Source organism: Paraburkholderia sp. BL17N1 (assembly GCF_003634175.1).
In the GTDB taxonomy this organism is placed as follows: Bacteria; Pseudomonadota; Gammaproteobacteria; order Burkholderiales; family Burkholderiaceae; genus Paraburkholderia.
On sequence record NZ_RBIW01000002.1, the window covers coordinates 1,265,938 to 1,379,832 of the forward strand.

At 62.3% G+C, this 113,895-nt stretch carries 108 protein-coding genes and 3 pseudogenes (2 of these 111 cut by a window edge); 52 read left to right on the forward strand and 59 right to left on the reverse strand.

Features of this window, described 5'->3' with window-relative positions:
• The 4 genes and pseudogenes from B0G82_RS25620 to B0G82_RS25635 form a co-directional block, all read left to right on the forward strand.
• Positions 1-243, forward strand: the end of a protein-coding gene (locus tag B0G82_RS25620; RefSeq protein ID WP_121309469.1) for a glutathione S-transferase. It extends 435 nt beyond the left edge of the window; 243 of the gene's 678 nt are visible here — the last part of the coding sequence; its start codon lies beyond the left edge, outside the window; it ends in the stop codon at positions 241-243.
• A gap of 187 nt (positions 244-430) precedes the next feature.
• Positions 431-1,939, forward strand: a complete 1,509-nt coding sequence (locus tag B0G82_RS25625; RefSeq protein ID WP_121309470.1) for a DHA2 family efflux MFS transporter permease subunit — start codon at positions 431-433, stop codon at positions 1,937-1,939.
• Between the two features lie 85 nt (positions 1,940-2,024).
• Positions 2,025-2,858: an AraC family transcriptional regulator gene (locus B0G82_RS25630; RefSeq protein ID WP_121309471.1), complete on the forward strand. Its 834-nt coding sequence runs from the start codon at positions 2,025-2,027 to the stop codon at positions 2,856-2,858.
• A gap of 110 nt (positions 2,859-2,968) precedes the next feature.
• Positions 2,969-3,395: pseudogene (locus B0G82_RS25635) on the forward strand (M24 family metallopeptidase); the annotation flags it as partial.
• 38 nt (positions 3,396-3,433) lie between these two features.
• Here the strand turns inward: B0G82_RS25635 and chrA are convergent.
• Both chrA and B0G82_RS25645 read right to left on the reverse strand, forming a co-directional pair.
• Positions 3,434-4,777, reverse strand: coding sequence for a chromate efflux transporter (gene chrA, locus B0G82_RS25640; RefSeq protein ID WP_121310841.1), 1,344 nt, complete (start codon positions 4,775-4,777; stop codon positions 3,434-3,436).
• Positions 4,778-4,891: 114 nt separating this feature from the next.
• Positions 4,892-5,854: a chromate resistance protein ChrB domain-containing protein gene (locus B0G82_RS25645; protein ID WP_121309472.1), complete on the reverse strand. Its 963-nt coding sequence runs from the start codon at positions 5,852-5,854 to the stop codon at positions 4,892-4,894.
• Positions 5,855-6,315: 461 nt separating this feature from the next.
• On the opposite strand from B0G82_RS25645, the gene B0G82_RS25650 reads away from it, so the two are divergent.
• Positions 6,316-7,758 carry a diguanylate cyclase gene (locus tag B0G82_RS25650; protein WP_121310843.1) on the forward strand — a complete coding sequence of 481 codons (1,443 nt, stop codon included), beginning with the start codon at positions 6,316-6,318 and terminating at the stop codon, positions 7,756-7,758.
• Positions 7,759-7,953: 195 nt separating this feature from the next.
• Entirely contained in the window at positions 7,954-9,222 is a 1,269-nt protein-coding gene (locus B0G82_RS25655) for an IS256 family transposase (RefSeq protein ID WP_206751610.1), read from the forward strand.
• A gap of 102 nt (positions 9,223-9,324) precedes the next feature.
• Here the strand turns inward: B0G82_RS25655 and B0G82_RS25660 are convergent, their stop codons facing one another.
• Both B0G82_RS25660 and B0G82_RS25665 read right to left on the reverse strand, forming a co-directional pair.
• On the reverse strand, positions 9,325-11,583 hold the full coding sequence (locus B0G82_RS25660; protein ID WP_121309473.1) for a molybdopterin cofactor-binding domain-containing protein: 2,259 nt from the start codon (positions 11,581-11,583) through the stop codon (positions 9,325-9,327).
• Positions 11,584-12,111 (reverse strand): (2Fe-2S)-binding protein, encoded by a 528-nt coding sequence (locus B0G82_RS25665; RefSeq protein ID WP_121309474.1) that lies wholly within the window; start codon positions 12,109-12,111, stop codon positions 11,584-11,586.
• A gap of 155 nt (positions 12,112-12,266) precedes the next feature.
• On the opposite strand from B0G82_RS25665, the gene B0G82_RS25670 reads away from it, so the two are divergent.
• Complete coding sequence (locus B0G82_RS25670) at positions 12,267-13,163, forward strand: LysR substrate-binding domain-containing protein (RefSeq protein WP_121309475.1); 897 nt, start codon at positions 12,267-12,269, stop codon at positions 13,161-13,163.
• On the opposite strand, the gene B0G82_RS25675 is transcribed toward B0G82_RS25670, so the two are convergent.
• The gene (locus B0G82_RS25675) at positions 13,160-14,047 is read right to left on the reverse strand and encodes a LysR substrate-binding domain-containing protein (protein WP_116146468.1); all 888 of its coding nucleotides are present in this window, start codon (positions 14,045-14,047) and stop codon (positions 13,160-13,162) included. The two genes, B0G82_RS25670 and B0G82_RS25675, sit on opposite strands and share 4 nt — an antisense overlap.
• A gap of 241 nt (positions 14,048-14,288) precedes the next feature.
• Here B0G82_RS25675 and B0G82_RS25680 point away from each other — a divergent pair, with 241 nt between their 5' ends.
• The 8 genes and pseudogenes from B0G82_RS25680 to B0G82_RS40630 all read left to right on the forward strand — a co-directional run.
• Positions 14,289-15,245 (forward strand): amidohydrolase family protein, encoded by a 957-nt coding sequence (locus tag B0G82_RS25680; RefSeq protein WP_116146470.1) that lies wholly within the window; start codon positions 14,289-14,291, stop codon positions 15,243-15,245.
• Positions 15,245-16,171: an amidohydrolase family protein gene (locus B0G82_RS25685; protein WP_012428924.1), complete on the forward strand. Its 927-nt coding sequence runs from the start codon at positions 15,245-15,247 to the stop codon at positions 16,169-16,171. The genes B0G82_RS25680 and B0G82_RS25685 overlap by 1 nt, the downstream gene beginning before the upstream one ends.
• A 79-nt stretch (positions 16,172-16,250) precedes the next feature.
• On the forward strand, positions 16,251-17,645 hold the full coding sequence (locus B0G82_RS25690) for a UbiD family decarboxylase (protein ID WP_121309476.1): 1,395 nt from the start codon (positions 16,251-16,253) through the stop codon (positions 17,643-17,645).
• Entirely contained in the window at positions 17,642-18,214 is a 573-nt protein-coding gene (locus tag B0G82_RS25695) for a UbiX family flavin prenyltransferase (protein ID WP_121309477.1), read from the forward strand. Before B0G82_RS25690 ends, B0G82_RS25695 begins: the two co-directional genes overlap by 4 nt.
• Before the next feature lie 58 nt (positions 18,215-18,272).
• Positions 18,273-19,367, forward strand: a complete 1,095-nt coding sequence (locus tag B0G82_RS25700; RefSeq protein ID WP_121309478.1) for a GTP-binding protein — start codon at positions 18,273-18,275, stop codon at positions 19,365-19,367.
• Between the two features lie 89 nt (positions 19,368-19,456).
• Positions 19,457-20,797: a nucleobase:cation symporter-2 family protein gene (locus B0G82_RS25705; protein ID WP_116146476.1), complete on the forward strand. Its 1,341-nt coding sequence runs from the start codon at positions 19,457-19,459 to the stop codon at positions 20,795-20,797.
• A 74-nt stretch (positions 20,798-20,871) separates the two neighbouring features.
• Positions 20,872-22,257 carry an amidohydrolase family protein gene (locus B0G82_RS25710; protein WP_121309479.1) on the forward strand — a complete coding sequence of 462 codons (1,386 nt, stop codon included), beginning with the start codon at positions 20,872-20,874 and terminating at the stop codon, positions 22,255-22,257.
• A gap of 24 nt (positions 22,258-22,281) precedes the next feature.
• Positions 22,282-22,503, forward strand: a pseudogene (locus tag B0G82_RS40630) (Asp/Glu/hydantoin racemase); the annotation flags it as partial.
• Positions 22,504-22,639: 136 nt separating this feature from the next.
• Here the strand turns inward: B0G82_RS40630 and thrS are convergent.
• Positions 22,640-23,854 carry a threonine--tRNA ligase gene (gene thrS / locus B0G82_RS25720; RefSeq protein ID WP_121310845.1) on the reverse strand — a complete coding sequence of 405 codons (1,215 nt, stop codon included), beginning with the start codon at positions 23,852-23,854 and terminating at the stop codon, positions 22,640-22,642.
• 366 nt (positions 23,855-24,220) lie between these two features.
• On the opposite strand from thrS, the gene B0G82_RS25725 reads away from it, so the two are divergent.
• A complete protein-coding gene (locus B0G82_RS25725; RefSeq protein WP_116146479.1) occupies positions 24,221-24,706 on the forward strand; it encodes a GNAT family N-acetyltransferase in 486 nt (161 codons plus the stop codon).
• A gap of 31 nt (positions 24,707-24,737) precedes the next feature.
• Here the strand turns inward: B0G82_RS25725 and B0G82_RS25730 are convergent, their stop codons facing one another.
• Positions 24,738-25,322 carry a flavin reductase family protein gene (locus B0G82_RS25730; RefSeq protein WP_116146481.1) on the reverse strand — a complete coding sequence of 195 codons (585 nt, stop codon included), beginning with the start codon at positions 25,320-25,322 and terminating at the stop codon, positions 24,738-24,740.
• 185 nt (positions 25,323-25,507) lie between these two features.
• Between B0G82_RS25730 and B0G82_RS25735 the strand changes: the two genes are divergently transcribed.
• Positions 25,508-26,311, forward strand: a complete 804-nt coding sequence (locus tag B0G82_RS25735; protein WP_121309480.1) for an aminoglycoside phosphotransferase family protein — start codon at positions 25,508-25,510, stop codon at positions 26,309-26,311.
• Between the two features lie 59 nt (positions 26,312-26,370).
• Here B0G82_RS25735 and B0G82_RS25740 read toward each other — a convergent pair whose 3' ends face one another.
• Both B0G82_RS25740 and B0G82_RS25745 read right to left on the reverse strand, forming a co-directional pair.
• Positions 26,371-26,703, reverse strand: coding sequence for a hypothetical protein (locus tag B0G82_RS25740; protein WP_012428912.1), 333 nt, complete (start codon positions 26,701-26,703; stop codon positions 26,371-26,373).
• A gap of 231 nt (positions 26,704-26,934) precedes the next feature.
• A complete protein-coding gene (locus B0G82_RS25745; RefSeq protein ID WP_121309481.1) occupies positions 26,935-28,458 on the reverse strand; it encodes a PLP-dependent aminotransferase family protein in 1,524 nt (507 codons plus the stop codon).
• Between the two features lie 132 nt (positions 28,459-28,590).
• Here B0G82_RS25745 and B0G82_RS25750 point away from each other — a divergent pair, with 132 nt between their 5' ends.
• Entirely contained in the window at positions 28,591-29,331 is a 741-nt protein-coding gene (locus tag B0G82_RS25750; RefSeq protein ID WP_121309482.1) for a GNAT family protein, read from the forward strand.
• Between the two features lie 64 nt (positions 29,332-29,395).
• Here B0G82_RS25750 and B0G82_RS25755 read toward each other — a convergent pair whose 3' ends face one another.
• Entirely contained in the window at positions 29,396-29,929 is a 534-nt protein-coding gene (locus B0G82_RS25755) for a GNAT family N-acetyltransferase (RefSeq protein ID WP_121309483.1), read from the reverse strand.
• A 193-nt stretch (positions 29,930-30,122) separates the two neighbouring features.
• Here B0G82_RS25755 and B0G82_RS25760 point away from each other — a divergent pair, with 193 nt between their 5' ends.
• A complete protein-coding gene (locus B0G82_RS25760) occupies positions 30,123-30,797 on the forward strand; it encodes a VC0807 family protein (protein WP_121309484.1) in 675 nt (224 codons plus the stop codon).
• 9 nt (positions 30,798-30,806) lie between these two features.
• Here B0G82_RS25760 and B0G82_RS25765 read toward each other — a convergent pair.
• A pseudogene (locus B0G82_RS25765) lies at positions 30,807-31,109 on the reverse strand (LysR substrate-binding domain-containing protein); the annotation flags it as partial.
• 75 nt (positions 31,110-31,184) lie between these two features.
• Here B0G82_RS25765 and B0G82_RS25770 point away from each other — a divergent pair.
• From B0G82_RS25770 to B0G82_RS25790, 5 genes are all read left to right on the forward strand, one after another.
• On the forward strand, positions 31,185-32,129 hold the full coding sequence (locus B0G82_RS25770; protein WP_121309485.1) for an AEC family transporter: 945 nt from the start codon (positions 31,185-31,187) through the stop codon (positions 32,127-32,129).
• A gap of 289 nt (positions 32,130-32,418) precedes the next feature.
• Positions 32,419-33,384, forward strand: a complete 966-nt coding sequence (locus B0G82_RS25775; RefSeq protein ID WP_121309486.1) for a zinc-binding alcohol dehydrogenase family protein — start codon at positions 32,419-32,421, stop codon at positions 33,382-33,384.
• 67 nt (positions 33,385-33,451) lie between these two features.
• A complete protein-coding gene (locus tag B0G82_RS25780; protein ID WP_241974836.1) occupies positions 33,452-33,616 on the forward strand; it encodes a DUF1427 family protein in 165 nt (54 codons plus the stop codon).
• Between the two features lie 184 nt (positions 33,617-33,800).
• Positions 33,801-34,379, forward strand: coding sequence for a DUF4337 domain-containing protein (locus B0G82_RS25785; protein ID WP_121309487.1), 579 nt, complete (start codon positions 33,801-33,803; stop codon positions 34,377-34,379).
• 261 nt (positions 34,380-34,640) lie between these two features.
• Positions 34,641-35,330, forward strand: a complete 690-nt coding sequence (locus tag B0G82_RS25790) for a class I SAM-dependent methyltransferase (protein WP_121309488.1) — start codon at positions 34,641-34,643, stop codon at positions 35,328-35,330.
• A 36-nt stretch (positions 35,331-35,366) separates the two neighbouring features.
• Here B0G82_RS25790 and B0G82_RS25795 read toward each other — a convergent pair whose 3' ends face one another.
• From B0G82_RS25795 to B0G82_RS25825, 7 genes are all read right to left on the reverse strand, one after another.
• Complete coding sequence (locus B0G82_RS25795; protein WP_121309489.1) at positions 35,367-36,641, reverse strand: RNA polymerase sigma factor; 1,275 nt, start codon at positions 36,639-36,641, stop codon at positions 35,367-35,369.
• Positions 36,642-36,645: 4 nt separating this feature from the next.
• A complete protein-coding gene (locus tag B0G82_RS25800; RefSeq protein ID WP_121310849.1) occupies positions 36,646-37,053 on the reverse strand; it encodes a VOC family protein in 408 nt (135 codons plus the stop codon).
• 150 nt (positions 37,054-37,203) lie between these two features.
• On the reverse strand, positions 37,204-37,617 hold the full coding sequence (locus tag B0G82_RS25805) for a YciI family protein (protein WP_121309490.1): 414 nt from the start codon (positions 37,615-37,617) through the stop codon (positions 37,204-37,206).
• Between the two features lie 148 nt (positions 37,618-37,765).
• Positions 37,766-38,119, reverse strand: a complete 354-nt coding sequence (locus B0G82_RS25810) for a YciI family protein (RefSeq protein ID WP_116146501.1) — start codon at positions 38,117-38,119, stop codon at positions 37,766-37,768.
• Positions 38,120-38,470: 351 nt separating this feature from the next.
• On the reverse strand, positions 38,471-38,944 hold the full coding sequence (locus tag B0G82_RS25815) for a hypothetical protein (RefSeq protein ID WP_116122845.1): 474 nt from the start codon (positions 38,942-38,944) through the stop codon (positions 38,471-38,473).
• A gap of 1,030 nt (positions 38,945-39,974) precedes the next feature.
• Positions 39,975-40,247 (reverse strand): DUF1488 domain-containing protein, encoded by a 273-nt coding sequence (locus B0G82_RS25820; protein WP_106279033.1) that lies wholly within the window; start codon positions 40,245-40,247, stop codon positions 39,975-39,977.
• Between the two features lie 113 nt (positions 40,248-40,360).
• Complete coding sequence (locus B0G82_RS25825; protein WP_206751625.1) at positions 40,361-40,675, reverse strand: hypothetical protein; 315 nt, start codon at positions 40,673-40,675, stop codon at positions 40,361-40,363.
• Positions 40,676-41,051: 376 nt separating this feature from the next.
• On the opposite strand from B0G82_RS25825, the gene B0G82_RS25830 reads away from it, so the two are divergent.
• Together B0G82_RS25830 and B0G82_RS25835 are read left to right on the forward strand one after the other, a co-directional pair.
• Positions 41,052-41,525, forward strand: a complete 474-nt coding sequence (locus B0G82_RS25830) for a GNAT family N-acetyltransferase (protein ID WP_121309492.1) — start codon at positions 41,052-41,054, stop codon at positions 41,523-41,525.
• 35 nt (positions 41,526-41,560) lie between these two features.
• Positions 41,561-41,911: a DOPA 4,5-dioxygenase family protein gene (locus tag B0G82_RS25835; RefSeq protein ID WP_116146505.1), complete on the forward strand. Its 351-nt coding sequence runs from the start codon at positions 41,561-41,563 to the stop codon at positions 41,909-41,911.
• A 52-nt stretch (positions 41,912-41,963) separates the two neighbouring features.
• Here B0G82_RS25835 and B0G82_RS25840 read toward each other — a convergent pair whose 3' ends face one another.
• The 6 genes from B0G82_RS25840 to B0G82_RS25865 all read right to left on the reverse strand — a co-directional run bounded on the left by B0G82_RS25840 (position 41,964) and on the right by B0G82_RS25865 (position 52,068).
• A complete protein-coding gene (locus tag B0G82_RS25840; RefSeq protein WP_116122841.1) occupies positions 41,964-42,275 on the reverse strand; it encodes a high-potential iron-sulfur protein in 312 nt (103 codons plus the stop codon).
• 49 nt (positions 42,276-42,324) lie between these two features.
• Entirely contained in the window at positions 42,325-43,014 is a 690-nt protein-coding gene (locus tag B0G82_RS25845) for a nitroreductase (RefSeq protein WP_121309493.1), read from the reverse strand.
• A 107-nt stretch (positions 43,015-43,121) separates the two neighbouring features.
• Positions 43,122-48,014 carry a response regulator gene (locus B0G82_RS25850; protein ID WP_121310850.1) on the reverse strand — a complete coding sequence of 1,631 codons (4,893 nt, stop codon included), beginning with the start codon at positions 48,012-48,014 and terminating at the stop codon, positions 43,122-43,124.
• Positions 48,015-48,391: 377 nt separating this feature from the next.
• Positions 48,392-49,114, reverse strand: coding sequence for a PepSY-associated TM helix domain-containing protein (locus B0G82_RS25855; protein WP_121309494.1), 723 nt, complete (start codon positions 49,112-49,114; stop codon positions 48,392-48,394).
• Entirely contained in the window at positions 49,111-49,794 is a 684-nt protein-coding gene (locus B0G82_RS25860) for a Fe2+-dependent dioxygenase (RefSeq protein ID WP_121309495.1), read from the reverse strand. Before B0G82_RS25860 ends, B0G82_RS25855 begins: the two co-directional genes overlap by 4 nt.
• A gap of 69 nt (positions 49,795-49,863) precedes the next feature.
• A complete protein-coding gene (locus tag B0G82_RS25865; RefSeq protein WP_121309496.1) occupies positions 49,864-52,068 on the reverse strand; it encodes a TonB-dependent siderophore receptor in 2,205 nt (734 codons plus the stop codon).
• Positions 52,069-52,523: 455 nt separating this feature from the next.
• Between B0G82_RS25865 and B0G82_RS25870 the strand changes: the two genes are divergently transcribed.
• Complete coding sequence (locus B0G82_RS25870; protein ID WP_121309497.1) at positions 52,524-53,519, forward strand: aldo/keto reductase; 996 nt, start codon at positions 52,524-52,526, stop codon at positions 53,517-53,519.
• A gap of 31 nt (positions 53,520-53,550) precedes the next feature.
• Here B0G82_RS25870 and B0G82_RS25875 read toward each other — a convergent pair whose 3' ends face one another.
• Positions 53,551-54,120 (reverse strand): YbhB/YbcL family Raf kinase inhibitor-like protein, encoded by a 570-nt coding sequence (locus B0G82_RS25875; protein ID WP_121310852.1) that lies wholly within the window; start codon positions 54,118-54,120, stop codon positions 53,551-53,553.
• Positions 54,121-54,159: 39 nt separating this feature from the next.
• Entirely contained in the window at positions 54,160-54,933 is a 774-nt protein-coding gene (locus B0G82_RS25880; protein ID WP_121310853.1) for an ROK family protein, read from the reverse strand.
• Between B0G82_RS25880 and B0G82_RS40165 the strand changes: the two genes are divergently transcribed.
• Entirely contained in the window at positions 54,854-55,117 is a 264-nt protein-coding gene (locus B0G82_RS40165) for a hypothetical protein (protein WP_199730225.1), read from the forward strand. The two genes, B0G82_RS25880 and B0G82_RS40165, sit on opposite strands and share 80 nt — an antisense overlap.
• A gap of 1 nt (position 55,118) precedes the next feature.
• Here the strand turns inward: B0G82_RS40165 and zwf are convergent, their stop codons facing one another.
• The 4 genes from zwf to B0G82_RS40635 form a co-directional block, all read right to left on the reverse strand.
• Positions 55,119-56,726 carry a glucose-6-phosphate dehydrogenase gene (zwf, locus tag B0G82_RS25885; protein WP_121309498.1) on the reverse strand — a complete coding sequence of 536 codons (1,608 nt, stop codon included), beginning with the start codon at positions 56,724-56,726 and terminating at the stop codon, positions 55,119-55,121.
• A gap of 152 nt (positions 56,727-56,878) precedes the next feature.
• Positions 56,879-59,686: a glucosidase gene (locus B0G82_RS25890; protein ID WP_121309499.1), complete on the reverse strand. Its 2,808-nt coding sequence runs from the start codon at positions 59,684-59,686 to the stop codon at positions 56,879-56,881.
• 51 nt (positions 59,687-59,737) lie between these two features.
• Positions 59,738-61,726 carry an amylo-alpha-1,6-glucosidase gene (locus B0G82_RS25895; protein ID WP_121309500.1) on the reverse strand — a complete coding sequence of 663 codons (1,989 nt, stop codon included), beginning with the start codon at positions 61,724-61,726 and terminating at the stop codon, positions 59,738-59,740.
• 155 nt (positions 61,727-61,881) lie between these two features.
• Positions 61,882-62,109 carry a hypothetical protein gene (locus B0G82_RS40635; RefSeq protein ID WP_241974837.1) on the reverse strand — a complete coding sequence of 76 codons (228 nt, stop codon included), beginning with the start codon at positions 62,107-62,109 and terminating at the stop codon, positions 61,882-61,884.
• On the opposite strand from B0G82_RS40635, the gene B0G82_RS40640 reads away from it, so the two are divergent.
• Complete coding sequence (locus B0G82_RS40640; RefSeq protein ID WP_241974838.1) at positions 62,102-62,251, forward strand: hypothetical protein; 150 nt, start codon at positions 62,102-62,104, stop codon at positions 62,249-62,251. The genes B0G82_RS40635 and B0G82_RS40640 overlap by 8 nt on opposite strands.
• Before the next feature lie 59 nt (positions 62,252-62,310).
• A complete protein-coding gene (locus B0G82_RS25905) occupies positions 62,311-64,464 on the forward strand; it encodes a phospholipase C, phosphocholine-specific (protein WP_121309502.1) in 2,154 nt (717 codons plus the stop codon).
• Between the two features lie 133 nt (positions 64,465-64,597).
• On the opposite strand, the gene B0G82_RS25910 is transcribed toward B0G82_RS25905, so the two are convergent.
• Positions 64,598-65,713, reverse strand: coding sequence for a succinylglutamate desuccinylase/aspartoacylase family protein (locus tag B0G82_RS25910; protein WP_121309503.1), 1,116 nt, complete (start codon positions 65,711-65,713; stop codon positions 64,598-64,600).
• A gap of 30 nt (positions 65,714-65,743) precedes the next feature.
• Entirely contained in the window at positions 65,744-66,511 is a 768-nt protein-coding gene (locus B0G82_RS25915) for a transporter substrate-binding domain-containing protein (protein WP_121309504.1), read from the reverse strand.
• A 124-nt stretch (positions 66,512-66,635) separates the two neighbouring features.
• Here B0G82_RS25915 and B0G82_RS25920 point away from each other — a divergent pair, with 124 nt between their 5' ends.
• The gene (locus B0G82_RS25920) at positions 66,636-67,556 is read left to right on the forward strand and encodes a LysR substrate-binding domain-containing protein (protein ID WP_121309505.1); all 921 of its coding nucleotides are present in this window, start codon (positions 66,636-66,638) and stop codon (positions 67,554-67,556) included.
• Between the two features lie 13 nt (positions 67,557-67,569).
• On the opposite strand, the gene lysA is transcribed toward B0G82_RS25920, so the two are convergent.
• Positions 67,570-68,814, reverse strand: coding sequence for a diaminopimelate decarboxylase (gene lysA, locus B0G82_RS25925; RefSeq protein WP_121309506.1), 1,245 nt, complete (start codon positions 68,812-68,814; stop codon positions 67,570-67,572).
• A 115-nt stretch (positions 68,815-68,929) separates the two neighbouring features.
• Here lysA and B0G82_RS25930 point away from each other — a divergent pair, with 115 nt between their 5' ends.
• Positions 68,930-69,859 carry a LysR family transcriptional regulator gene (locus B0G82_RS25930; RefSeq protein WP_121309507.1) on the forward strand — a complete coding sequence of 310 codons (930 nt, stop codon included), beginning with the start codon at positions 68,930-68,932 and terminating at the stop codon, positions 69,857-69,859.
• 176 nt (positions 69,860-70,035) lie between these two features.
• Complete coding sequence (locus B0G82_RS25935) at positions 70,036-70,890, forward strand: oxidoreductase (protein ID WP_121309508.1); 855 nt, start codon at positions 70,036-70,038, stop codon at positions 70,888-70,890.
• 48 nt (positions 70,891-70,938) lie between these two features.
• On the opposite strand, the gene B0G82_RS40645 is transcribed toward B0G82_RS25935, so the two are convergent.
• The 7 genes from B0G82_RS40645 to B0G82_RS25975 form a co-directional block, all read right to left on the reverse strand.
• Positions 70,939-71,355 carry a rubredoxin gene (locus B0G82_RS40645; RefSeq protein WP_116146529.1) on the reverse strand — a complete coding sequence of 139 codons (417 nt, stop codon included), beginning with the start codon at positions 71,353-71,355 and terminating at the stop codon, positions 70,939-70,941.
• 385 nt (positions 71,356-71,740) lie between these two features.
• On the reverse strand, positions 71,741-72,961 hold the full coding sequence (locus B0G82_RS25950) for an aromatic ring-hydroxylating dioxygenase subunit alpha (protein WP_116146531.1): 1,221 nt from the start codon (positions 72,959-72,961) through the stop codon (positions 71,741-71,743).
• 185 nt (positions 72,962-73,146) lie between these two features.
• Complete coding sequence (locus B0G82_RS25955; RefSeq protein ID WP_121309509.1) at positions 73,147-74,598, reverse strand: glycosyltransferase family 2 protein; 1,452 nt, start codon at positions 74,596-74,598, stop codon at positions 73,147-73,149.
• 49 nt (positions 74,599-74,647) lie between these two features.
• Complete coding sequence (locus B0G82_RS25960) at positions 74,648-75,247, reverse strand: cytochrome b (protein WP_116122825.1); 600 nt, start codon at positions 75,245-75,247, stop codon at positions 74,648-74,650.
• A gap of 322 nt (positions 75,248-75,569) precedes the next feature.
• The gene (locus B0G82_RS25965; RefSeq protein WP_121309510.1) at positions 75,570-76,670 is read right to left on the reverse strand and encodes a cyclopropane-fatty-acyl-phospholipid synthase family protein; all 1,101 of its coding nucleotides are present in this window, start codon (positions 76,668-76,670) and stop codon (positions 75,570-75,572) included.
• 63 nt (positions 76,671-76,733) lie between these two features.
• The gene (locus tag B0G82_RS25970; RefSeq protein WP_116149021.1) at positions 76,734-77,510 is read right to left on the reverse strand and encodes a DUF1295 domain-containing protein; all 777 of its coding nucleotides are present in this window, start codon (positions 77,508-77,510) and stop codon (positions 76,734-76,736) included.
• A gap of 70 nt (positions 77,511-77,580) precedes the next feature.
• On the reverse strand, positions 77,581-78,153 hold the full coding sequence (locus B0G82_RS25975) for a lipocalin family protein (protein WP_241975007.1): 573 nt from the start codon (positions 78,151-78,153) through the stop codon (positions 77,581-77,583).
• 364 nt (positions 78,154-78,517) lie between these two features.
• On the opposite strand from B0G82_RS25975, the gene B0G82_RS25980 reads away from it, so the two are divergent.
• The 7 genes from B0G82_RS25980 (at position 78,518) to B0G82_RS26010 (ending at position 86,010) form a co-directional block, all read left to right on the forward strand.
• Complete coding sequence (locus tag B0G82_RS25980; RefSeq protein WP_121309512.1) at positions 78,518-79,579, forward strand: DMT family transporter; 1,062 nt, start codon at positions 78,518-78,520, stop codon at positions 79,577-79,579.
• Positions 79,580-79,754: 175 nt separating this feature from the next.
• On the forward strand, positions 79,755-79,958 hold the full coding sequence (locus tag B0G82_RS25985; protein ID WP_012428862.1) for a DUF3562 domain-containing protein: 204 nt from the start codon (positions 79,755-79,757) through the stop codon (positions 79,956-79,958).
• 139 nt (positions 79,959-80,097) lie between these two features.
• On the forward strand, positions 80,098-81,201 hold the full coding sequence (locus B0G82_RS25990; RefSeq protein WP_121309513.1) for an FAD-dependent oxidoreductase: 1,104 nt from the start codon (positions 80,098-80,100) through the stop codon (positions 81,199-81,201).
• Between the two features lie 26 nt (positions 81,202-81,227).
• A complete protein-coding gene (locus tag B0G82_RS25995; protein WP_121309514.1) occupies positions 81,228-81,647 on the forward strand; it encodes a hypothetical protein in 420 nt (139 codons plus the stop codon).
• Positions 81,648-81,825: 178 nt separating this feature from the next.
• Positions 81,826-82,287 (forward strand): GNAT family N-acetyltransferase, encoded by a 462-nt coding sequence (locus tag B0G82_RS26000; RefSeq protein WP_121309515.1) that lies wholly within the window; start codon positions 81,826-81,828, stop codon positions 82,285-82,287.
• A 282-nt stretch (positions 82,288-82,569) separates the two neighbouring features.
• Entirely contained in the window at positions 82,570-84,279 is a 1,710-nt protein-coding gene (locus tag B0G82_RS26005; RefSeq protein WP_121309516.1) for a molecular chaperone HscC, read from the forward strand.
• A 6-nt stretch (positions 84,280-84,285) separates the two neighbouring features.
• A complete protein-coding gene (locus tag B0G82_RS26010) occupies positions 84,286-86,010 on the forward strand; it encodes a J domain-containing protein (RefSeq protein WP_121309517.1) in 1,725 nt (574 codons plus the stop codon).
• A gap of 108 nt (positions 86,011-86,118) precedes the next feature.
• Here B0G82_RS26010 and B0G82_RS26015 read toward each other — a convergent pair whose 3' ends face one another.
• The 14 genes from B0G82_RS26015 to B0G82_RS26080 are packed head-to-tail and all read right to left on the reverse strand — an operon-like array spanning position 86,119 to position 99,528.
• Complete coding sequence (locus B0G82_RS26015; protein ID WP_116146548.1) at positions 86,119-87,522, reverse strand: MFS transporter; 1,404 nt, start codon at positions 87,520-87,522, stop codon at positions 86,119-86,121.
• A gap of 25 nt (positions 87,523-87,547) precedes the next feature.
• Positions 87,548-88,813 (reverse strand): FAD-dependent oxidoreductase, encoded by a 1,266-nt coding sequence (locus B0G82_RS26020; protein ID WP_121309518.1) that lies wholly within the window; start codon positions 88,811-88,813, stop codon positions 87,548-87,550.
• A complete protein-coding gene (locus B0G82_RS26025) occupies positions 88,806-89,771 on the reverse strand; it encodes a VOC family protein (protein ID WP_121309519.1) in 966 nt (321 codons plus the stop codon). The genes B0G82_RS26020 and B0G82_RS26025 overlap by 8 nt, the downstream gene beginning before the upstream one ends.
• Positions 89,772-89,797: 26 nt before the next feature.
• Positions 89,798-91,303, reverse strand: a complete 1,506-nt coding sequence (locus B0G82_RS26030; protein WP_121310855.1) for an aldehyde dehydrogenase — start codon at positions 91,301-91,303, stop codon at positions 89,798-89,800.
• Between the two features lie 40 nt (positions 91,304-91,343).
• Positions 91,344-92,174, reverse strand: a complete 831-nt coding sequence (locus tag B0G82_RS26035; protein WP_116146552.1) for an aspartate dehydrogenase — start codon at positions 92,172-92,174, stop codon at positions 91,344-91,346.
• Positions 92,167-93,825, reverse strand: coding sequence for a thiamine pyrophosphate-binding protein (locus B0G82_RS26040; protein WP_121309520.1), 1,659 nt, complete (start codon positions 93,823-93,825; stop codon positions 92,167-92,169). The genes B0G82_RS26035 and B0G82_RS26040 overlap by 8 nt, the downstream gene beginning before the upstream one ends.
• Positions 93,818-94,615, reverse strand: a complete 798-nt coding sequence (locus B0G82_RS26045) for an SDR family oxidoreductase (protein ID WP_121309521.1) — start codon at positions 94,613-94,615, stop codon at positions 93,818-93,820. Before B0G82_RS26045 ends, B0G82_RS26040 begins: the two co-directional genes overlap by 8 nt.
• On the reverse strand, positions 94,615-95,508 hold the full coding sequence (locus B0G82_RS26050) for an IclR family transcriptional regulator (RefSeq protein ID WP_121309522.1): 894 nt from the start codon (positions 95,506-95,508) through the stop codon (positions 94,615-94,617). The genes B0G82_RS26045 and B0G82_RS26050 overlap by 1 nt, the downstream gene beginning before the upstream one ends.
• Positions 95,509-96,399 carry an alpha/beta hydrolase gene (locus tag B0G82_RS26055; RefSeq protein ID WP_121309523.1) on the reverse strand — a complete coding sequence of 297 codons (891 nt, stop codon included), beginning with the start codon at positions 96,397-96,399 and terminating at the stop codon, positions 95,509-95,511.
• A gap of 45 nt (positions 96,400-96,444) precedes the next feature.
• Complete coding sequence (locus B0G82_RS26060; RefSeq protein ID WP_116122809.1) at positions 96,445-96,972, reverse strand: cupin domain-containing protein; 528 nt, start codon at positions 96,970-96,972, stop codon at positions 96,445-96,447.
• A gap of 26 nt (positions 96,973-96,998) precedes the next feature.
• Positions 96,999-97,766: an SDR family oxidoreductase gene (locus tag B0G82_RS26065; protein ID WP_121309524.1), complete on the reverse strand. Its 768-nt coding sequence runs from the start codon at positions 97,764-97,766 to the stop codon at positions 96,999-97,001.
• Positions 97,759-98,853 (reverse strand): aromatic ring-hydroxylating dioxygenase subunit alpha, encoded by a 1,095-nt coding sequence (locus tag B0G82_RS26070; RefSeq protein ID WP_121309525.1) that lies wholly within the window; start codon positions 98,851-98,853, stop codon positions 97,759-97,761. Before B0G82_RS26070 ends, B0G82_RS26065 begins: the two co-directional genes overlap by 8 nt.
• Positions 98,854-98,900: 47 nt before the next feature.
• Complete coding sequence (locus tag B0G82_RS26075; RefSeq protein ID WP_106286454.1) at positions 98,901-99,212, reverse strand: recombinase-like helix-turn-helix domain-containing protein; 312 nt, start codon at positions 99,210-99,212, stop codon at positions 98,901-98,903.
• Between the two features lies 1 nt (position 99,213).
• Positions 99,214-99,528: a non-heme iron oxygenase ferredoxin subunit gene (locus tag B0G82_RS26080; protein ID WP_116122805.1), complete on the reverse strand. Its 315-nt coding sequence runs from the start codon at positions 99,526-99,528 to the stop codon at positions 99,214-99,216.
• A 442-nt stretch (positions 99,529-99,970) separates the two neighbouring features.
• Between B0G82_RS26080 and B0G82_RS26085 the strand changes: the two genes are divergently transcribed.
• A complete protein-coding gene (locus B0G82_RS26085; protein WP_121309526.1) occupies positions 99,971-101,044 on the forward strand; it encodes a porin in 1,074 nt (357 codons plus the stop codon).
• 98 nt (positions 101,045-101,142) lie between these two features.
• Here the strand turns inward: B0G82_RS26085 and B0G82_RS26090 are convergent, their stop codons facing one another.
• A complete protein-coding gene (locus B0G82_RS26090) occupies positions 101,143-102,117 on the reverse strand; it encodes an IclR family transcriptional regulator (protein WP_121309527.1) in 975 nt (324 codons plus the stop codon).
• Between the two features lie 185 nt (positions 102,118-102,302).
• On the opposite strand from B0G82_RS26090, the gene B0G82_RS26095 reads away from it, so the two are divergent.
• Together B0G82_RS26095 and B0G82_RS26100 are read left to right on the forward strand one after the other, a co-directional pair.
• Positions 102,303-102,590, forward strand: coding sequence for a hypothetical protein (locus tag B0G82_RS26095; RefSeq protein ID WP_116123884.1), 288 nt, complete (start codon positions 102,303-102,305; stop codon positions 102,588-102,590).
• A 99-nt stretch (positions 102,591-102,689) separates the two neighbouring features.
• Positions 102,690-104,375 (forward strand): acid phosphatase, encoded by a 1,686-nt coding sequence (locus B0G82_RS26100; protein ID WP_121309528.1) that lies wholly within the window; start codon positions 102,690-102,692, stop codon positions 104,373-104,375.
• Between the two features lie 59 nt (positions 104,376-104,434).
• On the opposite strand, the gene B0G82_RS26105 is transcribed toward B0G82_RS26100, so the two are convergent.
• Complete coding sequence (locus tag B0G82_RS26105; protein ID WP_121309529.1) at positions 104,435-105,124, reverse strand: DUF4410 domain-containing protein; 690 nt, start codon at positions 105,122-105,124, stop codon at positions 104,435-104,437.
• Between the two features lie 161 nt (positions 105,125-105,285).
• Between B0G82_RS26105 and B0G82_RS26110 the strand changes: the two genes are divergently transcribed.
• The 3 genes from B0G82_RS26110 (at position 105,286) to B0G82_RS26120 (ending at position 107,030) form a co-directional block, all read left to right on the forward strand.
• Positions 105,286-105,645, forward strand: a complete 360-nt coding sequence (locus B0G82_RS26110) for a DUF3564 domain-containing protein (RefSeq protein WP_116146569.1) — start codon at positions 105,286-105,288, stop codon at positions 105,643-105,645.
• A gap of 382 nt (positions 105,646-106,027) precedes the next feature.
• Positions 106,028-106,777 carry a DNA/RNA non-specific endonuclease gene (locus B0G82_RS26115; RefSeq protein WP_121309530.1) on the forward strand — a complete coding sequence of 250 codons (750 nt, stop codon included), beginning with the start codon at positions 106,028-106,030 and terminating at the stop codon, positions 106,775-106,777.
• Positions 106,770-107,030, forward strand: a complete 261-nt coding sequence (locus B0G82_RS26120) for a hypothetical protein (protein WP_116146572.1) — start codon at positions 106,770-106,772, stop codon at positions 107,028-107,030. The genes B0G82_RS26115 and B0G82_RS26120 overlap by 8 nt, the downstream gene beginning before the upstream one ends.
• 57 nt (positions 107,031-107,087) lie before the next feature.
• Here the strand turns inward: B0G82_RS26120 and B0G82_RS26125 are convergent, their stop codons facing one another.
• Positions 107,088-108,266: a methyltransferase type 11 gene (locus B0G82_RS26125; protein ID WP_241974839.1), complete on the reverse strand. Its 1,179-nt coding sequence runs from the start codon at positions 108,264-108,266 to the stop codon at positions 107,088-107,090.
• 189 nt (positions 108,267-108,455) lie between these two features.
• Here B0G82_RS26125 and B0G82_RS40650 point away from each other — a divergent pair, with 189 nt between their 5' ends.
• The 4 genes from B0G82_RS40650 to B0G82_RS26135 all read left to right on the forward strand — a co-directional run bounded on the left by B0G82_RS40650 (position 108,456) and on the right by B0G82_RS26135 (position 110,106).
• Entirely contained in the window at positions 108,456-108,605 is a 150-nt protein-coding gene (locus tag B0G82_RS40650) for a hypothetical protein (protein WP_241974840.1), read from the forward strand.
• Positions 108,606-108,818, forward strand: coding sequence for a hypothetical protein (locus B0G82_RS40655; RefSeq protein ID WP_241974841.1), 213 nt, complete (start codon positions 108,606-108,608; stop codon positions 108,816-108,818).
• Between the two features lie 322 nt (positions 108,819-109,140).
• The gene (locus tag B0G82_RS26130) at positions 109,141-109,512 is read left to right on the forward strand and encodes a hypothetical protein (RefSeq protein ID WP_121309532.1); all 372 of its coding nucleotides are present in this window, start codon (positions 109,141-109,143) and stop codon (positions 109,510-109,512) included.
• A gap of 252 nt (positions 109,513-109,764) precedes the next feature.
• The gene (locus B0G82_RS26135; RefSeq protein ID WP_121309533.1) at positions 109,765-110,106 is read left to right on the forward strand and encodes a hypothetical protein; all 342 of its coding nucleotides are present in this window, start codon (positions 109,765-109,767) and stop codon (positions 110,104-110,106) included.
• A 58-nt stretch (positions 110,107-110,164) separates the two neighbouring features.
• On the opposite strand, the gene B0G82_RS26140 is transcribed toward B0G82_RS26135, so the two are convergent.
• On the reverse strand, positions 110,165-110,878 hold the full coding sequence (locus B0G82_RS26140) for a Crp/Fnr family transcriptional regulator (protein ID WP_121309534.1): 714 nt from the start codon (positions 110,876-110,878) through the stop codon (positions 110,165-110,167).
• Positions 110,879-110,969: 91 nt separating this feature from the next.
• Here B0G82_RS26140 and B0G82_RS26145 point away from each other — a divergent pair, with 91 nt between their 5' ends.
• Positions 110,970-111,509, forward strand: a complete 540-nt coding sequence (locus B0G82_RS26145) for an Mpo1-like protein (protein WP_116146579.1) — start codon at positions 110,970-110,972, stop codon at positions 111,507-111,509.
• A 48-nt stretch (positions 111,510-111,557) separates the two neighbouring features.
• Here the strand turns inward: B0G82_RS26145 and rarD are convergent, their stop codons facing one another.
• Complete coding sequence (gene rarD, locus B0G82_RS26150) at positions 111,558-112,454, reverse strand: EamA family transporter RarD (protein WP_116122794.1); 897 nt, start codon at positions 112,452-112,454, stop codon at positions 111,558-111,560.
• Between the two features lie 584 nt (positions 112,455-113,038).
• On the opposite strand from rarD, the gene egtD reads away from it, so the two are divergent.
• On the forward strand, positions 113,039-113,895 hold the 5' portion of the coding sequence (gene egtD, locus B0G82_RS26155) for an L-histidine N(alpha)-methyltransferase (RefSeq protein WP_121309535.1). 124 nt of this gene lie beyond the right edge of the window; 857 of the gene's 981 nt are visible here — the first part of the coding sequence; the start codon lies at positions 113,039-113,041; the stop codon falls past the right edge of the window.

Sequence of the window (113,895 nt, forward strand, 5' to 3'; positions counted from 1 at the left end):
CAGTTGAAGCTGCACCTCGGTTATATCAACCAGGAGTTGAGCAAGACCGGTTGGTTCGTCGGCAACGACTTCACGGCGGCGGACGTGCAGATGAGTTTCCCGCTCGAAGCCGGCACGGCGCGCGGCGGCATGGAAGGCCAGATTCCGGCAGTGGTCGATTTCCTCAAGCGCATTCATGCAAGGCCGGCATATCAGCGCGCGCTCGAGCGTGGCGGCAAGTACGAATTGCTTGGCGGCGATTGAGGGTTGCGCCGACCTGGAACTCGTAGTTGTGAGCCGAAATTGACGGGTGCTAGACTGGCAAATCGCATTGTCGTCAACGACTTGCCAAAAAAGGCTGGTCTGGACTGCCCCGGGTTTTCTGGCGTGGCAACTGTGTCAGCCGCGGCATGTTCGGCATCCAATCGACCATGCCCAAGGAGTCGCCCGCATGACCCATTCCATCCACGGTAACAAGCGCTGGCTCGCACTGGTCGTGCTGTGCCTCGGCGTGCTCATGATCGTGCTCGATACGACGATCGTGAACGTCGCGCTCCCGTCCATAGCTGCGGATCTTGGGTTTACCGAGACGTCGCTCGTGTGGGTGGTGAATGCGTACATGCTGACCTTCGGTGGTTGTCTGCTGCTAGGCGGGCGGCTCGGCGACCTGTATGGGCATCGCAAGCTGTTTCTTATCGGTATCACGTTGTTTACGCTGGCATCGCTTGCTTGCGGGATTTCCAATTCGCAAGGACTGCTGGTGTGTGCGCGTGCGGTTCAAGGCGTAGCAGGCGCCATTGTTTCGGCGGTCTCGCTGTCGCTCATCATGAATCTGTTCACCGAACCCGGCGAACGCGCGAAAGCCATGGGTGTGTATGGGTTCGTGTGTGCTGGTGGCGGCAGTATCGGCGTGTTGCTCGGTGGGTTGCTTACCAATTTGCTGAGCTGGCACTGGATCTTTCTCGTCAATCTGCCCATTGGTATCGCCGTGTACGCGCTCTGTGTCGCACTGTTGCCGTCCGCGCGCGGTCATGCGCACGGCGAGCGGCTCGATGTGGCCGGCGCGGTGTCCGTCACCGTTTCGCTGATGCTCGCTGTCTACGCTGTTGTGAACGGCAATGAAGCTGGCTGGACTTCGGCACAGACGCTCAGCTTGCTGTTTGCCGCGGTGGCTCTGCTCATTGTGTTTCTCGTGATCGAATCGCGTGTGCAACATCCGTTGATGCCGCTCGGTTTGTTTCGCTTGCGCAATGTGGCGACGGCGAATGTAGTCGGCGTGTTGTGGGCTGCTGCAATGTTTGCGTGGTTCTTTATCTCCGCGCTGTATTTGCAGCGTGTGCTCGGGTATCGGCCGTTGCAGGTCGGGCTTGCGTTCCTGCCGGCTAATTTGATCATGGGGTTCTTTTCGCTCGGGCTATCGGCGCGGGTGGTAATGCGCTTTGGGCTGCGTGTTCCGCTGGCCGTGGGTCTGCTGGTCGCGGCTTGCGGTCTTGCGTTGTTTGCTCGCGCGCCAGCTGGCGGCAGTTTTGTGCTCGATGTCATGCCGGGGATGATTCTGCTCGGCTTCGGCGCGGGAATTGCCTTTAATCCGATGCTGCTCGCGGCTATGAGCGATGTTGATCCTGGCGATTCGGGGCTCGCGTCGGGTATCGTCAATACATCGTTCATGATGGGTGGCGCGCTCGGGCTCGCGGTGCTGGCGAGTCTGGCCGCGGCGCGGAGTGAGGCGATGCAGGCGTCATCTGGCAATGCCGTGGCGGCGCTGAATAGCGGGTATCACGTTGCGTTTTTGTTTGGGGCGATTTTTGCGGCGGTGGCGGGGATTCTGGGTGGCTTGTTGTTGCGGACCGGGCACGCGGGTAGTGCGGGTGCTCACGAAGACGCTCACGGTCGCCACGCGACGGCCGCGGACGAACGTTCCACCGCCACCGGCAACAAAGCCGCGACCGAAAACTGTTAAAACGCGTTTCCGCAAAACCGCAATCCCGATCAAACACCCCGCATTGGCGCTCGCTATGCTGGTTCCATGCTGACATGAGAGCCATATGAACCCGGTTGGAAAAGCGCTGTGGTTTATCGAAAGCCACTTTGCCCACGAGTTGACGCTGGACGACATCGCTAACTGCGGATGCGTATCGCGTTTTCACCTGGCGCGCGCCTTCGAAGCGGCCACGGGGTTTTCGGTGATGCGCTACGTGCGCGGGCGTCGCTTGAGCGAAGCGGCGCGTCGGCTGGCGAGCGGCGCACCGGATATCCTCGCGGTCGCCATCGACGCTGGCTACGGCTCTCACGAGGCATTCACGCGTGCGTTTCGCGATCAATTCGGGCTCACGCCCGACGCGCTGCGCGCGCGTGGCCATCTCGACAATCTCGCCCTCGTGGAGCCGATCAAAATGGACGAAACCCTGCTTACCCATCTCGAACCACCGCGCTTTGAAGACGGCAAAGCATTTCTCGTCGCGGGCCTGAGCGAGCGTTACACCAGCGAAACCTGTGCCGCGATTCCGTCGCAGTGGCAGCGTTTCGGCGACTACTTCGGCAAGGTGCCGGGGCAAGTCGGCAATGTGGCGTATGGCGTTTGCTATAACGCGGACGACAGCGGCAACATCGACTATCTGTGCGGCGTCGAAGTCAGCGACTTCTCCGCATTGCCCGCCGGTCTGAGCCGCTTGCGTATTTCGCCGCAGCGGTATGCGGTGTTCAGCCATCGCGAGCATGTTTCGACTATCCGGCGCACCTGGAATACGATCTGGAATCAATGGCTGCCGGCATCGGGACATATTCCTGCCGATGCGCCGAATTTTGAGCGCTATGACGAGAAGTTCGATCCCGTCAGCGGGATGGGCGGGCTTGAGATCTGGCTGCCGTTGAAGAGCTGAGGAACCCGCCCGCTCGTCCCGGCGATGCAGATGCATGTGGCGGGTGGGTCGTCGGTAAGCGCGCTATCGGCTGAAGGATGAGCGCGATGCGACCGATGCGTCCGCTCATATACATCGCGGACTCCAGTAATACCTATCTTGTAGGAGAGGTGTCTCCCCTGGCAAAACGGCTCGTGCAAGTGACCTACGAAGCGATGTGCAAAGGGATCAAGGCCGTTCGCCCCGGCGCCAGACTTGGCGATGTGGGTCATGCTATCGAGCGGCACGCTCGCAGAAATGGCTATTCGGTCGTTCGGGAATATTGCGGACATGGCATTGGGGAAAGCCGCAGACGGGTCTGTTGTTGCAGGAAGGCTTGGTGTTTACCATCGAACCCATGATCAACCAGGGGCAACGTTCTGTTCGAACCGAAGAAGACGGCTGGACCGTGGTCACGCGCGATGGGCAACTGTCGGCGCAGTTTGAACACACCGTGCCGTGACCAAAAAGGGCGTACAGGTCTTAACGCCAGGATCTGGAGAAAGGGTGCCCAACTGATGGCTTGAGGGCCGTGAGCCGCATTGGGTTCGCATTCCCTAAAACAGAAACAAGCGCAACGCGAGACCCACAAGGCCGCAAGTCAAAATGACTGATATCACGCCGACCTTGAATCGGAACAACGCTACGCCCGCGCTCAAGCCGATCACCAGCGATGGCCAGTCGAAGCCGCCGTGCAGCCCATGCGGCCATAGCACGTGAAGGGCAAAGAACACGGCGAGGTTCACGATCACACCGACTACAGCTGCGGTTATGCCAGTTAGCGGCGCTGTGAATTTCAGATTGCCGTGAGTCGTCTCGATGAATGGGCCGCCGAGCAGAATGAACAAGAAGGACGGAAGGAAAGTAAAGAACGTCACGACGACAGAGGCGACGATTGCTGATGCGAGTGCGGCGTCCGGGCCGAACACGACCTTGGTCCAGCCGCCGACGAATCCCACAAAGGAGACGACCATGATGAGCGGTCCCGGCGTCGTCTCCCCCAGGGCGAGGCCATCTATCATCTGAAGACTGGTCAGCCAGTGATAGTTGTCGACCGCCCCCTGATAGACGTAAGGAAGAACGGCATATGCGCCACCAAACGTCAGCAACGCAGCTTTAGTGAAAAACCACGCCATTTGCGTGAACGTTCCGGTCCAGCCATACAAGGCGGTTAGCGTGCCGATGACGACGAGCCAGATAAGAACGAAGACGGAAAACACGACAACAAACCGCTTCCACGTGAAGAGCGCGTGTTTCGGCGTCGGTGTGTCGTCGTCGAGGATTGCGCGGCCAAAGGCGGTGTCACCGGCTTTGTGGCCTCCGCCAACAGCGAACCTGGTCGGGGCATACTTACCGCCAAAGTAACCGATGATGCCCGCGACCAGGACGATGACGGGAAATGGCAAATTCAATACGAAAATAGCGAGGAACGCGGCCGCTGCAATTGCCCATAGCCAGGCGTTCTTCAAGGCGCGAGAGCCAATGCGGTAAGCCGCGAACACGACAATGGCGGTAACAGCCGGCTTGATGCCGTATAACACACCAGCCACTGCAGGCACGCTGCCGAATGCCGTGTAGATCCATGAAAGCGCTATCAGGATGAAGAGGGACGGCAGTACGAAGAGGCCCCCGGCAATGATGCCGCCCCATGTCCGGTGCATCAACCAACCGATGTACGTGGCGAGTTGCTGTGCCTCGGGGCCAGGTAAAATCATGCAGTAGTTCAAAGCATGCAAAAACCGCTTTTCGGAAATCCAGCGTTTCCGCTCGACCAGGTCCTGATGCATGATGGCAATCTGCCCTGCAGGTCCGCCAAAACTGATGAAACCAAGGCGAAGCCAATACCAGAACGCCTGCCGGAAGCTGACTGACTCGGGCGGCGCCTCTCGAGTAGTAGCCATGTCATCCTCATGCTCTAACTGACTGTGTTTCATTTTTGGCTTCGCCTCGACTTGTTGACTGCGGCGTGCGACTGGATTGAATAGAGCAATGGCGCGGTCGGGACGACCGCTACGTTATCTAGCCGTACTCTTTTCAGTTGCGGCGAAATGTGCGAGCAAAGAGTCCAGCACACGACCCATTTCGCTAACGAGGTCGTCATCACCCAGACCGCGTTCTCGTGCACCTGTCATGACTGCCTCGAAGCCGGCGGCCTCCGGTACGACGAGGCCACCGATATCGAGCGCATGAACCATGTTCGCGAGTCCCATCATCCCAGGCTCGCTATCGACGCCAAAACTGGCAGCGAGCACTTCAAAGGTCACGCGGCCGTCGATGTGCGAGAAGCTCGCGCCATCGAAGTCGAACCCCACAGCGTCCTCAGGACAGTCACCCGGGAAAGCAAGCCACAGGAACCGGGCGTTGCTATCAACAAAACGTTTGATGAGCCACGCGCTGGCCACCCGATCAACCCAAAGATGTTGACGGGTCGCCCAAACGCGCCCCTGAAACTTGTCATGATTCAGGGGGCGAATGGCTCCTTCGCTCTCGTGTGGCTCACCTGGAGACAACACGGCTTCCGCAGCTTCGAGAAAGTCGTGGCAGGCGGACTGCGCTCGAACCAATGAGTCGTTCGGGAAGAAGTCAACTGCGGCAATCGCTTCAAATTCCTTACGTATCTTGCGCACGAGCCTGGAAGCCTCGGCGAGGCTGATGCTGGCAAGCGTTTTCCGGGCATCCTCCACAGACCGCTGAAAATTCGCGTAGTCGTCTGCGCGGTCGAATAGGGTCCGAAATTGCTGTTCCTGGGACGCATCGCGGCTTGTAAACCACATCAAATAGGCGGCCCCGCCCGCCTGTCGGATGCCGTCACACATTTCAGCCATCCCAGCCTCTCCCGAGGCAGGGAGCAGATACGCGCCATCGCGCAAGACCGCACAGCCTTTTGCCTTCAGCGCGCGCCAGTACCGCATGCGCGCCGTCGCGCTGTCTGTCGGCAGCGACAGCACGAGAAGTAGCCAGTCGGTGAATTCATTCATGTAACGCAATCTACATGCTTGTTGATATCGATACAAATATATTTTAATTCTGTCGTAATAGCGTTTGGCGCTCGGTGGTAGCGCCTTTGGAACCGGCCGATAGCTCGTCTTTCGAGCCAAATCCAGTGACGGCCAAGCCTGCGCGGGCGCAGTGCTCCAGTTGCGCTCCTGGCCATTTTTGCCGTCAGCGGGTGCGGTAAAATTGTCCTGCAGAAGTGCAGTAGCCTCTACTTTTTACTGCCTCTGCCGTAAACCCGGTCATCGGCTAGCCACGACACTCGGGCAATCCTTTGCCGCTGGACCCGCTGCACCAAGTCGATATCTCGCCACGACTGCGCGACGACGACGTATGGACCGAGTGTTCTCACGACAACATTAGCGTGTCTTTTTCTATCACCACCGGAAAACTGGCTGTTCTCGCGGGCCGACACCCCTTGATCGTCGGTGCTCTAGCCAGCCTGATGGCAGTGGCCGTAATGGCAATCAGCGTGCTCACGCTTCTGGCCGCTCGTGACACGACTGTCGAACATGCTCATGAAATGTCCAGAAACGTCACCGCCGTTCTGGTCAGCAACATCGCCCGGACCATTGATACGTCTGACACGTCCCTTCGCACTCTGGTAGCGTCGCTGAACAATCCCGCCATCCAGGCAATGGATCCGGACCTGCGTCACGAATTGCTGTTTGATCGAACCGCTGCCGAGTACGTTACCGGCATGGGGATCACAGATGATCGGGGCCGTCTGACCGACGGCTGCTGCTCGCGCGCCCACAATTGGGATTTCAGCGACCGTGACTATTTCATTGCACATCGCAATTCGGCGAATGTAGGTCTCTATGTGTCATCCGTCTACCGGGCAAGGTCGCGGCCGGGTGCGCAGTCAATTGCGATGACGCGAAGAATGAACCGGCCAGACGGGTCGTTCGCCGGAGTGGCGATCGTTGCCATTGACGTCGAATACTTCAATCAACTGCTCGCAAAACTGGACGTTGGGCCAAACGGTGTCACTGCGATCGTCCGCACGGACGGTACGCTGGTGGCCAGAAATCCCGCAATGAGCAATGCCAGGCTGGTCAACGTGGGTAAGTCACCGACGTTTCCGCGTATGGTGAACCATGATTCCGGGTTCTATGCTGCCCCCTCGATCTCGGACGGAGTCGTACGCCTGTATACATTCCAGCGGGTTCCCGGAACGCCGCTTATCGCCGTTGTCGCGCCGGCGGAAACTGACGTACTGGCATCCTGGAAACGACTGACATGGATAGTCGGAATCTCCGCGTTGTCTGTCAGCCTTGCGTTCTGCGCGGTGGTCTGGCTCCTTGCTTTTGCATTGCGGGACCACGCAAAGGCTCAGGTACTGCTCAAGGAGCTATCGCGAACCGACTCGCTTACGGGGCTCAAGAACCGCCGTGCTCTCGACCATGCCCTCGAAAACGAGTGGGCAACACTGCAGCGCAGCGATGGTTCTTTGTCGCTGCTGTTCGTCGACGCGGATAACTTCAAACAATACAACGACAGGCACGGTCACGCTCAAGGTGATATTGCATTGAAACACCTCGCGGAATGTATCAATCGACACGTGCGTCGTCGTGGCGATCTTGCTGCGCGATATGGCGGGGAAGAGTTTGTTGTCGTGCTGCCTCATACGGACAAAGCGGGAGCACTTAAGATCGCTGAAGCTATCCGTCAGGAAGTTGACTGTGGCCCTCCGGCAATACCGTTCGAAGCAATTCCACATTTCACGGTGAGTATTGGATGCGCGACTGGTCGACGCTCACTTCCATCGTCACTAGATGAATTGACGAATTCAGCTGATCTGGCGCTGTACGCGGCCAAAAGGAGTGGAAGGAATGCCGTCGTCGCCGCGGGCGATATTGTTCCACAGGACCAACCGCAGAGTTGACGGCACTCCTCGACTGCGGCTGTCCGCGCCACGCCGCGTCGCGAATGACAGCGAAGCGCCGATCCGCAGCCGCACGGCGGATGAACGGCGAGCGTCGGTTCAGACCGACACGCGGACAGCAAGGTATCGATCCCATTGAGCCTGTCAGATTTTCTGTGTGCCGAGGTCATGAGACGATAACGGAAATAACGTCCTATGACCGAAGCAACCGTGACAAAGAAGAACAGGAACCCGAAGGCACCGAAGCTGTTTCCCGATGAGTTGATCGACCAATTGCTTGCCCAGGTGCAGGGCAAGGATGCTGAGTCGGTCCTGGGCGAATCAGGTCTGGCCGGCCAGCTCAAGAAACGGCTGGCCGAGCGCATGCTCGCGGCCGAGTTGAGCCACCATCTGGAAGCCGAGACCGGGCAAGGCAAGTCCGGCAACCACCGCAACGGCACCAGCCCCAAGACGGTCATCACGCCCAATGGCGAACTGAATCTGGACATTCCGCGTGACCGGCAGGCGACATTCGAGCCGCAGTTGGTGGGCAAGTATCAGCGCCGGCTGCCGGGCTTTGACGATCACGTCATCAGCATGTACGCGCGCGGCATGAGCGTGCGCGAGATTCAGGGCCATTTGCTGGAGCTATATGGCCTACAGGTGTCGCCCGATCTGATTTCGACCGTCACCGACGAGGTGCTGGCCGAAGTCGAACAGTGGCAGCAACGCCCGCTCGAGGCGATGTATCCGATCGTGTATTTCGACGCACTTCGACTGAAGATCCGCGACGAAGGCACGGTCAGGAACAAGGCGGTGTACCTCGCGCTGGGCATTCGGGCCGACGGGCGCAAGGAAGTGCTGGGTTTGTGGATCGAGCAAACCGAAGGCGCCAAGTTCTGGCTGAAGGTTTTCAACGAGTTGAAGAATCGCGGTTTGCACGACATCCTGATTGCGGTGGTCGACGGCCTGCGTGGGTTCCCGGAGGCCATCGAGGCGGTGTTTCCGGCCGCGCAGATCCAGACCTGCATCGTGCATCTGATCCGTAATTCGCTGAATCTGGCGAGCTGGAAGGACCGTAAGCCGTTGGCTGCGGCGCTCAAGCCGATCTATCAGGCCGCCACCGCCGAAGCCGCTGAGGCGGCGCTGCAAGCCTTCTCGCAAAGCGAATGGGGCAAGAAATTCCCAACGGTCGCCGCGATGTGGCAGCGCCAATGGGAACAGGTCATTCCGTTCTTCGCCTATCCGCCGGAAGTACGCAGAATCATATACACGACAAATGCGATCGAAAGCATGCACATGCAGCTTCGCAAGATCGTCAAGAACCGCGGTCACTTCCCAAGCGACGAAGCCGCCAGCAAATTGCTATACCTGGCCTTGCGCAACATCGAAAAGGACTGGAAGATGCCACCTATCACCTGGCGGCAAGCAGTCAATCAGTTCGCCATTCTGTTCGGCGAGCGGTTCACCAGCGCCATCAACTGAGATTTCTAACCGGCCTCAGCACACAAGATTTCTGACACGTCCATCCCATTACGCAAGCTATCATCCCTTGGGATATCGCAATGTGACCGACCGGCCTCGTTTTCAAGCCTTCGCTTTCCCGGCCATCTTCACCAGATCAAATGGCGTCTCCCTAACCCTCATCCCGGTCAGCCTGAAAACCGCATTCCCCACCGCCGGCGCCACCGAGGGACTCGACAACTCCCCCACGCCACCGGGTTTAGAGGTGTCTCCCTGCACGATGAAAACGTCGACCTCCGGCATATCACTCATCCGCATCACCCGGTACGTATCGAAGTTCCTCTGCTCCACCTGCCCATGCCGAATATCGACCCGATCCGCAGTCGCATGACCTAGTCCCCACATCAAGCCACCATAAAGCTGCTCTTCGACCCCACCAGGCGAAACCGCCAACCCGCAATCCGCCACGCAAGTCAGCTTCTCAACCACAACGCCATCACCCTTCCGCGCCACCCGCGCCACCACCGCCACATAACTGCTATACGCCTGATTGGTCGCCACGCCCAAAGCAGTCCCAGCAGGGAGCGCCTGCCCCCACCCGGCCCGCTTCGCCGCCTCCCGCAAAACAGCCTGATGCCTCGGATCCTTCATATGCGCGAGCCGAAACTCAACGGGATCCCGATGCCCCGCATGCGCCGCTTCGTCCATAAACGACTCAACCGCGAACACATTCGGGATATAACTCACCGCCCGATACCACCCGGTCGGCACCCCCGTCTCATGGCGCACCCACCCAATATCCACATGCGGCGCCCCATAAGCAAACTCATACTTGCTGATCGCTTCCGTGGTGCTGTAATCCATTCGATCCGGCCGATCGAAGTACCCAGGCTCCCATTGTTCCGGCGAAGCAGGCATCACCGCCCGCAATTGCAACGTCGCCAGATTCCCGCGCGAATCGAGCACAGCCTTCGCCAGATGAAAACTCGCCGAGTGGTAGTAAAGCGCCCGCATTTCATCTTCACGGCTATTCATCAACTTGACCGGCTTCCCGACTTTCAACGCGAGCCACGTCACTTCAAAAAGCCAGTACTTCGACTCACGCGACCCAAAGCTGCCGCCTGAAACAAGCTCATGCAGCACGACACGATTCGCAGGAATACCGCCGATCACCTCAGCCGCTTCCTGCACCGTCGACGGCACTTGCAGCCCACCCCAATACTCAATCGAGCCGTCCTTCTTAGCCCACGCGGTAACGTTAATCGGCTCAAGCGGACACTGCGCCTTATAAGGCATCGAATAAGCAGCCTCGATCACCCGCGCCCCGTGCGGAAACGCGGTCTTCGAATCTCCACTCTGAATAGTCGGCACCACCCGCGCCGCAGGATCATCGAGCCACGCCGCCTGACGCGCAGCAAGCGTGCTGCTATCGAAAGTCTCCAGCGGACTGTCTTCCCACTCCACATGCAGCGCCGCCTGCCCCTTATGCGCGGACCAGTAGTCATCGGCCAACACAGCAACACCCGCCTGATTGCCGCCGAGAATGTCGGGCCGGCCAGGAATCTGCAACACCTGCCGCACACCTGGCACGGCCAGCGCGGCTTTAGCATCCACGCTACGCACGCGTGCATCGATCACCGGCGCACGCGTGACGACCGCGACCAGCATGCCCGGCAACGACACGTCGATGCTGTATGGAAACGCGCCCCTCGCCTTCTCCGCAGCGCCGCGCTTATTCCGCAATTTGCCGATGTATCTGAACTGCGACGGATCTTTCAAAACAACGTCTTTCGGCGCAGGCATTTGCGCCGCGACCTGCGCAAGCGACCCATAGTTGGCACGCTTGCCGTTGGCCTTATCGACCACGAAGCCGTTTTCCGTCGAACACGTCGACGGCGCCACATTCCATTGTTTCGCTGCAGCAGCAACCAACATGGCGCGGGCCGTCGCGCCCGCACGTCGCAAGCGCTCATATTCCAACGACACGCTCGTACTCCCGCCCGTCGAAAACACCTTCCACAACGGATGAACGTAGTCGCCGTAAAACGGATTCTCCGGCGTGATCACATCGACGCGAAACAGATCGACGTCCAGTTCTTCCGCGACCATCGCAGCGAGCGCGGTACGCGTCCCCGTGCCGGAATCGTGTTTATGGACCACGAGTTTGATCGTATCGTCGGGTAGCACGCGCACCCACGCATTCGGTTCGAATTCACCGGCCTGCGGTTTGGGATCGCCGCTTTTGTCGTCGCCCTTAGCGAACGCTTCGGGCAACTGAAAGCCGATTGCGAGCCCGGAAGCCACCAACGCCGAGCTCTGTTTAATAAACCGCCGACGCGCAGCGCCATGACCGCTGGTCAACACCTCTTTGTCGTTGCGCATTCAAGCCTCCTCGTTCGTGACATTAGACGAGCAGGCCGCTGCACACTCAGGCATATCCACCGCCGCCAACGCCGGTTCGCCCGACGCCGCTCGCTTGATCGCCTTGCGAATGCGCGAGTAGGTGCCGCATCGACAGATGTTGCCCGACATCGCCGCCGTGATGGTTTCGTCGTTGACGATCGGCTTGTCCTTGAGAAACGCGGCCGCCTGCATCAATTGGCCGGACTGGCAGTAGCCGCATTGCGGCACATCTTCCGCGATCCACGCGAGTTGCAGCGGATGCCGGCCGTCCTTCGACAACCCTTCTATCGTCGTAATGCGTTTGCCCGCCAAGGCAACAGCGGGCAGCAAACAGGAGCGCACTGCCTCGCCTTCGAGATGCACCGTACACGCGCCGCAAAAGCCGCCGCCGCAGCCGAATTTCGTGCCGGTCAATTTGAGCCGGTCGCGCAACACCCACAACAGGGGCATGTCTTCCGGTACATTGTCGAGCGAGTGCCGCGTGCCGTTGACCACGATCTCGATCATGCGCTGTCTCCTGAATGTGATTGTGCAGCGCGGCGCATGCATGAGTGGATGCGTCGATGCGTGACAAGGGCCGCGTGCTTGCGGCCATTATTGAAAGCCGTTAAGCGCAACGCCAGCGACCATTTCTTCCACCGTCTGTAAGTCCGGCTAACACCATGTTGAAGCGCTATCCGTCCATTCAATCGATGCAAGCCTTTCTGCAGGCCGCGCGCGTCGGCAGCTTTTCGAGCGCGGCGCGGCAGTTGTCGCTCACGCATAGCGCGATCAGCCAGCAGATCCGCACGCTCGAAGAGTTCGTCGGCCAACCGCTTTTCGTACGCGAAAGCGGCCGCGTGGTGCTGACGGATGCGGGCGTGTTGTTCGCGAATCAGTTGGCGGATGGCTTCGAGCAGATCGATCGCGCGTTGTCGTCGGTAAAAGAGCGGACGGTCAAGCAGTCCATTACGCTCGACGTCGATCCCGAACTCGCGCAGAGCTGGCTGGTGGCGCGTTTGCCCACCTTGCTCGGCGCGCTGACGGGCACGTCGCTCACGGTGTTGTCCACGCCGCGCCACGATCGCAGCGCGTTCGAGCGCGTGGATATTGCGTTGCGGTACGGGTATGGAGAATGGGACGGCTTCGAAAACGCGCTGATTTGCGGCGACCGTCTGACGGCGGTGGGTTCGCCTTCGCTTTTGCAGACACGCGGGCTTAGCGTGCCGCTCACGCCTGAGCAGCTATTGGATTTGCCGTTGCTAGGCTATACGAAGCGCTCGTGGATTCCCTGGCTCGCCGCTGCGGGCTTGCCCGAGGTCGAGCCCGACGCAGTGGCGGTTTTCGACAACGCGGCCGGGTTGATCGCAGCCGCGAGCGCAGGCGTGGGCGCAGGTTTGGCGCGCGGCCTGCTCGCCGCCGACGCGCAACGCAACGGCGATCTGGTCGAACTCACGCATGTGGAGATTCCAACGCACTACAACCTTTACGCCGTGTGGCCGCGCGAGAAAGCCGAGCGTGTGGCGCCGTTAATCGACGTGATCCGCAACCTGGTCACGCAAACCAACAGCACGCGTTAGGTCGTACTGGCCGCCACTTCCCGCACGGTATCGAGAAACAGTGACAGCACCGGTGAAGGCGTTTCGGCACGATAGCGCGCGTGCAGCGATACTTCGGGACGCGGCGCGGCCACCGGCACGAACGCAACGCCGCCCGTCGACAACTGCCGCGCGGAAGAAGGCAGCAGCGCCACGCCCAAGCCTTCGCGCACGAGGCACAACAGCGTATGCACCTCGACCACTTCCTGTTCGATGCGAGGTGTAAACCCTGCTTCGACGCAACAGTCCTGTAGAAAACGCGCCAGTTGCGACTGCCGCAAACCGAACGACACGAAACGCTCGGCCTCCAACTCCCGCAATGCAATCTCCCCACGCGACGCCAGCGCATGCCCCAACGGCAACGCCACGACCGCCGACTCGCGCATCACCACCTCGCTGCGAATCTCGGGGTCTTCATGCGAAACGCGAAAGAAACACACATCGAGCCGCCGCTCTTTTAGCGCGAGAATCTGCGCGGCCGGTGTCATCTCATGCAGCGTCCACCGCACTTGCGGATGCTTCTCAGCGAATACCCGTAGCGCGCGCGGAATCGGCTCGACCATCGCCGAACTGATGATGCCGATCTCGAGACTTCCTACTTCGCCACGTCCCGCGCAACGCGTCAGATCGATCGCGCGTTCGAACTGAGCGAAGATCAACGGCACCTGTTCTTTAAGTGTTTTCCCTGCCTCGGTGAGTTCGACACGGTGTTGCGAGCGTGTGAACAACGCGGTGCCCATCTCTTCTTCAAGGATGCGAATCTGCTGACTCAGCGGCGGCTGGGAAATGTGCAGCCGCGCGGCTGCCCGGCCGAAATGCAGTTCGTCGGCAAGCACCGCGAAGTAACGCAACAGCCGGATGTCCATATCGCAAACGTATCAAGATCGTGGTTAAAAAATATTGTACAGAGCGTTTTTATCTTGTGAGACTGCATCGCAAGCAGCAGTGCACATCAGTGTGACACTCGATGCCGGCGAGGGGAAGGCGCTCAAAAACAGCGTCTTGCAAAGGGCCGCATGGGCAAGCCCAACGGGCTGGGTTCCATCGATGCGCCTGCCCGCGATCCGGCAACTGGATACACCAGTTCCTCTCAAGGAGATCGAGTACATGATCATCGACACTAGCTGTTATCCGACCAACCTGGTCGACCTCGCGTGGCGCCATGACGGCGAGCCATTTTCCGGCGAGCGTCTGATCGAGGTGATGGACGGCCCCTACATCATCAACGGCAAGCCTCGCCGCATCGACAAGGCCTTCATCCAGCCGCCGCAAGGCAACACCATCTATACGTGGACCGACGGCGATCGCTCGGGCCGCGAGTCGATCGACGACTACATGGCGTACACGGTCGAATGCATTCAGAAGTATCCGGACCGTTTGCTCGGCTGTTTCGTCTACAACCCGCGTTGCGGTCCGGAGAACGGCGCCGAAGCGATCGAGTTCTATGCGAAGGAACACGGCTTCAAGATGGTGCAGTTGCAGGCCAACATGCACGCCTACCGTCCCGACCGCGCGCTCGACTGGTTGCGCCCCGCGTTGCGCAAATGCGCGGATCTCGGCCTGCTCGTGAAGCTCCACACCGGCGACGGCCCGTACAGCATTCCGAGCGAGTGGTATCCGCTGATTCGCGAATTCCCGTCGGTGAATTTCATCATGGCGCACTTCGGCGTGCAGACGGGCGGTGTGTATTGCTTCGAGCCGTACCAGATGGCGCTCGATACGCCGAACGTGTATTGCGAATCGAGCTGGTGCCTGCAATCGCGAATCGTCGAATTCGCGAAGGTACTGCCCACGCACAAGATTCTCTACGGTTCCGACACGCCGCCGAACGAGCCGGGCATGTGGTTGCGTTTGCTCGAAGTGTTGTGCCACGAACCGCCGCAAGGCCTGAATCTCGACGAAGACACGCTCGAGGACTATCTCGGCAACAACCTCGCCCGCATGATCGGCATCGAGCCGAGCGCGCCGCCGAAGAGCGTGGAAGAAGCGCAAGCCTATCTGAAACACCACGCCGGCGCCGCGAAGAAACACGCGGGCCAAGCCGACTACGCAGGAGCCCGCTGATGATCATCGATACCCATCTGCATCCCACGAATCTCGTCGACGAAGCGTGGCGTCATACCGGCGAGCCGTTCACCGGCGAACGCCTGCTGAAGATGATGGACGGCCCGTACATCATCAACGGCAAGCCGCGCCGGATCGACATGGGCTTCATTCAGCCGCCGCCGGGCAACACCGGCTATCGCGACGGCAATCGCCGCGGTCGTGAAGGCATTCGTGACTACATGTCGTATATCGCCGAATTGACGCAGAAGTACCCGGATCGCTTTATCGGCAACTTCACGTACAACCCGCGCTGGGGTCCGGAAAACGGCGCGGCCGAGCTCGAATTCCACGTGAAGGAATACGGCTTCAAGATGCTCAAACTGCACGCGAACATGCACGGCTACCGGCCGGACCGCGCGCTCGACTGGTTGCGTCCGGCCATGAAGAAGTGCGCGGAGCTCGGCGTGGTCGTGCTGATTCACACCGGCGACGGACCGTACACGATCCCGACGCAGTTCTATCCGATCATCCGCGAATTCCCGATGGTGAATTTCATCATCGGTCACTTCGGGATTCAGACGGGCGGCAACTACTCGTTCGAAGCCTTCTGGATGGCGATGGATACGCCGAACGTGTATTGCGAATCGGGCTGGTGCTATCAGTCGCGCATCGTCGAATTCGCTCGTGAACTGCCTCGCAACAAGATCGTGTTCGGCACGGATTCGCCGCCGAACGAACCGGGAATGTGGCTGCGCGAACTGGAAATGCTGTGCGGTCCCGCGCCGCAAGGCATGAATCTGGACGAGGACGGTCTCGAAGACTATATGGGCAACAACATCGCCCGTCTCGTCGGAATCGAGCCGACCAAGCCGCCGAAGGATCTCGCCGAAGCGGAAAAACGTTTGAAGGCGACTTACGTGAATGACGTCACGCAGCCGGCCTAACGCTAACTGATTGATCGTTCGAAAGAAAGCAGGCGCGGTTCGTGCCGCGCCTGCCTCTGCTGCTCACACGGAGTTCACTATGGCGGATAACCTCTTCCGCGCCACGCAGGATTTTCATCGCTTTGCGCATGCGTATCGCGAGCACTATCCCGATGATGTCTTGACGCTCTCGCAACCACTGTCCGCCGATCAGGATGTTACGGCGGTCGTAGCCGAACTCGCGGCGCGCGGGCAGCATCCCATGCTGGTTTGCGAAAAGGTCGACGGGATCGCAACGCCTCTCGTCACGAATTTCTTTGCTTCGCGTACACGCATTGGGCGTCTGTTCGACGTCGACGCGGCCGGCCTGTTCGACGCATATCAACAACGCGCGAATACGCCTATAGCGCCCGTGTTCGTGTCGAACGGCCCCGTACTGGATCAGGTGATCGAAGGCGACGCCGTCGATCTCGCACAATTGCCGATGATCCGCCACTTCGATACCGACCGTGGTCCATACATCACGAATGCGGTGATCGTCGCGGAAGATCCGGTCACCGGCGTGGCGAACCTCAGCTATCACCGTTCGATGCGTCATGCCAAAAACGCTTTGGCCACCAGCCTGCATTCGCGCGGCCACCTCTGGCGCATGCTGCAAACCGCCCAGGCACGCGGCGACACGTTGAAAGTCGCGATGGTGATCGGCGCGCATCCGCTGTTCATGCTGGCCGCCGCCGCACGCGTGCCGTTCGGCACCGACGAACGCGCAATCGCAGGCGGTCTGTTCGGTGCGCCACTGGAACTGGTGCGCACGCCGCGCTACGGCATCGGCGTGCCTGCCTCCGCCGAGTTCGTGCTCGAAGGCACGATCGATCCTTCAGCTCACGCCGAAGAAGGCCCGTTCGGTGAATTCACCGGCTATTCATCGGACCGCTCGACGAACAACGTGCTGCGCGTCGACACGATGATGCGCCGTAACGATGCGTGGCTCGTCGATGTAGTCGGCGGTCCTTACGCGGAACATTTGACTTTAGCCCGCTTACCGCGCGAAGCGGAGATGAGCGAGAAGCTAAAGGCGCGCTTTCCGTCCGTCACAGCGTTGCACTACCCCAACTCCGGCACGCATTTCCACTGCTATGTCGCGCTAAATCAGACGCGCGACGGCGAAGCACGCCAGATCATGCTCGCGCTGCTCGGCTGGGATCCCTATCTGAAGAACGTCGTTGCCGTGGATAGCGACATCGACATCACTAACGACTCGCAGGTGCTGTGGGCGATCGCCACGCATTTTCAGCCGCACCAGGACGTGTTTATCGTCGATGGTTTGCCGGGCAGTCCGCTCGATCCTTCGTCGTCCGCGGCGGGCACCACGTCGCGTATGGGCATCGACGCGACGCGCGGCTCGCATTTCGACGGCACACGCGCACGGATCAGCGAACGCGCTTCGCACCAGGCCGTCGACATTTTGGCCCGCGCCGCCGGAGTACAGCGATGAGCGCGCGGCGACTCGTAGTCGGCATCAGCGGCGCATCCGGCTTTAGGTATGGCGTGCGTCTGCTGCAATTGCTGCGTCAGCTCGATATCGAAACGCATCTGGCCGTCTCACGCAGCGCGCTGCTCACGATGACGCACGAAACCGACTACAAGTTCGCCGACGTCAGCGCGCTTGCGAGCGCCACCTATCGCTGCGACGACATGGCCGCGGCCATCTCCAGCGGCTCGTTCCGCTCGCTGGGCATGATCGTCGCGCCCTGTTCGATGAAGACACTTGCCGAAATTGCCAGCGGCATGTCGTCGAGCCTGATCTCACGCGCCGCCGACGTCACGTTGAAGGAGCGCCGCCCGCTGGTGCTGCTCGCGCGTGAAACGCCGTACACGCTGGCGCATCTGCGCAACATGATTGCCGTAACCGAAATGGGCGCGATCGTCGCGCCGCCCGTGCCGGCGTTTTATGCGCGCCCCGCTTCACTCGACCAGATGATCGATCACACGCTTGGCCGTGTGCTCGATCTGTTTGGTCTCGAAGCGGGCACCGTCAAACGCTGGCGAGAAGTTCAAGCATAAGCACCGCATATCGCCTGATAGCCGAACCGCAGTACGAACGATGAAACGGAGACGAGCCATGAATCACATTCACACCACTCACAACGAAATCGAGAAAATCCCCGTCACGGTGCTGACCGGCTTTCTCGGCGCGGGCAAAACGACGCTGCTCAACTACATCCTGCGCGAGAAGCATGGCCGCAAGATCGCGGTGATTGAAAACGAATTCGGCGAAATCGGCATCGACGGTGGCCTAGTGCTCGAATCGACCGAAGAGATCTATGAAATGACGAATGGCTGCGTGTGCTGCGTCGGCGCGGTGCGCGAGGATCTGGTGAGGATCGTGCGCATGCTCGTGGAGCGGCCGGACCGGCTCGATCACATCATCGTCGAAACCAGCGGGCTCGCCGATCCGTATCCCGTCGCGCAGACGTTCTTTCTCGACGATCCCATTGCTAAACAGGTCACCCTCGATGCCGTCGTCACGATGGTGGATGCGAAGCATATCGCCGCGCATCTGGACGATCTGGTGCTCGACGGCAGCGACAACCAAGCTGTCGATCAGATCGTGTGCGCGGATCGTATCGTCATCAACAAGGTCGATCTGGTGGGACCGGACGATATCGCTTCGCTTACGCACCGTATTCGCGGACTCAATGCCACGGCGGAAATCGTCGAGTCGAGCTATGCGCAGATCGACCTCGGCAAGATTCTCGGCGTAGGTGCAAACGAGTTCTCGCAGATTCTCGTCGAGACCGATGGCCTGCATGAAGAAGAATACGCGCACGGTCACGAAGAACACGAACACGAACACGAACACGAGCATGCCCATCATGACGACGATCACGCCGATCACCAGCACGACGAAAGCGTTTCCTCGGTCGGGATCGAAGTCGATGCGGATATCGACCTCGACGCGCTGCAAACGTGGCTCGCCGAACTGCGCAACTCGGATGCCACGAACCTGTTCCGTATGAAGGGCATTCTCGCCGTGCAAGGCCAGTCGCATCGCTATGTGCTGCAAGGCGTCCACAACGTCATCGAACTGCGCGCGGCGCAAGTGTGGGGGAGTGAGCCGCGCTCGTGCCGCATCGTTTTCATCGGACGCGATCTCGATCGCGCCGCACTGACCGACCGCTTCCATGCCTGTCTGGCCGTGCCGGTTGCGGCCTGACGGGAGATCCGGTCGGCGCGCGTCGTAGTGCCGCGCGGCCAGGTCCGTGCGGCGCGCTCCGATCGATAACCACAATTTGGAGACACGTCATGAACACCGCCATACACCCCGTCGATCGCATTCTGCCGAAGCGCCAGATGATCACGCTCGGCTTGCAACACATGCTAGTGGCTTACATCGGCGCCATCGCGGTGCCGCTGATCGTCGCGTCGGCGCTGAAGATGTCGCCGGCCGACACCACCGTGCTCATCAGCACGGCGCTGTTTTGCTCGGGCATCTCGACGATTCTGCAAACCGTCGGCATCTGGAAGTTTGGTGTGCGTCTGCCGATTCTGCAGGGCGTCGCATTCAGCAGCGTCGGACCGGTCATTGCGATCGGCACGAGTCCGGGTGTCGGTTTCGCCGGCGTGTGCGGCGCGGTGATTGGCGCGGGTCTGTTCACAATGTTCGCCGCACCGCTGGTCGGGCGCTTACGAAGGTTCTTTCCGCCTGTGGTGACCGGCTGCATCGTGACCGTGATCGGCTTGCAATTGTTTCCCGTCGCGTATCAATGGGCCGGTGGTGGCGAGGCCGCGCAGCAGCAGTTCGGCGCGCTGCCCTTCCTGAGCGTCACGCTGTTCGTCGCGCTGGTGATTCTCGCGATCAACCGTTTTGCCAATGCGTTCCTGCGCAATCTGTCCGTGCTGATCGGTTTGATTGCCGGCGGCATTCTGGCGTGCTCGCTCGGCATGGGCAACTTCGCGAGCGTGGCGCAAGCACCGTGGTTCACCATGCCGGTGCCGTTTCACTTCGGCACGCCCGTGTTTTCGCTGGTGCCGGTGTTGACGATGATCGTCGTGATGGTGGTGCAGATGGTCGAATCCATGGGCCTGTTCGTCGCGATCGGCGACATCGTCGACAAGGACGTGAGCGAGGAGGACGTGGTGCGCGGCATGCGTGCCAACGGTCTGGCGAGCGCGATTGCCGGCATGTTCGCGGCTTTTCCGTTCATCGCGTTCATGGAGAACGTTGGCCTCGTCATTCTGACCGGCGTGCGCAGCCGCTGGGTGGTGGCGATCAGCGGCGTGCTGATGTGCGTGGTGGCGCTGGTGCCGAAGATCGGCGCGGTGGTTGCGTCGACGCCTTCCGCCGCGCTCGGCGGCGCAGGTATCGCCATGTTCGGCGTTGTGGTCGCGGCCGGTGTGCAGACGCTGGCGAAAGTTGACTTCGAGCGCAATCGCTACAACGTGTTGATCGTCGGCTTTACGATCGCCACCGCGTTGATTCCGGTGATGGCGCCGCAAGTCTTCAAGCACATGCCCGACTGGACGCAACCGTTCCTGCACAGCGGCGTGGTGCTGGCGTGCCTCGTTTCCGTCGTGCTGAACGCGGTGCTCAACGGCGCGCATGAAGAGGACGTCGTGCCGGCGCACAACATGGTCCGCGAATAAGCGGACGTTGCATGACGAGCGCGGCTGTCTTTGCAAAGACAGCCGCTTCGCAGTAACTGAAAGGATATCGAATCGTGAGCATGCAAACTGAAGCGTTGCTGATCAAAAACCCTGTCGCGGTGATGAGCGGAATGAGCGGCGAGCGCGCAAGGCTCGGCCAGGTCGATCTGCGGATTCGCAATGGCCGTATCGAAACCATCGCGCCGAATCTCGACCCGCGTGCCGATGAACGCGTGATCGACGCGCGTTCGTGCGTGGTGTATCCGGGCTGGGTGAACACGCATCATCATCTGTTCCAGAATCTGCTGAAGGCCGTGCCGTCCGGTATCAATGCGGATTTGCAGGAATGGCTGGCTGCCGTGCCGTATCCGCGTCTCGCGCGCTTTACGCCGGAGCTGGCGCGCGTTGCCGCTCGCCTGGGTCTTGCCGAGTTGCTGCTCTCCGGCGTGACGACCTGTGCCGATCATCACTATCTCTACCACGCAGACGGCACCACCGAAACCGGCGATCTGCTATTCGACGAAGCGGCGTCGTTCGGCATGCGCTTCGTGTTGTGCCGGGGCGGCGCATTGCAGGCGGCGGGGGATCATCCGGGGTTTTCCAAAGTCGCGCTCAAGCCTGAGACGCTCGATCAGATGCTCGCCGATATCGAACGTTTGAAGTCGCGCTATCACGACGGTGGCGATGCCTCGATGCGTCGTGTCGTAGTCGCGCCGACCACGCCGACGTTTTCCCTGCCGCCCGAACTACTGCCTGAAGTCGCGCGCGCGGCCCGCCGAATGGGTTTGAGGTTGCATACGCATCTGTCCGAGACGACCCGCTACGTCGACTTCTGCAAGGAGCGCTTCAACAAACTGCCGGTCGAGTTCGTCGCTGATCACGAGTGGCTTGGTCCGGATGTGTGGTTCGCGCATCTCGTGCATCTGCAAGCGAGCGAGATTGCGATGCTCGCTGAAACCGGCAGTGGATGCTCGCATTGCCCGGTCAGCAATGCGCGCTTGGGTAGCGGCATCGCGCCCGCGCCGCAGATGGCCGCCGCTGGCGTGCCAATGTCGCTCGCCGTGGACGGCGTGGCGTCGAACGAATCCGGCAGCATGACCAACGAAGCGCATTTCGCATGGCTCGTGCATCGCGCGGCGCAGGGCGCGTCGGCGACCACGGTGGAAGAGACGATTCATTGGGGCAGCGCGGGCGGCGCGGGCGTGCTCGGACTCGATGCGGTCGGCACGCTTGAAGTAGGCATGGCGGCGGACTTCGTGCTGTATGACGTCAGCGATCTGCGCTTCAACGGTTTTCATGATGTCGCCGTTGCGCCGGTGACGGCCGGCGAGCCGGCGCGCGTTCGTTATAACGTGGTGAACGGTCGCGTGGTGGTGGATAACGGCGTGATTCCCGGTCTCGATCTCGACGCGCTGCGTTATGAAGCCGCCGAGGGCGTGAAGTTATTGCTCGCCGATTAAGGCAAGAGCAAAGGACGCGTTACGATGCAAAGCAAACGAATTCGGCTCGGCATTCTGACACCGTCGTCGAACACCGCGCTCGAGCCGATGACGGCGGCAATGCTGAGCGAACTGCCGCACGTCAGCGCGCATTTTGCCCGCTTCACGTTGACGGAGATCGCGCTGTCCGAGCAGGCGCTCGGACAGTTCGACGTGAGCCGGATTCTGGCGGCCGCGCGCCAGTTGGCCGATGCTCGGGTGGACGTGGAGCCGTTGGTGCGTGGAGGCGGTTGCTTATGGAAGTGCGGTAAGTTCTTGCCTTTAAGGCATGACGCCGCGCCGCCCGCCGCCGAATCGACCGGCCGGAGGGCGCGACTCGAAACGCCCCCCGGCACCCGTCGCGCTAAACTTTTGGAGCCATCCCCGGTGGCTGCCCCGCCACCCTCAAATATTCGACTCCCTCGGCAAACGACAAATTCATTTGCCGCCCATCCCGCAGGCGAATACTGATCGTCCGATCCCGCTCATCGCGCGAGCCCACCACGACCAGAAACGGCACCTGCTTCTCGCGCGCATCGAAGATCTTCTTCTCCAGCCGTTCGGGCCGGCTATCAAGCACCGCCCTGAAACCCGCATCATCGAGCGCCTGCATGACCTCTTGCGCGTAAGCGCTATTCGCATCGCTAATCGTCGCGACCACGACCTGTTCAGGAGCCAGCCACACCGGCAACCATCCCTCGTGATGTTCGAGCAGCATCGCGATGAACCGCTCCATACTGCCGAGTACCGCGTGATGAATCATCACAGGCCGCTCACGCTCATTGCGCTCGTTGACGAACTCCGCGTCGAGCCGCTCGGGCAGCACGAAATCGAGCTGGATCGTGCCGCACTGCCAACTCCGCGCACGGCTGTCCTTCAGATGAAATTCGAGTTTCGGCCCATAAAAAGCGCCCTCTCCTTCAAGCACGTCGAATTCAAGCGCAGCCGCACGCGCCGCGTTCGCCAACGCATCTTCCGCGCGATCCCACGTTTGATCGGCGCCCGCGCGCATAGCCGGCCGCGTCGCGAGCGCGACCTTGAACCCGGGAAAACCGAGATCCGCATAGACCGCACGCAGCAATGCACAGAAGCGGCCGACTTCCGCCTCGATATGAGCCTCCGTGCAGAACACGTGCGCATCGTCTTGCACGAAAGCACGCGTGCGCTTCAGTCCTTCAAGCGAACCCGACGGCTCATCGCGATGACACGCGCCGAACTCGCTGTACCGCACCGGCAACTCGCGATAAGACCGCACGCGCTGATTGAACACCTGCACATGACAGGGACAACTCATCGGCTTCAGACACAGCGCGCGGCCTTCTTCCGCATCGGCCAACGAATACATCGCCGCGCCGAACTTCTCCCAATGCCCGCTCTTTTCCCACAGCGAGCGCGCCAGCAGTTGCGGCGTGCGTATCTCGCGAAACCCCGCGCGACGCATGCGCGCACGCACATAATCTTCGAGCACGCGATACAGCTCCCAGCCGCGCGGGTGCCAGAAAACCATGCCGGCGCCTTCTTCCTGTTGATGGAAGAGGTCGAGTTTGTTGCCGAGTACACGATGGTCGATATCGTTCACTGTCTTGCTCCATTGATCGGTTACCGCGAATGGATGCCGCAAACGGAGGTCCAGAAACGCCAAAGGCCCCGTCCGTTTCCGGCGAGGCCTTTGGTGGTTCCCACAGCGTCCTGCTTCTAGTGCGCGCAACCTCCAGACGACCCGCCTGTGAAGGTGGTCGTCGTGGTGGTGACGGCTGCGAAGGGAATCGAGTGGAAGTCCATGGATCGACGGTAAGCGATTTTGTAACGCGACGTCAATCGCATTCTTGTCGCGCTCTGGTCAGAACGGCATGTTAAACGCTACGATGCATGTCTGATCCGAAGTCCGTGCGTCTGCGCGAAACTTCGGTCTGCACCACTCAACCGATCAATCGAGCCTCTGACCTTGACTATCCATATCCGTCCCGCTCGCTCCGCCGACGCAGCGTTGATTCTTCGCTTCATCACCGAACTCGCTGTGTACGAAAAAGCGGAGCACGAAGTCGTCGCAACCGTCGACGACATCGAAGCGAGCCTGTTTTCCGCCGCTTCCAGCGCGAAGGCGCTGATCTGCGAGATGAACGGCGAGCCCATCGGCTTTTGCGTCTACTTTTTTTCGTATTCCACCTGGCTCGGCAAGCAGGGGCTTTATCTGGAAGACCTGTACGTGTCGCCGGCATCGCGCGGCAGCGGCGCGGGCAAACAGATGCTGCGCCACCTCGCGCGCATTGCCTGCGACACCGGTTGCGGCCGCTTCGAATGGAGCGTGCTCGACTGGAACGAGCCGGCCATCGGCTTTTACGAATCGATCGGCGCGAGCGCGCAAAGCGAATGGGTACGGTATCGGTTAGCTGGAGACGCGCTGAAGAAGTTTGCCGAGGGCGACGCGTGAGTGGTGCGCGTATTCGCGCGCCCGCCGGCACTCAGTCCGCCGTGCCATTCGCTACGGCGTCTACCTCGAACGCATCGCCCGTGGCAAAGAACGTTCCGCCGGCCACGTAGTGACAGGTGCGCAGATCGGGATCGTCGCCGAAATGCCAGCGGTTGTTCGAATAGACGCGGCTATCCGCATACGCCGCGACCACTTCGCCGATGATCAGATCGTGGCGCTGGCTATCGTCCGGAATGACCTTGCACTCCATCCAGGTGATGCAACCCGCGAGCATGGGCACGTCGATCTGTTGCGCGGGGAACGTCTCCAGGTCGAAGGCGGAGAACTTGTCGAGTTCCGTGCCCGCGTTCGTACCCACTGCCAGCGTTTGCGCGGCGAATCCACGGCTCGGCAGCTGCAGTCCGAATACGCCGCTTGCCTCGATCAGTTGTCGCGTGAGCGTGCGGCTATCCACTACCACCACGACCTTCGGCGGGTTGAAGTCGAGCGGCATCGCCCACGATGCCGCCATTACGTTCGAGCGGCCGCCGTGCGCGCTGGTGATGATCGTGACCGGCCCATGATTCAGCAGTTGCGTGGCCCGCGGCAAGGCCACGGGTTCTCGGGTTATTTTCATACGTGATCCCGCATCAAATGAATGGGAGCGATTGTAGCGTCGGGACTCGGGACGCGCCGCGCACGCCATGTCGGGCCGATCCAGGCGAGAATGCAAGACCGTGTCATCCGCTGGAGGAGCCGTGCACATCGCCTGCCTACATGCCGCTGACAGCAACGTCGCCGCGCTCGCGAACTGAAGCTCGAATGTTCACTGAATACATCGTCAAATGGGATTTGCAGCAGGACGGCGCGCCGATTCGCACACACAGCAGCCGGCTGCTGCCGGTGCGCCATCACGGCATTCCCGCGATGCTGAAAGTCGCGCAGGAACCCGAAGAGAAATTCGGCGCGCGGTTGATGGTGTGGTGGGACGGCGAAGGCGCGGCCCGCGTGCTCGCGCACGATGCCGACGCCCTGCTGCTCGAGCGCGCGCAAAGCAATCACGCGCTGGCGGACCTGGCACGCTCTGGCGATAGCGACTCCGACGACCAAGCCACCGGCATTCTCTGCGCCACCGCCGCGCGGCTCCACGCGCCGCGAAACAAACCACTGCCCGAATTGATCGATTTACCGCGCTGGTTCGCAAGCCTGTGGCCGGCCGCGCAAAAATACGGCGGCTGGTTGCAGGACAGCGCCACCGTCGCGCAAGCTCTGCTCGCCGCGCCGCAAGATCCGGTGGTGTTGCACGGCGACATCCATCACGGCAACGTGCTCGATTTCGGCCTGCGCGGCTGGCTGGCGATCGACCCGAAAGGTCTCTACGGCGAACGCGGGTTCGACTACGCAAACATTTTCTGCAATCCCGACGAGGCGTCGGCGTTGCGACCGGGATGGTTCGAGCGTCGCGTCGAACGGGTCACGCGAATAGCTGGACTCGATCGGCGCCGTCTGCTGCAGTGGATACTGGCGTGGTCCGGTTTGTCCGCGGCGTGGATTCTTGAGACGGGCCAGGCGCCCGACATCGATATGGAGATCGGCAGGCTGGCTGCCGAGGCGCTCAAGCGCTAAAGCGCAAGTAACGTCGGGCAAATCAGGGCGGCAACTCGTAAGCCGCCGCCCGGCGTGCATCAGTGCGGCGCTTTACCGTTGGGCACGGCGTCCAGTGGCTTGTGCTGTTCCTCGCCAAGCCCCGGGAAGAACGCGTTCCAGGCGGCGCGCACGCCTTGGGCCGCAGTGGCCTCGGCGGCGATCGATTCGGCTTCGCCTTCGCCGGCTGTCGATGGATCGGCGGACAAGCCGCGCCAGTGGGTGAACACGAGCAACGGTTTCTCGGTCCATACGCCATCGCCAAACTTCGCAAAGGCCGTGTCCCCGCTCGTCAACTGCACCTCATACCAGCCTTCACGGACGGGCGTGTGGGCCTCAAGCTCAAACCACGGGGTCGGTTCGATTTCCTTCATGTCGTCTCCGGTCGGATAGATCATCATAGATAACCACAACAAAGGCTTTTTTCATGCCGGCGCCAGGCGACGGCCCGGCAAGCGCGCTTGCAGCACCGCATGTCACGCGATGTTGCGGTGCGGCGTGGGCGGCATGAGCTGCGGGCGATTCGTCGATGTCGCACATTCCGAAATCGCCGCGCATAACCGACACGATAGCGCGACATGGGCCACGCGGACAAACCCAAAAAGTTACGCGCGCGTCTTCGCGGCGGACGCGGCTGCCGGACGACGCTTCGGCTTGCCGTCCAACTCGGCCGCGAGCCCGGCTAGCACACGGATTGCGGGCGCCAGTCGTTCGGCCGGCGTACTGCCGTAACCGATCACGAGCCCATTCGTTTCGGCGCGCGGCTGTAACGCGAAACCGGACAGCGCGCGCGGATTGAGCCCTTGGGCGAGCGCACGTTCGGCGAGCGTCCGATCGTCGATGCGCGGCGGCAAGCGCAGCGTCAGATGCATGCCGCAATTGCCGCCGAGAATCTGCGACGGCGCGAAATGTGTGGTCAGCGCGTCGCGCAACGCCTGCTGCCGCTCGCGGTACAGACGCCGCATGCGCCCGAGATGCCGCCCGAACTCGCCGCTTTCGATGAAATGCGCGAGCGCTAGTTGTTCGAGCCGATGCCCGCCGCGCAGCATCTCCTGCACGGCGATGGCGGTGTGCACGGCGATCGGGCGCGGCAGCACCACGAAGCCGATGCGCAGCGCGGGGAACATCGTTTTGCTGAACGAGCCGACGTACAGCACGGGCGCGTCCTCGACCAGCCCTTGCATGCTGGCGATCGGCTCGCCGGTGTGGCGGAACTCGCCGTCGTAATCGTCTTCGATCAGCCACGCGCCGCTGCGGCGCGCCTGGGCGATCAGCTCCAGACGACGCGCCACGGACAGCACCGAGCCGGTCGGATATTGATGCGCAGGCGACGTGTAGATCAGCTTCGGCGGCTGCGTGCGCCATGCGTCGGATGGCACCGCCATGCCTTCCGCGTCGACGGGTATCGGCCGAGTGGTCAGGTCGCCCAGATTGAACGCGGCCTTCGCGCCGCGATAGCCGGGGTCCTCGACCCACGCGACATCGCCCGGATTGGTGAAAAGACGCACGCACAGGTTCAGCGCCTCCTGCGCGCCCTCCGTGATCACCACCTGCGAGCCTTCGCAGCGCACGCCGCGCGCCATGCGCAAATGTGCGGCGATGGCGTCGCGCAACGCCGGCTCGCCAGCAGGCGTCCCGTAGCCGAGCGCGAGGGGCAACGCGCGCTCCATGGAGCGTTCGAGCGCGCGCCGCCACGCGGCCAACGGGAAACGGTCCAGGGCGGGCGTGCCGGGTGTCAGAGGCAAGGTGTTGTCGGCGTGGGTGCGTGTGGCCGCGAACTGCCCGACGCGGGCCGCGTAGGCCACATCCCGCGCGGCCGGCTGCGAGGGCGGCTCACCGCGTGCGGACGGGCTGGAGAGCGGGCTCACGCGCGTGCCCTTCTTGTCGGCGACCACATAACCCACTGCGGCCAGATGCTCGTACGCGATCACCACCGTGTTGCGCGACACGCCCATTTCCGCTGCGAGCAGGCGCGATGACGGCAGCAGCGATCCCGCCGGCAGACGGCCCGCGAGAATCGCTTGCTGCAGGCGCTCGAGCAATTGTTTTTGCAGCGGCTCGGGCCTTGCGCGGCCACCGGCGGCCACCGACGCAGCCGGACTGGTAAGCGGGCCAATGATCTCGATCATCGCGGCTGGACCTATCAAATGACGTTGACCTGGATCTTTTTAACATACCACGTTTGCCGTATCGTTCTCTCATCATCGACGATCATTCGTAACCGACAGCAACCTTCAACCTTCCTGCATGGGATCAACGATATGGAATCCAGACGCAACGCATTCGACCAGCCGATCGGCGCCCCCGTGCCGGGTTGGAACGGCGCCCAGGCTCCTGGCCGCGAGCCGCTGGCCGGCCGATATTGCCGGATCGAACCGGTGGACGTGGAACGTCACGCCGCGGACCTCTACGATGCGTACAGCTCGGCCACAGACGGCCGCGACTGGACCTATCTGAGCGTCGGTCCGTTCGAGAGCCTCGCCGCTTATCGCGAGCATCTGACGCGCGCCGCCGCGTCCGCCGATCCGCTGCACCACACGGTGATCGACCTGGCGACCGGCAAGGCGGTTGGCACGCTGGCGCTGATGCGGATCGACCGCGCCAACGGCGTGATCGAAGTCGGCCACGTCACGTATTCGCCGCGCCTGAAGCGCACGCGCGTCGCCACCGAAGCGATGTTTCTGCTGATGACGCAGGTGTTCGACAAACTCGGCTATCGGCGCTTCGAATGGAAGTGCGATTCGTTGAACGAGCCGTCGCGCACGGCGGCGTTGCGCTACGGCTTCACGTTCGAGGGGATCTTCCGCCAGGCGATCGTGTATCGCGAACGCAATCGCGATACTGCGTGGTTTTCGATCATCAACAGTGAATGGCCCGCGCTGCGTCCGAGTTATACGCGATGGCTCGATGCCGGCAATTTCGATGCGCAAGGGCAGCAGGTCGAACGGCTGGTGGATCTGATCGCACGGCAGAGGGCGGCGGCGAGCCCCGACGCGCAGTGAGCCGATTGTCGAGCCGGCCGGCATACAACGCTCTTGAGGTGGTCGGCAACCGCAGCGCGCCGGCTCAAACTGTTTGGGCCGGCCGACGCAGCACGATGGTCGGCTTGCCTTTGTACGTGGTGCGAAGTTGCTCACGATACCCGCACTTATGGGCAACGCGCAGCGACGGCAGATTCTCCGGCGCGACGATGCAGGCTGTTTCGCCATCCGGCCACTGCTGGTCGGCCCACTCGAGCGCGGCGCGCACGGCTTCGGTCGCGTAGCCGCGGCCATGCACGGCCGGGTCCAGCGCCCAGCCGACTTCGGGCACCATCAATGACGGCTCGATCTCGCGATGGTAGTCGGCAAAGCCGACTTCGCCGAGAAACCGGCCGCTCTCCTTCTCCCGCACGACCCAATAGCCATAGTTCAGCATCGCCCAATGTCCGGCGTAGCGCAGCAGACGCGCCCAGACTTCTTCGCGTGTAAAGGGCTTGCCGCCGATATAGCGGATCACTTCGGGATCGGACCACATCGCGTAACTTTCGAGGAAATCGTCGCGCGTGTGGGGTCGCAGGATGAGGCGGGGGGTGGTGAGGAGCGTGGGAGCAAGCGACATTGCGTAGGAGCGGATAGTGGATGGGGTGGCTCGGCAATCAGCGGCTCGATGATCGCAGATTTTTTGCACGCCAGGGACGTGTAAAAAATCCCGCCACGCGCGCAGGCCGCAAAGCTATGGCATGCGAACAGACTTCGCCCTACACTCGCCGGGTATGCCGTAAATCCTTGCCACGCTCACCACCGCACCGTCGATGAAACTCCGCCTGCGCTACCTCACCGCGCTGATCGTGAACGTCGCCTTGCCCATGCTCGCCTACCGGCTCGCATTCCCGCACTGGGGCCAGCTTGGCGCGCTGGCCGCGTCGGCGCTGCCGCTGATTGCGTGGATGAGCTGGGACCTTTTGCGCTATCACCATTTCGACGCGCTCAGCGCGCAAGTGCTGATCGGCATCGTGCTCTCGCTGCTCGCACTCAGCATCGGCTTTGGCGGCAATCAGCGAATGCGCGAGATCGCAGATCCGATGGTCTCCGGCATGATCGGCGTGTCGTTCCTGCTGTCGCTCGCGCTGCCCAAGCCGCTGGTGTTTTACCTCGCCCGCTCGACCATGTCGCGTGAGGATCATCGCAGCGTCGAGAGCTTCGAAAGACATTGGCGCGAACGTCCCTCGCTCGCCGCGTACATCCGCCTGATGACGCTCGTTTGGGGCATCGGCATGACGGGCGAGAATATCTTGCGCAGTCTGATCGTCTGGCAATGGCCCGACGATCCGCGCTCGGTCATCGCCTCCAACGTGCTGAGGTACGGCGTCTATGCCGGTCTGACGGCCTGGACCTTCTGGTGCCGCCGGCTCATCAAGCGAGATGCGCTGCGTTATCCGGACGACACCGTGGACCCCGCAAAGACGAACCACCTGGCCAGTTCATAAGCCCGGCTCTCACGCCAGTTCGAGAAAGCGCGCCAGACACGGATTGCGATTCGCCGGCGGCCACGCCGACACCTGCTCGATCAGCGGCGCATCGACCAGCGGCCGGAACACCACGCCTGCCCCTTCGTCGACCAGACTCAGCACCGTCTGTTGCAATTGCACTTCTAAACGTATGTCGGGTTCGAAGCCGCCCGACCGGCAATGCTCGAGCATCGTCGCGCGCAATGTCGGCGCGACTTCTTCGGACGCGAGCACGAACGGCTCACCGGCCAGTTGCGCGATCGTCAGACGCCGCGCGCGAGCCCGCGGATGAAAACAGGATTTGATTGTATCGCCGCTAACCACTACGCTGGCGAATCGCCATTCCTCCCCCACCTTTGCGCGTCGATGTTAGCCACCCTCGAAATCCTGCTTCCCGTCTTCGGCCTGATTTTCGCGGGTTTCGCCTGCCGCCGGCGCAACGTGCTCGGACCCAACTCGGCGTCGGAGCTGAACCGCTTCGTGGTCTGGCTGGCGCTGCCGGCGCTGCTGTTCGACATCATGGCGCACGCCACGTGGCAGCAGCTCTATCAACCTGCGTTCGTCGCCACATTTTCGATTGCGTGCGTCAGCGTGTTCGTGTTGATTCTGGCGATGCGGTTGATGACCGGCCGGCATCTCGCCGATGCGAGCGTCGATGCGATCGCGGCTTCCTATCCGAATACCGGCTACATCGGCTTCCCGCTCGGCATGATCGCGTTCGGCCCGGCGAGCCTGACGCCGACCACGATCGCCACGATCCTCGTCGCCTGCGTGCTGTTCGCGGTGGCAATCGTGCTGATCGAAGTGGGTCTGCAGACCGAGCGCACGCCGCATAAGCTGGGTTTGAAAGTGCTGCGCTCTCTCGCGCGCAATCCGCTGATCGTGTCGCCGATTGCGGGGGTGCTGTTTGCCAGCCTCCATGTCGCGTTGCCGGCCAGCGCGGAGACCTTCCTGAAACTGCTGGGCGGCGCGGCGAGTCCATGCGCGCTGGTGAGCCTCGGCCTGTTCCTCGCCGAAAAGCGCCCATCCGACGCCGGCGCACGAGGCATCTCCTGGCTGCTGACGGGCGTCAAGCTGCTCGTGCAGCCGGCGCTGACCTGGTGGCTGGCGGCGCGCGTGTTCGGACTCTCGTCCACGCTGGTCGAAATGGCGGTCATCCTCGCCGCGTTGCCCACCGGCACCGGCCCATTCATGCTCGCCGAGTTCTACGAACGTGAAGCGCACATCACCTCGCAAACAATCTTGCTGTCGACCGTGGGCTCGATCGTGACCCTCTCGCTGCTGCTGTTGTTGATGGGCCATCGCACCTGAGCGCAGCCAGGCGAATCCCGAACGGCCGACCGGCACGCAAGCTGCACAGACCCGCGCCTCGCGCTATGCTTCGCGAACGAATGGCCCCGATCTGCAACCTTCGCTGGCAATGCGCGAAGCCTGAACCGAGCCGCCGTGCCCGAAGGCCGCCCGCCCGTTCGTTCGCTCGCGCCGCGATATGCGCTCCGATTTTCTACAGTCTTTGTCTCAACGCCTGAGTGCCGGTCACCCAGACTAACGTTTAATCTACTGTGCAACGCAGCCCGGAATCCAATTGGAGCGACATACGATGAAAGCCATCCAGTTCAAATCTTTTGGCGGCCCTGAAGTACTCGACCACATCGATCTGCCGACCCCGCAAGCCGATGCCAACAACGTCGTCGTGCAGATCAAGGCGGCATCCGTGAATCCGAGCGACGTCAAGAACGTCTCCGGGCATTTCGAACACACGGTGCTGCCGCGCACGCCGGGCCGCGACTTTAGCGGCGTGGTGGTGGGCGGCCCGCAGGCCTGGCGCGGCGCTGAAGTGTGGGGCACCGGCGGCGACATCGGCTTCACGCGCGATGGCACTCACGCCGAGTTCATCAAGGTGCCGCTCGCGGCACTCGCACGCAAACCCAAAACGCTGAACCATGCCGAAGCCTCCGCGATCGGCGTGAACTTCGTGGTCGCCTGGCTCGGCACGGTCGAGTACGCGCGCCTGCAAGCGGGCGAAACTATCGCTGTGATCGGCGCGGGTGGCGGCGTGGGCGGCGCGGTGGTGCAGATCGCCAAGGCGCGCGGCGCCCGCGTGATCGCCGTCGACCGTCATCCGCTCGACGCGGACACGCCGGCGGGCCGCCTGATCGACGACTACGTGCCGTTCGATGAGAACGTCACGGACCGCTTGAGAGCGCGCACCGACGGCGCGGGTGCGAACGTGGTGTACGACACAGTCGGCGGTGTGGCGTTCGAGACCGCGTTGAGCCTCGTCAAACGTCGTGGCCGCGTGCTCGAAATCAGCGGCACGGGCAAGCGCCGCGTCGAATTCGATCTGATCGACTTCTATCACAACGAGACGCAATTGCTGGGCGTGGACAGCGCGAAGCTCGGCGTCGCGGAATCGGCTCCGTTGATGACGGCGCTCGTCGAGGGTTTCGAAGCCGGCAAGCTGACCGGGCCGGCCATCGCGCAGACCTTCCCGCTCGAACGCGCTCGCGAAGCCTACGAGGCCGTGGCCGCCGGCACGCGCGGCCGGGTTGTCATCACAATGTGATCGCCATTGCGGCCGGCGGGCGTGGCGACCCGCCTCTCATCTGGATACGACAGTCACGAAAGCGCATTTGATCTCGCTGGCGGCCGACGTGCTGGTCGGCCGCCTCTACAGCGTGATGGACGCGAAGTCGCCCGCGCCGCCGACCATCGCGCGGGTTGGGGTGCCCGGCATGCCAGGCGGCGAACATATGATTCCGTTGATGTGGACCTGGCTGGCGTCGAGCATGCATTGACACGCATCTTTGCCGGCGCGCTTCTCTCGGACTGAATCGCGCGGAGTCGTCGAATAAAACGCCGACGCGGCCGCGCTACTCAAAGGCACCTTTTCCGCCGCCCGTCGTCACACGCTAAGATTGAGCCCGACGGGGCCGTACGTCGCCCGCAGATGACAGGAAAAGCTTTGCCTCGGAGAATCAGATGCCTGAAGAATATGAAGTGCATGGTCCGCACGACCATGCCGTGGAACATACCGGTCATCACGACGCGGATCCGTTTGCGAGCCGCATGGCCGTGATCACCGCCATTCTTGCGACGATCGGCGCGCTGTGCGCGTACCAGAGCGGCAACAGCGAAAATCTCGCGCTGTACTACAAGAACGAAGCCGCGATCAAAAAGACCGAAGCGTCGAACCAGTGGAACTACTACCAGGCGAAGGGCGAGAAGGAAAATCTCGCCGACCTCGGCGCGGCGCTGTCCACCGGCAACACGGACGCGCATGCGAAATTCCTCGCCGACGTCGACAAATACAAGCAACAGAAAGAGCCGATCCGCGCGAAGGCCGAAGCGCTCGAAAAGGAAGTCGCCGATAACGACACGCACAGCGAAGCGTTGCTGCACGGCCATCATCGCTGGGCACAAGCCACCACGCTGATTCAGGTGGCGATCGCCCTGTGCGCGATCACTTTGCTGACGCGCAAGAAATGGCTGCGCAATCTCTCGTTCGTGGTGGCGGGCGCGGGCGTGATCACCGGCGCGTTGGCGCTATTCTCGGCTTGATGGGTGAAGCGCCGTGCGGCGATAGTGCGCCGCGCTGCGTGAATGAAGGCGTACAGCGTGGTTGATGGATCCGCGGTTCCAGGCGTTTTTTCTGTATAGGCGGCCGGCGTGGTGATTCCCGGCCCGGACTTCGTTGCGTCGCGCATGGGTTTTAAAGAGATACCCACGGCGTGGCTTCATGACATAAATTGAGGAGGACGTACCATACGCGCGCCTGCGGCGAACATTGCAAGCGGCGCGACCTGTCATGGAGGTCCCGCGGTGAGAGAAACAACTGGTCCGTCAGGCGAGGTGACAGCCGATCTCGAGGAAAGCATTCTTCTGCCGCAGCTCAGCTGTCCTGCGGGCAAGATCGGCGTAGCCGTCGGCGCTATGTTGGAGCGATCGAATCACTCTGTCATCATGACGTCATTCGATCTGCTCGACCTGCACGCGAACGAGCGAGTGCTCGAAGTCGGCCTCGGCAACGGCGGCCACATCGCGTTCGTGCTCGATCAAGCCGAGAGACTGCGCTTCACCGGCATCGATATATCGCCGACCATGATCGCCGCCGCTCGCAGCCGCAACGCGGCTTTTGTGCGCGACGGCCGTGTCCGGTTCGAAACCGTCGACGTCGTTGCCATGCCGTTCCCCACCGCCTCGTTTGACAAAGCGGTGACGAGCAACTGCACGTATTTCTGGCCGGACCTGCCGGCCGGCCTCAAGGAAATTCGCCGCGTGTTACGTGTGGACGGCACGCTGGTCATCGCGGCCATCACACCAGAGGCAGCAATCGAAATGCCTTTCGCCGAGTACGGTTTCACCGTGCACGACGCAGTAGCACTCGAAGCCGCCTGCCTGGCTGCGGGATTCGATCGGATCGGCATTACCCGCTACCTCGAACCGCTCAGCGATCCGCCGCAAGAGCATAACCCGCGTGAGTTTTATCTGCTGCGAGCATGCGCCGTCTGACGCGAAGGCGTACATCGCAGCGATACGTGGCAAGGCTCAATGCGCGATACCGTGTGCGCGTTCGAGCAACAACTCGCGCTCGCGCGCATTGCGCGTCATTCCGGCGGCGCGTTCGAATTCGGCGCGCGCTTCTTCCATACGTCCCAGCTTCGCCAGCAGATCGCCGCGCACACTCGGCAGCCAGTGATAGTTCGCCAGCGCGGCGTCGCTTGCCAGCGCATCGACGATCTCCAGGCCGGCCGCCGGACCGAACGCCATGCCGGCCGCCACCGCGCGGTTCAACTCGACCACCGGCGACGGCGCCACCTGCGCAAGCGCGTCATACAACGCGACAATCTGCACCCAGTCGGTATCGCTCGCCCGACGCGCACGGGCGTGACACGCGGCGAGCGCTGCCTGCAGCGCATACGGGCCGCTCGCGCCGCCTAGCGCATGCGCGCTGTTGAGCGCGGCCAGCCCGCGACGGATCAGCAGCGGATCCCAGCGGCTGCGATCCTGATCGAGCAGCAGCACCGGGCGCCCTTGTGCATCCGTGCGCGCATGCGTGCGCGAGGCCTGAATCTCCATCAGCGCGACGAGGCCGTGCACTTCGCTTTCGTCGGGTACCAGACCGCTCAGCACGCGGCCGAGTCGCAGCGCTTCCTCGCAGAGCGCCGGACGCATCCAGTCGTCGCCGGCCGTGGCCGAATAGCCTTCATTGAAAATCAGATAGATGACCTGTAGCACCGAGGCGAGCCGCGGCGCCCGCGCGTCGGCCTGCGGTACCTCGAACGGCACCTTGGCCGCCGAGAGCGTGCGCTTGGCCCGCACGATACGCTGTGCGACGGTCGGCTCCGGCACCAGAAACGCGCGCGCGATTTCGTCCGTGGTGAGGCCGCCGAGCAGGCGCAGGGTAAGCGCGACGCGCGCGTCGGTCGACAACACCGGGTGGCACGCGGTGAACACGAGCCGCAGCAGGTCGTCGCCAATATCGTCGGCGCGGGCGGCATCGAGGGCATCGACGAAATCGGGCACGAGATGCGTCTCCAGCGCGTCGAGATCGTGGCCCAGCTCCTGACGCTTGCGGGCATGCAGCGCTTCCTGCCGCAAGCGGTCGAGCGCACGGTTCTTTGCGGTCGCCATCAGCCATGCTCCCGGGTTGTCGGGCACGCCCGCGTCGGGCCAATGTTCGAGCGCGGCCACCAGCGCGTCCTGCGCCAATTCCTCGGCGAGCCCGACGTCGCGCACGATCCGCGCGACGTGGGCGATGACCTTGGCGGACTCGATCCGCCAGACTGCCTCGATGGCACGGTGAGTGGCCGCCGTGGTCACGGCTTCAACCTCTCGCCCTGGCATTCGGGTCCATGTAGATGAGCTCCCAGATGTGGCCGTCGATATCCTCGAAGCCGTGCCCATACATAAAGCCGTAGTCCTGCGGCGCGCGCGGTACGGTGCCGCCGGCGGCGAGCGCTTTGGCAACTAGCGCATCCACCTCCGCCCGGCTTTCGCACGACAATCCCACCAGTGCTTCCGTGCTCTCCTTCGGATCGCACAGCGACTTGCGAGTGAACGACTTGAACAGGTCCTTGACCAGCAGCATCGCGTGGATGTTATCGCCGAGAATCAGACAGGCCGCCTGTTCGTTCGTGAATTGCGGTTCGAAGCTCAAACCAATCGCGCTGAAGAAGGCTTTCGACCGTTCGAGATTGTCGACCGCGAGATTGACGTAGATCTGCTTATGCATGACGGAGTCCAATGATCGGTTGTGGACAGGCGCGGCCGTATCGACGATCTCCATGCGTGCCTTGGGTCGCTCGATGCGAAAGCCGTCGCGCCGTGAGCATGATGAATCCCTTCGATAAAGCCGGCGCGGCGCGCGCTTTGCGTTTGAGCTTCAGCGCTTGCCGGCTTCCAGTTCGCGGAACCGGTCCAACTCCGGGCCGGGTTCGAAGTCGTCGAATTCGAACAATTGACGCACTTCGATTTCGCCGTCCGCCTGCTCGCCGGAGGGCGCCGGAAAGCGCCGCGCCCATTCCATGGCTTCCTCACGCGAGCGCACCTGGATCAGCGTGTAGCCGGCAATCAGTTCCGTGGTTTCCGGAAACGGCCCGTCGACCACCGAGCGCTTGCCGCCGCTGTAACGAACGCGCCAGCCTTTCGAACTCGGTTGCAGGCCTGTGGCGTCGAGCAGCACGCCGGCTTTGGCCAGTTCTTCGTGGTACGCGCCCATCGCGGCCATCAGGGACGCTTCCGGCATCTCACCGGCTTCGCTGGCAACGGTGGCTTTGACGAGGATCATGAATCGCATCGCCGTGACTCCTTATCGTTGTGAGAGGAAGAGCCGCGCCCGTGGCTGGCTTCTTACTCACACGACGAGCAACACGCGGCCGGATCGACACCTTTGCCGATCCGCCAGGGAAAACCCCAAGACCACATGCTGTCGATGCGCGAATCGGCTAAAGGAAACAAGGTCCGAGCTTGCGGACTTCGACCGTGCACCACGTTGCAGCCGGGCAGGCTTGGGCAATCGCCAGGGCTTCTTCACGCGTTTCGCAATTCAGGAGGAAGAACCCGCCGACCATTTCCTTGGCTTCGGCGAACGGGCCGTCGAGCAGTTTCGGCTGACCGTCGCGCACCTGCACGCGCACGGCGTCGTTCAAGGAGGTGAGCGATTCGACGGCGACCAGTTTGCCGCGTTCTTTCAGATCGGAGGCGAAGCGGACCATCTGATCGTAGACTTCGCGGCCCGCGGCTTCACCGCGTTCAAGCCGTTGATTCGGGGGTTCGACAATGAGCAGCATATAAGACATGGCGTCTCCGATTTTGATCGCGCCGCGGATGTGAACGCCCCGGAGGCGTATGAACGCAAAACGCGCGTGCGGTGGGCTGGCGAGAGGCAGTCTAACAAGCATGAAAGCCTCCGGCAAACCTGGTCCGGCGCCGATGCCGCGGCCAATGGGGCGTCTTACGGAGAATCGTAAATTCCGCACGTCATTGGGAAATTTCTATTGGGCAGCGCGCTAGCGCCGCATTGAAGCAATTCGACGGCACAACGATTAGCGCCTTGCCTTGGTCTCTCGACGCGGCAGAATAAAAAAACGCCCCGTGGGGCGTTGGCGTTTCAATTGCGCGTATGAGAAAGGAGAAACGCTTGCGGCGGCTTACACCGTAGCTTCAGCAATCGCCTGCACCTGCGCGGACCTCATCAATCCTTCGATCATTCGCGCTTCCGCGCTCGCGATCTCGCTCAGCGATGCCACGGACAGTTGTCCGTCGAGAATCGCCAACGCCGTGCACAAGCGGGCGTATTCGCCGTCTTGCAGTGCCCACGCGCCTTCGTCGTGTTCGCGCATATCGAGCTGAACCATCGCGGCATGTGCGCTCTCGATGTCGGACAGAACGTCTTCGCCGAGGCCAAGGCGCGCAAGTTCTTGCGACACCAGCAAATGCCGGCTCAACGTCATATGCAGATTCCGAGAGCCGTGGCCGTGCCGGAATGCGTCGAGGGCGGTGTAGCACTGCAGCAGCATCGCCGACGTAACCGGCTCGTGAGCGGTGCGGCTATAGGTTAGCGCGCGCAACAACGGGGACATGGCCGACTGGTTGTGCTTGCGGACTCGCGATTTATTGGACATATCGGTTCAACCTCCTTCTCTAGCTCTCGGCTTCGCCACCGAATTCTTCTGCTCCGGTGGCAAACGCCGCCGATACGCCGGCGGCTTGACAGGCCCTGATGTGAGTCTGTGAAGCCATCATGGCAAGCAACTATTAAGACAGACTTAAACGGTTTCAAGTCTATTCGAACGCAGCATCTCACACTACGCCACCGGCCGGTCGTTCGATTCCGCCAAAAACGTGGCGCGCAGCGCAACGTTGAAATATCGGTTCAAACTTGCCAATTACAAGTCGCGTGGCGTGTCACGACGAAAAAAAACCCTGTTCCCGCGAGGGAACAGGGTCTGACAGGATGGAACAGTCGTACTCGCGCGTGGATGCTCGCCGACCTATACCCACCGCAAACTCGCAAAGCTGTTGTTACTTGAACTGCACCCGCTAAAACCGTGTTGCTTGAACTACCACGACAAATAAAACCGTGCTGCCGATACTGCTGTTGCAAAAAACATTCGTTTCGGAACTGCTCACTGCAATTACAGCCCGGTCCTTCGCCTTCAACATCGCCTGACTGCAACCCCCTGCTGATTCACGCGCAAACTACATGGATCGCGCGCCGTTTGCACTGCTTCTATTACCTACTGCTTTACTGCCCTGCCGCATTCGACAAGCGCGGCAAACTGCCATCAACGGTACGGTTCAAAACAACGCGGGGGAAGACCGCGTCGATGGGGCTCGGTGATTTGTCGCTCCATGGAAAACAGTGTATTCCGGCAGGTGCGAATGCAATTGGGCGAAGCGAAGGGATTTGGCAGGCCAGTTTGGCGAATCGCTGTAACAGGCCGGTTTCGTCAGAGGTGAGCGCCGCGCAGCACACGCCGCGACGGCGGAACATGCGGTTATCGACTGAGCGGGCTCTTTGTCGACGAGTTCGACCGCACAGCCGAAAAGCGCGCCGATCGGAACCGCAATGACGCGAGCGACGGCACTGTCGCCGCCGCTCGCTGATCTTCTTTGAGCATGTGGGCTTGCAAGACGCGCGGCGTGATCCCGTCAACCGCGTGCGGCGAAATCGCTGATCGTCAGCAGCACTTTTTCGCCTGGACGCGCCAGCAGTTTTCTTTCCGCCACAGCGGTGATGCGTTTGCGGCCGTCAGCGAACGTCTTCAGCACGCGTTCCTCGCCCGCGTCGCGTTGCAACCAGAAATGCTGTTCCAGGGCCTCACGCGTAACGGCGCATTCGAGGTCCCGGCCTCGCGTCGAAAGCTGGAAAATCACCGCGCGTCCGTCCGCCGAGACGCTTGGTTCAAACTCGATAATCTCCATGGCCCACCTCGCAAAGTTCGTTAAACCGCTCGCCGTGTTGAACGAACGACACCGAAAAAAACTGAATACAGATGCGAAACACACGTCGAGTTCTTTCGACCGATCAATGAACGCTATCGCTCCACGGCAGCGTTCACTGTGCGTTCGACCACCGTCGAATGGACTGAAGCGTGCGCGCCCGGCCAGCGCGGACGTTTCGCGCGGAACTCGTGCAGCAACGCATTCAACCCCTCGGTCATGGCTTGCGCGCCGCGCCGCGCGCCGCGCGACGCGGACGACAGCGCGAACCAGGAATGCGGCGGCCGAAGCTCGTGACACGTACCGCGCGCATCGGCAAAGCGCAGACAGCCGGTATCGGGATAAAAGACGAGCGTGATCGCCTCGGCGTCGACGCCGTGCGTGACCGTATGTGGTTTCGTATTCAGCATTTTCGTTGTCATGCCAGTTGGCGTCGTTCCTCGGTGGTTCGACGTTCGAAACCGCACGCGCCAGCAATTCGCGAGTGAGGCAAAAGCAAAGCGCATGCCAACGGGCGCAAAACGCGTCGCACGAACCGTGGCGAGCGCGACGCGAACTGTCGGCATCGTGCCGCCAGCAAGCCGCAAACGCCGACCGCGCCTGAAGCGACGCGCGCGGCAGCGCACGAATCCGTCGCAGCGCGGACGCCGCGACGACGGCATCCGCATGACCGGGGAATAGCAATGTCGATAGGCGCGAACATAGCCGCCTGGTAAAAAAGCGCTGCTGGCGCGACAATTCACGACCATTCTTACTGGCCGCCGGCTCGCCGGAAACGTTACCAACATGTCCGTTAAGGAACCTGTCTTCACCCTGCGCCCCGCACTGAATTCAGACGAGGCCTTTCTATTCGAGCTGCGCAAGGCGACCATGACGGAGCATCTCGCGCGCGTCGGCGAGCCGTCCGACGACACCGAGCATCGCGCGCGTCTGCTGCATCGGTATGACACGGCACGCGTGATTTGCATCGACGGCGTGCCCGCCGGTTTGCTTAAAGCGTATCGCGCCGACACCGAGTGGGTCGTCGTGCAATTGCAGATCGAGCCGGCGCTGCAGCGGCGCGGTATCGGCGAACGCGCGCTGCACACGGTGTTGCGTGCCGCGCAGGCCGACGCGTTGCCGGTCACCCTCAAAGTGCTCAAAGGCAATCCCGCACAGCGCCTGTATGAGCGCCTCGGCTTCGAGATCGTCGGCCAAGATGAGAGACAGTTTCACATGAGGCGCGCGCCGCGCGCGTCGGCGGAAATTGAAGCAGAATGAATGTCGGATAAAGACTGATACGCACCGGACCTGTTATGACCTTTCGCGACACCTCCGCCATCACGAGCTGGCACGCCCACGTGTATTTCGACGCGGGCAGCCGCGACGCCGCATGGACCTTCCGCGAGCAGATCGACGCACACTGGGGCGACGCACTGCAACTGGGCCGCTTTCACGAACGCCCGGTTGGGCCGCATCCCATGTGGTCGTATCAGCTCGCGTTCACGCAGGCTCAGTTCGCCGACGTGGTCGGCTGGCTCACGCTGAATCACGGCGCGCTGGATATCTTCCTGCACCCCAATACGGGCGATGCGCTACGCGATCATCGCGACGCCGCCGTATGGATCGGCCATTCGCACGAACTGGTGCTGAGCGCGTTGAATTGACCGCCGTGAATGCGGCGCGCGGTGAACCGGATCGCGCACCGCCTCTTGCCGTTCACATATTCGAGTACGAACTGCACCAGCCGAGCGCCGCGACCTGCTTGTCGCCGAACAGCGTGCACCCGCCGTATGCGTCGTTGGCTTTGCCCTGAAACAGCGAGCAGTTGGCACAGCTTTGTCCGGCGGCGTAGCCCGGAAACTTCGCTTTGTCGACCTTGGACGCATCCTCTTTATAGCCGACGGCCTGCGCCTTCGGATCGGATTCGCTGAGTCTGTTCGCGGTGTCGGCGAAGGCTGCGCGTGTGAGCATGAGCGCTGAGCCCGCGCTCACGCCGAGCAGCAGAAAATGGCGACGCGATGTTTTCATATGGGTCCGATGGAAAGTGGGGACTTGCCTCGATCGCGATCCAGCGCCGTCAATCGAGAAATCGCGTGAACCGTTCAACGGGTTCGCGCTCGCTGCGTAACGTGTTGACCAAAGCGTTTTCGTCGGCGAAACCGAGCGACATGCCGCACACCAGTTGCTCTTCAGGCGACAAGCGGAGCTGCTCCGCAATCACCCGATGAAACGGCGTGAACGCGGCCTGCGGACACGTATCGAGACCCCGCCCGCGCGCGGCCGTCATGATTGCCTGCAGGAACATGCCGTAGTCGAGCCAGCTGCCGCGCTCCATCACCCGGTCGATCGTGAAGAACAAGCCCACCGGTGCGCCAAAGAAACGATAGTTCCGCGCATGCTGCTCATGCATGCGCGCCTTGTCGCCCTTTTCGATGCCGAGCAAGCCATACAGATCCCAGCCGATTTTGCGGCGCCGGTCGATGTACGGCGACACCCACCGATTCGGATAGTACGGATACTCTTCCTGGTACAGCGCGTCGCGTTGCGGGTGGTCGTAAGCGTCGAGCAAGGCCTGCGAGAGACGCGCCAGCGACTCCCCCGTCACCACGCAGACCTTCCACGGCTGCGTATTGGTGCCCGACGGTGCGCGGCTGGCGGCTTCGAGAATGGCTTCGATATCGGCGCGCGGCACCGGCGTGGGCAGAAAGGCGCGAATCGAGCGCCGCGTGACGAGTGCGGCGTCGACGTCGTTGGCGGGAGTGGTCATCGGCGAATTCCGGTGGAACCAGCAATTATGGCGGTCTCCAGGAATTCTAGCGCGAGCACGCACTTTCGCGCTGGCGCGCCGGCAACGCCGGCCGCGCGCAGCGCGGTTTAGCGCACGGGCGTTTTCAGCGCATCGATGAGATCGAGCAGATCGTAGGGCTTGCGCAGCAGGATCGCGTGCGGCAAGACTGCGCGCTGCGCCGGCGTCAGCACGAGGTCGTAGCCGGTCAGAAAGATCACGCGCAGGTCAGGCCGCTCGCGACACACGTCGAGCGCGAGATCGATGCCCGACTTGCCCGCCAGCCCCACGTCGGTCAGCATCACGCTGATCGTGTGTTCGCTGAGAATCTGCCTGGCGTCAGGCTCGCCTTCGGCTTCCAGAATGTCGAAGTCGAAGGTGCGCAGTAATTCGGCCGTGCTCACACGAATCAGCTCGTCGTCTTCCACCAGCAGAATCCGCAGCCGCGTCTGAGTGACGAAACTATCGGCGCTATCCGGCATCATGGGCGGATCGATCTCCAGAAGATGCTGCTCGGCCTCGGCGATTTCCACCGCCCGCGGATTCTGCGCTTGCAGCACGTAGCGCACTTTGCGCGCCAACGCTTCGTGCGTATAAGGCTTGCTGAGCAATTCGATGCCTTCATCGAGCCGCCCTGAATGCACGATCGCATTATCCGTGTAGCCCGACGTGAACAGCACCGCGATCGACGGCAACCGCTCGCGCGCCTTGCGGGCGAGTTCGGTGCTGCGCAACGGGCCGGGCATCACCACATCGGTAAACAGCATGTCGATCGGCACGCCGCTTTCGACGATCGCCAGCGCGCTTTGCGCGTCTTTCGCTTTCAGCACGCGGTAGCCGAGATCGGAGAGCATTTCGACCACGGTCGTGCGCACTTCCTCGTCGTCCTCGACCGCGAGAATGGTTTCCGTGCCGCCCTTGGCGGGACCGGCTTCGATATTCGTTTCGAGGTCTTCTTCCTGGCGCACCCGCGGCAGATAGATGCGGATCGTGGTGCCGTGGCCTTCTTCGCTGTAAATCTTCACATGGCCGCCGGACTGCTTGACGAAGCCATACACCATGCTCAAGCCGAGGCCCGTGCCCTGGCCTTCGGGCTTGGTCGTGAAGAACGGTTCGAACACGCGCTCGCGCACTTCCGGCGACATGCCGAGGCCCGTGTCGGTAACCGCCAGCATCACGTACTGGCCCGGCGTGACCTCCGCGTTGCGTTTGGCGTAGGCGTCGTCGAGCGCGGCGTTGCCGGCTTCGATCGTGAGCTTGCCGTGGCCGTTCATGGCGTCGCGCGCGTTGATCGCCAGATTCAGCAGTGCGTTCTCGACCTGGAACGGATCGACCAGCGTATTCCACAAGCCGCCCGACACGATCGTTTCGATTTCGACGCCGTCGCCGAGCGCGCGCCTCAGCATGTCGTCGAGACCGCGCACGAAGCGGCCGAGATTGACGACCTTCGGCGCGAGCGGCTGACGCCGCCCAAACGCGAGCAGTTGCGAGGCGAGGTTCGCACCGCGCGCGACGCCCGCCAGTGCATTGCGCACGCGCTGCTCGGGCTTCTCCGAACCGGCGACGTCTTTCGCCAGCAGTTGCAGATTGCCGCCGATCACTTGCAGCAGGTTGTTGAAGTCGTGCGCGACGCCGCCCGTGAGCTTGCCGATCGCTTCCATCTTTTGCGCCATGCGCAGCGCTTCTTCGGCGTGCCGCAGCGCTTCGGTGGTTTCCTTGTCGGCGGTGACGTCGCGGCCCACGCCGTGAATGCGCGCGGTGTCCGGATCGAGCGCGAGCGTCCACGCGACCCAACGCCATGTGCCGTCGATCCGCCTGAAGCGGTTTTCGTAGCGCACCGGCACGCCCGTTCTACGCAGTTCAGCAAGATGCGTGCGGACAGTCTCGACATCGTCCGGGTGAACCAGATCGACATAGGAACGCGACATCAGCCAGTGCATGTCGTGACCGAGCGCCGTGCTCCACGATGGACTCACACGCTGCAGGCCGCCTTCGATGTCGGCGACCACCAGCAGATCCTCGCTCAACTCCCATAAACGATCACGGTCCGCCACCGTTTCGATCACGCGGCGCTCCAGCGTTTCGTTCAGATCGCGCAACGCGCTTTGCGCCTTGGTGCGCTCGGCGATTTCGATTTGCGCCGCCTGATACAAGCGCGCGTTGTCGATGGCAATCGCCGCCTGCGCGGCGATGCCGGCCACGATCCGCTCGGCACGCTCAGTGAACACGCCGGGCTCCGGGTGGCCGAAGAACAGGCCGCCGACTACCGTACCGCTGCGCGACTGCACCGGCGCGGCCAGATAGCTGCGCACCTTCAGATGACCCTCCGGCATGCCGCGATGCGGCGCGTTGTGGCCATAGCGCGGATCCTGCGTGATGTCGTCGACGCGGACGATGCCTTCGCCCTGAAACGTGGGCGCGAACACCGCCGTGTTGCGCGGCATGGGAAACTGCTCGAACGCCCCCTTCGGCACGCCGGACAGCGTGTAGAGCGTGTAACTGCCGCCCTCCTGGTCGAGCACGTTGTAGAAGAACGAGCCGAACGCGGCGCCGGTCAGTTCGGTGGCCGCGTCGGTGACGATCTGCACCGCGCGGCTCAGGTCGAGTTCGGCCGCGACCGTCGAGCCGACACGATTGAGAATCTCCAGCGTGCGCGATTCCTCGCGCAGCTTCATTTCGGTCTCGCGACGCAAGCGCGCGAGTTGCAGGTTGCCCGACACGCGGGCCAGCAGTTCGCGCGCGGAAAAGGGCTTGGTCAGATAGTCGTCGGCGCCATGCTCGATACCGTCGACGCGCGCTTCCTCACCCGCGCGGGCCGACAGCATCAGCACCGGCGTGTCGCGCAAATCCGGATCGGCGCGCAGTGCGCGCAGCAGGCCGAAGCCGTCCAGCCGCGGCATCATCACGTCGGAGAGCACGAGATCGGGCGGTTCGGCGCGCGCGGCTTCGAGCGCCGCCTGACCGTCGGTGGCGAGCCGCACGTTGTGGCCCGCCGCCCGCAAGATGCGGCTCATGTACTCGCGCAGATCCGCATTGTCGTCGACGACCAGCAGCCGCGCGGCGGCGGCCGGCGCTGCCTCCGACGCCTCGCTGGCCGGCGAGGCGCCGGTCGACGGGGCATCGAGTATTTCGTTTTCCGGACTCCAGCGCAACGCGGCATCGACATACATGCGTGCGTGCCTGCTCATGGACGCATGCACGGCTTCGTCCTCGGCTTGGGACAGCACGGCGCCGCGCGGCAGCGAAACGGTAAAGCACGCACCTTCGCCGAGCACACTGTCCACCCGCACCGTGCCGCCGTGCAGCTTCACCAGTTCCTGCACCATTGCGAGCCCGATGCCGCTGCCTTCCACAGAGCGGCCCGGTGCGCCCGCCACGCGATGAAAGCGCTCGAAAAGACGCGGCATTTCTTCTTCCGCGACGCCGATGCCGCTATCCGTGACGCTGACCTCGACGCCGCCGCCTTCGTCAGTGCGAACCGCGACGCGGATCGTGCCGAAGAACGTGAACTTGTACGCGTTCGACAGCAGGTTCACCACGACTTTTTCCCACATCTCGCGGTCGATCTGCACGATCACGGGCGTAGCCGGAACGTCGACTTCGAGGCGCAGGCCGGCCGCCTCGATCGCGGACTGGAACAGCGACGCAAGCTCGGCCGTAAAGGAGGCGATGTCGGTGGGCTGCGTGTGAATCTCGATGCGGCCCGCCTCGATCCGCGAGAAGTCCAGCAACGCGTTGACGAGCTTCAGCAGGCGCAAACCGTTGCGATGCGTGATCTCGATCAGCGCGCGGTCGTCGATATCGCTGCGTGTCTGCGCGTTATCACCGCTCGCGCCCGGCTGCGGCCTGGCGAGCAGTTCTTCGAGCGGGCCGAGCATCAGCGTCAACGGCGTGCGGAATTCGTGGCTGATGTTGGAGAAGAACGTGGTCTTCGCGCGGTCGACTTCGGCCAGCGCTTCCGCGCGCCGCCGCTCTTCTTCATACGCCTGCGCGTAGCCGATCGCCGCGCCGATCTGGCCGGCGACCAGGTTCAGAAAGCTGCGGTAAGCGTCGTCGACAAGACGGCAAGGATTCAGGCCGGCAATCAGCAGGACTGTTTGCGTCGACTCGCCGCCGGCCGACACCGGCAGGATGACCGCCTGCTCCGGCGCGAGATGCCACGGACCACTCGGCAACGCGGTGCCGAAACGCTGCGTCAAGTCGCGCACGGTCTGCGGCGCCTGGATCCGGAGGACGTCGGCGATCGGCCAGAGTGATTCTCCGACGCGCATTGTCTGCGGCGCCGCTGGATGGCCCGGTTCGATGCCGCACGAGCCGACCAGCGTGACCGTGTCGCTGCCGGGTTCGGCTGCATAGAGCAAGGCGAAGGGCAGGTCTTGCGGATTCGCTCGCAACGCGCGCGCGCTGAGTTCGCATGCTTCGCGCCAATCGCGGCCGTCCGGGCTGGCCGCCGCCAGCTCCTTCAGCAGCGCCAGTTGCCGTTCGCCGACCACCTGTGCCGTGTCGTCGCTATTGGCGCAGATGATGCCGCCCGGTTCGCCATCCTCGGCGGGAATCGGGCTGTACGAGAAGGTGTAATACGTCTCCTCCGGAAAGCCGTTGCGCTCCATGATGAGCAGCTTCTGTTCGACGAAAGTACCCTCGGCGCCCGCCAGCGCCGTATCGAGAAGCGGCTCGATGTCGGACCAGATTTCCCGCCACACGACGCGGGTCGGTTGACCGAGGGCGACCGGATGCTTCCCGCCGATGATCGACTTGTACGGATCGTTGTAAAAATAGAGCAGCTCGTCGCCCCAGCCGATCCAGATCGGCTGACGCGACGTGAGCATGATGCGGATCGCGATCTTCAAGCCTTGTGGCCAGGTATCGGGTGCGCCGAGTGCTGTCTGCGTCCAGTCGTAGGCGCGGATCAGCGCCCCCAGCTCGCCGCCTCCGGCAAGAAAGGACGGCGCGGCGACGCCGGCGGGCGGTGCGTCCGACATGAAGCGGTCCGGCTGTTTCAACGCGATCTCCTCGACACGGCGGGTCGTATTCGTGCGGGCCGCTGTTGCAAAAGCGGTGCCCGATACGACGGATGGCTAACGATCACCACGCAATTGATGTAGCGCGATTCTCGCACGTAGCGGTGTGCCGGAGGAAGGTAAGACAACGCGCCGAAACCGCAAGCAGCGGGCTTTTCGCGGCGCGGAACTGAGCGTTATGCGGAGGATTGGGCGGCGACGAAGGTACGCCGCGAAATGGAACCGAAATGCAGGTAAAACGTACCTTGACGCAATGTGTGCGGAGAGGCAATTTTCCCGATCGCCATTCCTTCGCCGTGCGACCGGGTTTCTTCGATCACTGCGGGCTTGCAGTGTCTTTACAGCAGGCCCACACACACCGCGGCGACGATCGAGCCCAGCACCAACACCGCGCCGATGGTCTTGCGTTTGTTCAACTCCGTCCACAGCAGAACGCCGGTGAGCGACAGCAAGATGATGCTGCCTGCGAGCGTGTCGATCAGCAGCACCCAGCCGACGCTCAAACCCACGCCCTTGTGCAGGTTCGTCAGCATGGCGAGAAATGTGTTCTCGCTGCGCTTGACCGTCACATAGCCGTTACCCACCCAGTACTCGGCGGAGGTGTTCTCATGCGGCGACGCGAAGTTGAGTTGCCAATGCTCCGGCTGGACGACGCTACGCTCGCCCCATGCCACCGGATGAGCCGGCTCTTTCTGCACGCGCCCAGGCGTGCCCGCCAGTTTCAGTTCGTGCTTGAGCCACTTGCCCAGCTCACGCGGCGTTTCCGGCGCGGGTTGCGGCAACGGCACTTGCAGCATCGCTACTTGCGGCTCGCCGGTCGACACTTTGAGCGGCCCGCCGCGGTGGTTCAGCAGGAACCCCGTGGTGCCGAACAGCAAACCCAGCGCCGCGCCCCACAAGCCGATCCAGCCATGCACCTTGCGCAGCCATTTGACGAAGGTGGCGCGGCGCGAACGCTGCTGCCGCGCTTTCAATTCGTCATTGTCCAGCCGCTGCGGCTCGCGCGTCGTCCGGTCGATGCCCGCGGGCGATTGAATGTCGATTGCCTCGGGTACGCTCACGTTTCACTCCATGTCCGCAACAGATTGTGATAGATGCCGACGAGGCTGCGGCGCGCAGTATCGTCGGCGTTACTGGCGTTCAGCCGTTGAATCGCTGTGTCCATGTCGAACAGCATTGCGCGCTGCGTATCGCTGCGCACGAGGCTTTGCACCCAGAAGAAACTAGCGATCCGCGCGCCGCGCGTGACCGGCGTGACCTGATGCAAACTCGTCGCCGGATAGACGATCATGTCGCCGGCCGGCAGTTTGACCTGCTGCACTCCGTACGTGTCTTCGATCACGAGTTCGCCGCCGTCGTAGTCGGCGGGGTCCGAAATGAACAGCGTCACGGAGACGTCGGTGCGCAGCTTCACACCGTTGGGCAGCACGCGCACGGCTCCATCGACGTGACTGCCGAACTGCATGCCGCCTTCATAACGATTGAACAACGGCGGATACACCTGATTCGGCAACACCGCGCTGATGAACAACGGGTTGCGTTCGATCGACGCGAGAATCATGTCGCCGAGTTCACGCGCAATCGGCGTGTGTTCGGCGATCTGCTGATTACGCTTGACCGGCGCGCCCTGATAACCAGCGGTCGCGCGGCCGTCCACCCAGGCGTCGCCGGCCTGATCGAGCCGCTCGCGCACGAGCCGCAACTGCTCGGCGTTCAGTACGTTCGGTATGTGCAGCAACATGGTGTTTCCTTTTTGCGTCGGCTTGCCGTCTTCGAGAAAGGCAAGCCTAACGCATCGGTTCAACGCGTATCAAAAGCGGTAGTCGAACGTCGCCAGCAACGTGCGTCCGATACCCGGCACGGACCGGCCGCCGTCGGACTGAATCAGCGCGTCGTAGTAGTACTTGTTGGTCATGTTCAGCAGGTTCAGGCGCACGTCGTATTTCTTCGCGTGGTACGCAGCGGTCGCATCCCAGCGCGTGTAGCCCGGCACTTGCACGTAGTTGGTATTCGACGCATAGCGCGGCGACATATACGTCGGACCGCCGCCGATTTCCCAGTGCGGCGTGATCGCGTAAGTGGTCCAGAAGGTCAGCGTGTTGCGCGGCGTGTTGGCCGGCACGTGCCCTTGCGTACCGTCGCGCGCCTTCAGGATGATGGCGTCCATGTAGGTGTAGCCGCCGAACACCTGCCACTTGTCGGTAATGTGGCCCGTCACGCCGGCCTGGAATCCGTCGACGCGAATGTCGCCGTCGAGCTCGTATTCGGTCGGCGAGACTTGCGTGCGCGCGTTGGTCTTTTCTTCGCGAAAGAATGACGACGTCACCGAGAGATTGCCGCCGAGGAGATCCCATTTGCCGCCGACTTCGTACGACTTGGTCGACTCAGGCGCGAGGTTCTGCGTGAGGTTGGTCACCGTCAGTGCTTCGAGCGACGGATTGAACGACGTGCCGTACGACACGTAGTACGACTGCCAGTCGGTCGGCTGATAAATTACCCCGGCGCGTACGCTGGTGAAGAAGTTGGTCTGCGTCGCATAGCCCGGCAGGCTGATCGTGTTGTGGATCTGCGCCTGGAAGCGATCCCAACGCAAACCGCCAATCACCTTCCACTGCTGGCCGATCGACACGGTGTCGTTCACGTACGCGCCAATTTCGTTCGAGCCCGAATCGGCGTGGTTGCCGACCGTGGTGGTCACACCGGCGGGGTTGGACAGATACGCCGGGTTCACCATCGTCACGACCGGCAAGTTGTTGCGGGTGTACGCCTGGTTCGAATAGCTGTCATGGCCGAGGTCGACACCGGCGATCAGGTCGTGCTTGATCGGGCCGGTAACGAACTTGTACTGGAGCATGGTGTCGTTGTAGAGCGAGTGGTTCTCGATCACACGGTCATGGCTCTGCAACTTGATGAACAGTTGCGACGGCGAGAGTGTCGTGAAGTTGCCGTTGCTCAACGCGGGGCTGGTGGCGAGCGGTCCCGTCAACACCGCTTGCGGCGCGGTTTCGCGCGCATCGGTCATCGAGTGCGAGAACTGCGTCTGGTTCGTCAGGATCAGGTTGTCCGAGAACTTGTGCTTGACCGCGGCGGTGACCGTTTGCACGTCCTGAATCGTGCGGTCAGTGGTCAAGCCGTAGAACGTGTTCTTTGGGACCGGCGACGGGCGGCCGTTCAACGCCTGCACGCCGTAGTCCGGCATGTCGTAGTTGTGCTGGATCAGCGCGGAGATCGTCACTTCGGTCGGCGTGCCTATGCCGAAACGCACTTCCGGCGCGATACCGTAGTCCTTGTTCTTCATCGCATCGCGCGTCGAGCCGAGGCTTTGGCCGAAGGCGTTCAGGCGAATCGCCGAGGTATCCGTCAGCTTATGGTTCACGTCGACGGTGCTGCGATATTTCGCGTCGGTGCCGATCATGCCCGTGACTTCCGCCGAGTCATGCAGGTTCGCTTTTTTGCTGACCTGGTTGATCACGCCGCCCGTCGATCCGCGACCGAACAGCATCGACGACGGACCGTACAGCACTTCGAGTTCTTCGAGGTCGAAGGTGTCGCGATAGTACTGGTTGCGATCGCGGAAGCCGTCGAGGTAGATGTCGTTCTGCGCAGTGAAGCCGCGCAGGTTGATGTTGTTACCGATCTGGCCGCCTTCAGCCGCGCCGATCGTTACGCCCGGCGCATTGCGCAGCGCGTCCTGGAACGAAGTGGCGCCTTGCGATTGCAGCACGGCCTTGTTGATGACGGTGACGGTCTGCGGAATGTCGCGCAGCGCCGTGGGCGTCTTTGCACCGACCGTCGCGCGCCCCGCCTGGAAGTCCTGCTGTTCAGCTTGTGCCGCGACGCCGATGGTCGGCAAGCTGCCGGTGTCGGCTGCGACGGTCGTCGTTGTCGTCGCACTAGCATTCGCGGCCGCCGGCTGCGAGGTGGTTTGCGGAGCAGTCTGCGCGACCGCCGGAGTCGCAAATGGAACGGCAAAAGCTAACGCTAACGCTGTCGCGAGCGGCGTGTGGTTGAACATGGGAATTCCCGTCGGAGATGCGTTTGCCGGATTCGCATGGCTGAGATGGAATCGACGGCAAAGTCGCAATTGGCTGGCTGCCGTTCTCGTGTGCAGAGCACCGACGTCGGGGATGGCTGGCTATTGGTTAAATGAGAATCGATATCATTCCACACACATAAAATCGCATCAATCGCGCGGTCGCTTACCCCTAGTAGCAGAATTGTTTCTGTTTTTTACGGATGAAGGCTATTTGTAATTTTTAGCCCTGTCCGCATGCCGGTTCATTACGTGTTTGTAATATCAAGATCATTGAAAGGAAAGACTTTCGGCGTCGGAAGTAAAAAAGACGTCAGCAGAAAGCTTTCAAATAAATAACAATCAACCGTGATTGGGGCCGACGCCCAATGCCGACTCCGTTTATCCTTTTTGCAACACTGCCTATCGAACTGTTTCGTTCATCCCCGGAGTTGATCATGCAATACCGCAAGTTCGGCCGCACCGGCCTGACCGTATCCCGCCTGTGCCTCGGCACGATGACCTTTGGGCTGCAGACCGAAGAAGACGTGTCGCATCGCATTCTCGACACGGCGGCGGATGCCGGCGTGAACTTTATCGACACGGCCGACGTGTATCCGCTCGGCGGCACGGAGAACCTTGCCGGCCGCACGGAGGAGATCGTGGGGCGCTGGCTGAAGGGCAAACGCGAGCGCTTCATTCTGGCGACGAAAGCAGTGGGCAAGATGGGGCCGTCGGCATGGGATCAAGGCGCGTCGCGCAAACATCTGCTGAATGCAATCGACGCCTCGTTGCAACGCCTCGGCACGGATTACGTGGACCTCTACCAACTCCATTCCGACGACGCGAATACGCCGCTGGACGAAACGCTGGAGGCGCTCGATGTGATCGTTCGCTCAGGCAAGGCGCGCTATATCGGCGTATCGAACTTTCTCGCGTATCGGCTGGCGCGCGCGTTGGGCCGCGCCGATGTGCTGCGCGCGGCGCGCTTCGTCTCCGTGCAGCCTCGCTATAACCTGCTGTTCCGCCAGATCGAGCGCGAGCTGCTGCCGCTCGCTGCCGAAGAGCAATTGGCGGTGATGCCGTACAACCCGCTCGCGGGCGGCCTGCTGACGGGCAAGCATCAACTGGATGCGGCGCCCGCGTCCGGCCGCTTCACCGAAACTGTCGGCAAGGCCGGTGCGATGTATCAGCAGCGGTACTGGCACAAACGCGAGTTCGAGACGATCGAGCAATTGAAAGCGATCGTTGCGCCGACCGGCGAATCGTTGACGCGGGTTTCGCTTGCCTGGGTGCTGGCGAATCCGCTCGTCACGTCGGCGATCATCGGCGCGAGCCGCGCCGAGCAATTGAGCGACACGCTCGCGGCGTCCGAACTCGTGCTCGATGAGCAGATCAAGACACAGCTCGACGAAGCGAGCCTGGAATATCGCTGGGGTGACGCGGCGCGGTAAGCGTATGCGCGGCGGCCGAAGGCCGCTGCGTTCATCGCCCGTAACGCAGCACCGTGCTGGTCGCCGCAATCACGTGATCCTTGATTGCGGCAAGCAACGCATCCCTCGTCAAACCGGGCGGCAGCGCATCCGGCGGCAGATCGAGCGCATAGACTTGCGCGACGTAGTGATGCGGATTGTCCCCAACCGGGGGACATGGGCCGTGATACCCCATGCCTCCGGTCTGATTCGCACCGGAGACGCTGCCGGGCGGCTGGCTGCCGCCGGCCCCGAGCGAGGTCGTCGAGGGTGCTACGCCATATAGCACCCAGTGCACAACGCCCAAACCCTTCGCGCCGTCCGGGTCGAAGAGTGTTAGGGCATAACTCTTCGTGCCGGCAGGCGCATGCCGCCATTGCAGAGCCGGCGATACATTACCGCCACCGCAGTTGTTCGCGCTCGCCGCGTGGCTCGAATCCAGCGTGCCGCCGTCGGCCGTTCCCGGCGACGACACCACGAAGACTTCCGCCGCGCGGACATGCACTGCGGCAAGCGCCAACGCGGCCGACACGCCGACCGGTAACAGGCGTCGTACGACGCGTAAGCGATTGCTGCCAATCATCATTTCCGACTCCAGCCAGGTTTCAACGACAGTCCAACATCACTTGAAGCGGCCCGTCCGCTCATTCGCTTCCGGCAGTTGCCGCGTCTCGCGCACGGATCTCGGATGCCATAAACGCGCGCCGCCTTCGATGCCCGCATCGTTCGAAACGGTGGCCACGTTCGGCGGCAGATCGAACGAAAGGCGTGCCGCATTGCCGCCGCCGATCCACAGCTTGTCGTAGTTCACGAGCGTACTCAGAATTCCGATTACCTTCTCAACGCGCCGGTTCCAGCGTTTATTCCCGGCTTTTTCACGCGCCGCGTCGCCGATGTATTCGTCGTACGCCACGCCCTTCTTGCTAACCGGATGATGGGCGAGTTCCAGATGCGGCATCAACTCGCCGTCGCGGAACATTGCCGTGCCCGCGCCAGTGCCGAGCGTCAGCACGAATTCGAGGCCATGGCCTTCGATCGCGGCGAAGCCCTGCATCTCGGCGTCGTTGATCATGCGCACCGGCAGGCCGCCCAAACGTTGCGCCAGCGAGTCGGCGAGCGGGATGTCGTGCCAGCCTTCCACGCCGAAGTGCGGCGCCGTCAGAATGCGGTTGTTGCGCACCACGCCGGGAAAGCCGATCGACATCAGCGTCGGCGGTTCCTGTTCGACGAGCGGCGCAACCAGCTTCGCCAGCGCGTCCACGAGTTGATCCGGCGTGCACGGATGCGGCGTCGCTACCCGCAAGCGCTCAGTTTTCATGTTGCCGTCCGCGTCGATAATCGCGGCCTTCAAACCCGTGCCGCCGACGTCGATCGCCAGTATCCGCTCGGTGCTGATTGTCGCTTTCGGCTTACTGGATGGCTTACTCGACGGTTTACGTGACGCCTTACCGGACGGTTTAAACGCCGCCTTCGTTGGCGCTCTGCTTGCCGTCTTGCCCGGCGTCTTCGTCGCCGTCTTGCGTGTCGTCTTGCGTGTCACCACGGTGTCCCCCGATTGTGTTGGTGCGACTCGTCGTTGAATTACTTCTTCTGCACAGCATCCCGTTTCAACGGCCGCCATGCGTGGCCGTCGCGCGCCAATAGCGCGTCGGCTTCCGCGGGGCCTTCGCTGCCGGCCGCATAGCCATGCACCGGCACCGCGCCGCCGGTTTTTGGATGCAGCACGTCGTCGACCGCGCACCAGCTCGTTTCGATGCTGTCGGCGCGCTGGAACAGCGTCTCGTCGCCGAGCATGCAGTCGTAGAGCAAGGTTTCATAACCGACGTTGGCGCGTTCCGCGAAGAAGTCGCCGTAGTCGAACGACGACTGCACCGCACCGATCTGCATGACCGGTCCCGGCGTTTTCACATTGAAGTCGAAGCTCGTGCCGTGCGCCGGATCGATGCGCAAGGTCAGCACGTTCGGCGTGAGCGCGTCGACGGGCGTGTCGCGAAACAGGCGGAACGGCACCGGCTTCAGTTGCACGGAGATTTCCGTGCGACGCGCGGCCAACCGTTTGCCGGTGCGCAAATAGAACGGCACGCCGGCCCAGCGCCAGTTCTCGACGAACACGCGCGCCGCCGCATAGGTTTCCGTCGTGCTGCCGGGCGCGACATCCGGCTCCTCGCGATAGCCGACACCGGCCGGCCCCTTTTCGTATTGACCGAACACAACGTCGTCCGGCGTCAGCGGCTTGATCGCGTCGAAGATTTCGGCCTTCTTGTCGCGCACGGCTTCGGCATCGAACGAATTGGGCGGTTCCATGGCGACCATGCCGAGCAACTGGAACAGATGGTTCGGCAGCATGTCGCGGAACGCGCCGGTCTGTTCGTAGAACTTGCCGCGCCCTTCCACGCCGATGGTTTCCGCCGCCGTGATCTGCACGCTGTCGATATATTCGCGCCGCCACACCGGTTCGAACAGCGCGTTGGCGAAGCGCACCGCGAGAATGCTCTGCACGGTGTCCTTACCGAGAAAGTGATCGATGCGATACACCTGATCTTCTTTTGCATACGACAGGATGTGCGCGTTCAGATCTTTTGCGGAAGCGAGATCGGTGCCGAACGGTTTCTCGATCACGATGCGACGGAAGCCGCCGCCCTCGCCTTCTTTCAGCAGACCCGCCTTGCCGAGATGTTCGACGATCGGTTTGAAGAAGCGCGAGCTGACCGCGAGATAGAAGATCACGTTGCCGCCCGGCGCCTGTTCGAGCTGTTGCTTGAGCTTCGTGAAAGTGTCGTCGGTTTCGAATTCGCCGGCCATGTATTCGAGGCGTTGCGCGACCCAGTCCCACGCCTTGTCGTCGAGCTTGCCGGCGTGGAAGGTGCTGGCCTTGTCGGCGGCGAACTGTTCGAGCGACTTGTGCAGATCTTCGCGCCACACGCTCGTCTCGCGCTCGCCGTGATTCACGCCGATGATTTTCATTCCATCGTCGAGCAGGCCATCCACCGCGAGGTTGTACAGCGCCGGCATCAGCAGCCGCTTGGTCAGGTCGCCGCCGGCGCCGAAGATCACCAGCGTGCACGGCGGCGCCGGCCGCTTGCCGGGCGGCGAGGCCGGCGCTTCCTGCGGGCTCGCGCTGACCTTGCAGCTCGGTGGTTGACTGGCGGCGGGACGCTCGGCTGCTGGAGTATTCGGTGTAGTCGACATGGGATTCACTTTTGGAAACCAATGGAACGGACGTGGTGGTACATGAAAGACCACGCTTGAACCCACACAGTTCAAAAACGGCCATGCAACCTGCTCACCTTGCGACGTTGTATGGCTGGTGTAACCTCACTCGCCCGCGCCGCCGCTGCGCACTATTTCACCGATGCGTGCGCCGGTTCGGCAGCCGGCGCCGGTTCGGCCGGGCGTGCCGGCGCGGTGGCTTGCGCCGAAGGTGACGTCGGGATCGGCGCCTGATCTGTTTCGCCCGCCAGCGGCACGTTGCCCGACGCGCTCATCGCGCGCGGCTGCAACAGCAGCGCAACCAGCCCGGTCCAGCCGGTCTGATGCGAAGCGCCCACGCCGCGCCCGTTATCGCCATGGAAATACTCGTGGAACAGGATCAGGTCACGCGAGCGCGGGTCGGCCTGCAATTGCGGATAAGCGCCCATGACCGGACGCTCGCCGTCCTTGTTCTTGAGGAACAGCGTAGTGCAGCGGCGCGCCAGTTCGTCGGCAATCTGGCTCAGCGAGAACTTCTCGCCCGAACCGGTCGGATACTCGACTTTGAAATCCTCGCCGTAGTAGCGGTGAAATTCGTATAGCGACTCGATCAGCAGATAGTTCACCGGCATCCATATCGGACCGCGCCAGTTCGAATTGCCGCCGAACACGCGCGTATCGGATTCGGCCGGCAAATACTTCACGGTGAAACTGTCGCCGTTGTGATTGAACACGAACGGATGATCGCGATGGTATTGCGACAGCGCCCGCACGCCATGATCGGAAAGGAATTCGCTTTCGTCCAGCGCGCGGCGCAACAACGCTTTCATGCGATGCCCGCGCAACAGCGAGAGCAGCAGCGCATTGCCCTTGCCCGGCTCGTTCCAGCGCGAGACCAGCCTCGCCAGATCGGGGCGATGTTCGAGGAACCAGACCAGACGTGCGCGCAGACCCGGCAAGCCGCCGTGCAGACGCTCTTCGAGCACGTGCACCGCGAATAGCGGAATCAGACCCACGATCGAGCGCAGCCGCATGGGAATGCTGCTGCCGTCCGGCAGGTGCAGCTTGTCGTAGAAGAACTCGTCTTCGCTGTCCCACAGGCCCGTTTCGCAGCCGTCGTCGCAACTCACGGCCTCGGCGATATACAGGAAATGCTCGAAGAACTTCACGCCGATGTCGACGAAAACATGATTGGCGTAGGCGAGTTCGAGCGCGATACGCATCAGGTCGAGCGCGTACGCGGCCATCCACGCCGTACCGTCGGACTGGTCGATGTGCCCGCCGGTCGGCAACGGCGATGAGCGATCGAAGATCCCGACGTTATCCAGCCCGAGAAATCCGCCCTGAAAAATATTGCGGCCGTCGGCGTCCTTGCGGTTCACCCACCACGAGAAATTCAGCAGCAGCTTATGAAAGACAAGTTCCAGAAAATCGCGATCCGCCTTGCCGGTGAGCGCGCGGTCGATTTCATACACGCGCCACGCGGCCCACGCATGCACGGGCGGATTGGCGTCGCCGAACGCCCATTCATAAGCGGGAATCTGACCGTTCGGATGCTGATAGCGGTCCTTCACCAGCAACAGCAGTTGCCGTTTCGCGAACGCCGGGTCGATCAGCGCGAATGCGGCCGCATGAAATGCCAAGTCCCATGACGCGTACCACGGGTATTCCCACTTATCCGGCATCGACACAATGTCCGCGTTGCACAGGTGCCGCCAATCCTTGTTGCGGCCCTGCTTGCGGCTGGCGGGCGGCGTCGGCTGAAGCGGATCGCCTTCGAGCCAGCGCTGCACGTCGTACTGGTAGTACTGCTTCGACCACAGCATGCCGGCAAGCGCCTGACGCTGCACGAGCCGCGCGTCGGGGTCAGTGATCTCGTGTTGCAGCGCGCCATAGAATTCGTCGGCCTCGGCGATGCGGCGTGCGAAGATCGCATCGGCATCGAGTTGCACGTCGTCGGGACTCGACTGCGGGCGCCAGCGCATGTACACCACGGCGCGTCCATACGGTTCGAGTGCAATCGCGGCATGCGCGCCGGCCTTGGTGCCGGTGTCGCGGCGGATCGCCTGTTCGTCGCCATGCACCAGGTAATCGTTGAAGCCGTCTTTGAACGGCCCCGCGCCGTCCATGTTGAAGAGGCGCTTGACGTTGGTGTCGTTCTCGCAAAAAAGCCACGTCACCTGCGGTGCGTCTTTCGACCATGCCGTCACGACAATCGGCTCGTGCCCATGCTGATGCCCGACCACCTGCGCCCCGCCGTTATGGTCCGTGCCGGCGACGAGCGAGGGCTTGTCCTTGTTTTCTTTCCACGACCACGAATTGCGCGCCCAGATTTGCGGCAGCACGTCGAGCGAGGCCGCCTGATCCGCGCGATTCTCGATGGTCACGCGCATGAGGACGTCGTCCGGCGCGTGTTTGGCGTATTCCACCTGCACGTCGAAGTAGCGCGAATCGTCGAACACGCCCGTGTCGAGAATTTCGTACTCCGGCATGTCGCCGCCACGGCGCGCGCTTTCCTGAACGAGGTCGTCGTACGGATAGGCGGCGTGCGGATACTTGTAGAGCATGCGCATGTACGAATGCGTCGGCGTGCCGTCGACGTAGAAGTACAGCTCCTTCACGTCCTCGCCATGATTGCCCTGCGCATTCGTGACGCCGAACAGGCGCTCTTTCAGGATCGCGTCGTTGCGATTCCATAGCGCTAGCGAAACGCACCAGCTTAGCGTGTCGTCGCCGAAGCCGGCAATGCCGTCCTCACCCCAGCGATAGGCGCGGCTGCGCGCATGGTCGTGCGGAAAATAGTCCCAGGCGGTGCCGTCCGGGCTGTAATCCTCGCGCACCGTGCCCCATTGCCGCTCGCTGAGATAGGGGCCCCAGCGCTGCCAATGCGCACAGTCGGCCGAATGCAGCCGTGAACCTTCAATGGTGGCGAGCAAATTGGCAGCGCGCAGCGGTGGCATGACTACGTCCTTGCATTCGGCTTGGCGGTGGGACACACATCGTAGCGCGGTTTAGGCGCCGGCGGTCGCGAACCCGGCAAGCAGGTGTTCAATGCGCAGCAACTCGCCCAACGACCACGCCTGAAACGGCGTGCCGGCGGGTGCGTGCGGCGCATCGCCGTCGGCGATTTCAGAGAGATGGTTGAGACCGGCGTGGTCGAGATGCGCGTAGAGCGGGTCGAGAAAGCGCGTTTTCGCCTGCATGCGGGCATCCGCCGCGCCGCCGTTGACTCGCAGCCACGCTTCGACGAACGGACCGAGCAGCCACGGCCACACGGTTCCTTGATGATAGGCGCCATCGCGCTCGAGTGGAGACCCGCCGTAATGTCCACGATAGGCAGGATCGGACGGCGCGAGCGTCCTCAGTCCCAGCGGCGTGAGCAATTGCGCTTCGACCTGATCGAGCACCGCGCGCGCCACCGCGCCGTCGAGCAATGGAAACGGCAGGCCGCCCAGAGCAAAGATCTGATTGGGCCGGATCGCCCGATCTATTGCGCCTTTTACGTGATCGACGTCCACGTTGTCGAACAGCGCTCGCGTGGACGGATCGAGAAAGCGTTCATGAAACGCCTGCAGCGCCCGGTCGGCGGCCGGCTGCCATTGCGGATTCCATGTTGCTGCAATGCGCAATGCGTTGATCCAGAGTGCTTGCACTTCGACCGGTTTGCCGATGCGCGGCGTGACCACCCAGTCGCCGACTTTCGCATCCATCCACGTGAGTTGTACGCCGGGTATGCCGGCGGCCAGTAGGCCATCATCGGCGGATGCCTGGATGCTGAAGCGCGTGCCATTCGTGTAACCCGTGAGGATGGCTTCGCAGGCCTGTTGCAGACGCTGCTGCGTTGCAGCGCTCGCGTGACGCGTGGCCAGATAGTCGTGCACGGCGACGATGAACCACAACGAGGCGTCGACGGAGTTGTATTCCGGTGTGTCGCCATAATCGGGAAAGCGGTTCGGCAACATGCCTTCCGACAACGTGCCCGACCATTCGAGCAGGATCGCTTCGGCGTCGTCGAGACGACCCGAGGCGATCAGCAGGCCGCGCATTGCAATGAAGGTGTCGCGGCCCCAGTCGGTGAACCACGGAAAACCCGCGAGAATCGTGCGGCCTTCGTTGCGGGTCACGACGTACGCGTCGGCGGAGCGTTGCAACCGCGAGCCGAGCGCGTCGCGGCGTTGCTGTTCGATGCGCGCGAGTTCCGTGGCATGGATGGCCGCCGCTTTGGCGCTCGCCGGTTGCGTATCGCTCGTGGCGCCCGACGCGCTGAGGATCATCGCCGCTTCACCATCGGCGAAATTGAAGCTGAACACGCCGGGCGTCGCGAGATCCTCGCTGAAGTCGAGGCCGCGCTCCCGCTCGCGGACGTAGCAAAAGTTGCAATACCAGTCGGGCGCGTGCGTGTAGACGCCGTTGGTCGCGGCGTGGATCACCGGCAAGTCGCCGTATGGTTGCCAATTTACGCTGGCCTGGTCGTCGCTTGTCTGCGCGTTGAAGTTGAACGCGGCATTCTCATGGTGCAGCGCGTGGTAGTCGCGGCCCGAGAGCAGTGGCCTAACCTTCAACGTGAGCGCGTTCGTTTCGGAACCGGCTCCCGCACCCTGCTCCAGCCGCCAACGCAAAACCGTCTCGCGAGTCGCTTTGCTGACGAACACGTCGGCGGTCAATACGGCACTAGCACCAATCTGAATGCGCCATGTTGGCCACGGCTTCGTATCGAACGAGACAAGACTCGTGGTCAGGTCCGGATAGACAACGTCCGGCACGTATCGCTGCATGCTCAACGGATAACGCGCGCCGTTGTTCGCTTCAAGCCACGCCTCCATGCCGTTCACCAGCACCACGCGACCGCCCGGCGCGCGCGTCGCGGTAAGCAGCAGCGCGTGATAGCGGCGCGTGCGCAGCGTGCCCACGGTTCCTGACGCGAATCCGCCAAAGCCATCCGCTTCCAGCCATTCGTCTTCGAGACGCGTCATGTCGAAAGGTCGTTCGATGTGTGTCATGAACTCACCGGTTAGGCAAAGCCATTCATCTTTTAGTGCGCCTGAATGTCAGGCATGAGGCGCCGCGGTGACCATTCTCCTACTTATCACTTTCCACTTCCTTTCGAAAAACCGACTTATCGACGCAAGTTTTACCACTCGCAAACGTTTCACAATTATTTCTTGAAAGGGTTGGAGACTGCACCCGCTTTCACGAAACGGGATGCAGCCATGAGAAGAAACCAACGCCTCGCGAGTGCCGCTTTGGTTGCACTTGCAACTTTAGCGTTGAGCGGTTGTGGTGCGGATGATTCCGCGCCGTCGGCAGCCTCTTCAACGCCGGCCGTTGCGAACAACGACGCCATGCCGAACGCGGCCGGCTCTCCCGCGACGCCAATGCTCAACGCATCTTCGCCGCTCGCAGCAGACCCCGCAGCGGCCTCCGATCCGATCACGCAGAACATGCAAGCCAGTCTCGCCGCGGACAACCAGCAAGTCGCGCCGGTCATGCATTACGCGCCCGGCGACAGCGCCAACAGCAACTAGCCCGATTCCACCGGCGCGCGTGGCGCGCTATTCTTCCTCCCCGCAGAAGGTGATATCCGATGACATCAAATAGCCGTCGCCGTTTCCTGCAGACCGTGGCTTCATCCGCCGGCGCTGCTGCCGCGCTGACCGCGCTGCCCGAGTCGATTCGCAATGCGCTCGCCGTTCCCGCGTTTTCGCGCACCGGCACGATCCGCGATGTCGAGCACATCGTCGTGTTCATGCAGGAGAACCGCTCGTTCGACCACTACTTCGGCCACATGCGCGGCGTGCGTGGCTACAACGACCGTTTCCCGATTCCGCTGCCGAACGGCAAGCCGGTGTGGTATCAACCGTCGAAGGAAGATCCGACCCAGCCGGTGCTGCCGTTCCATCTGAACACGGCGACCACCAGTGCGCAATGCGTCGGCGATCTGGATCACTCCTGGTACAAGACTCATGCCGCGATCGACGGCGGCCGCTACGACCAGTGGCCCGCCAACAAGACCGACATGACGATGGGCTATCACCTGCGCAGCGACATTCCGTTCCACTACGCGCTGGCCGATGCGTTCACCATCTGCGACGCGTACTTCTGCTCGCTGCCGGGACCGACGCACCCGAACCGCTCGTATCTGATGACCGGCATGGTCGATCCGAGCGGCACGCTGGGTGGTCCGCTGCTCGACAACAACGATTTCGTCGACGGCGACGGTCCGCCGAATTATCAGTTGCTCTCGTGGACCACCTATCCGGAGCGTCTGCAATCCGCGGGCATTTCGTGGCAGGTGTACCAGCAGGGGCTGACTGGCGCCGATCCGTTGAACGGCAACTACGGCACCAACATCCTGCAGAACTTCACGAACTTCATCAATGCGCAGCCGGGCTCGCCGTTGTATGAGCGCGCGCAAACCGTGCGCACCATCGACGACCTGAAGGCTGACGTGCTGGCCAACAAGCTGCCGCAGGTGTCGTGGTTGTGCCCGCCGGCCGCGTACTCGGAACACCCGAGCTATACGCCCGCATACGGCGCGGAGTACACCTCGCAGATCCTGGATGCGTTGACGTCGAATCCGGAGGTGTGGAGCAAGACCGTGCTGTTCATCATGTACGACGAGAACGACGGCTTCTTCGATCACCTCGTGCCGCCGCAACCGGCGACGACCGGCGCGCAAGGGAAATCGACGGTCAGCACCGAAGGCGAAATTCACAACGTGGTGAATCCGCTGCGCGGCGGCACCTACACCGCCGACGGCCTGCCGTACGGCCTCGGACCGCGCGTGCCGATGACGATCGTGTCGCCGTGGAGCAAGGGCGGTTTCGTCTGCTCACAGGTGTTCGACCATACGTCGGTGATTCGCTTCATCGAAGCGCGCTTCGGCGTGTATGAGCCGAACATCACGGCGTGGCGCCGCGCGGTGTGCGGCGACCTGACCACGGCCTTCGACTTCCGCACGCCGGACTCGAAAGTGCCGCCGCTGCCGGACACGAGCAACTACAAGAGCATCGCCGATAACCAGTGCGCAACGCAGCCGAAGCCGACTGTCCCCGCGACGCCGGGCACCATCGATCCGCAGGAAAGCGGCATTCGTTTCGCGCGCGCGTTGCCGTATGAGTTGCACGTGAATGGCCAGGCCAACGACAAGAAGAACACGTTCGAGATCGCGATCGGCAACACCGGCGATCAGGGCGCGCATTTCTACATGTACGCGACGAATCGCACGGATGGTCCGTGGCGCTACACCGTCGAAGCAGGCAAGTCGATCAACGAGACTTTCGATCTCACGATGACCAACGGCGTGTATAGCTTCGAAGTGTTCGGGCCGAACGGTTTCGTGCGCAAGTTCGCCGGCAACACGCAGCAGGCGACGGCACAGAACGCGCAGATCGCCGCCGGCCATGGCAAGAACAAACCGTCCGAGCCGGAAGTGAAGGTGCAATACGACGCCGCGAACGGCAACGTGTTCCTGAAGTTCAGCAACAAGGGCAGCGGGATTGCGCGTCTGCTCGTGACGGACAACGCGTACGGCGCGCGCCCGCGTCCGGTGCTGGTGCCGGCCGGCGCGCATATCGAAGAAGCGTGGGTGCTGGCGTCGAGCCATCACTGGTACGACTTGACGGTGACAAGTAATGACGATGCAAGCTTCTCGCGCCGTGTTGCGGGTCACGTCGAGAATGGGCGGCCGAGCATTAGCGATCCGGCGGCGGTGGCGCCGGTGTTGGTGGTGAATTAAGGGCGCTCGACGGTGAGCGGGCTTCGGTCAACACAGGCATGCTTGATCGAAGCCCAGTACCGCTATGTGGTCACGCGAGACGTCCTGCACGAAACGGCGGATAGGGTTCGCGCGCCGGCCTGCATAAAAAACGTCAAGCCCCCAGCAAAACCCCGGTCCTGAAAGGGCGCGCGCCCGTCACACGTCCGAGCGGCGCGCCGGCCGTCACGAAGCGAATCGCGCGCCGCATGTAAAACACGCCTTCCGTCTTACTGACAATCGTCGTCGTTTCGTCGGTGAGCGGATCGACGATATCGAACAGCGCCTGGCCGACGCGAATCGTGTCGCCGATCTTCGCGCGATGAATCAGAATCCCGCTGACAGGCGCATAGAACTGCTCGCTACCGGCGAGCGGCGTGGCCGGCGAACGCAGCTCCGGCAAAGGCCTGGCATCGCGCTTGATCGCCTTGCGCCACGCAAGATAATCGACAAGCGCGTCCGCATCTTCCTGAGCGACTTCGTAGGACACGTCACGCTGTCCGCGGCATTCCACCGTTACGGCAATCGCACCGTGGGGCACCGGCTTGTCGGCCGGCAGTTCCTGCTGCAATGTCCACCACAACAGGCTGTGCGTTTCATCGAACGATTCGCCGCCTGAGTTGGTGGCAAGCAACGACGCCTGCGCGCCGAGATAGCGCGACAACGGTTCGAACTCCGGCCACGCCGCCTCGCTGGTGTAGAGATGCATGGCCGCTTCGAGCGAACAATGCAGATCGATAATCACATCCGCATCGAACGAGAGCTTCAGCAACGCCAATTGCAGCGATTCGAACTCGGTCAATGGTTTCTGATCGGCCAGTTCGTCGGCAATCAATTGCCGCACCAGCCGCACGTTTTCGGTTGCATCTGAACCCAAGGTTTCCTTGGCACGCGCGACCAATTTCGAAAACTGCGGGAAGTGACGGTTGAAATTTTTCCCACTACCCAGATCGAAACGGCCGAGAAACTGGCCGAGCACGTATTGCCCGAGCCCGACCGGATTCGCCACCGGCACCAGCACGATTTCCGCGCTCAGCGCGCCCTGCTTTTCCAGTTCGAGCAAGCGACGTTTGAGCAGAACGGTCGTCAACATCGCAGGGGTTTCATCGGCATGCAGCGACGACTGGATATAAATCTTCTGCCCGCTATTCGCCGGGCCAAAGTGAAACGACACCAGTTCGCGGTGCGTGCCGATAGCTGGCGAGAGAAGCGGAATCGATTGCCTGTTCATGAGCGGGAGTCTGTAAAGAGAAGTCGGAAATCAATTGCCGTACGGATCGAAGTCGAAGTACTTCTTGGCGATCTGAGCGTACGTGCCGTCCTTGAGCATCGAAGCGATGGCCGCGTTAATGGAGGCCTGCACCGCGGTCTCATCCTTGCGCAAGCCGATGCCCACGCCGCGATCGCCCATCGAAAGCGGTTCGCCGACAAACGCAAAACCCTTCCCCGCCGGCGTGCGCAGGAAACCGATATCCGCTTCCACCGAGCCGAGCAATGCGCCGTCCAGGCGCCCGTTCTGCAAGTCGGCGAACACCTCGTCCTGACTCTTGTACGCCACCACATGCGCGCCGAGCGGCGCCCAGTTCTTCAGTGCATAGCCCTCGAACTGCGTGCCCGATTGCACGCCGATCTGCTTGCCGGCCAGTGCACTCGTGCCGCCCGCGAGCGCTGACCCTTGCCGCGCGATCAGCCGCGATTTGAACTGGAAGAGTTTCGACGAAAACAGGATCTGCTGCTCGCGCTTTTCCGTGATTGCCATCGACGAAAGGATCGCGTCGATCTTGCGCGCCTGCAGCGCCGGAATCATCCCCGAGAATTCGAGTTCGACCCACTGGCAGCGCGCCTGGATGCGCTTGCAGATTTCGTTGCCGAGATCGACGTCGAAACCTTTGAAGCTGCCGTCGGGCGCCTTGGCGTCCATCGGCGGGTAGCTCGGGTCGATACCGAGGCGCAGCGTAGTGGGCTCGACGGCGAACGCGCCACTATTGAACGCCAGCGCGGCGCTCAAGATCATCAGCGAAATTTTCATGGGAGCACGGAGTAAGGGTGAGCGGATGACGACCGAGCTATCCTATGCCGCGTCTGCGCCTCAAAGAAGTCTCATTCGGACTATCATGATCACTTTTACCGATCACTGAACTGGCGATTCCCTCATGGCGTTGACGATCTCCCAACTCCGCGCGTTCACCGCCGTGGCCGAGCACGGCAGCATCCGCGCGGCGTCGCGGGCGCTCGGCATCGCGCAAAGCGGTATCACGCAGCAGTTGCAGAATCTCGAATCGATGCTCGGCGCGACCCTGTTCACCCGCACGAACCGCGGCATTGCGCTGACGGCCCTCGGCCAACGGTTGTTGCAGCGCGCGGGCGCGATCATCGGCGAATGCGAACGCGCGGAGCAGGAAGTGCAGCAACTGCGCGGCGACTACGTCGGCGAGGTCACGTTCGGCATGACGACCGAACCGTTGATCGACGCGTTCGCGCCGGTGCTGATGGAATTTCGCACGCGCTTCGAGCGGGTCGCGGTGCATCTGCGTACCGGCACTTCGCGCATGATGATTTCGTGGATTCGTGAAGGCACGCTGGATTTCGCGGTTGCCTTGGTGTCGAAGCATACGGATACGGCGGACCTCTCTGTCATGCCGCTATATCCGTCCGATCCGGTGATCGTCTGCCGTCAAGGGCATCCGAAGGCCGGGGCGACCTCGCTGGCCGACCTGGTCGATTGCACGTGGGTCGCCACGCGCTCGCCGAATCTCACGGACGATCCGCAAATCAGTCGCCTAAACCATCTGTTCGAAAGCCACGGCTTGCCGCCGCCGAAAATCGTCGCGACAGTGGAAGGCCTGTACGAAACGCTGCACCTGGTGAGCGCGACAGATTGCCTGTCGCTCGAAGCGTCGATCGTGGTGAAGCGCGGGCCGTTTGCAAGCACGCTCACTGCTATCCCGGTGCGCGAGCGCGCGGTCGAACAGAACGTTTGCCTGCTGCAGCGCGCGGCCATTCCGCTCACGCCCGCCGCGCAGGAACTCGCGACAATGATCGCTTCGTATACGCGCACGGTGCGGGCGCGTTGAAGCGGCGCTGAAATCAGGCTGCCGTTTGTTCGAGCGCGAGCAATTCGTCGATAGTCTGACGCCGGCGGATCAGTCGCGGCTTGCCATGCTCCAGCAATACCTCCGGCGCAAGCGGCCGGCTGTTGTAGTTCGAGGACATCGACGCGCCATATGCGCCTGCATCGTGAAACACGATGAAGTCGCCCACTTCGGGCGTGTGTATCGAGCGGTTCGTAATGACGCCGCCTTCGGCTTGCGTGAAGACATCGCCGGCTTCGCAGAGCGGCCCAGCCACCGCGAACGAATCGACCGGCGCTTCGCTCGGTGCGCCGTCGTGCTTCAACACCGTCATCTCATGATGACTGCCGTAAAAAGACGGCCGCACGAGGTCGTTGAATCCGGCATCGACCAAAGCAAACTGCTGCGCGGGGCGTCGATTCAACGCGTGAACTTCCGCGATGAGCACGCCCGATTGTGCAACCAGAAAGCGCCCCGGCTCGATTTCCAGCCTCACGCGATGCCCGACATGCGCTTCGACCTGCCGACGCGCCGCGTCCCAGAGCCGGAAGTAATGCGCGACATCGATAACGGGCTCGCCTTGGCGATACGGCACCGACAAGCCACCTCCCGCGGAGATCGCTTCGATATCGTGGCCCAGCCCCCGCACGGCTTCGACCATCGCCTCGCAGACACGCGACAGATGTCCATAGTCGACGCCCGAACCGATATGCATGTGCAACCCGACCAGCTTCAGCCGATAACGCCGGACCAGCTCGACCGCTTGCGGCACATCGTCGAGCCAGATGCCGTGCTTGCTATGCTCGCCGCCCGTGTTGGTCTTGTTGCTATGTCCATGACCGAAACCCGGATTGATCCGCAGCCACACGCGATGACCTTCGGGCGCATGCCGTCCTATCCGTTCGAGCATATCGAGCGAGCCCGCGTTGACCGTGATGCGGTGCTCGATCACGGTGGCAAGCGTCGCGTGATCGAGCAGATCGGCGGTAAACACGACGCCTTCGGGATCGCCATCCGGCGTGAAGCCCGCCGCGAGACTGCGTTGGATTTCGCCCAGCGAAACCGCGTCGACCGTGGCCCCTTCCTCGCGCATCAGTTTGAGGATATGCAGATTCGAACACGCCTTCTGCGCATAGCGGATCACATCGAAGCTGCGCAATTCGGCAATACGCGTGCGAATTGCGTCAGCGTCGTAGACCCACAGCGGCGTGCCGTGCTCGTGGGCGAGTTCGACGAGTTGTTGCGGATTGAATGGCGTCACGGTTTGCGTCTCTCTTCATGTCGAAGCATTGGTATGAGCGAGATGATGCTGAAAACACGCCATTCAGTAAAATACCAATTCTTCACATACCCATTCACTTCCGATATACGCAATCATGGCGCTCACACATCGGCATATCGAAGTCTTCCGCGCGCTGATGACTGCGGGCAGCGTCACCAAAGCGGCCGAAATGCTGTTCACCTCGCAGCCCACGGTGAGCCGCGAACTGGCGCGCATGGAGCAGAGCATCGGCTTTGCGCTGTTCGAACGCACAAACGGCCGGCTGCGTCCCACGCTGTCCGCGCTCGCCTTGTTCGACGAGATCAAGCGTGCGTATGTCGGGCTCGAACGCGTGGCGTCCACCGCCGCGAGCTTGCGAGAATTCCAGGGTGGCCAGCTTTCGGTCATCGCGTTGCCCGCGTTTTCGCATTCGATCTTGCCGGGCGCGGCGAAGCGCTTTCACGACGCGCAACCTGGCGCGAGTCTGTCGATCGCGGCGCAGGAGTCGCCGTTTCTCGAGGAATGGCTGAGCGCCCAGCGTTACGACCTCGGCCTGACCGAGCATGGCGCGCCGCCGGCCGGCACGCGCCTGACGCCCTTGCTCGAAGTCGATGAAGTGTGCGTGCTGCCCGACGGGCATCCGTTGCTCGGCAAGCGGGTGATCGCCTTGAAGGATTTCGCCAATCAGCCGTTCATCAGCCTGTCGTCGAACGATCCATACCGGATTCAGATCGACGAGACCTTCGCGCAAGCGGGAATCGCGCGCCGCCAGATCGTCGAGACGCCTACCGCGGTGTCCGTGTGCACCTTCGTTCGGCAAGGGCTTGGCCTCGCGATTGTCAATCCGCTGACAGCCCTCGATTTCGCGGGACGCCATCTGCATATCCGGCCGCTTGCCGTGTCGTTGCCGTTTCGCGTGAGTGTGATTCAGCCCGAGCACCGTCCAGGTCACCCGCTGGCTAGGGAGTTCGTTGGAGCGCTGCAAAGCGAAGCCGCCGCGCTGCGGCTACAATTGAAAGTCCACACCGGACGCAAGCAGCAATAACGGTTTCGGTTCGCAAATCAACGCGCGCGAACAACAGCCGCATCCACCACCGAAAAAGTCCGGGCACGCTTCAAGCTAAGCACAGCAGCACACCGATTGCGAACACGAGCGGCGCACAGCGCCTTCGTGTCGCATGAGATTTCACATGTCGTAGACCATCAACAGGAGTTTCCCAAATGATGAATCGAGACAATCCCGTCTGGCTGATCACAGGATGTTCCACCGGCTTTGGCCGCGAATTGGCGAAGCTGGTGCTTGAGCGCGGGTGGCGCGCGGTGGTCACCGCACGCGATCCGTCGAAAGTGAAAGATATTGCCGAAGCCCACGGCGACCGCGCACTGGTTCTGCCACTCGATGTGACGAACCGCAAGCAGATCGACGACGTGGTGACGCAAGCGAAGCAGCGTTTCGGCCGCATCGACGCGCTCGTCAACAACGCGGGTTATGGCTATCTGGCGGCGATCGAGGAAGGCGAAGACGACGAAGTCCGCGCCATGTTCGAAACCAACGTGTTCGGCCTCGTCGATATCACGAAGGCGGTCTTGCCGATCATGCGCGAGCAGCGTAGCGGTTTGATCGTCAACGTGTCGTCGATCGGCGGCATTGCGAGTTTTGCGGCGACCGGCTATTACCACGCCACCAAATACGCGGTGGAGGGTCTATCCGAATCGCTGGCGACGGAAGTGAAACCGCTCGGCATCGACGTGCTGATCGTCGAGCCGGGGCCGTTCCGCACGAACTGGGCGGGCCCGTCGATCAAACAATCGGCCACGGTAATCGACGACTACGCGGCCACCGCCGGCGAGCGCCGCAAGCAGACCGAAGCGCGCAGCGGCAAGCAGGCGGGCGACCCAGTGCGCGCGGCGCAGGCCATTATCGACGCCGCACTGTCGGACACACCGCCGCTGCGCTTGCTGCTCGGCAAGACGGCGCTTGAACTGGCGCGCAAGAAGCTGGACTTCATGCGCGGCGATTTCGATGCCTGGGAAGCCACCACGGTGGGCGCGGACTTTCCGGAAGGAGCGGGTTAGGCCGCAGGAGTTTCACGCAATCCGTTGAGCGTTGTCCGTTGGTCGGGCTTAAAACTCGACCAGCGCGAAATCTTCCTTGCCCACGTCGCAAAGCGGGCAGCGCCAGTCCGCCGGCACGTCCGCCCAGCGTGTGCCCGCGGCGATGCCTTCTTCCGGCAAACCTGCGGCTTCGTCGTAGACCCAGCCGCAGATCACGCAGACCCATTGCTTGAAGTCATCCGCCGACGCGCCGGGATTCACGGCCGCGCTCTGCGCATCAGCCGCATGCAACGCAGGCGTTTCATCGAGGCTAACCACTAACGGCGCGACTGTGCCGACGCCGGTCTGCGCGAGACGCGCCTGCAGGCTCTCCAGCAGCCGCTGCGCTTCGGCGTGCGTCAGATCGATCCAGTAGGGATCGCCCGCGCCGTCGTTGAGCCGTTCAGAGGAAAACTGGATTTCTACGGCTACGCCCTTCTTGTACATGGCAAATCGGAATATCGATGAAGCCGGCAACGCGCCCCGCAAGGAAACTCCCTGAGGGCGTGCCGGCATGGGACGCAGCGTTGCGCCAGAGGCTTCTCGCGGAGATCAGACGAGCTGGTTCAGCACGATCGCGGCGATCAGGCCGGCGGCGCCGATGAGGCCCAGCAATTGCAGCAGCGTGAGGGATTTACGGGGTGCGGTAGGGATTTGTTGCGTAGTCACGGGCTATTCTTGAAGATTGGAAAAAGCGAAATGGTACACGGGTCTGCGGCCCGCGCATGTCGAATAGCGCAAACCGCCGTGCATTAGCTGCCATTATCGCTGCTCGATTGCCTTGAATTCCCTACCGTCCGGAGATGGATTAATTCCCCCCGGAGAGGAAAGTTCAGCTCTTCGCCAATGGGCTGCCGCGGCGCGAATCCCAGAAGCGGATCACGGCCGTGTCGCCCGTGCCGGCGCCCACCACTTGATCCGGCGCGCCGTTCTCGCGCAGCAACGCGCGCAGATCGTTGATGACCGGGAACACCTCGTGATTCCAGTCCGCGCCTTGCGAATCGTGGGCGCGCTGTTCGGCTTCGACGATCTCGCGGTCTTCCTTGAAAATGCGCTCGGTGAACCACACCAGCAGCGGCCATGCGAGATTCAACACGCCGGGAATGCCCGGTTTGCGAATCGACAACAGCCCGAACGTGCGGTTGGTGCGCTGCTCGCGATCGAGCGGCACGTAGATGATCCACAGATTCATCACCAGCGTCTGCTCCGACGTGCGGATCTGCAGCGTCTGATACGGATACTCGGTGCGGATCGTCATCACGTCTTTGTCGTTGTCGCCGCCGGTTTTACGGCTCTGGCCGAACACGATCGCTTCGCCGATCGGCTGCTGGCCGGCCATGCGCGCGAACGTGTAATCGACTTCGACCCAGCCCTCGCCGCGCCGCCGGCCGAGCGAGCGCGCCCGCATCTGCCCCATCTGCTTGCGATGCAGAAACTGGTGGTTCATGTCCATCAGGTTCTCGTGCATGAACGAGTAATGGCAATTCACCGGACGGCCGAAGCGGCGCGTCTTGTACTTCTTGTCCGAGACCGACGCGAGGTCGGGCAGCGGCCGTTGTTCGGCCAGCGCGGCATCGCCGGGGAAAACGAAAATCAGGCCTTCGATCTCGCGGCACGGATAAGAGCGCACGCCGTTCGGCAGACGCTCGCGGCCCAGGTACGGCACGTCGATGCACTTGCCCGAGCAGTCGTAAGTCCAGCCGTGATAGCCGCAGCGGATCGATTCGCCATCCACCACGCCCTGATGCAACGGCACCTGACGATGCGCGCAGCGGTCCTCCAGCGCGAACACCTTGCCCGATTCCGTGCGCGCCAGCACGATCGGATCGCCCGCGAACGTCACACCATGCGTCTTGCCCCGCTTCACCTCGTGCGACCACGCCAACGGATACCAGTAGTCCGGGTGAATACCGACGCGGCGCAGATCGCGCACCGGTGCGTCGTTGGCGGCCTGGCCCGGCGCGTGAGCCGGTTTCTGCGATGCGGCCTGGGCAGGCGACGCATCGACGGTTACATCGACGGTGTCTTGTTCTAGCGGGGGAACAGCATGCATAGGTGGCTCTCCGTGCACGGGCGGATAGAAGGTAGCCGCCCGGCAAAGTGCGGGCGGCATCGTCGCCAGTCTACTAGAACCCGACGCCGTATGGGTTCGAGGACCGCGCAGCGGCCTGCGGCGACGCCTGCCCACGCAAGCGCGCCGCTTGGCTTCCCACCTTCCCGAAGAGACGACGCGCCGCGTCAGCTTTCGTCGTGCGCCACCAGCCCCGAGCGGCGCTGCACGCCCCATGACCGGCCGCCGCGCAGGAAATGCAGCCAGCCGAGCGCCGCGCCCACGTGCCGCACCAGCTGAAACGTGAACGGCTCGGCGACCGCCGCGAGCATCGCCATCCATAAACTGGAGCCGGCGCGCTCGCCGGTCCAGCGCCGGTACAGATGGATGCTCCACAGATAGAACGCGAGGTCGATCGCCGTTTTCAGACCGATTACGCTGAAGATCGATACGACAATCGCGCCATGTCCGCCGAACACAAAGGCGAGCAGCAGCGCGAACGCGGTGAGGCCGTAGATCGGCTGCATGGTGTCGATCGCCTTGACCGGCAGCATCAGCATGCCGAGCGTGCCGTAGCGCGGATTGCCGGTCATGTCGCGGTTCCAGTACTGCGTCTGCAGGAAGCCCGCGAACCAGCGGCGGCGTTGACGCAGAAAGCTGGCGAGGTTGTCCGGCGCGTCGGTGCGGGCATGCGCCTCGCCCACCACGCGCACGTCCCAGCCGAGGTCATGGTCGACTGAATAGCGGCGCAGCCGGTGAATCAGCTCGTAGTCTTCGACCAGACACTGCGGATCGAAGCCGCCCACGTCGACCAGCGCGTCGCGCTTGAACGAAGCGAAGGCGCCGGAGATCAGCAGCAGGCTGTCCGCACGCATCCACGCGAAACGGGCGGTGAAGTTGCGCATGTACTCGTAAGTCTGGAACCACTGGAACACGCGCCCCGACACCGACTTGCCGCACACCGGCACCAGAATGCCCGCCGCGGCAACCAGCTTCGGCTCGCTCGCGAAAGCGGCGCGCATGGCGTAGGTGGCGTCGTCGTCGAGCAGGGTGTCGGCGTCTACCGTCATGACGGTTTCCGTGGTCATCACGGCGATCGCGGCATTCAGCGCGCGAGCCTTGCCGCCGTGCGGCACGCGCAGCCAGAACAGATTCGGATACAGCGCGCTCGGCGCGCTCAGCACGCCGTCGGCTGCGGCGGTGAGACCGAAGCGTTCGGTGAGCAGTTCGCGCGTCGCGTCGGTGGAACCGTCGTCGGCAATGACGATTTGCGCCGGACCATGCGTTTGCCGCAGCAGCGCGGCGAGCGTTACCGGCAGCACCGTCGCTTCGTTATGCGACGCGACGATCACGCCCATGCTCGGCAAGCTGCGCCGTTCGAAGTCCGGTTCGAGCGGCGGCGCACGCCGCATCAACGGCAGTGTTTTCCACGTGACGAACGCCAGCAGCAAGGTGTCGTACACCACGTAGGCAATACCCGTCGACCATGCCAGCGCGCCCTGCAGAAAGAAGGCGCGTGCGAACAGCAGCACCCACACTACGACGACACTCAGATGAATCAGCGTGCTCAACGGCGTCGTGCGACGCGGCACGATGCGCGGCGAAGCAAGAGCGAGGGCCTGTTCCAGGGTTTTCTTCAAAATGACTGCCGGGTTTGTCGATGTTGCGGTTGATAGGTGAAGGCTGCGCTCACGGCACCATGCGCTTGAGAACCGACTTACGATCGATCCACTGATGCTTCAACGCGCCGCCGATATGCATGGCCAGCAGCGCATAGAGCGCGTAGCCAAGCCACGTATGCAAGGCGCCGAAGCGGTCGTGCAAGGTCTCCTTTAGCGCCGGGTCGAGGTTCATCACGTAGCCGATACGCGGCCATGGAAACAGATTGAACAAGTGCATGGGGTGGGTCGCCGCGTCTTTCCACGCGGAATCGTGCAGCCAGCCGGACAGCGGCAGTGCAATCATCAGCAGGTAGAGCAGAAAATGCGCGACATGCGCGGCGATCTTTTCCCACGACGGAAACTCGCGCGGCAACGGCGGCGGTTTGTGCGACACGCGCCACAAAATGCGCATGAGCGCGAGACCGAGCACCGTGATGCCGATCGACTTATGGGTGTCGACCACCGGGCGCACCCAGTCGTCCGGCAACGAATCCGCGCTCAGGCCGAGCACGACGTTGCCGATCATCAGCAGCGCGATGAGCCAGTGCAGCACCATGGCCGTGCGGGTATAGCGCGATGGCACGGGCGTGCCGGTCGAATCGGTCAAAGAGTCGGCGTGCGTGTTCATGTTTATTCCGTCCGCAGCGGCATGGCTGCGAAAGCTGTTTGAAAATCCGGCAATGCAGTAGCACATCCAGATGCGCCGCAGTATAGACAAACGCCCCAGTGTGACGCTTTATTCCGCCGGGTGCTTAAAACTATGTTTCAGATTATTTCGCGCGCGCGGGTTGAGCGGGAACGTTGCACCCTGAACGGGCGGCGACTCATGCCGCGCCGCGATATCGGCGCTGCCGGCGCGGTGCATTCGCTGAGCGAGCCATTGGTTGCATTCGCATCCAGTCAGTGGCGGTGCCAGGCGGGGCGGTTGCGGCAACGGGTGAACGACCGGTCTAGCGCTTGACGAACCGATAGTGCCCGACGCCCCATTCGCTGCCATGCGCGTAGCCGAACAGCTCGGCCACGGCCATATAGAACATGCGCCACCGTTGCAGCCACACTGCCGCGTCGCGCGCGCCGTAGGTATCGGCGAGCATCGGCATCACCCGGTCATGCGCCGCGTCGAGCGCGGCAAGCCAATGATTCGCCGTGCGCTCGTAATGCGTGCCGCTCACCCACCATTGCCGCTCCACGCGTAGATCGTCCTGGAAATTGAGCAGCAGCGCTTCCGACGGCATCGTGCCGCCGGTGAAAAAGTACTTCGACATCCAGTCGGTGCCGTCCTCCACCTGGAAGTGATATGCAAGCGTGCGATGCGCGAAGATATGCACGAACAGCTTCGCGTCGTCGCGCATCCAACGCGCGATTTTCGCGAGCAGCAAGCCATAGTTTTTCATATGCTCGAACATCTCGATCGACACCACGCGGTCGAAGCCGCGGCCAAGCTGTGCATCGTCGAATTCGAAATCGACAATGTTGCCCGTCACCACGGAGAGGTTGTGCAAACCTGCCTGCGCGGCGCGCGCTTCGATGAACGCACGCTGCCCATGCGAGTTCGATAGCGCGACGACCCGAGCATTCGGATAACGCGCCGCCAGCCATAACGACAGCGAACCCCAGCCGCAACCGAGGTCGAGAATCCGCTGACCGTCGGCAAGTTCCGCCCGCTCGGCATAGCGTTCGAGCATGGCCGCTTCGGCTTGCGCGAGCGTCTCGTCACCGGTCGGATACAGGCAGCATGAGTACTTCAGATGCGGCCCGAGATGTGCGTGAAAGAACGACGCCGGCACCTCGTAATGCTGCGAGTTGGCGGCTTGCGTTTCGATGGCGATCGGGCTCGCACGCAGATCGTCGAGCAGACGGTTGAGCCGTTGCGCGCGCAATTCGCCGTTGTCGGCCGCTTCGTCGCGCAAACGCTGACGCATCAACTGACGCATGCCGAAGCGGATCACGCTGTCCGGCAGCCAGCCGCGTTCGCAGCTTCGAATGAGCCAGCCGTCACTGGGCTCGGCAGGCGATGGCGGCAGGGTTTGGTCGGTGGTGGATAGGCTCATGAAACTGACTCCCTGTCGTTATTCTGGACTTTTTGAATGCGCGCGTGCGCCGTGGTCGCGTGTTCAACTCCGCGGCGGCCACGGAATCAGCGCGCTGGTGGTGCGCATGTAATCGGCGTAACCCGGGCGCCGCTTTGCCATGCTTTCTTCGAGCAACGGAATGCCGGAGAGCTTCAGCAACAGAAACGCCATCAGCACCGGCGGCAGCAGCGTGAACCAGGCCCACGGCGTGCCGATCGACAACGCGATATAAGCCAGCCAATGCACGCATTCGAAGAAGTAGTTCGGATGCCGCGAGTAACGCCACAAGCCGACACGGCACACCCCGTCGCGATTGGCCGCATCGGCCTTGAAGCTTTGCAACTGGCGGTCGGCCACGGCTTCGCCAGCCACGGAGACGATCCACACCACGACGGCCAGCACGACCCAACCAATAGCGGGCGCCGTGCCGCGGTACGACGGCACGAGAAACGCGATCGACAGCAACATCGAAATAACAACTTGCAACTGGAAAAACCAGAACATCCTGCTCGCCGCCTTGTCGCCCCATTCTTCTCGAAAGCGGTGATAGCGCGCGTCTTCGGGCTTGCCGGCGTTGCGTTTCCACAGATGCGTGCCCAGCCGCACGCCCCAGATCAAACCGCCGAGCGCGGTCAACGCGCGCGCGTCGGGGTCGCCGGTGCCGAGCACCGCGTAGAGCACCGCGACGAGGCCGAGCGAATACGCCCAAACGGGATCGACCATGCCGGCGTTTTCGCTCTTCAACTGCCACGCCCAGACCGCGCTGAAAATCGCGACGAGTCCGACCAGGGCAATCACGGCAGTGGCAAGTGGCGGCATGGTTTCTTCGTTCAATGGCGATGCGGGTTATACGCTGCGGCGGTGGTATCGGATGCGCGCGGCGCGCCCGCTAGTCCTTGTCGCCCGGCAAGGCGAAGCCCGGCTTGCCCAACTGATCCGGCCGCTGCGGCACGCGCCTGAAGCGCGACGTGTCGTAGCCCATCGCATCGAGCCGCGCAAGCAAGGCCCGATACGTGTCGTCGCTCATGTCCGGTTCACGCGAAAAAATCCAGCCGAGGTTTTTGCCTGGGTAGCCGAGGATCGTGTAGCGATAGTCGGGATCGACATAAAGCGTCAGTTGCGTCACGTGGATGGGCCAGAACAACTGCACGCTCCACTCGCCGCCGTCTTTGCCGGGCACGGGCGTGTCGAGAAACTGGTAATGCTTTTCCTCGGCGTCGAAGCTCTTCTTGCGGCCGTAGTACGAATCGTCGATCTTGCCGTCCTGGCGCAGTGTCCATTCGGCGCGGCTCGCCACCATGTCGCGCTCGGCGAAGTACGGAATGTTCGCGATGATGTACCAGCGGCCCATATAGCGCGGCAAGTCGACGGGCACGGTGGAGAGCGGCTCGCTCGCACGCGGGTTGGGATTGGGCGGATCGTTGGAACAGGCCGCGAGCGATAGCAGCAGCAGCGACGCCATAGCAGTGGCGGCGGCAGTGGCAATGGCATAGACAACTCGGCGCATGGCGGCGGCCTCGAACGTGTGGCGGCAATAAACGTATTACGTTCGACAGGGCTGTCTGGATGCGTGCTGCGCCCGTGAGTCGGCACGGCTGATTCGCGTCACGACACAAAGCCACCCGCAAACGGTGCTCGCCGACAAGTTCGCGCACGCGCGACCGTTGCGGTGCTCTAGCCGTCCAGGCGGTCACACCTGAACTGCACGCTTTAACAACGCTACCGACCGACCCGCTGCTCAGCAACGCTTTACGCCGGGCTTACAAGCGGCGCGAGCCGGTTAGCGTTATCGTGTCCGCAACGCCTGCTCACACGTCAGTTCCGTCATGTCGATCCGCTTCAACGCCCCATTCACCGCCTTGCTTGCCGCCGCCCTCTTCGGCGCGACGACACCGGTCGCCAAGGCACTGCTCGGCTCGCTCTCGCCGTTCCTGCTTGCCGGACTGTTCTACCTCGGCAGCGGCTGCGGCCTTGCCGCGGTGATGCTCGCGCGCCGGCTGAAAGGCGGCGGCGGGCAGCCGGCCAGCCACAGCCCTTTCCCTTTCCGCGAAATCCCTTGGCTGGCGGGCGCGATCGCGGCCGGCGGCGTCGCAGGACCCGCGTTATTGATGCTGGGTTTGCAAACGACACCGGCCGCCACCGGTTCGCTGCTGCTGAATCTGGAAGGCGTATTCACCGCGCTGATCGCGTGGATCGTGTTTCGCGAGAACGTCGACGTGCAGGTATTCCTCGGCATGGCCGCGATTGTCGCGGGCGGCGTGGCGCTGTCCTGGCATCCAGGCGCGGCGGGATTGCCGCCGGGCACGCTGCTGCTGGCCGGCGCCTGCGCGTGCTGGGCCGTGGACAACAATCTCACGCGCAAGGTGTCGGCGCACGACGCGATGTTCATTGCCTGCATAAAAGGGCTAGTGGCCGGTGCGGTCAATGTGGCGCTCGCGCTCACCCTCGGCGCCGCATGGCCGAAGCTCTCGACTGTCGCGCTCGCCATGCTCACCGGCTTTGCCGGCTACGGCGTGAGTCTGGTGCTGTTCGTGGTCGCGCTGCGCAATCTCGGCACCGCGCGGACCGGCGCTTATTTCTCGGTTGCGCCGCTATTCGGCGTGACCCTGTCATGGCTGCTATGGCCGGAACTGCCGCAGCCGCTCTTCTGGGTCGCCGCCGTCTTGATGACGCTCGGCGTGTGGCTGCACATTCGCGAACGTCATGAACATCCGCACACGCACGGTCCGCTCGAGCACTCGCATCGTCACCGGCACGACGCGCATCACCAGCACGAGCATGATTTCGCTTGGGACGGCGACGAGCCGCATACCCATCCGCACCGCCATGCACCCATGACGCACGCGCATGCGCATTTCCCGGACATCCATCACCGGCACACGCATTGATTTTTGGCTCGGCCACGCTGCGCGGGCATTCGCTGCATCGCAAGACAAAAATCTTTCTGAAAAAAAATCAGGCGATAGGTCGATTCAATTGGCATCGCCGCGCATCGCATCCTGTAATGAAACTCCTGTCGTACACGTGCCACCGTTTGACCCGCCTGCACCTTTGGAGATATCTATGTCGCAGCCCGAGCCCAATGTAGACGAATTAGTGAAAAGCATCGCCGAGGAAACGGACACGCCGGCGGAAACCGTTTCGAAGATGTACGCGGATACCTTGGCCAGCTATCGGCACGACGCGCGTGTATTCGACTACGTGCCGCTCTTTGCCGCGAAAAAAGTACGCAACCAGCTTCGCGACAATTCGAATCGCAAACACTGATACGGCGGCGCGCGGAGACCACCGCCTGCTGAATCGTTTATTCGCCTCGACCGACCCGCGCGAAAATTCACATAACGCGCACTGAATTTTTTCCCGCTGATAGACTCTGGCCCAGAACCATCGACTCGGGGGAGTTGGCATGCGGGTAACAATCGTAGGCGCGGGCATCGCCGGTTTGAGCACGGCATGGTCGCTCTCGAAACAGGGACATGACATCACATTAATCGAGCAGGGCTCGATTCCAAATCCACTCGCCGCATCGGGCGACCGGCATCGCATGATTCGTCGCGCATACGGCGATGCAGACGGTTATGCGCGAAACATCGAAGAGGCGTTCGATAGCTGGGACCTGCTATGGCACGATCTCGGCGTGTCCCATTACGCAAATTGCGGAGTGCTCGGCATTTCGCAATTCGCAGGCGATGGCGCCGAACAGTTCCGCACCGGTCTCGACCGGATGGGATTCAAGTACGAACGGCTCGAACCGCTCGAGGCAGCGGCACGCTATCCGTTTCTCGACCCGTCCACGTTTCGTTACGCTTACCTCGATCACGACGGCGGCGCACTATTCAGCGAACGCATTGCGCGCGACATGAAGGCGTGGCTCAAGATGCGCGGTGCCGACATTCGCATGCACACCAAGGTGCACGCGGTCGATCCGAAGACCGCTTCCGTGCGACTCGAAAATGACGAGATCGTGCGCGCCGACCGGCTCGTAGTCACCGCGGGCGCGTGGACGCCGCAACTGTTTCCCGCGCTTACCGAAAACCTCATGATGTATCGCAACACCGTCGCTTATCTGGAGCCTCCTGCGGATCTGGAAGACGCGTGGTCGAAGGCGCCCGCGATCGTCGACATAGGCGGCGCGAGCGACGGCTATGTGCTCCCGCCGCTCGACGGCATTGGTCTGAAGTTTGGCGCGGGCATCAATAAATCGCTCACGCCGGATCCCGATGCGAATCGCGTCGCGGCGCCCGGTGAGGGCGACCGTTTGCGGCGACTGTTTTCGCCGCCGTTTAGCCGGATCGACGAATATACGGTATCCGAAGTAAAAACGTGCGCGTACACGTTCACGGCGGATAAGCGGTTCTTTTCGAAGCGCATCGGCAACACGTTGGTCGTATCGGCTTGCTCCGGACACGGCTACAAATTCGGCGCAGCGGTAGGACGGCGAATCGCGGAGACGCTGGAGACCGACGACGACGCCACGCTCACGCGCTGGCTCAGAGCCGAGACGGTCTGAACGGTTGCTTTTACTCGTACGTAACGATGGTTGACGCCAACGCATTGTTTATCCCGCAGCAGGACGGCATCGACGAAACCGCCATGAGGCTCGCCGCGCTCGCCTGCATCGACGGCTTTACCGCCTGCTTCAACGCACGCGATCTCGACGGCATGGACGCGCATTTGCACTTTCCGCACGTCATTCTTTCGGGCGAACAACTGGTGATCTGGGAACGGCCGGGCCAATTGCCCGCCGGCTTCTTCGACGATCTGACGCGCGATACCGGCTGGCATCACACCGCGTATCAGGAAAAGCACGCGGTGCTGGTGAGCCCGCGCAAAGTGCACCTGCGTGTGGTGTATTCGCGCAACCGCGCAGACGGTTCGATCATCACGCTGCATCGCAATGTGTGGATCGTGACGTGGCAGGACGGGCGCTGGGGTATCAAGCAGCGTTCGTACTGAGTGCGGTTTGCTATCCATTTGCATAGGGGCTGCTGCGGCACCGCGCTCCACATTCGACATCAACAGCCCATCGTCCACGCGTGGCTCCATATTCCGGCCGTACTGTGGAGCTAACAATGGTGCGTCGAATTTCTTATGCTGACGGATTGGCAGTCTTCAACTCAACAAGGAACCGCACATGTCCGATCCGATTCAGATCCGCCCCGTCGTCCCCGGTGACTTCGACGCATGGCTGCCGCTCTGGGACGCTTACAACGCGTTCTACGGCCGCTCGGGCGAAACCGCGTTGCCGCGCGAGATCACGCAAATTACGTGGGGACGTTTCTTCGATGGCTACGAGCCGATGCATGCGATGGTCGCCGAACGTAACGGCCAGTTGCTCGGCCTCGTGCATTTCCTGTATCACCGTCACACGACGATGAAAGGACCGATCTGCTACCTGCAAGACCTCTACACGCTCGACAGCGAGCGCGGCAAGGGCGTCGGCCGCGCGTTGATCGAAGCGGTATATGAGCGCGCCAAAGCCGATGGCTCGCAACGCGTTTACTGGCAGACCCACGAAACGAATCAGACGGCGATGAAGCTCTACGACAAGGTTGCGGACCGCTCAGGCTTCGTGGTGTATCGCAAAGCGTTGTGATGCCGCGCAGCGGACTCGCGTAGCACGCTTGCCGCTCGTTTTGCCGCGCCGCGCGCCCCACGCGGCGCGTCGCCCACTTATCTCCGACCGTTCGCGTGGCCACCATGCGCCGCGCATTGCCCAGTCCGATTCTCGCCGCCTTCCAGACCCGCGCCGTTCAAGTTTTGCGTGCGGTCTGCCGTTATCGCCATTGGACGGAGCTACATCCGGCTCCATGCGGTTCATCGGCGAAAACCTGGGCGATCTCCTCATGGAGGGGCGCAAACGAATCGGACACTGTACATGCCTTCGATCATCGGCATCGATCTTGGAACCACCCATAGTCTCGTGGCAATCTGGCGCGACGACCGCGCCGTGCTCATTCCGAACGCGTTAGGCGAGACGCTCACGCCCTCGTGCGTCTCCATCGACGACGATGGCTCGATCCTCGTCGGTCGACCCGCCCATGACCGCTTGCATACGCATCCCGAGCGCACCGCCGCCAACTTCAAGCGCTATATGGGCACAAGCCGCGCCGTGCGGCTCGGCACGCAAACGCTGCGTCCCGAGGAGTTGTCCTCGCTGGTGCTCAAGTCGTTGAAGGCCGATGCCGAAGCCTTTCTCGGCGCACCGATCAGCGACGCCGTGATCGCCGTGCCCGCTTATTTCAGCGACGCGCAACGCAAAGCCACGCGCATCGCCGGTGAACTCGCCGGGCTGAATGTACTGCGCCTTGTCAACGAACCGACCGCCGCCTCGCTTGCGTATGGCGTGCATCAACGCGATAGCGAGCGCAAGTTTCTGATCTTCGATCTGGGCGGTGGCACCTTCGACGTCTCCGTGCTCGACTTCTTCGAAGGCGTGATGGAAGTGCGCGCCAGCACCGGCGACAATTTTCTGGGCGGTGAAGACTTCACCGACGCATTGGTCGAGTTGTTCTGCCAGCGCAACGGCCTCAAGCTCCAATCGCTCGCGCCGATTGCCGCGCAACGGCTACATCAGCAGGCCGAACGTGCGAAACGTCAGCTGACGCAGAACGGCGTCGACAGTGTCACGCTTGAACTTTCGATCGGCGACCGTGAGCACGCGCTCGAACTCGATGCGGCCGCCGCGGAGCGCACTTGCGAGCATTTGCTGCAGCGACTGCGCAAACCGGTGGAACGCGCATTGCGCGATTCGAAAATCGCCGTCGCCGCGCTCGATGAAATCATCCTGGTCGGCGGTGCGTCCCGTATGCCGATGGTGCGCAAGCTCGTCTCGAAGATGTTCGGTCGCCTGCCCGCCGGACATCTGAATCCGGACGAAGTGGTCGCGCTCGGCGCGGCGGTACAGGCCGGACTTGTCGGACGCGACGCCGGACTCGACGAAATGGTGTTGACCGATGTCGCGCCCTACAGCCTCGGTATCGACACGGCCATGCAGGTCGGCCCGGCTCAGTTCGTGCCGGGTCACTTTCTCCCGATCATCGAACGCAACACGATCGTGCCGGTGAGCCGTATGCAGCGCATTTTTACGGTGCGCGACCGTCAGCAGATGCTCAGCATCAAGGTGTTTCAGGGCGAAGCGCGCTTGACCGCGGATAACGTCGCGCTGGGCGAATTCACGCTCGAAGTGCCGCTCAAAGCAGCGGGCGAAGCTGGCGCGGATGTGCGTTTCACCTACGACATCAACGGTGTTCTGGAAGTCGAAGCCACGGCGTTTCCGGGTGGCGTAAAGCGCGCGATGGTGATCGAAGAAAACCCCGGCGTGATGACGCCGGAAGAAATCCGCCAGCGTCTCGCGGCGTTGAGCGCGCTGAAGATTCACCCTCGCGATCAACTCGAGAACCGGACGCTGTTGACGCGCGCCGACCGTGTCTACGAAGAAACACTCGGCGACCATCGGCAATATCTGGCGGCGTATATCGCTCGCTTCCAGGCGCTGATCGAGCGCCAGAATACCGATGAAATCGCGCAGGCGCGCGGTGAACTGAGCGCGCTGCTGGATCGCTTCGATGTACATGTGACTTACTGAGCGGCCATGAATACGATCTCGAACAATCAATGGCCCTGGGACGTGCTCGGCGTCGAGCCGAGTGCCGATGAGCGTGCGGTGCGTCGCGCTTATGCACGGCTGTTGAAACAACAACGTCCGGATGAAGATGCTGAAGCATTTCAGCGTCTGCGGTACGCGTATGAATCCGCGTTGCAGATGGCGAGCGGCGCGGTCGCGAAGGCAGCAATAGCGGAGCCGACAGCGAACGTCTCCGGGGCCGAACCCGCCGTTTTGATTGCAAACACGCGCGAGCCCGCAACCGGGCCGGCGACGTCCCACGTGACGGTCGACGCTTCGGAAATCGAAGCCGCTACCCCCGAACCCGACGCCTTTGGAACCGCCGTCCAACTCTGGCACAACTTCATCGCGCAAGCGGACGATCTCAAGTCGCGCCGTTCGCTGCAGGACTTGTTCGCCGCGGTCGTCAACATTGCGACGCGCGACGAACTCGAATGGCAGGCGCTGTGTCATTGTCTGAACGAGGACACGCCCGCCGCGCTGCGCATGAACCTGAGCGCAGTGCTCGGCTGGCGGGACAACTCGACACATTTGCGGCGTCGCAACGCGGCCATCGCCACGCTCGCCTTGAACCGCGTGTTCGCCGATGAAGACTACGACGCGCTGCGTCTGCGCTTCACGAACGCAATGGCATTGCTCGAAGGTCCGCTGCCGCAAATGACGGCCGGCGCGCGTGCATTGCTTCGGGCCGGCGCGCGTGCCGAGATGGAGCAGTTGTTGACTGCTCTCGGCCGCTACCATCCGAATGTTGTACGGCTGCGGCTCGATGCCGAGAAAGTCGATTTCTGGGGACGTTGCCTCAAATTCCGCATCGGCGCGGGCCGTCTGTTTGGTCCGGCGCTCGCGTTGAACGCGTGGTGCGGTTTGCTGTTCGCCGACGCGTCGCTGAACCCCAACGGCAACCGGTGGTTCGATCAGTGGTCGCCCGCTCAGTTGGGCATTTTCCTGTCGACGCTGATGCTTGCCTTGATCACGGTCGCCGCCACGACCGTGCTGCTGTCCGAGCCGCAGCAACAGCGGCTGCGGGCGTTGCGCTCGATCGGCTGGCTGCGGTATGGCTGGATTCCGGTGTGGCTTGGCGCGACCGCCTTTGCATTGTGCGAGGACGGCAGCGGCCGTTCGACATCAATAGCGATGGTCACGTTGGGCGTCTGTACAATCTGGGCCGCGTTGATTCACGGCTGGCCGCCCGTCAAAGAACTCGCGATACTGGCCGCATTCAGCGCGGCGGCGTTGGGTTTTGCGGGTCATTGGATCGCGATGGATCCGCGTGCGTGGCCGATGCCTTATGCGCACGGTGTGCTGTTCGCGTTCTTCATTTCGTTTCCGCAAGCGGAATGGCGCGGTTGGATCGCGCGGCAGCCGCGGTTGTTTTGGGCTTGCGTGCCTTTGTGGTTCGCAGGATTCGTAGCGTTGATCGTGCTGCTGTTGCAACAGGATGTGCGTGCGACGCAGTTCGCGTGGGCGTTGTTTGCGGTGATGGCGGCCACGGGCGGCGTGCTGGCGACGACGCGTTGGAATGATTTGCGCAATGCGATACCGGCGTTTTTTCGTGGGTATGCGAACCTTGTGTGGATGGCGCTGGCGATTTATAAGCCGGATATCATCGCTTGTGTGAGTGCGGGGTTGATGAGTATCTGGGTTATTGAGGGGATCAGGCAACGGCGGGAAACGCGACAGGCAACGCGGTAAACGCGCTACAAAAACAAAGGGGCACACCACCCAGTGCGCCCCTCGTCTCCCAGCTAATTGCGGCACTACGACATCAACCGCCCACCAAACTCGAACCGCACGAAATTCTCAAGCCTCGAGCTGCTCCAGCACCTTCCCCTTGGTCTCAATCCCAAGAAAGTGCACCGCCACCGCCGCAAGAAACGGCACGGCCGCGAGAATATAAAACGCCACCTGCAAATTGCCGCCGACCATCGTCTTCGACACGATAGCCGGCGCGAAGATCGCCGCCACCTTCAGCCACGCGCCGCCGACGCCGCAGCCCATCGCGCGGATACTCGTCGGATACAACTCCGGCGTATAGACATAAGCCGTGATGAACCCGCAAGCGAGGAAGCCCAGCGAAAATGCGCAGCACGTCGCCACGACATACACCGACGAATCGTGGAACACACCCGCCAGTAGCAGCGAAATCGCACACGCAACAAACGAGAGATTGATGATCGGCTTGCGTCCCACCTTGTCGACCAGCAATGCGCAAGTGAGCGAGCCCACCACGCCGAGCACCGAAGCGGCCACCGCAAGATTCAACGCGAGTTGCAGCGGCGCGTGATAAATCGTGCGGTAAATCGTCGGCAGCCACGTCGAAAGGCCGTATTGAATGAAGCCGCAGGTAATCCACAACATGGCCACGGCCAGCGTGCGCTTCAGGTACGCCGGACCAAACAGGTCGCCCATGCGGCGCTTCGGATGGCGATTGGCCATCGCTTCAAATTCAGTCGTGTGAGTGACCGGCGGCAGCGGACCTTTGACCGAACGCTCGAACACATGCACCGCAGCGTCCGCGTCAGCCATCTGTTCACGTTCAGCAAGCCAGCGCGGCGATTCCGGCACGAGTTTGCGCAGCACGAAGAACAGAATCAACGGCATGCCGCCGATAAAGTACATGGCTTGCCAGCCGAAACGCGGCACAATCCACGCACCCAACGCATTCGACGCAAGCAGGCCGACCGGGAAAACGATTTCATACAACAGCACGAAACGGCCACGGCCATGCGCACGGCTGATCTCGTTGATGTAAGTCGCGGCCACCGGCAGTTCGCCGCCGAGTCCGAGCCCTTGAATCACGCGCAACACGACGAAGGCTGCGAACGTCGGCGCAAAACCGCAAGCAATGCTGGTGATGCCGATGATCCCCGAACTCAGCGCGATCGCCTTCACGCGCCCCTTGCGCTCCGCATACCACGGGAAAACGAACGCGCCGATCAGTTGCCCGACCGAACCGGAGCCGATCAGAAAGCCGATTTCCCACGGCGTGAGATGCCACTTCGCGATCAGGATCGGCAACGTGGCCGCAATGGCGATCACGTCGAAGCCGTCGAAGAACGTCGCGAGACCGATCAGTATGCGCGCGCGCACCTGCATCGCATTCTTGGGCAAGCGCTCCAGACGCGCGATGATCGAGCCCCGGGTCACAGGGCCTGAGACACCGGCGCTGCTGCGGTCCCCCATGGTGTTGTCGATGGTTCTCATGCCGTTGTGCCGTCCGTAGATGTGGTTAGGCAAGTGCCGTTGAGGCGTCGGTCAGGGTGGCAAGGTCGATGGTCCGGCCTTGGTTCATCCATTTGCGCGACAGTTTCAGTTCGCGCGGCGTATTGATGGCGATCACGCCGCGAATCGCGCTGTCTTCCAGATGAAACAGCGTGGCGCGCTTGCCGGGCAAATCGCCGCGCACGGCCAGTTGCGCATCGCCTGGAATGTCGCCGAGAATCTGCAGATTGACGTCGTACTGATCGGACCAGAACCACGGAATGTCCGCATACGGTTCGAAGGTGCCGAGCAATGCTTTCGCGGCGGCAATCGCCTGGTTCTGCGCATTGGCCCAAGATTCGAGCCGCACGCGGCGCTTGAGCCACGCGCTCGGATGATTGGCGACGTCGCCGCACGCGAAAATGCGCGGGTCGTCGGTGGCGCCGAAATGATCGACCACGATGCCGTCTTCCACCTTCACGCCCGCCGCTTCCGCCAGCGCCGTGTGCGGCGTAAGCCCGATGCCGGCCACGGCGAAATCGGCGTCGAGCGTCGAGCCGTTTGCGAAGGTGGCGCGAATGCGCTTGGCGTCGTTCGGATGATCCGCGAGCGATACGAGCGAAGCATTCAAACGCACGTCGACGCCGTTCGCGCGATGCAGATCGAGCAGGAAGCTGGACACCATCGGTGGCAGCGAACGTGCGCACAGACGCGGCGCGCCTTCTACCACCGTTGCATCCACGCCGAGCTTGCGCGCCGTGGCGGCGACTTCAAGGCCGATCCAGCCGCCGCCCACCACCAGCACGCGCTTGCTGGCGCGCAGCCCTTCACCCAGAGCGACGGCTTCGTCGAGCGTACGCAGGTAAGCAATGTGCGAGGTCTTCACAAGCGACTCCGGCAGCTTGCGCGCCGCGCCGCCCGTGGCGATCACCAGTCGGTCGTATTGCACTTCGCGGCCCGACTGCGTGCGCACGATGCGCTGTTCGCGATCGATCGAAGTCGCGCAATCCGGTTGCCATGCTTCGATATTCAGCGCCTCGAAGTCGTCGGGCTTTACGAGCCGCACGGTATCGATATCCGCTTCGCCCGCGAGCACCGCTTTCGACAGCGGCGGGCGTTCGTACGGCAGATGCACTTCGTCGGCGATCATCACGAGGCGGCCGTCGAAGCCTTCCTTGCGCAAGGTCTTCACGACCCAGCCGGCCGCCTGGCCGCCGCCAATCACGACGATCGTGCGCGGTGCTTCCAGTCCGGCATGGGCGGCTTGCGCCTTTGCAGCAGCAGCGTCAGTCATTTTTCCGCTCCGTCATGAACTTGCCTTCCGGCGCCTGCGCGTTTTTTTGGCGTCGCGTATTGCCGTCGATACCGCCGTCGATCGCCCATTCGGCGAACACGGTCGGACCCGGCTCGAAATCGCGCGGCTGCCATTCGGGCGTGAGCTGGTCTTCGTCGGCGTAATACTCGATCAAGCCGCCTGCCGGATTCTGGAAATACCAGAAGTAAGCCGACGACACCGGATGACGCCCCGGCCCGAGTTGCGTGTCCCAGCCGCAGCGGCTGATATGCATGCCTCCGCCGAACACTTCATGAATATCGCGCACGGTGAACGCGACGTGATTCAGGCCGCGCTTACCGTTGGGCAAGGCCAGCAGGAAAATGTCGTGATGGCCGCCGTGCGGCGCGCAGCGCATGAAAGCGCCACGGCCCGGATAACGGTCCGACATTTCGAAGCCGAGCAGTTCTTGGTAGAACTTTTCCTGTTCGGCGAGTTTGTTCGTGAAGAACACCACGTGGCCCACTTCGACCGGTTCGGCACGCTCATAAATCGGCGAAGGCTGGTCGACGCGCAGCGTCTGGCCCCACACGTTCGACGGCGAGCCGTGAATGTCGAGCGCGCGCTTGCGGGTCACTTCGACGCGAATCGCCATGCCGTTCGGGTCGATGCAGCCGACGGCGTCGTCGGTTTCGAAATGGCCCGGCTGACCGGCGAAGCGGCCGCGCAGTTCGTCGAGTTCGGCTTTCGTGGCCACGCCCCACGTCACTTCGCGCAGCGTCGGGCCTTCTTCGAATGCGGGCGGCAACGAAGCATCGCCTGCGTTCATTAAAAGAATCGTGCAGCCGTTCAGCGTTTCGAAACGTGCCTGGGTTTCGTCGTGCGCGACTTCCTTCAAGCCCCAGTCCGCGAAAAAGCGGCGACAGGTGGCCAGATCCGTCACGCCGTAAATAATCTGTTCAATGCCGAGAATCGTCATAACGTGCCTCTTGCGTATCTTGCGTATTAATTCGCCCGGGGCGCGTTAGCCCACGCCAGCGGCGCGTCGTTCAAGCCCCAGTAGAGGCTCTTCTGTTGCATGTATTCGCGGATGCCGAGCCGGCCTTTCTCGCGTCCCATGCCGCTCTCTTTCCAGCCGCTGAACGGTGTCGAGATGGAGAACAGCTTGTAGGTATTGATCCAGATGGTGCCGGCTTGGAGTGCGCGGGCAATCCGGTACGCGCGCTTATAGTCCCGCGTCCAGATGCCGGCGGCGAGGCCGAACACGCTGTCGTTCGCTTCTTTGAGCAGCGAGGCTTCGTCGTCGAACGGCATGGCCACCAGCACCGGGCCGAAGATTTCTTCCTGGCAGATGCGGGCGTTGTTGGTGAGGCCTTCGAGAATCGTCGGCTGGAAGTACGTGCCGGCTTCGCGGCCGTCGCCAACCGGACGCTCGCCGCCGCACAGCAGCTTGCCGCCTTCTTCGAGACCGAGCGCGACATAACGCTCGACGGTTTCGCGATGCGCCGCTGTAATCAGCGGACCCATTTGCGTTTCAGCACGCGTCGGATCGCCTACGCGCAGCTTGCGCGCGCCTTCCGCGAGACGCTTCATGAACGCGTCGTAGATCGAGCGCTGCACGAACAGACGCGAACCCGCGATACACGCTTCGCCCGACGAACTGAAAATACCGTACAGCACGCCGTTGACCGCGTGATCGAGATCGGCGTCGTCGAATACGATGGTCGGCGACTTGCCGCCGAGTTCAAGCGACACCGGCATCAACTTGTCCGCCGCGATGCGCGCGATGCCGCGGCCCACTTCGGTGCCGCCCGTGAACGACACCTTCTTCACCAGCGGATGACGCACCAGCACGTCGCCGATCACCGAGCCTTTGCCAGGCACAACGCTTAGAACGCCCTTTGGCACACCAGCTTCTTCGCAGATGCGCGCCAATGCCAGCGAGACCAACGGCGTCACTTCGGCAGGCTTCAACACGACCGCGTTGCCTCCCGCGAGTGCCGGAGCGAGTTTTTGTGCGTCGGAAGCAATCGGCGAATTCCACGGCGTAATCGCCGCGATCACGCCGATCGGCTCGTAGATGCTCATCGTCAGATAATCGCCACGCGAGGGCGTGACTTCTTCGTCGAGTGTTTCGAGGCACGCAGCGAAATAGCGGAACGTGTTCGCGGCGCTCGCCACCAGTACACGCGTTTCGCCGATCGGCTTGCCGTTATCGCGGCGCTGCAATTGCGCGAGCGCTTCGTGACGCGCCATGATCAGATCGGCGATGCGGTACAGAACCAGCGCGCGTTGATGCGGCTTCAAACCCGACCAGTCCGCGCGGCGCCATGCGAGGTCCGCGGCTTCCACGGCGTCGCGCGCGTCGTCGGCATTGGCCGTCGAGATTTCCATGTTGACCGACTGATCCGCCGGATACAGGCTTGTGTACGGGTTGCCACGCCCTTGCCGCCATTCGCCGCCGATGAAAATATCGCCGGTGGGCACGAGGCTGGTATCGAAGTGAGTCATGTCGGTCATTCCAGTTTGCTTCAGCTATTCAACTGATGGCTTAGATCACGCAACGTGCCGCGCGATTGCGTAGCGCACGCATCGCGCTATACGCGGTCAGTGCGGACGTCTTGGGGTTATCCGGGAGCGGCTTGCCGCACATTTCGAGCGACATCTCGCCGAATGCGCCGCGCGCCACGATGCGATGCACGTTGCGCGTCACGTTCGGATCCGCGATCAGTCGAACCGTGGTGTGGTCCAGACCGAGGCCCGCCAGCGCGATCGTCGCGGCCACGTTGGCGTTCTTCGGATACAGCCGCGCCGCTTCGCGCGCGCTGCCTTCGAAGATCACCTTCTCTTCATTCAGCGTGTGCAGATCGCAGAGCTGTTCCGCCGGCGTGCCGAGCCAACCCGTAGGCGGCTTGCGGCCGGTGTACAGCACTTCGTCGAGACCGCCGAGCTTGGCGGCGGCCAGCGCATCCACACCGCCGATCGCGCCGGAGAGCAGCGTCAGCGTGGCGTCGCCTTCATCGGCGGCGGCGGACAATGCGTCCAGCAGCAGCATGTCGGACAGCGCGCCGATCGACGCGACCGCGCAGTCCGTGCCGGCCTTCAGCAACGGCACTACGTGATCGACCAGCGCGCTATGTCCCGCGCATTCCAGCGCGAAATGCGGCTGGCTGCTCAAGGCGGACACGGAGGCCACGACATCCACCGAGTCGCCCACTACTTCACGCACCGCAGCCATGTGACGCTCCGGCACGATCACGTGCGACACGCGCACGGTCGGATCGGCGGCGACCGAGCGATACACGGCCTGACCGATCGCGCCGAAGCCGATCATCGCGACGTCGACGGGTGCGTGATGCCCCGCGTAGCCCGCATCACGCATGTTCCGGCTCCTGTTCCTTGACCGGCGGGCCGGCAAACGCGGTGGCGAACGAGCCGACCGACAGCATGTCCACTTCAACCAGCACCGGACCGGTCTTCGCCATGCCTTCGCGAATGATCGCGTCGGCCTGATCGAGCGATTTGATGCGGTAGTGCGTGAGCTTGAGGCTCGCGCAGAACTGCGCGAAATCCGGCTGGTGCAGATCGACGTAGCAGCGGCGGCCGCCGTATTGCGCGTCCTGAATGTTGCGAATCACGCCGTAGCACTGATCGTTCATCAGCACGATCATCACGTTGGCGTTTTCCTGCACGGCCGTCGCGAGTTCGCCGACGTTGACCATCAAGCCGCCGTCGCCGACGAGGCACACAGTCTTCGCCGCGCTACCCGCAAGCGCCGCGCCGATGCCCATCTGCATGCCCTGGCCGATGCCTCCGCCCAAAGCGTGCACGCCCGCACGCGGCGAGAAAATCTTCAGCATGCGGTTGCCCCACGTGCTGTTCGAGATCGTGACGTCGCGCACCCAGTTGTAGTCGCGGCCCACTGCGGCTTGCAATGCGTCGACGAGACGCTTGTACGGGCCGAGGCCCTTGCCCACGTCGGCGACGGCGCTTTCGCGTGCGGCCGCGAGATCCTGCGCAAATGTCGGATCGACCTTGAGACGGCCTTCGAGCAGCGTCGCGAGTTCTTCGAGCACCGAAGATGCATCGCCGTGGATAAACATCTCGTTGTGATAGCCACGGTTATCAGCAAGCGCGTCGGCGTCGACGCGATACAACGGTTGCGGCAACGCGAGCTTGTACTTCAGCGTTTCATTGCCGCGCAGACGCGAACCGACCACCAGCAGCGCGTCGCACGTCTTATAGAAACTCTCGACCGCCGTATGCACGTTGAACGCGCCGAGCGTCGCCGGATGATCTTCCGGCAGCACGCCGCGGCCTTGCACGCTGGTCACGACGCCGAACCCGAGCTTGACCAGACGCTCGACTGCCTTCGTCGCGTGACGCGTGCCGCCGCCCAGCCACAGCAGCGGGCGCCTGGCCGTCGCCAGCGAATCGGCGAGTTGCGCGACGCGCTGCTTGCAATGTGTGAGCGTCGTGATGTGCGGCGCGGCGAGATCAGCGGGCCATTCCACTTCGGCGGCCTGAATGTCGATCGGAATCTCGACGCTCACCGGACCGCTCGGCGCGGTCTGCGCGACACGCACGGCTTCGCGGATCGTCGGCAATGCGGTTTCGACGGAACGCACGCGAAACGCGGCCTTCGAAATCGACGACAGCATCGACAGTTGATCCGGTGCTTCATGGATATACGCGAGGTCCTGATCGAGGTATTCGGTTTCGATCTGACCCGTGACGTGCAGCAGCGCGGTGCCGGCGGTCAAGGCTTCCACCATCGCACCCGCTGCGTTGCCCGCCGCGGTGCCCGTGCTGGTGAATGCAACGCCGAGGCCGCCGGAGACACGCGCGAGGCCGTCGGCCATGTTCACCGCGCCGGCTTCGCCGCGCGCGCCGACATAGCGGATCTTGCCGCGGTTGTGGATCGCGTCGAGAATCGGCATGTTGTGGATCGAGATCACGCCGAATGCGGTTTGAACGCCGCATTGCTCGAGAAAGGCGGCGATCAGTTCGCCAACGGTGGTTTTGTTAGACATGTCGTGCAACGCCTCCAGAAACATCGATATGACTGCCCGTCGTATAGGACGACAGCGTCGTAGCCAGATAAAAGAGCGCTTGAGCGGCTTCTTCGGGGCGACCGAAGCGACCTAGCGGAATGTTTTTCTTGCGCGCCAGTTCGGCGGTCCAGTCTTCCCAGCTCTGACCCGGCCGCGCTTCTTTCGTGTAACGGCGGCGCCATTGACCCGACTCGACGATGCCGATCAGAATCGAATTGACGCGGATGCGCTGCGGCGCGAGTTCCACCGCGAGCGACTTGAGCAGGTTCTGCACGCCGGCGCGCGCTGACGAAGTCGCCACCATGTGCGGCTCGGGTTGCAGAGCGAGCAGCGAGTTGACGCAGACAATCGCGGGATTGGAAGCGTCGCGCAGCATCGGCAGGAACGCGCGAGTCGGGCGGATCACGCTGAAGTACTTCAGGTCGAGTTCTTCGCGCCAGGCCTCATCGGTGGTGTCGGCGAAAGTCGATACGCGGCCTTGGCCCGCGTTATTCACCAGCATGTCGGTGCGGCCGAAACGTGTTTGCACCGCTTCCGCGAACGCTTTCACATCGTCAGCGTCGAGCACATTGCAACGATGCGCGAGCAATTGCGCCTGCGGGAACTGCGCCTTCAACGCGGCTTCCGCTTGCGCGAGACGTTCGGTGTCGCGGCCGCAGATCGCGACCGAGGCGCCTGCCCGCAGAAACAGTTCGGCAGTCGCGAGGCCGATGCCGGACGAACCGCCCGTCACCACCGCTACCTGTCCGCTCAAGTCGATTTGGATCATCAGAGCCCCAATGCCTTCATGTAGTTACTGCCCGACTTCGCGCCACCCTTCGGCCGATAGTTGAGCCGCTGCGAGAGGTCGTCGGCCGCGCGGCGGACCTGGTCGATCAGGCCGCTATCGAGCAGCGACGCGTCGATTTCGTGGCGCGGAATCGTCGTCGTGATGACAGCGACAATGCGCCCCGTGTCGTTGCGCACCGGCGCGCTCACCACCGAAATGCCGCGTTCGAACGACGACTCGCTGATCGCGAAACCACGCCGCGCGTCGTCGCGAATCCGTTCGTACAGGTCGTCGACGGTGACCGGCGTCTGCTTCGTGAAGCGTTCGAGTTCCGGCTCGGGATAGAGCTTCTTCAGTTCGTCGAGCGTCAGGTCGCCCATCAGCACCTGGCCGTGTGTTGTGGCATGAGCCGGCAGACGCGTGCCCACATTGACCTTCACGGAACTGAAAATCGGCGTGTGGCTTTGCGCCTTGGCGACGAACACGACATCGCGTCCATCGCGAATCACGATGTGGCTGGTAAGGCCCGTTTCGTTACGCAGCGCCTCGATGACCGGCAAGCCGAGGTCGGTCAATTCGAGCGAGCTCAGATATTCGAAACCGAGCCGCAGCACCGCGACGCCGAGGCGATAGTTGCGGTCCTTGTCGGCACGCTCCAGAAAGCCGAGCGATTCGAGCGTTTGCAACAGACGGAACACCGTCGTGCGAGGAATCTTCAGGCGCTTGGATAATTCCGGTGCGCCGAGAATCGGCTCGCGGGGTGAGAATTCCGTGAGAATCTTCAGACCGCGTTCAAGACCGGGCACCCGGTAGGCGGTGTCGCCGTTGGTGTCGGTGCGGTCTTCGTCCGCGTCGCGCTCGGCGTGAGCGGTGTCGGGCGTGTCGGGCGTCATTCATTGGCTCCGTTGTCCGTCGCTCGCGCGACAGAACGTGTCGATGATCGCGATGTACGCGGCGGGGGCTTCGATATAGCCGGCGTGGCCCGCGTGAGGCACGACCTGCAGTTTGGTGCCGGCGGCCAGCGCGAGTCGCTCGCAAGCCTCGGGCGCCGTAATGGTGTCGTCGGCGCCGACGGCCACGTTGACGCGGCCATCAAAGCGCGCGAGATCGCCGGCGAGATCGGCGTTGGCGAGCAGATGTGTGGCCTGTGCATAGCCGTGCGGAATCACGCGCGACATGTTCCAGCGCACCCATGCGCGCGCTTCGTCGCTCGCGTGAGCGGACAGCATGTTGGTACTGCGTTGTTCGGCGAGGCCTTGGGGGCCGAGTTCGTTTAGCATCGCGAGACGCTGATCGCGCTTCGTATTACGCATTTCTACCGATGCCGCGCCATACCCGCCAGCCGGCGACAACAGCAACAAACCGGCCACGCGCTGCGAATACTCAAAGGCAAACGCGCCGGCGATGATCGCGCCGAGCGAATGGCCGAGCAGCACGCAACGTTCGACGCCGAGCGCGTCGAGCCACTCTTTCAACACACTCGCGTAATCGGCTGCGGCGGGCGATCCGGCCGCCACCGGCGTGGATGCGCCATAACCCGGCGCATCCCACGCCAGCACGCGGCGCGTCGCGCCGAGTCCTTCGAACTGCTGCACCCACGACGCCGCACCCGAACCGATACCGTGCAGCAGCACCAGCGGCAGCGCGTTACTGTCGGCGCTATCCACTTCGCGATAGCTCACCGCGCGTTGCGAGGCCAGCCAGATCTGCTGCGCCGGAAAGCGCGCAAGGCGGGCTTCGAGCGTGGCGTGTTGATCAGCTGTAACGGACGGGACTGCGGACATGATTTCCTTCGCGGGTGTTTTAAAACTGCGGAAGCGTTTGAAGGCTTAACGCTTGAGTTTGGCCAGCGGCGAATCCGGCGGATACGTCGGCGTAATGGGCTTCGGCGAACCGAGCATCACGCACATCAAGGCGTCTTCTTCACCGACGTTGATTTCCGTGCGATACACACCCGGCGGCACCGAGATCAGATCGCGTTCGCCCAACACGGCTTCCCATGTTTCGCCGTCTTTCTCGCAGACCACTTTCATCTTGCCGCGCAGCACGAAGAAAATTTCTTCGACATCCATATGAATATGGCTCGGGCCGATGTTGCCGGCCGGAATCACCATCGTCGAAAACGTGAAGCCGCCCGCGGGCACCGTGTTCATGTCTTTCGCGACACCCGTGCCGCCGGTGCCGACGTAGCGCATCTGCGCGCGGCGGTACTTCGGGTCGTAGTCGGCCTGAAACTTCAGCGCGTCCCAATCGTAGCGACGCGTTTCCAGGCGCGCGACGCGGCTGTCCAGCCATTGGGCAAAGCTCGCGTCCGCGGGTTGGTCCCACGATTTGCGTTCGATATCGGCGTCCGCCATCTCTTTCTCCTTTCGATTCGACAAGATCAATTCATCACGAAGCCGCCGTTGACCGGCAGCAGTTGGCCAGTCACGAAGCGAGCGGCATCGGATAACAGGAACAGCACCGGCCCGGTGACGTCGTCGGGCACTTGTGCGCGCGTCAGCGCACGGCCTTGCAGGTAATACTCGTGACGCTCGGCGGGCACGTATGCGGTTGCTTCGACTTCGGTCAGCCCCGGCGCGATTGCGTTGACGGTTACGTTGTGAGCGCCGAATTCACGCGCCAGCGAGCGGGTCATCGAAATCACCGCGCCTTTGCTCGCGACATAGGCGAGCAGCTTCGGCGCGCCCCACATCGCCGTATCCGAGGCAATGTTGACGATGCTGCCGCGGCCCGAGTCGCGCAGATACGGCAGCGCGGCGGTGCTCATCAGCCAGGTGCCGCGCACGTTGACGTTCATCACGGCGTCCCACGTATCGACAGACAACTCGTCGGCGAACTTGCCGCCGGAGTTGGTGATGGCCGCGTTGTTGATCAGCGCGTCGAGACCGCCGAGTTGCGCCGCGCCTTGCTCCGCAAATTGCTTGATACTGGCGGGGTCGGCGAGATCGAGCGGCACGTAGGTGAGCGCATGTCCTTGCTCGACGAGCGATGCCGCGAGCGCGCGGCCTTCTTCATGCAACACGTCGCCGAACACGACGTGCGCGCCGGCTTGCACGAGCGAGCGGACGAACGCCGCGCCGAGACCACGCGCGCCGCCCGTCACGAGGACGCGCCGGCCGTTGAGCGCTGCGGACGCGTCGTTATGCATGGCTGTGGCCTGCTTCCGCCGCTTGCGCGACGCCTGCTTTTGCCGCTTCGGCGCGATGCGCTTCCAGCGCGGCAAAGTCCTGCTGCGCACGTTGGCGCAGCATGCGGCGCACGCGCGTCATGCCGACGTCGTGCTGATACAGGAATTCATGAGCGCGCGCGTTCGGCGCCATGCTTTCCAGCACATAGCGGTCTTGCTCCAGCACGGCCCAATGCAGACCTTCCAGGCGATTGCGATACAGGAAGCGCCATGCGTCGCGCTGCCAGCCCGACACTTTGCGAGTGCGCCAAAAGTAAACCTGGCAGTTGTCGCCGTCCACCGGCGTTGCGAAGCCGATGATTCCGAAGTTGCCGCCCGGGCCGAACTTCTTCTTGTAGGGAATGGCGAGGCGCATCCACAGCGTGCCGGTCTCGCCGAGTTCCACCCAGTCGAAATTCACGTCGCGCTGGCCGACCTTTTCAAACATCAGTCCAGTTTCGGTCTTGCGTACACGCATGTCGGCCTGCTTGTCGCCTTCGGCCATCGAGTGCGACGTCGCATGCAGATAGGCACCGTGCATGGGGTCCATCACGTTGTCGATCGCGTACTGGTAATTGCATTTCCAGTGCGACATACACAGGAAGCTCGCGTATTCCTCGCCAACCAATTCTTCCGGCAGCACGAGCGGCGTGGGCTCCTTATGCGCTTCGTCGCCGAACCACAGGAAGATTGCGCCGGCATGTTCTTCGACCGGATACGACTTCACGCACTTCTGGCCTTCCAGCGGACAGTTCGACACGGCGGGCACTTTGGTGACTTCACCGCTGCCGTCGATTTCAATGCCGTGATACCAGCACGCGACGCTGCCGCCAAGATTCCAGCCAAGCGACAGACGCGCGCCGCGGTGCGGGCAGCGGTCTTCGAGCGCGCGGACTTTGCCTTCCTTGTCACGCCACAGCACGATCTGATCGCCGAGACGCGTGATGCCGACCGGCGCGTCGCCGACTTGCCAGCTCGGTGCAACGGGATACCAGTAGTTGCGCAGGCCCTTGTCCAGATACGACTGGATCGGGTCCGCCGCGCCTTGAGTTGTATTGGGGGACGTCATGAAGAGACTCCGGGTACGAATGCGATGAACGTGTTCGGGAAGCGCGCCTATTCGGCGAGCAGGCGGAATTCGGCGGCGAGGCGGTCGGCGTTCCACGTGCCGCCTTCCGGGGTGCGGAAGCCGACGCGGTTCAGACCGTCGACCACTTCCTGCAACTCGATCGCGCCGGCTTCGAAGACTTTTTCGAGCGCGTCGCCGAAGTCGTTTTCGTACTGGGTCGGCTCGGCCTTGCGCGTTTGCCAGATGAAGTTCTCTGTCTCGCCCGGTTTTTCGATCACGCCCTTACCCGCGACGTTGTTCGGCTGGGGCGCGAGCCACGGTTTCAGGAAAGGATTGAAGTTCACGATTTGCTCTCGCATGTCATTCCACCTTGATCTGGATTTCTTCACCCGCGAGGCGCACCGAGTACACCTTCAGGTCGCGGCCACCGGGCTCTTTCAAGCATTTACCGGTCGGGATATGGAACACGGCTTCGTGCAACGGGCATTCGACGGTGTCGCCGTCGACAAAGCCCTGCGTCAGCAGCGCGTACGCATGGGGGCAGACGTTTTCCAGCGCGTACAGCGCTTCGCCCACCTTGTAGATGCCGATCTCGGCGCCGTCGAGTTTGAACTCGAGCGGCGTGTCATCGGACAGGTCGCCGGCATGGCCGGCGCAGCGCCATTGTTCAGTCATTTCTCGCCTTCTCCTGAAGCCCTATGTTCCATATACGGAACATCAGTTCGTGTATGGATAATTATAGGAGCGGGTTTGGCTGGAGAAAATAAAAATCTCGGCCGATAGGGGAAAACACCGAGCGTGGCGCTCGAAAGACAACGTCGCGGAATCGGGCGCGAACCGCTTCGATGCTCTGCGAGCCTTGTCACGCAAGGCTCAAGCCAAATTTTCAGTCGTATTGGCCAGCCCTTATACGGGTTTGTACGGGGTCCGAAAATTTATTTTGACCACCTGCAGACTCACTATAATTTTCCATAGGCGATACAAACGCCCATAGATGGAACACACAAAGCGTAGCAGTTTCGGCGTAAACGGCGCAGAACTGCATCCAACCCAAAGCACGGATCAGGGACGACGAATCTGGCGAGAGCTACCCGTCGTGTGATCAGGAGAACCAACGGTGAAGCACATCATTGCAGCCGGCTTGACGGCAATCTGCGCAACGACAGGCGCATGGGCGCAGAGCAGTGTGACGCTATACGGCAGCCTGGATGCCGGTGTCGCGTATATCAGCAATGTCGGCGGCCATTCGAAGTGGATGGAAGAACAGGGCAACATGCAGCCCGACCGCTGGGGCCTGAAAGGCGTGGAAGATCTGGGCGGCGGCCTGAAGACGATTTTCCAGTTGGAGAACGGCTTTTATACGAACACCGGCGCGTTCGCCAAAGCCGGCGTGCTGTTCAATCGCCAGGCGTTCGTCGGTCTGAGCTCGGACACGATCGGCACGCTGACACTTGGTCATCAGACGCCGTTCAGCTTCGATGTGCTGGGTCCGCTGAGCACGGCTTATCTGGCGGCAAGTTGGTACGCGTTCCACCCGGGCAATATCGACGAACTCGCCGACACGGGCGTGGTGCCGTTCGACAATTCGGTGAAATTCCGCTCGGCGAGTTTCAGCGGCTTCCAGGTCGGCGCGATGATGGGTCTCGGCAACACGACCAATTTCTCGACCGGCAAGACGCTGAGCTTTGCGCTTAGCTATGCGAACGGTCCGTTCAAGGCCGGCGCGACGTATGCGAACGAGCACAATCGCACGCCGTCGATCGTCACGACGGGCATCACCAACTTCCAGGGCGTGGCTGCAGCCAATTACACCGCGGACAAGGTCGAGAACATGGGGGCGGGCGCGTCATACCAGTTCGGCAAGCTGCTCGTGCACGGACTGTATACGCGCGTGAAACTGGAGTCGGGCGGCCACTCGGACACGTATCAGAGCTACGACGTCGGCGCGAATTACCAGTTCACGCCGTTCAACACCGTGGCTGGCGGCGCCGCGACGACGACGCTGGCGGGGCATCGCTGGACGCAGTTCGAAATCGGCGACATTTACGCGTTGTCGAAATCGACGCAGTTGTATGTGAACGCTCTGTACGAGCGTGCCGGTTCGAATACGGATGCGGCGTTCTTTACGGCGGGCGTGTCGAGTGGACGGAACCAGACGATCGTTCTGACTGGCATCCATCACTCGTTCTGAGTTTCTACTAAAACTGGTGGGGTTGTGCTCTGATGCGGCTAGTCCGGCTGCGAACGCAGCCAGACTAGCGCTGAAGCGAAAGCTGAAATAGCGCGGAATCAGCCCGCCGCCACCTGCTTGCGGCGCGCCTGAACCGCTGTCGGATCGTCCGGACGCGGCCGGTAGCTGAGTCGCTCGGACAGTTCGAGCGCCGCCTGGCAAACCGCGACGATAAGCGGCTCGCGCTCTTCGGTTTCGCCGATATCCGAACGCGGAATCGTGACGGTCAACGCCGCCGCGATCTTGCCGCTCTGGTCGCGCACGGGCGCGCTCACTACAGAAATACCGCGCTCGAACGACGCTTCGCTCAGCGCATAACCGAGCGCCGCGCTTTCGCGCACTCTTTCGTATAGTTCTTCAACCGTGGCCGGCGTGCGCTCGGTGAAACGTTCGAGTTGCGGTTCGGGATACAACTGCCGCAATTCCTCGAAGCTCAAGTCGCCCATCAACACCTGACCATGCACTGTGGCATGCGCCGGCAAGCGCGTGCCGACATGGACCTTCACCGAGCTGAACATGGGCGCATGGGTTTGCGCCTTGGCGACGAACACCACGTCGCGCTCATCGCGGATCAGCAGATGCGTGCTCAGGCCCGTGGCGTCGCGCAGGCGTTCGAGAATCGGCGTGCCGACATCGGTCAATTCGAGCGAACTCAGATATTCGAAACCGAGCCTCAGCACCGCGACGCTCAGGCGGAAATAGCGGTCGCCGTTGACGCGCTCGAGAAAGCCGAGCGCTTCGAGCGTCTGCAATAAACGGAATGTCGTGGTGCGCGGAATGCCGATGCGCTTGGACAATTCGGGCGCGCCGAGCACCGGCTCGCGCGCGCTGAACTCCGCCAGAATGCGCAGGCCGCGTTCGAGGCCCGGCACGAGATAAGTCGATCCGCCGGCGCTCTCTTCGTCGGTTGAATCCTGGGAGTCGGCGTCGTTTGCCTGGGCCCGCGGCAACGCGTCGTCCTGCGAAATCGACGCTGCCGCACCGCGTGGCTTCGCTTGCTTGCGTCCCGCTCCTGTCTGCTCTTCTTTTGCCATCTTGGCTGCCGTTTCTGCTGTTCATCAAGGTCAGATCAGCATGATAGCGCGTGGCGCGTCGCGGTTAACCATGCCAATTGCTGCACTGCCACCATTTCACGCGGTGCTATGCTTTTGAAGCGGTCCATTGCGCGAGGCCTCGCTGCCGCGCATTCGCTCCGCTCAAGCGTCGGGAGGCCACGCTCATGTCCGATTCCATTCAGATTCAGGTTGCCGACTCGCACCTTTATCCGGGCTGTGCGGTGCGCACCGCGCACTTGCCCGAACCGGCCCGAGCGGCGGCCGCCGTCGTCGAATTCGCGGATGGTTCCGGCGCCAATGCCACCTGCCACCGCCGCGCGCTCGACGAACTCGAACTGATGGTCGACCGCTATGCCACGCAAAAGCGTCACCCGGTCGACACGCGGCATTGGCTTCTGCTTGCCGTCGACGCGACACACAATAGTTGGCGCGTGAAGCGTAGACTCCCCTAGCCGGAGCCGTCCGGCCACCTCGAATCCGCAACCGGTGCCGCGCGCACGCCGCCCCGAGCAGCGCGCCTGCGTCCGTCACAGCCCTTTCGGAGCTTCCCGATGACCGACAACGACTCCAGCCTGCCGCCGAACGCCGATGACAACCCCGACGACCCCGACCGCCGCCGAGTCCTTACCGGCCTGGCAGCAGTCGGTATCGGACTGGCGCTGACGGGCTGCAAAACCGACCAAAGCATGTCGAGCACCGGCGCGCCGCGCAGCGCCGCCGACCTGCGTCTGGACGCCGCGCTTCACGATCAGGTGAAACACATCGTCGTGATCTACGCGGAGAACCGCAGCTTCGCAAACCTGTACGGCAACTTCCCCGGCGTTCAGCATCCGCTCGACGCCGTGAGCGCAGAACGTTATCTGCAACTCGACCGCGACGGCAAGACGCCGCTGCCGCGCTTGCCGGCCATCTGGGGCGGCCTCGTGCCGCAAGCCCAGGAAGTGGACGGCAAGCGCTACATGATCGGCCAGAAGGATATCGTCAATCTGCACAACCGCCCGTTCCATATCGCCGACGCGCAGGGCGCGCCGCTGCCGACCGGCGTGATCACGCGCGACCTCGTGCATCGCTTCTATCAGAACCAGATGCAGATCAACGCCGGCCGCAACAACCAGTTCGCCGCGTGGGGCGATTCCGGCGGCCTGGTGATGGGACACTACCGTAATTCCGCTGACACGCTGCGTCTGTGGAATCTCGCGCAGCAGTACACGCTGTGCGACAACTTTTTCATGGCGGCTTTCGGCGGCTCGTGGCTGAACCACATCTTCCTGATCTCGGCGCAGGCGCCGTTCTATCCCGACATTCAGAACAGCCCGGCGAAGAAGATGGTGTCCGTGGTCGACGGCGACGATCCCACCGGCACGCGGCTGAAGCAGGCGGAAGACTCGCCCGCCTCCGCGCTCGACGGTCCGCCGAAATTCGTCAACGACGGCGCGTTCACCGCCGACGGCTACGCCGTCAACACGATGGCGCCGCCCTATCAGCCGAGCAACGTGCGGCCGGCCGAAGGCGGCAATCCGGCCTTCGCGGACCTGTCGAATCCGCGCGTGCTGCCGCCGCAGAATTACGCGACGATCGGCGACCGGCTGACCGACAAGGGTGTCGACTGGGCCTGGTACAGCGGCGCGTGGCAGTACGCGTTGGAGCATCAGGATACCGGCGCGGTGCCCGACTTCCAGTATCACCATCAGCCGTTCAACTACTTCACGAATTACGCGCCGGGCACGGTGGCGCGGCGCAAATATCTGCGCGATGGCGGCCTCGGCAAGGACGCGTCGACCAACCATCTGATCGCGGATATCGATGCAGGACGCTTACCGACGGTCACGTTCTACAAGCCGCAAGGCGATCTGAACATGCACGCGGGTTACGCGGATGTCGCATCGGGCGATCGTCACATCGCGACGGTGATCGAGCATATTCAGCGTGGGCCGCAATGGGCAAACACGGTTGTGGTGGTCACCGTCGACGAGAACGGCGGCTGGTGGGATCACGTGTCGCCGCCGAAGGGCGATCGCTGGGGCCCGGGCTCGCGGATTCCCGCGCTGGTGATTTCGCCGCTGGCGAAGAAGGGTTACGTCGATCACACGGTGTACGACACCAACTCGATCCTTCGACTGATCAGCCGCGTGCACGGGCTCGCGCCGCTCGATGGCGTGGTGGCGCGCGATCGGGCATTCGCAAGCAACGGACTGGCGCCGCTGGGAGATTTGACGAGCACGCTGGATCTGGCCTGAACGCTTGAACGTTCGAAAGTTGAAACGCCTGCGGCGCGGCGAGGGCGTTTCAACTCGAATTACTGCGGCTTGGACTGCGCAGCGCCGTGCAGTTTTGCGACCACCGCATCGGCGATCTGTTGAGCCGTTTTCTTGATCGTCTTCTTCTCGTCGCCGCTCGCCATCACGAACTTGGCGGCGATCACGTACGGATTCAGTTTGATGGCCGCGCCCGGCATGCCTTTGCTGTCGGCTTCGTCGACGGCCTGATACAGCGGCGGCAAATCAGGCGTACCAAGGTTGTCGCACGACACCGCGACCTGAATGTCGTTCTGGCCGGCGCCGAATCCGACCATGGCGCGCCTGAGGCGATTGCCGTCGTCGACACTCAAGAACACGCCGCGCACTTGCCACCCGGAAGCCGGCAACGGTTGACCCGTCGCACTGCGGCGCGCGTCGACGCCCGCCTTTTTCAGATCGTCCGTTAGCGCTTCCGCCATTTCGTCCACGATATGTTTCGCATGGTCCTGCGGATTTTTGTCCTCGCCCATCGGTCCGGGTCCGCTCGGCAGCAAACCGCGCAGGCGGCGCACGCGTTGACCTGGTCCGCTGTCCGGCGTCACGTTCGCGACGTCCAGATCGAAGTCGGCGACATACACGACCGGCGCCGGCGCCGGGAACGGTGCACTGTCCGCCCCGGCGGCGTTGACGATGGCCGCCGTGCTCAGGCATCCCGCCATCACTGTGCAATGCAAAAATCGATGAAGCATGGCGTGCCTCCGCGAACGTCAACAGGACGCGGCTATCGTACAACCGTGCGCAACGTGCGTCCTTTTTTTTCGTACCTGATCGTGACGCGGTTTGCCTTGCATAACGCCCGTTGCAGCATAGACTGTTAAAGCACAACTTCGCAATTTGTACGGAACCCGCCATGCGACTGACCATCCTCATCAACGGTTCCGATCCCACCGTCAGCCATGATTACGCTGTGCTATGGCTCGACACCGACGAACACCGGTGGTCGAGAGAAGCACATCAAGGGATCGATCTGCCCCCGTGGGGCGAACTGCGCGACGATAACGGCGTGACCACTTTGTGTGCGCCCAGCACGGATGCGCCGCTGTGCACGCTGCGCGGATTACACGTGGACCGCAAGCAGCGCGTGAGCGCCGCGCAAGGCGCCGCGGCATGGACCGCCCTGCCGACGCGCGCGCAGACCAGCGGCTTCTGGCGCTTGCAAGCAGTGGACCGCCAACAGGTCCGCGCCGAACACAGCGTGTTCGACAATTAGGTTTTAGCACTCATTTTTATCGGTCTAAATTTCCGTGCGCGAGCGGCGCTCCGCTAGCGCATGGGTCATTTTGTCCGTGCGTTCGTACGCCGCGTTTTTGATTCCCTCATTGCGATTTCGTCGCTCGCGCATTTAAGGTCGCCTTAAGTTTGCGTGAGTAGAGTTGAAAGTCCACGCATTAGGGTCGCTGCAAGGCGGCCCGTTTTTTTTGGTGCGGCGAGATGTGAGACGTTGCCGTGCGCGCCGTGCGGCGGCATCGTTTTCATGACAGCGCTCAACGCCCGAATCCGTTTTCTCCTCCAGTGTTTTCCTGTATTTCACGTCGCGCGGGACGGGCTCGCAACGCTATACTTGCGCCCCCGATCCCTCGACTGACTGACACATGAAGAAGTGGTTTGCCTATCTGTTGTTCGTCGTTGCCGCTCACGCCAGCGCAGCGCCTTCCTGCACTCAATTCACATCGAATGCGCAATGGCCGGTTCTGAGCAATCAGAAGATGGCGTCGAAAACGCGCATGCTTTGCTATAGCGATTTCGCGGTTCTGCATTCGGGCATCACGCACGGTCCGCTGTGGTCCGCCGAGCATCTGACGCGCGATCATATCGAGGCCGCCAAAGACATGGTGCGCACCAACAAGTTCTTCGAAGACGCGCGCCTGCCGGACGGTGAAGGCCCCACGCTCGCGGACTACAAACGCAGCGGATTCGACCGCGGTCATATGAGCCCGGCAGGCAATCGCTGGAATCAGGAAGCGATGGCACAATCGTTCTCGCTGGCCAATGTCGTGCCGCAAAACCGCGAGAACAATCAGCGCCTGTGGGCGCGCATTGAAACGTCGGTGCGCAAAATCGCAGTGTCGTACGACGATACCTATGTGGTCACCGGCCCGATCTTCAACGGCCAGCAGTTGCAGACTATCGGACCGACGGGCGTATTCGTGCCGACGCAGTTGTTCAAGGCGATCTACGTGCCTTCGCGAAAGATGGCGTTCGCCGTGGTAGTGGACAACGTCTCGACGAATCGTTACGACATCAAGACGATTCACGAACTTGAAGCAGCATCGGGCATCCGTTTTCCGGGCATTCCGGAGAACCTCAAAGATCAGCGACCGGGAGGACTGAAAGGTGTTTAAACCCTATTCGAATGACGACGACGTGCTCAACATTCAAGGCGATGCGTTGACCGTGAGTAACGGCACGACGCGCATCGTGCTGAACGGCACGCTGGAGCTGACGCAGGATCAGCGCGGACTGAAGGCCGCATTGGCACTGAAAGACGCTGTAGATACGATCGTGGCCAGCTTGCAGGCGCAGAGCAATTTGCCCGCGAAGGTCAAGGATGAACCGGATGCGAAGCCGGGCGTCGTGCAGAACCCGTTCAATTAGTCACGCAAAGCGCCGGCCACCGGCGCGATGCATTTTATTCGTGCGAGCGGCCGGCCCTCATCTTGTGTTTCGCAGTTCGATCAAAGCCAAGCGAATCCGCTCCACGACCTCGGGCCACCCTCTGCCTTGTTCCCGAAACAGGCGAGCAGAGGGAAACCACGGACTGTCTTCCCGTTCGAGGTGCCATCTCCAGTCGCCCAGCATGGGCAGCATTAGCCACAGCGGCCTACCCATCGCGCCCGCCAGATTGGCCGCCGATGTGTCCACGCTAATGACCAGGTCCAGCGCGTCCATCAGTTTTGCCGTATCGCCAAATGAACGAAGACCAGGTCCGAGATCATGCACGTTGCGCAAGCGCATGGCGTAGTCGGCGGCTTCGTCTTCGCCTTGGCCCTTCTGCATGATGTAGAACTCCACGTCTTCGAGCGCGAAGAGCGGATCGAGACAGCTGAGCGACGGCAGCGATCTGGCAGCGTCGTTCTCGTGCGTCGGCGCACCTTTGAAGATCACGCCAACTTTCAATGCCTGCAGATTGCCCGGCAAGGCCATCGGTGTGTGCGCGACGCCCGCCCGCAGATACGGCACCACGTCCGGCAAATGATCGATGTCGAGAGATGCCCACACCGGGATCGCATGCGGATAGACCCAATAGTCATGAATCGGCAGTAGCGGCGCATCTTCGACGGAGCAGATCGCCGCGGCCTCGCCCGAGGCCCTGAACAATTCGACGAGCGGCGCCTGACATATCACCGTCACCCGCACCGCCCCGTAACGTTCGCGAAAAATCCGCGCAAACCGAAAAAAGAAAATCTCGTCACCCAGCCCGAATTCGCTCCAGATAACGATCGATTTGCCTTCGAGCGACTCGCCGCGCCAGTTTGCATAAGCCGGCGGCGCCACGGTAGTCCGGCCTCGCCAATCCGAGCCGTCGAACAGCGCCTCACGTCGACGAAAACCCTCGGTGAGTTTGCCGACAGCAATCAGCATCAGTGCGTTGAAGAGTCGAGGCAAGCGCTCGTTCGGGAGTCGTCGGACGCTCTCGTCCCATAAGTCCTCCAGTTGATCGCAAAGACCCCGACGCACCAGTTCAAGGTTGATGTGAAAGTAGGTCTGGAGTCGATACGGATACAGTCTTAGCGTCTCTTGGCAAAGGTCCAGCATTGCCGAATCGGTTTCCGCACTCGGCATGGCAGTGACCAGGTCGAAGAGTCGAGGCACATCGCGCTTGCGCAGCACTATTTCTATCGCGTACGCGGCCGCCTGATGCTGTCTGTCAGCGAAACCCTCTTGCCGGTTCTCGCCGAACTCGCAGAGAACGCAAAAGCGTTCGCGCGATGAAACAGCCGAAGCATCGTTCACCAGGTCGAGCGCATTCGCGGAACCCGCGATCGCCAGGTCAGGCCGATGCGGGGTGAAGGTGCGTTCATGATCGACGTCCGTCAGGGTGGGCGAGAGTATTTCTTCGCCGCGAGAATCGGTCGGCAACGTCAAAATCAGATAACCGCCGGGCTTGATGAGTTCGATCCACCTGGCAAGCACTTGATGAGGATTGGCGAAACGCCCAAGGCAGTCTGAATGAACGAAATCAAGTACATCGGCTGGCGCGTCGTCCATATAGATAACGTCACGCTCATTCACGTTCCAGGCGATCAGTTGTTCGATGCGAGGAAAAAGATCCGCGTAGCCGAAATCGGAATCACGCCCGGTGCCCATGTCCAGGCCGACGCCAGAGAAGTAGCCCTGCAGAAATGCCGGATCCTGCGAGCGCCGCTGCGCGAGTTTGAGTGACGGGTTCATCTGGTGTATCGCCCAAGTTAGATGAGAAGTCAGGCCGCCCGGTTGACGGGGAGGCAGATGATATTCCGCCGGTAAAAACTCCTATATCACAATATAGATATCGCCTTGGGTGCGAACAAGCGAGTTTCCAACTTGTAGCCGCGGCGCAAGCCGAAGGGCCGAAACTGCTTCGGCATCCCCAATATGTTTCAGCGGTTACGTTTTGTCACCAGAGCGACGTCAACTCCTGTCTTCCCGTCAACGTTAAACCGGCAGCGCTGAAACATTTCAGCCGCGACACAAGAATCAACCGGTTAAAACCAGGAGTTAAACCATGAAGACGCTTTTCGCCGCTCTCGCTTCCGCTCTGCTCGTGTCGACCGCTTTCGCTCAAACGGCCGCACCGTCCGCCGCGCAGCCCGCGCAAACGCAACCCGCCGGCCAGGCGAACCTGAAGGCGAGCACCGCCGTTCAAACGGGCGCCACGGACGACGGCGCCGCAGCAACGAAGGCGCCGGCCAAAGCCGCGACCAAAGCGCACGTCAAGAAGACGTCCGCCCATCACACGGCAAAAGCCCACAAGACCACGAAGAAGGCCGCGGCTGAAACGAGCGCCGCCACGACTAAAACGGAGGGCGCGAAAGAGGCCAGCAATGCCCCGGTAAAAGCCGACGGCGCAAAGACCGACACGACAAAAACGCAATAACACGTGATCGGTTTCGGCACGCACCGGCCAGGCATGTATAGGTAATCGAAGCCGAACTGTGCCGTTCAGGGAGGGCGAGTCATATGACTCGCCTTTTTTTATGCGCGGTTCATATCGCGTCGAGTGTGTCGGCTTCCGGCAACCCCGTATGATTTTTCCAACGCACACCCCAATTTTTGCACCGCGTTTACCCGCAGACGTCTAATCTCGAACTGTCTTGATCAACCATGGCGTCGACGAACGCCACATCACATGGCTCTCACGCAATCAATCGACAGTTTCTCTATTCACCCGCTCAACGAGCCGCACGTTCAGCGCAACAACGTCATTCCCTTCCTCGCGGCACGCGTCCGCTTGCAGATAACGCTGCCTCATCGACCGCAGGAGCTCTCCGGCACCCAGCTTCGCGCCCTGCTCCATTCTCCTCTTGGTGTTTATGTCGTCGCCACGCAGGCGGTTCGCCAGGAAATTCGCGTGCAACTCGACATCGCTCCCGACGACCTCGACTTCACACTGCACACACTGATCTCGACACTTCCCGCCGCGATGATCGGACCGTTGAGGCGCCGCAGCGCGGCCGTGATGGCGCGCTAATCATGTTCTCAGGGATCTGATCGACGCATTGCAGCGTCTCGCGGACTACTCGTCGCGATCAATCCCCCACGGGATTCAACTCAGCCAATACCGCCAGCTTCTGCACATCGGCAATTTCGATTTCCGCATAACCGAGCTTCAGCGCGCCTTGCGTTTCGAACTGCTTCAGCACCTGGTTGATCGTCTGCCGGGACAGCGCCAGCATCATCGCGAGATCTTCTTGTGGGACTTTGAGCACGCGCCGCAATGCACCGGGCTCGCCGTAACCACCCGCCATCAATAACAAGCGGCGCGCCACGCGCTGCGCCGCGGGCAGCAACGCGGCCTCTTCGATCGCGTCGAAAGCAAGACGCAGCTTTTGCGTCAACAGCAGACCGAACAGATGCCAATAAGCGGGTGTGCGTTCCAGTAGCGCGACGAGTGCGGCGCGCGGCACATGAAACAGCTCGGAATCGCGTTCGGCATACGCGTCGTGGGTTCGCGGCCGGTTGTCGAACAGCGCGATCTCGCCGAACCAGTTCACCGGCTCGATGACGGCAAGCAAAGCCTCCTTGCCCGCCGAACTGGCCGCGCCGATTCTCACCAGGCCATCGAGCACGCAATAGACGCCGTCGTCGGAATCGCCGCGCGTGAAGAGCCGCTGGCCGGCGGCGAGCCGTTCGACACGTCCCGCTTCGATCAACTGCGCCTGCATGGCAGCCGGCGTCGAGCGAAACCACCCGCTGCGTCCTAACAGCGCGGCAAGCTCATTCGATGGAAAACTCGCATTCATAGAACGGCGCTCGTGCCCGATTGTCGGCTACCCGATGGTTTCAAATTCCGCTGCCCGCGATTATGCTGACTTTGACAGAGGAGCGGCATCCATGAGAACGCTGACGCAACAGCTCACGCAATACGCGGCCTACCATCGTGACCGGCGCAATATCGCCACGCATTTCATCGGCATTCCGATGATCGTGCTGGCCCTGGCGGTATTGTTGAGCCGGCCTGCTTTCGTTGTCGATGCCTGGCCGCTGACGCTATCGCCGGCGTGGGTTCTATTCGTCGCGGCCACGCTGTATTACCTCGTGCTCGACGTGCCGCTCGGCGTGATGATGGCCTTCGTGTCCGCGCTCTGCGTCGCGTTCGGCCAGTGGACAGCCACGCAATCCACGTTGATGTGGCTCGTGATCGGCGTCGGGCTCTTTCTGGTCGGCTGGGTGTTTCAGTTCATCGGGCACGTTGCCTACGAACATCGCAAGCCTGCCTTTGTGGACGATGTGATCGGCCTGCTGATCGGACCGCTGTTCGTGCTGGCCGAAGTGTTGTTCGGCTTCGGCTGGCGGCCCGCACTGCGCGCAGCAATCGAAGCGCAAGCCGGTCCGACGCGTCTCAACGCGGACCGTACGGCGGCGCATCGCTAGAGCGCGCCGCCGCTTCGTCGACGGCTCATTCGCCGCGGCGCAGCCCGCTCAGTTCGGTGCGAGACGAATGAGGCGCACGCTATGCAATGCCGTCAGCGCGACCGCGATCCAGATGGGAACGTAGGTCGCCAACTGCGCGACGCTCAGCGTTTCGCCAAGCAACGTGATCGAGATCAGCACCAGCAACACCGGTTCGACATAGCCGAGAATGCCGAACAATGCGACCGGCAACAACCGGCTCGCCTTGAGATACGACGCCAGCGCAATGGTGCTCAGCGCGCCGAGGCCCGGCAACAGTAGCCACCACCGATCCGGATGGCCGGCGATCATCGCCAGCGAGCCGCCGTTGAAAACCAGCACGATTGCCGGCGGCAACAGTAGCGCCATTTCCACGGTGAACATCGCGAGTGAGTCGTGATTGATCTTGCGACGCAAAACGAAATACGGCGGATAGCCGAGCGAAACCAGCAAGGTCGGCCACGAAAATGCGCCCGTCACCCACAGTTCATGGCCGACACCGACCGCCGCGCACGCAACAGCGAGCCACTGCAAACGGTCCAGACGCTCATGATAATAAAAGCGCCCGACAAGCACCATCGCCAGCGGAAGGAGGAAATAGCCGAGCGAGACTTCGAGCATCCGGCCATGTAGAGGCGCCCACAGAAATACCCACAGTTGCGCGCCAAGCAACGCCGCGCTCACGATCATCGCCAAGCCGAGTTTCGGGGCGGTCACCATACGGTAAAGAAGCTGCCGCAGAATGGGCAGGCGCTTTCTCAATGCCACCAGCAACAGCGCGCCCGGCACGGTCAGGACGACACGCCAGGCGAAAATGTCGAGGCCGCTTAGCGGCGCGAGCAGGGTTGCGTAAGCGGACAGTAATGCAAAGGTCGTGGTCGCGCACACCGACAACGCGATCCCGCGCTTCAGGGCATACTGATTCATCGAGCGCCCCGTTGGGCAGTCGCTTCGAGACGCGACACCGGCGCGTGCGCGGGCGAGGTTGTTTGCAGTGCAGCATGCGGCCGCCCGGCATTCGTTGTTGTCATTGGAAATGGAATCTCATAAGCGGGCAGCGCGTGTCCAGCACTGTATTTTTGCTTTCGATAAACGATATGAAGGCGGCATTCTAGACGGGTTATCCGTTCGCGGCTCCGCGTAGGGGCCGCGCGCTGTCAACAATCAGCGGAAATTATTCCGTGCGCATCGCGCGTCGATGGACTAGAACATAACTTCATGTGCGGCCGACCACGCCAGTCTTTTCACCGGCGACGCCTCACATCATTTCGCGCCAAGCGGCTGAAGCGCGAATCTTGCTACCTAGTCTTGCGACGCTGCATTACCGTTCGCAACGCCCCCAAGGAGGTCCCCTCGGGGACAGCATGTGCAGCATCCCTGAGCCAGGCCGGCGATGACAGTCCTACGGACCGAGCCCGACCTTCTTCTCCACGGCACGCCTCAACTGCGTTCATCGCGCGTGCCGCCGCCCGGCAGCATCCCGCTCATCGAATGTGACTACTGGAGCCAGCATGACCCAGCCAGCCCTATCGCACGACGCATCGCCCGACCTACGCTTCGCCTTTGCCGCCGACGTTCGCGCCGGCCTCACCCATACGCCGCAGAAAGAGCTGCCGTCCAAGTATCTGTATGACGAAGTGGGCTCCGCGCTGTTCGAAGTGATTACCGTGTTGCCGGAATACGGCGTGACGCGCGCGGAGGAACGCCTGCTTACCAAACACGCCGCGGACATCGTCGCGCACTTGCCACATGACGTGACGGTCGCCGAACTCGGCAGCGGCAGCGGCCGTAAAACACGGCGCATTCTGGAAGCGCTGTGTAAAAAGCGCCCTACTTCTTACTGTCCGATTGAAATTTCGCGCAGTGCATTGCAGTTGTGCAGGCGCGAACTCGGCGACATCGAGCGTATTTCGATTGTCGGTTATGAACGCGATTACCTGGCCGGCCTTGCTGAAGTGAGCAAGCAGCGCGCGTCGGACGAGCGGTTACTTGTGCTGTTTCTTGGCAGTACGATCGGTAATTTCGGCAGACTCGCGGCAACACGTTTCCTGCGCGATATCCGCAACATGCTCGCCCCCGGCGACGCGTTGCTGCTCGGCACGGACCTGATCAAGCCGACGCCCGTCCTGGTGGCCGCCTATGACGACTCGATCGGCGTCACCGCGTCGTTCAATCTGAACCTGCTGGCGCGCATCAATCGCGAACTCGACGGCGACTTTCCGCTCGAGGCCTTCGAGCACGTCGCGCGCTTCAACCCGGACGCGCGCAGCATCGAAATGCATCTGCGAGCCAAGCGCGACATCACCGCGCACGTGGGCGCGGCGCAATTGACGGTGTCGCTCAAGGCGGGCGAAACGATCTGGACCGA

Excerpts from the sequence above, each read along its gene's own strand:
- B0G82_RS26005 (WP_121309516.1), top strand. The coding sequence starts at position 82,570 with ATGCCTTCGATCATCGGCATCGATCTTGGAACCACCCATAGTCTCGTG.
- B0G82_RS25825 (WP_206751625.1), bottom strand. The coding sequence starts at position 40,675 with ATGCTGAATACGAAACCACATACGGTCACGCACGGCGTCGACGCCGAG.
- B0G82_RS26055 (WP_121309523.1), bottom strand. The coding sequence starts at position 96,399 with ATGTCCGCAGTCCCGTCCGTTACAGCTGATCAACACGCCACGCTCGAA.
- rarD (WP_116122794.1), bottom strand. The coding sequence starts at position 112,454 with ATGAATCAGTATGCCCTGAAGCGCGGGATCGCGTTGTCGGTGTGCGCG.
- B0G82_RS26140 (WP_121309534.1), bottom strand. The coding sequence starts at position 110,878 with ATGAATGCGAGTTTTCCATCGAATGAGCTTGCCGCGCTGTTAGGACGC.
- B0G82_RS25930 (WP_121309507.1), top strand. The coding sequence starts at position 68,930 with ATGGCGCTCACACATCGGCATATCGAAGTCTTCCGCGCGCTGATGACT.
- B0G82_RS40650 (WP_241974840.1), top strand. The coding sequence starts at position 108,456 with ATGATCGACGTCCGTCAGGGTGGGCGAGAGTATTTCTTCGCCGCGAGA.
- B0G82_RS25910 (WP_121309503.1), bottom strand. The coding sequence starts at position 65,713 with ATGAACAGGCAATCGATTCCGCTTCTCTCGCCAGCTATCGGCACGCAC.
- B0G82_RS25970 (WP_116149021.1), bottom strand. The coding sequence starts at position 77,510 with ATGCCGCCACTTGCCACTGCCGTGATTGCCCTGGTCGGACTCGTCGCG.
- B0G82_RS40645 (WP_116146529.1), bottom strand. The coding sequence starts at position 71,355 with ATGTACAAGAAGGGCGTAGCCGTAGAAATCCAGTTTTCCTCTGAACGG.
- B0G82_RS25735 (WP_121309480.1), top strand. The coding sequence starts at position 25,508 with ATGTTCACTGAATACATCGTCAAATGGGATTTGCAGCAGGACGGCGCG.
- B0G82_RS26035 (WP_116146552.1), bottom strand. The coding sequence starts at position 92,174 with ATGCGTGATGCGGGCTACGCGGGGCATCACGCACCCGTCGACGTCGCG.
- B0G82_RS25775 (WP_121309486.1), top strand. The coding sequence starts at position 32,419 with ATGAAAGCCATCCAGTTCAAATCTTTTGGCGGCCCTGAAGTACTCGAC.
- B0G82_RS40165 (WP_199730225.1), top strand. The coding sequence starts at position 54,854 with ATGTTGCCGTCCGCGTCGATAATCGCGGCCTTCAAACCCGTGCCGCCG.
- B0G82_RS25695 (WP_121309477.1), top strand. The coding sequence starts at position 17,642 with ATGAGCGCGCGGCGACTCGTAGTCGGCATCAGCGGCGCATCCGGCTTT.
- B0G82_RS25700 (WP_121309478.1), top strand. The coding sequence starts at position 18,273 with ATGAATCACATTCACACCACTCACAACGAAATCGAGAAAATCCCCGTC.
- B0G82_RS25905 (WP_121309502.1), top strand. The coding sequence starts at position 62,311 with ATGACATCAAATAGCCGTCGCCGTTTCCTGCAGACCGTGGCTTCATCC.
- B0G82_RS25645 (WP_121309472.1), bottom strand. The coding sequence starts at position 5,854 with ATGAATGAATTCACCGACTGGCTACTTCTCGTGCTGTCGCTGCCGACA.
- B0G82_RS26030 (WP_121310855.1), bottom strand. The coding sequence starts at position 91,303 with ATGACTCACTTCGATACCAGCCTCGTGCCCACCGGCGATATTTTCATC.
- B0G82_RS26020 (WP_121309518.1), bottom strand. The coding sequence starts at position 88,813 with ATGACTGACGCTGCTGCTGCAAAGGCGCAAGCCGCCCATGCCGGACTG.
- B0G82_RS26025 (WP_121309519.1), bottom strand. The coding sequence starts at position 89,771 with ATGACGATTCTCGGCATTGAACAGATTATTTACGGCGTGACGGATCTG.
- B0G82_RS25985 (WP_012428862.1), top strand. The coding sequence starts at position 79,755 with ATGTCGCAGCCCGAGCCCAATGTAGACGAATTAGTGAAAAGCATCGCC.
- B0G82_RS25895 (WP_121309500.1), bottom strand. The coding sequence starts at position 61,726 with ATGACACACATCGAACGACCTTTCGACATGACGCGTCTCGAAGACGAA.
- B0G82_RS25800 (WP_121310849.1), bottom strand. The coding sequence starts at position 37,053 with ATGCATAAGCAGATCTACGTCAATCTCGCGGTCGACAATCTCGAACGG.
- B0G82_RS25935 (WP_121309508.1), top strand. The coding sequence starts at position 70,036 with ATGATGAATCGAGACAATCCCGTCTGGCTGATCACAGGATGTTCCACC.
- B0G82_RS25920 (WP_121309505.1), top strand. The coding sequence starts at position 66,636 with ATGGCGTTGACGATCTCCCAACTCCGCGCGTTCACCGCCGTGGCCGAG.
- B0G82_RS25665 (WP_121309474.1), bottom strand. The coding sequence starts at position 12,111 with ATGATCGAGATCGTGGTCAACGGCACGCGGCACTCGCTCGACAATGTA.
- B0G82_RS25805 (WP_121309490.1), bottom strand. The coding sequence starts at position 37,617 with ATGCGATTCATGATCCTCGTCAAAGCCACCGTTGCCAGCGAAGCCGGT.
- B0G82_RS25850 (WP_121310850.1), bottom strand. The coding sequence starts at position 48,014 with ATGTCGGACGCACCGCCCGCCGGCGTCGCCGCGCCGTCCTTTCTTGCC.
- B0G82_RS25995 (WP_121309514.1), top strand. The coding sequence starts at position 81,228 with ATGGTTGACGCCAACGCATTGTTTATCCCGCAGCAGGACGGCATCGAC.
- B0G82_RS25870 (WP_121309497.1), top strand. The coding sequence starts at position 52,524 with ATGCAATACCGCAAGTTCGGCCGCACCGGCCTGACCGTATCCCGCCTG.
- B0G82_RS25675 (WP_116146468.1), bottom strand. The coding sequence starts at position 14,047 with ATGGACATCCGGCTGTTGCGTTACTTCGCGGTGCTTGCCGACGAACTG.
- B0G82_RS25760 (WP_121309484.1), top strand. The coding sequence starts at position 30,123 with ATGAAACTCCGCCTGCGCTACCTCACCGCGCTGATCGTGAACGTCGCC.
- B0G82_RS25875 (WP_121310852.1), bottom strand. The coding sequence starts at position 54,120 with ATGATTGGCAGCAATCGCTTACGCGTCGTACGACGCCTGTTACCGGTC.
- B0G82_RS26100 (WP_121309528.1), top strand. The coding sequence starts at position 102,690 with ATGACCGACAACGACTCCAGCCTGCCGCCGAACGCCGATGACAACCCC.
- B0G82_RS40640 (WP_241974838.1), top strand. The coding sequence starts at position 62,102 with ATGCTCAACGCATCTTCGCCGCTCGCAGCAGACCCCGCAGCGGCCTCC.
- B0G82_RS26130 (WP_121309532.1), top strand. The coding sequence starts at position 109,141 with ATGAAGACGCTTTTCGCCGCTCTCGCTTCCGCTCTGCTCGTGTCGACC.
- B0G82_RS26135 (WP_121309533.1), top strand. The coding sequence starts at position 109,765 with ATGGCTCTCACGCAATCAATCGACAGTTTCTCTATTCACCCGCTCAAC.
- B0G82_RS25625 (WP_121309470.1), top strand. The coding sequence starts at position 431 with ATGACCCATTCCATCCACGGTAACAAGCGCTGGCTCGCACTGGTCGTG.
- B0G82_RS26050 (WP_121309522.1), bottom strand. The coding sequence starts at position 95,508 with ATGACGCCCGACACGCCCGACACCGCTCACGCCGAGCGCGACGCGGAC.
- B0G82_RS25990 (WP_121309513.1), top strand. The coding sequence starts at position 80,098 with ATGCGGGTAACAATCGTAGGCGCGGGCATCGCCGGTTTGAGCACGGCA.
- B0G82_RS26105 (WP_121309529.1), bottom strand. The coding sequence starts at position 105,124 with ATGCTTCATCGATTTTTGCATTGCACAGTGATGGCGGGATGCCTGAGC.
- B0G82_RS25980 (WP_121309512.1), top strand. The coding sequence starts at position 78,518 with ATGTCGATCCGCTTCAACGCCCCATTCACCGCCTTGCTTGCCGCCGCC.
- B0G82_RS26015 (WP_116146548.1), bottom strand. The coding sequence starts at position 87,522 with ATGAGAACCATCGACAACACCATGGGGGACCGCAGCAGCGCCGGTGTC.
- chrA (WP_121310841.1), bottom strand. The coding sequence starts at position 4,777 with ATGGCTACTACTCGAGAGGCGCCGCCCGAGTCAGTCAGCTTCCGGCAG.
- B0G82_RS25820 (WP_106279033.1), bottom strand. The coding sequence starts at position 40,247 with ATGGAGATTATCGAGTTTGAACCAAGCGTCTCGGCGGACGGACGCGCG.
- B0G82_RS26080 (WP_116122805.1), bottom strand. The coding sequence starts at position 99,528 with ATGACTGAACAATGGCGCTGCGCCGGCCATGCCGGCGACCTGTCCGAT.
- B0G82_RS26070 (WP_121309525.1), bottom strand. The coding sequence starts at position 98,853 with ATGACGTCCCCCAATACAACTCAAGGCGCGGCGGACCCGATCCAGTCG.
- B0G82_RS25745 (WP_121309481.1), bottom strand. The coding sequence starts at position 28,458 with ATGATCGAGATCATTGGCCCGCTTACCAGTCCGGCTGCGTCGGTGGCC.
- B0G82_RS25890 (WP_121309499.1), bottom strand. The coding sequence starts at position 59,686 with ATGCCACCGCTGCGCGCTGCCAATTTGCTCGCCACCATTGAAGGTTCA.
- B0G82_RS25655 (WP_206751610.1), top strand. The coding sequence starts at position 7,954 with ATGACCGAAGCAACCGTGACAAAGAAGAACAGGAACCCGAAGGCACCG.
- B0G82_RS25950 (WP_116146531.1), bottom strand. The coding sequence starts at position 72,961 with ATGCATGCTGTTCCCCCGCTAGAACAAGACACCGTCGATGTAACCGTC.
- B0G82_RS26060 (WP_116122809.1), bottom strand. The coding sequence starts at position 96,972 with ATGGCGGACGCCGATATCGAACGCAAATCGTGGGACCAACCCGCGGAC.
- B0G82_RS25860 (WP_121309495.1), bottom strand. The coding sequence starts at position 49,794 with ATGTTGCTGCACATACCGAACGTACTGAACGCCGAGCAGTTGCGGCTC.
- B0G82_RS25670 (WP_121309475.1), top strand. The coding sequence starts at position 12,267 with ATGTTGAAGCGCTATCCGTCCATTCAATCGATGCAAGCCTTTCTGCAG.
- B0G82_RS26145 (WP_116146579.1), top strand. The coding sequence starts at position 110,970 with ATGAGAACGCTGACGCAACAGCTCACGCAATACGCGGCCTACCATCGT.
- B0G82_RS25690 (WP_121309476.1), top strand. The coding sequence starts at position 16,251 with ATGGCGGATAACCTCTTCCGCGCCACGCAGGATTTTCATCGCTTTGCG.
- B0G82_RS25660 (WP_121309473.1), bottom strand. The coding sequence starts at position 11,583 with ATGCGCAACGACAAAGAGGTGTTGACCAGCGGTCATGGCGCTGCGCGT.
- B0G82_RS25630 (WP_121309471.1), top strand. The coding sequence starts at position 2,025 with ATGAACCCGGTTGGAAAAGCGCTGTGGTTTATCGAAAGCCACTTTGCC.
- B0G82_RS25915 (WP_121309504.1), bottom strand. The coding sequence starts at position 66,511 with ATGAAAATTTCGCTGATGATCTTGAGCGCCGCGCTGGCGTTCAATAGT.
- B0G82_RS25845 (WP_121309493.1), bottom strand. The coding sequence starts at position 43,014 with ATGACCACTCCCGCCAACGACGTCGACGCCGCACTCGTCACGCGGCGC.
- B0G82_RS25705 (WP_116146476.1), top strand. The coding sequence starts at position 19,457 with ATGAACACCGCCATACACCCCGTCGATCGCATTCTGCCGAAGCGCCAG.
- B0G82_RS25835 (WP_116146505.1), top strand. The coding sequence starts at position 41,561 with ATGACCTTTCGCGACACCTCCGCCATCACGAGCTGGCACGCCCACGTG.
- B0G82_RS26045 (WP_121309521.1), bottom strand. The coding sequence starts at position 94,615 with ATGATCCAAATCGACTTGAGCGGACAGGTAGCGGTGGTGACGGGCGGT.
- B0G82_RS25685 (WP_012428924.1), top strand. The coding sequence starts at position 15,245 with ATGATCATCGATACCCATCTGCATCCCACGAATCTCGTCGACGAAGCG.
- B0G82_RS25865 (WP_121309496.1), bottom strand. The coding sequence starts at position 52,068 with ATGTTCAACCACACGCCGCTCGCGACAGCGTTAGCGTTAGCTTTTGCC.
- B0G82_RS25815 (WP_116122845.1), bottom strand. The coding sequence starts at position 38,944 with ATGTCCAATAAATCGCGAGTCCGCAAGCACAACCAGTCGGCCATGTCC.
- zwf (WP_121309498.1), bottom strand. The coding sequence starts at position 56,726 with ATGTCGACTACACCGAATACTCCAGCAGCCGAGCGTCCCGCCGCCAGT.
- B0G82_RS26110 (WP_116146569.1), top strand. The coding sequence starts at position 105,286 with ATGCGACTGACCATCCTCATCAACGGTTCCGATCCCACCGTCAGCCAT.
- B0G82_RS25770 (WP_121309485.1), top strand. The coding sequence starts at position 31,185 with ATGTTAGCCACCCTCGAAATCCTGCTTCCCGTCTTCGGCCTGATTTTC.
- B0G82_RS25965 (WP_121309510.1), bottom strand. The coding sequence starts at position 76,670 with ATGAGCCTATCCACCACCGACCAAACCCTGCCGCCATCGCCTGCCGAG.
- B0G82_RS26040 (WP_121309520.1), bottom strand. The coding sequence starts at position 93,825 with ATGTCTAACAAAACCACCGTTGGCGAACTGATCGCCGCCTTTCTCGAG.
- B0G82_RS25740 (WP_012428912.1), bottom strand. The coding sequence starts at position 26,703 with ATGAAGGAAATCGAACCGACCCCGTGGTTTGAGCTTGAGGCCCACACG.
- B0G82_RS26095 (WP_116123884.1), top strand. The coding sequence starts at position 102,303 with ATGTCCGATTCCATTCAGATTCAGGTTGCCGACTCGCACCTTTATCCG.
- B0G82_RS25730 (WP_116146481.1), bottom strand. The coding sequence starts at position 25,322 with ATGAAAATAACCCGAGAACCCGTGGCCTTGCCGCGGGCCACGCAACTG.
- B0G82_RS25960 (WP_116122825.1), bottom strand. The coding sequence starts at position 75,247 with ATGAACACGCACGCCGACTCTTTGACCGATTCGACCGGCACGCCCGTG.
- B0G82_RS26115 (WP_121309530.1), top strand. The coding sequence starts at position 106,028 with ATGAAGAAGTGGTTTGCCTATCTGTTGTTCGTCGTTGCCGCTCACGCC.
- B0G82_RS25830 (WP_121309492.1), top strand. The coding sequence starts at position 41,052 with ATGTCCGTTAAGGAACCTGTCTTCACCCTGCGCCCCGCACTGAATTCA.
- B0G82_RS25810 (WP_116146501.1), bottom strand. The coding sequence starts at position 38,119 with ATGTCTTATATGCTGCTCATTGTCGAACCCCCGAATCAACGGCTTGAA.
- B0G82_RS40655 (WP_241974841.1), top strand. The coding sequence starts at position 108,606 with ATGAACGAAATCAAGTACATCGGCTGGCGCGTCGTCCATATAGATAAC.
- B0G82_RS25680 (WP_116146470.1), top strand. The coding sequence starts at position 14,289 with ATGATCATCGACACTAGCTGTTATCCGACCAACCTGGTCGACCTCGCG.
- B0G82_RS25785 (WP_121309487.1), top strand. The coding sequence starts at position 33,801 with ATGCCTGAAGAATATGAAGTGCATGGTCCGCACGACCATGCCGTGGAA.
- B0G82_RS25755 (WP_121309483.1), bottom strand. The coding sequence starts at position 29,929 with ATGTCGCTTGCTCCCACGCTCCTCACCACCCCCCGCCTCATCCTGCGA.
- B0G82_RS26075 (WP_106286454.1), bottom strand. The coding sequence starts at position 99,212 with ATGCGAGAGCAAATCGTGAACTTCAATCCTTTCCTGAAACCGTGGCTC.
- B0G82_RS25840 (WP_116122841.1), bottom strand. The coding sequence starts at position 42,275 with ATGAAAACATCGCGTCGCCATTTTCTGCTGCTCGGCGTGAGCGCGGGC.
- B0G82_RS26000 (WP_121309515.1), top strand. The coding sequence starts at position 81,826 with ATGTCCGATCCGATTCAGATCCGCCCCGTCGTCCCCGGTGACTTCGAC.
- B0G82_RS26090 (WP_121309527.1), bottom strand. The coding sequence starts at position 102,117 with ATGGCAAAAGAAGAGCAGACAGGAGCGGGACGCAAGCAAGCGAAGCCA.
- B0G82_RS26065 (WP_121309524.1), bottom strand. The coding sequence starts at position 97,766 with ATGCATAACGACGCGTCCGCAGCGCTCAACGGCCGGCGCGTCCTCGTG.
- B0G82_RS25750 (WP_121309482.1), top strand. The coding sequence starts at position 28,591 with ATGGAATCCAGACGCAACGCATTCGACCAGCCGATCGGCGCCCCCGTG.
- B0G82_RS25975 (WP_241975007.1), bottom strand. The coding sequence starts at position 78,153 with ATGGCGTCGCTGCTGCTGCTATCGCTCGCGGCCTGTTCCAACGATCCG.
- B0G82_RS25650 (WP_121310843.1), top strand. The coding sequence starts at position 6,316 with ATGGCAGTGGCCGTAATGGCAATCAGCGTGCTCACGCTTCTGGCCGCT.
- B0G82_RS26010 (WP_121309517.1), top strand. The coding sequence starts at position 84,286 with ATGAATACGATCTCGAACAATCAATGGCCCTGGGACGTGCTCGGCGTC.